This window comes from Solitalea longa (genome assembly GCF_002920915.1).
In the GTDB taxonomy this organism is placed as follows: domain Bacteria; phylum Bacteroidota; class Bacteroidia; order Sphingobacteriales; family Sphingobacteriaceae; genus Solitalea; species Solitalea longa.
On record NZ_PQVF01000009.1, the window covers coordinates 115,343 to 205,192 of the forward strand.

Here is an 89,850-nt window from a genome sequence, read left to right on the forward strand (position 1 = left end):
TCATGCGGTTAAAACAACGCAAGAATGTGGACTTACCACAACCGGATGGGCCAATAAATGCAGTAACAGTATTTGCTTTAATGCCCATACTTATACCCTTTAATGCATGTTTTTCGCCGTAATGAAGATTAACGTCTTTTGCTTCTAACTTATTCATTTATGTTCATGATTCATGGTTCATAGTATCGATTCCTCTAGTCCATTGCTACACACCATGAACTATTGACTATGAACTAATTAATACTTCACTCTTCTATTATGCCTGTTACGTAAAAATACTGCAATGCCATTTAATATGAAAACAAACAATAGAAGGATAATGATTGCTGCTGCGGCATTTACCACAAAACCTGATTGAGGTCTGCTCGTCCAGTTAAATATCTGAATAGGCAAAACCGTAAACTGATCTAAAGGCGATTTTGGTGCAAAAGGAACATATACCAATGCTCCAACTACAATTAGTGGAGCTGTTTCTCCCACAGCCCGTGAAACAGCCAGAATTAATCCTGTTAAGATACTTCCAAAACTGGCAGGCAAAACTATCCGGCTAATGGTTTGCCACCGGGTGGCTCCAAGTCCAATTGAAGCTTCACGTAATGAATTGGGTACGGACTTAACCGCCTCGCGTGTTGCCACTATAACAATTGGCAACACCAACAGCGATAGGGTTAAGCTTGCTGCCAAAATGCTGTTTCCCAATGACAGTAAACGTCCAAAAAGTTCAAGCCCCAGGATACCGTAAATAATGGAAGGAACGCCGGCCAGATTTGCAATATTGATCTCGATAAATTTGGCAAAACGATTTTTTGCTCCATATTCTTCCAGGTAAACCCCTGCTCCAATACCTATCGGAAAGGAAATAACTAACGTTAACGTCACCACCCATATCATTCCCAATAAGGCTGTGTAAATTCCAGCCTTGCCGGGACGACGCGATGGTAAATTAGTAATGAAATCCCAGTTAATACGGGTTAATCCCACTGAAATAATATTATATAACAGCAAGCCTAAAACAAGAAGACCTACTGAAGTGCAAACAAGTGCAAAGACTTTGAAAGCGTTGTCTTTAATTTCGTTCTTCCGCGCGTTATTCATATTTCTCCACAAATTTTCGTTTCATCCAGAACGAAATATTGTTAAGGATAAAGGTTAAACCAAACAATGTAATTCCGGCTGCAAAAATTGACCGAAATTCAATAGAGTTTTGGGGAACATCTCCCATACTCACCTGAACAATATAGGTGGTAATGGTTTCTATAGAGTTTAAGGGATTAAAAGTAAAGCGAGGCTCCTGCCCTGCTGCCACGGCCACAATCATGGTTTCACCAATGGCGCGAGAAATGGCAAGAATCACCGAAACAATTACACCTGATGAAGCTGCCGGTAACATTACTTTAAATGCTGTTTGCAGACGAGTAGAGCCCATTCCGTAAGCAGCTTCGCGTAATGAATTAGGTACAGCACTTAAGGCATCCTCACTCATGGATGAAACATATGGAATGATCATAACCCCCATTACCAAGCCTGCCGACAATGCATTAAATCCACTTAAACCAGGGATAAAGCTTTGCAGAATAGGGGTAATAAAAGTTAAGGCAAAAAAACCATAAACGACTGTCGGTATCGCTGCCAACACTTCTAACAAGGGCTTAATAACCGCTTTAAATCGCTTATCAGCATATTCATTTAAATATACCGCAATGGTTAGCCCTAGTGGCAATGCTACCAAAATAGCAATGAAGGTGGTTAATAAAGTACCTGATACCAATGGAAGTATCCCAAACTTTTTATTGGCAAACAATGGCGTCCATTCCGTACCGGTGAAAAACTCAATTATCGAAACATCCTTAAAGAACTGAAATGTTTCAATGGCTAGAATAACGATGATTCCGAGTGTGGTAAAGACAGTGATTGAACTGCATAACAACAGTATTGTTTCAATTATCTTCTCTTTAACCTTTTGCATTTAAAATATTCAATTTGAACTGTTAACTTATATAAGCCTCGAGTTTGTTTAATCAAGCTGAATTGAGGCTTATTAAAAAATAGGTGTTAAAATTTTCCGGATTATTTGCCTGATTCAATTTTAAGAAGATCAGCCATTTTCATTCCTACAGTAGATTTTCCATCAACGAAAACAGTACCGGTCACTTTCTTTGCCAAACGATCCTGAACTAACTTATATTCATCAACATTTAACGGAACATAACCAATGTCCTTCGCTAATCTGCCTGCGTTTTCGGTATAATACTTAGCAAATGCAGCCACTTCTTTTCGTTCTAAAGATTTGCTATTGATATAAATAAACATCGGGCGGGAAAGCGGCTGATAAGTTCCGTTTCCTACAGTTTCCTGGCTTGGAAAAACAGGACCATTGCCTCCATCGATAGGAATTAATTTTAGCTTGTCCTGATTTTGCTCATAATAAGCCAATCCAAAGTAAGCCAAACCGCTTTTATCTCCTGAAACACCTTTTACCAATACATTATCATCTTCGCTGGCCGTATAATCACCTCGGGAAGCACCTTTTTTACCACAAATAGCCTCTGTAAAGTAATCGTAAGTGCCAGAAGCTGTACCAGCTCCGTATAGTTTAATAGGTTCTTTAGGAAAAGACGAACGAATTTGATCCCAGGTTTTTATGGTTCCCTGAGCAGCCGGCTCCCATAATTTTTTAAGCTCCGCAACTGTTAAGTGATCGATAAAAGTATTTTGTTTACTTACAACAACCGCTAATCCATCAAAGGCAATTGGCAATTCAATAAAGTTAATTCCCGCTTTGGTACATGCATCAATTTCAGTACTGGTAATGGGACGAGAAGCATCACTAATGTCGATCTCATTTCTTGAGAATTTTTTAAAACCACCTCCTGTACCTGATTCACCAACTGTAACATTAATATCTGGCTGAGTCTCTCTAAAGTCTTCAGCTACTGCCTCTGAAACTGGATATACAGTACTCGAACCGTCAATTTTAACAACACCGGTTTCTGCATTATTTTTATTAGCTTTTTGTCCGCCTCCGCATGAAGTTAAAATTGCCGCGGTAGTAAGTAAAAGAAATATCTTTTTCATCGTTCCTTGAATGGATAGTTTTCGAATACAAAAGAGAAGGAAAAAGATTACTTAAACATTAAACCAATGTTAAGTAAATGTTAAGTAACATTTGTTTAACAATTTATTTACTTAATCACTAATAAACAAACACTTACAAAACAAAACAACTGAAATAAATTACTTCTATTTAACGCAAAATATTAAGAATAGATAATTTGAATAAGCAGATCAAGCATAACATCACAGGTTTCCTTTACCTCAATCAGCTTGTTTACTTTAGGATTCAAACCAAAATCTTTGAAATTGATTGGCTGTATTGCATGAATAGCAACTGGTGAAGATTCTTCCTTTAATTGATAAGGAATAAGATACACTTTTTTCACCCCTGCAATGGTTACTGCAATTTTGGCTTGACCATTTACGTTGGGGTTATTATTTATTATTGAAAGTGAAAGTAGTTCGATTTTACAATCAGGAAACTCCTTGCATTTCATCACTTTCCGAAAATCTTTGTCCATCAAAAAGTTTCCGGATTTAAACTTTTCAACTTCAAGCTGTAAACCGCTAATTGCCGCAATTAATTGGTCAGTATTAAAATTTGGATCCACCTTAAAATCTCGGGCCAAATCCCCTTTATATTTAAAAGTATAACTGCATAATGAAGTTTTTCCTTTTATTTTCACAGAACTTTCGGGCAAAACCTTGATTAAAACTTGCTGTGCATTTCCAGCTACAACACACAAAAGAAATATGGCTACTATACCCGAAAATGCCAATATCCGTTTGAGTTGTAACATGTTTAAGAGAGCTATTGAAAAAAAGCGGCAGGCCAAACGGCCTGCCGCAACTATAATTTGTGTTTGTGTTAGAATGAAACTGCTGCCTCAATTACAATACCATTGAATTTACCTCCACTGCGATAATCTGCGGTCGGGAAATCTTCGTATTTCTGCTCAACATATTCAGCTTTCATTAAAATATTTTTGGTAATAAACCAACCGGCTGCAGCAGCAAATCTGTTTATTTTAACATCGTCAGTAAATGTAGTTCCGGCTAGCCTTCCACTAGCTGCGTTATAACGCGCTCCAACATAAACACACTCTTTTGGACCAAACCTGTACACGCCTTCAATAGCATATTGATCGAAACTTCTATCAGTGGATTCTGAAGGGCCTCTGCCTTTTGCTGATTCATAGGTTCCAAAAAATTCAAAACCCGAATATTTAAGAAAAGCATTCAGCATAAAGGAATTTACCTGTTGGCTAAAGCCCGGATTTACACGTCCTGAGAAGGCAATTGCGGTACCCGCGGATGTTACAGGGGTTGGAGTAACTGTGGTATAATATTTCTCCATTGCATTTTGATAGTTAGAACCGGTTCTATCGCCACCGTATAAGGTTAATGTATTGTTACCTGCATTTGAGTTATTGTACCAGCTACCCGACACACGAACTCTTAACTGAGCGGTCATTTGCCTATCAAAACCTGCTTTAAAAATTATAGAAGGGGCCTTTTTTGCATCAGGGTTGGCAGTAGTTGACTTAACAGAGTCAACATTACCTTTAATAGCACCTCCGGTAAGACCTATCATTCCAAAAAAGCCATTTTTCTGAACCAAAACATCCCCTCCAATCTCTGTTGCAAAGGCATCGAGAATTAGACCTTCCATGAATGGGTTTTGAAGGGTATGTCCACCATCTGATCTGCGGAAATGCATATCGCCATAATTCACTTCATAGTGACCAGCTTTAATGGTAGTAATACTCATAAGCTTATCCCAAATTTCCCCCTTAAAAGGAAGCTTATCAATTTGCAGAAAACCTCCTTTAACCCAGGTTTCGTTATGGTGACGAGATGATAAATAAGTAGTTACATTTAACCGCATTCCATCATATAATTGCGCATCGATAAACAAGTTAGCCTGAGCGGTCATAAAGCCAGGAGATATTGGATACAAATAATTGCTTTGTCCGTACCCGTTCAATGTTGCGGTTGGATTCTCATGCTTTAAACTTTGAAATTGCTGGGTAAATCCGGCACCCAATTTAAGTTGTAAGCCATCATATGGCGTTGAATCCGCTTTACCGGTTTCAAACACGTTAATACCTGTTTGATCATAGGGACGCATGCTTTGGATTTTATTGCTAAACTGAGCCAAGGCAGCGTCAGTTGTTATTGCAAGAACTGTTAGTAGTAATAAAATTTTTTTCATAGCCGTTTAATTTAATTGCTTAATATTTATTTAAATAAAAGGTCAAAATCAACCGTTATATCGTCACCGGTTTTAATAGCCCCCATCATTGCTTTAGGAGGAGTTACTTTAAATTCTGTCATTTTAAAGGCCTTTTTTCCTGTAATTTTAATTGAACCATTAGGCTGAACTTTTGCAACACCGGTAACTGGTATATCTTTGGTTACAGTGGCAATTCGCACTGTTGCAATAGCGTTCACTTCTCCATTGGCTCCAATGGAATTCACTTTTTTCAGAACGAAAGTAATTTGAGGATTTTTTTCGGCGTCAAGAGCTTTGTAAACATTCTTATCCATTCCTGAATCGTAATATTTACCGTCTTCCTTTAAGCTCCGCATGGATTTAACATTCATGATCAAATCCATTGTTTTAATCGTTTTAATGGTTGTGCCGGCTTTTTCGGCATCTAAGTTTCCGGAAACTTGCTCTACCCGGCAGCGCCAGTCGTGTAATGTAGATGTACCGTTAACCATTACTTTACTTTCAGTGGGAGAAAGTTTTTGGTGCTGTGCATTCACTAACATTGGTAATGACAAAATGCACGAGATCAAAAGCGTTTTGATATTCATAAGTTTACCACCTTTCTATTTATTTATTTATTGTTTAAAAAAACACAAGCAAAATGAAGATAGAATATGACTTAATATGATATGAGTAAAGGCCCTTGTATATAAATATACATTAAAATATTTATAACAAACTGATTTAAAGGAACAAAACAATAACCTTGCTAATAAACAAGAGAAATAAAGAGAACCCCAGAAATGTTAATTATGGGAACTTTTAAGGAAGTATTAATTAAAGGTGGGTAATTTGAATAAGAAGATTGAGACTCACCTCACAGGTATCTTTTATTTCAACCAGCTTATTCACTTCGGCCGGATTCAATCCAAAATCTTTAAAGCTTATTGGTTGTATTGCATTTATGGTCAATTGGGAAGATGTTTCCTTCAGCTGAAATGGTATTAGGTATAGTTTCTTTATCCCGGCAATTGTAACTGCAATTTTAGCTTGTCCGGTTACATTTAAGCCACTCGATGAGGTGGCTGAAATAGATAGCAATTCTATTTTGCAATAAGGAAAATCGTCACATTTCATAACCTTCCTAAAATCTCTATCCATCAAAAAGTTCCCTGATTTAAACTTTTCAATTTCTAATTGCAAACCGGTTATTGAATTAACTAATTGCTCCTTATTAAAATTTGTAGAAACTTTAAAGCTTCGGCTCAAATCACCTTTATAAGTAAATGAATAGCCAATTAAGGAAGTTTCTCCTTTAATTTTCACCTTGCTATCGGGAAGAATTTTAATTAAAACCTGGTGATTATCAGCACGTTGCTGCGAATTCACCAGAAAAGGATCAAAGAATGTCAATACAGCCACTATTCCACACATTCGAAATATCCACATTAGCTGTATCATATATATTAACCTATTATTTAGAAAAAAGCGGCAGGGTTTAAACCCTGCCGCTAGTATATGAAGAATTTGTGTTTGTTTTAGAATGAAACTGCAGCTTCAACAACTACACCGTTGAATTTACCTCCACTGCGATAATCAGCAGTTGGGAAATCTTTGTATTGTTGATCAACATACTCAGCTTTCATCAAGATGTTTTTAGTAATAAACCATCCTGCTGCTCCAGCAAATCTGTTAACTTTAACATCTTCTGTAAAACCTGCTAATCTTGAAGTTGCTGCATTGTAACGAGCACCTACGAAAAGGTTTTCTTTTGCACCAAATCTGTAAATACCTTCTACTGCGTATTGGCTAGATTTTCTGTCTGTAAGATCTGCTGCTCCTCTACCATTGGCAGTTTCGTAAGTTCCTAAGAATTCAAAACCTGAATATTTTACAAAAGCGTTTAACATGATAGCGTCAACTTGCATGCTGTAACCTGGGTTTAAACGTCCAGAGAAAGCAATAGCAGTACTAGCATTTGCAGTGGTTCCTGATGAATAGGCTTTCTCCATAGCATTTTGATAGTTAGAACCTGATCTGTCACCACCATACAATGTTAAAGATCCGTTACCAGCATTTGAGTTGTGGTACCAGCTACCTGAGAAACGAACTCTTAAGTCTGAGGTTAATTGTTTATCAATACCACCTTTAAAGATAAGAGAAGGTGCTTTTTGAGCATCAGGGTTAGAAGCAGCTGTTTTTACCGAGTCAACATTACCTTTAATCGCACCACCAGTAACACCGATCATTCCGAAGATACCATTTTTTTGTACGAAGATATCACCACCGATCTCTGTTGCAAAGGCATCCATAATTAAGCCTTCCATGAATGGATTTTGAAGTGTATGACCAGCGTCTGATCTGCGGAAGTGCATATCACCGTAGTTCACTTCGTAGTGACCAGCTCTAATTGTGGTGTATTGCATGATGTTGTCTAAAAGCGCGCTTTTAAACGGAAGTTTGTCAATTTGCAAATACCCGCCTTTAACCCAAGTTTCATTATGGTGACGTGCCGATAAATAAGTAGTTACATTTAAACGGATACCATCATATAATTGGGCATCGATGAATAAGTTTGCCTGAGCGGTCATAAAACCTGGTGACAAAGCATATAATTTATTGGCTTGTTTGTCAGCACTATTGATCGCAGTTGGATTTTGATGCTTCAAACTTTGAAATTGTTGTGTAAAGCCGGCTCCTAGTTTCAGTTGCATTCCTTCATACGGAATCGTATCAGTTTTACCGGTTTCAAATATGTTTACGCCTCTTTGGTCATAAGGCCGCATGTTTTGAATTTTATTGCTAAACTGTGCCATTGCACCACCTGAACCCAAAACCATGGCTGTTACTAATAATAAAACTTTTTTCATATTCTTAATTTTTAATTGAAAAACTTTATTGATTTAAATTGAATTTTAATTGGTAAGCTTTTGATTATTTAAATAGAAGATCAAAATCAACAGTTATATCATCTCCGGTTTTAATCGCACCCAGCATTGCTTTTGGAGGATCCACTTTAAAATCAGTCATTTTAAAGGCTTTTTTTCCGGTAATCTTAACTGAGCCGTTTGGCAGTACTTTAGCTACTCCTACAACTGGCAGATCCTTGGCTACTCCTGCAATTTTCACAGTGGCAATTGCATTTACTTCGCCGTTGGCACCTATTGAGTTAATTTTCTTCAGGACGAAAGTGATCTGAGGATTTTTGTCTGCATCAAGCGCCTTGTAAACATTCTTATCCATTCCTGAATCGTAGTATTTACCGTCTTCTTTTAAGCTTTTCATCGATTTCACAATCATCGTCACATCCATCAACTTAATGGATTTAATGGTGGTTCCTGATTTTTCAACATCTAGGTTTCCAGAAAGTTGTTCCACCTTGCAGCGCCAGTCATGTAATGTTGAAGTTCCGTTAACCATTACTTTACTTTCGTTAGGTGAAAGCTTTTGTTGTGCATTTACTAAAATTGGTAATGATAATAAGCACATGCACAAAAGGGTTCTGAAATTCATACGTCTCATCTTTCTTTGTTATTTGTTACAACACAAAAGACAACAGAATTAAATTTTAAAAACATGATTAAAGTCATTATGTAAATTTTACACTTAGATATTGCTTAACAAGCTGATTTACAATGTCAAAAAATCAACAATTGAAGTAAAAAACCTCATTTTTCATCCAGATAAAAAAATAAAAACTTGTAATTGACGGAGGAATTATAGATTTTTGTTCCGCTTATAAAGAAAGACGGAGGGAATAGACCCGGTGAAGTCTTGGCAACCTGTGCTTACAAGGTGCCAAATTCTATCCCGAATCTTCGGGAGAAGATGAGCAGAGTGGAGTCACCACTTGATATCTGATAAGCAAAAAAATTTTCATTACAGCATTTTGAATGATCAAACAAATCTTTGATGGTTTGACTTTGAGAAAGCACAATGTACTGTAAGTCATTAGTTCAACCGATTAACTACTAATACTGCATAATGGATATTAGAGAAATATTACTACAACGTATTTTAGTTTTAGATGGAGCCATGGGTACCATGATCCAGCGCTATAAGTTGCAGGAAAACGATTTTAGAGGAGCGCGCTTCAAAGATCATCCGCATGATTTAAAGGGAAACAATGACCTTTTAAGCATCACCCGCCCCGATGTAATTAAGGCCATTCACCGTGAATACCTGGAGGCCGGAGCCGACATTATTGAAACCAACACCTTTAGCGGCACCAGTATTGCCATGGCCGACTATCATTTGGAAGCCCTGGTGTATGAGCTCAATTATGAGTCAGCTAAAATAGCTAAAGAGGTTACCGCTGAATTCAATGCCAAAAACCCCGATAAACCACGGTTTGTAGCTGGCGCCATCGGCCCTACCAATCGTACTGCTTCTTTATCGCCTGATGTTAATGATCCGGGTTTTCGTGCCATTACTTTCGACCAATTGGTTGAAGCTTATACCGAACAGGTGAAAGGTTTGGTGGATGGTGGTGCCGATATCTTATTAGTAGAAACCATTTTTGATACGCTGAATGCTAAAGCGGCATTATTTGCGATCGACCAATATTTCGAGCTTAACCATATTAAATTGCCAATAATGGTGTCGGGTACAATTACCGATGCCAGCGGACGCACCTTATCGGGGCAAACTGCAGAGGCTTTTTTAATTTCCTTATCCAATTTCGATTTATTGTCAATTGGCTTCAACTGCGCCTTGGGTGCAAAAGATATGCGCCCGTACCTTGAAGAGATTAGCGAAAAAGCACCATTTTTTGTAGGCGCCTACCCTAATGCAGGGTTGCCAAATCAATTCGGAGAATATGATGAAACTCCGTCTCAAATGCTTGACCAGATCCGTGATTTCTTAAAAAGCGGATTTATAAATATTGTAGGAGGATGTTGCGGAACAACCCCTGATCATATCAGGGCAATTGCTGAGGAAGTTGCAAAATTCGCTCCTCGTCAAAAAGCTGCACCACAGCCTTATTTACGCTTAAGCGGACTTGAACCTATTGTTATAACACCTGAAACCAATTTTGTGAATGTTGGTGAGCGTACGAATATTACCGGTTCGCCAAAATTCTCTAAACTCATATTGTCCGGTGATTACGAAGCAGCGTTAGCCATTGCCCGCCAACAGGTTGAAGGCGGTGCACAGGTAATTGATGTGAATATGGATGAAGGCATGCTCGATTCAGAAGCAGCTATGGTTAAATTTTTAAACTTAATTGCTTCCGAACCTGATATTGCCAAACTTCCTATCATGATCGACTCTTCGAAATGGTCGGTTATTGAAGCCGGATTGAAATGTTTACAAGGAAAAGGAATTGTAAACTCCATATCATTAAAAGAGGGAGAAGAAAACTTTAAAGAACACGCCCGCAAGATCAAACGCTACGGAGCTGCCACGGTGGTAATGGCTTTTGATGAAAAAGGTCAGGCTGATTCCTATGCCCGTCGTATTGAAATTTGTGAACGTTCCTATAAAATCTTGGTAAACGAAATTGGCTTCCTTCCACAGGACATTATTTTCGACCCTAATATTTTAACGGTAGCAACCGGACTGGAAGAACACAATAATTACGCAGTTGATTTTATTGAAACCACTCGCTGGATCAAACAAAATCTGCCTTTAGCAAAAGTTAGCGGTGGCGTAAGCAATATTTCGTTTTCTTTCCGTGGAAATAATACGGTTCGCGAAGCCATGCATTCGGCCTTTTTATACCATGCAATTAAAGCTGGCTTAGACATGGGCATTGTGAATGCAGGTATGTTGGAGGTTTATGAAGAAATCCCTAAAGACCTGTTGGAGTTAGTTGAAGATGTTTTACTTAACCGCAGGGATGATGCAACAGAGCGATTGGTAAACTTTGCCGAAACAGTTAAAGCTAAAGGTAAAACGATTGTTAAAGATGAAGAATGGAGAAAAGATCCTGTTGAAAAACGATTAAGCCATTCACTGGTAAAAGGGATCATTGAATACCTTGATGAGGACGTTGAAGAAGCCCGCCTAAAATACCCTCGACCATTACAGGTTATTGAAGGCCCATTAATGGACGGTATGAATGTGGTGGGAGATCTTTTTGGTTCCGGAAAAATGTTTTTGCCACAGGTGGTTAAATCTGCCCGGGTAATGAAAAAAGCTGTTGCTTATCTCCTTCCATTCATTGAAGCGGAGAAAGTTGCGTTACAAGAAAGTGGTAATCTGAAGGAACTGGAAGAAAACCAGCGAACCGGTGCCGGTAAAATCTTACTTGCCACCGTTAAAGGAGATGTGCATGATATTGGTAAAAACATTGTTGGGGTAGTTTTGGCCTGTAACAACTACCAGATCATCGATATGGGCGTAATGGTTTCATGCCAACAGATATTAGATACTGCACGTAAAGAAAACGTTGACATCATTGGTTTAAGCGGTTTAATTACACCTTCACTTGATGAAATGGTTCACGTGGCAAAAGAAATGAAACGCGAAGGCTTTAACATTCCATTGTTGATTGGTGGAGCAACCACTTCGAGGGTGCATACTGCTGTTAAAATTTCACCGAATTATGATGGACCGGTGGTTCATGTGCTCGATGCGTCTCGTTCGGTTCCTGTGGCCGGAAATTTATTAAATGACGAACAAAAGGAAACGTTCATGACTGGTATAACTAAAGAATATGATCAGTTGCGCGATTTCCATTTAAATAAAAAATCAGCGAAAACATTCATCCCAATTGGCGAAGCCCGTGAACGCAAATTGAAATTGAATTGGGAAAACCATCAGCCCTCAAAACCATTGTTTACAGGTACTAAGGTGTTTGACAATTATGACTTAGGCGAATTGGTTGATTATATCGATTGGACCCCATTTTTTCATACATGGGAATTATATGGAAGTTATCCAAAGATCTTTGATGATAAAGTGATTGGTACCGAGGCTAAAAAGTTATATGATGATGCCCGAATTTTGCTCCAACGGATTGTTGATCAAAAATTACTAACAGCAAGAAGTGTTATAGGCTTTTGGCCGGCAAACAGTGTTGGCGATGATGATATTGAATTATATACGGATGAAAGCCGAACCGAAAAATTAACTACTATTCACACGCTTCGTCAGCAGCTCGAGAAGGCTCAAAATATTCCATATTTCGCCTTGGCAGATTTTATTGCTCCAAAAGAAACCAACGTTAGTGATTACTGGGGTGGCTTTGCCGTTACCACAGGCATCGGTTTGGATAAATTGGTCGCAGAATTTGAGGCTCAGCACGATGATTATAACAGCATTATGGCCAAGGCCCTTGCTGACCGTTTGGCGGAGGCCTTTGCCGAACGCATGCATGAATGCGTTCGCAGAGAATATTGGGGCTATGCTTCCGAAGAGCGTTTCAGCAACGAGGAATTAATTGAAGAAAGATACAAGGGTATTCGTCCGGCACCAGGTTATCCTGCCTGCCCTGATCATACCGAAAAAACAACCTTATTCAATATTTTAAATGCAGAAGACTCTACCGGAATTGTTTTAACCGAAAGTTTGGCAATGTTCCCTACTGCGGCTGTTAGCGGATTTTATTTTTCTCACCCTGAGTCTAAATATTTCGGATTAGGAAAGATTCAGAAGGACCAAGTAGAAGATTATGCTGTACGCAAGCAAATGAGTGTTGAAGAAATAGAAAGGTGGATGGCGCCCAATTTGGCTTATTAAAAATTAATGGAGGATTTCTAATAGCGTGGTACGAGATCTTCTTATTCAAAAAATATCAATTAACGCTAAAACTTGAAACTCGTAACCCGAAATTCGTAACTAAAGAAATATGAAGATAACTGAGCATCTCAATAACGCTAAAAAACCTCTCTTTTCGTTCGAACTGCTACCACCTATGAAAGGTCAGAACATTGACCAGATTTTTGAGGCAATTGAACCGTTAATGGAATTTGAACCTCCGTTTATTGACGTTACTTATCACCGGGAAGACTTTATTTATAAGAAACAGGCGAACGGCTTACTGGAAAAGGTTTCTACCCGCAAGCGCCCCGGAACGGTGAGTATTTGTGCCGCTATTCAATTTAAATATAAGGTTGATGCGGTTCCGCATTTGATTTGTGGTGGATTTACGAAAGAGGATACCGAGAATGCTCTTATCGAACTTAAGTTTTTGGGGATAGACAACGTATTGGTTCTACGGGGTGATGCTCGTAAAGAAGATGGCGGTTTTATACCGGAGGAAAAAGGACATGCCTATGCGTCGGATCTTTTACAACAGGTGGTAAATATGAATAAAGGCCGTTACTTACATGATGAATATACAGGAGCTAACGGAACAAATTTTTGTATAGGAATAGCCGGTTATCCCGAAAAGCATTTTGAGGCACCAAACCTGAAAACCGATCTTCGTTATTTAAAAATGAAGGTAGATATGGGCGCAGAATACATTGTTACGCAAATGTTTTATGATAACGAAAAATACGCTTCATTTATAAAGCTGTGCAAAGACAACGGTATCAACGTTCCAATTATTCCTGGATTAAAACCCTTAACTACCAAAAAACAACTAACGCTTTTACCTAAGGTATTTAACATCGACATTCCGGAAGAACTTGCTGATGCGGTTGCTGATTGTAAAACCGATAAAGAAGTTAAAGAAGTTGGAATTGATTGGTGCATTCAGCAGTCTAAAGGTTTAATTGAGCTGGGAGCTCCTTGCCTGCATTATTATACAATGGGGAAATCGGATACAATAAAACGAATTGCCACTGCAGTGTTCTAATAATCAGCTAAGATTAAAATTCAATTTTTGCAACTATATTTAAATTTTATTAGTTTTTTTTCAAAATAAATTTATTAAATTATAATTATTATTAGTAATATTGAAGAAGATTGAGAAAGTTACTAAATAAGTCTCTTTCTTCATATACAACCTATATCATCCATTAACTTGGAGATGACCGGCAAGCGAAAGCTCGCCGGTTTTTTATTTAAAGCAAGGGCTATATCTCTTCTTCAATATGAAACCGTGGACGTGCTTTAGTTTCTAAATAGATCTTTCCGAGGTATTCACCAATAATTCCCAGCGCCAGTAATTGTACTCCTCCCAAAAAATACACGGGTAGCGTAATCGACGCCCAGCCGGGAACTGCACGACCCGAAGTCCATACAAATAATACCCATAAACTGATAATAAACGAACAGAAGAATATAGCAAACCCAATATAAGTGATCATTTTTAGCGGAAAATTAGAAAACGAGGTAATTCCATTGACCGCCAAATGAAGCATTTGTTTAAATGAGTACTTGGTTTGATCCGCTATCCGTGCCTTACGTTTGTAATACACTTTTGAAGACTTAAACCCCATCTGCGGAAACAAGCCTCTTAAAAACAGATTCACCTCTTTATATTTTTGCAATTCAACCAACACCCGGTTCGAAAGCAGTCGGAAATCAGCGTGATTATAAATTAGGTCCACCCCCATTCGTTTCATTAATTTATAAAACAACTGGGCTGTTCCACGTTTCATGGCCTTATCCGTTTCACGACTGCCACGCACACCATAAACTATTTGCGAACCAGAAGTGTAATTGGCGATCATTTCCTCTGTAACCGAAATATCGTCCTGCAAATCGGCATCAAGTGAAATACAACAATCCACCTGGTTGGTTACATAGGTTAGGCCTGCAATAAGAGCATGCTGATGACCAACATTATGGCTTAACTTAATCGCCTTTATAAAATGATTGGAAGATGATTGGAGAATCTGCCAGGTCTCATCCTTACTTCCATCATCAACCAACAAAGCAAAACTGTTGGCGGCTATTACTTCCCGTTCAACATAATCATTTAAGAGCCTGAGCAACTGTTCAATAGTAATCTTTAACATTGCTCCTTCATTGTAGCAAGGAATAACCAATGCAAGCTTAGGCAACTTAGAATTCTTATTCATGCACCAATTTTTGTTTAAATCACTAAAGATAAACTCAATTTATATAATTAATAGGCTCTGAAATTATTCCAAAGTGTATTTTATACTTTTGCTGCCAAACTTTAAAAATGGATCAGCAAATCACTAATCGTACCTATATATTTCTTTTCAGTATATGCAGCATCGTTTACCTTTTGGGTTTATTTATCCCATTAATGGATTCTGGCGCAAGCGAATATGCTGATATTGCTATGCGAATATATCAGCACAACAGTTTTCTTGAAATTGGCAGCGATTTAAATAAGTCTCCTTTAGCATTTTGGCTGGCAGGAATTTCTTTTAAAATATTTGGATTGCATGATTGGGCTTACCGAATTCCTGCTGTTTTATTTACCGCTCTGGCAACTTATTCAACGTTAGGTTTGGGTCGTACGCTTTACAATAAAGAAGTTGGAAAAATGGCGGCATTAATTTTTGTTAGCAGCCAGGCCATTATCTCTACTAATCATGATGTTAAAAACGAAGTAGTTCTAACCGGGCTTATAATTTTCGGTTTATGGCAGCTTGTAAAGTTTATAAAAACTAACCAACTTATCAATGTTGTACTAGGGTCATTTGCTATAGCTTTAGGACTGGCAAGTGGCGGAGTGATTGCCGTTATTGTAGTTGTAAGCGCCATTTTTTGTCATTTAATTTATTCACGAAACTGGAAAGTGCTTTACAATTGGAAATGGTTGGCAGGCGTAGCAACATTTCTGATTGCGTTGTCTCCATTGGTATTCTATCAATTCATTGAATTGAAGTTATCCCCAAACAACGTTGAAAACACTCAACCTGGAGAAACGAAGGTACCCTCATTCTTTTATTACACCTTACTTTGGACATTCCTTCCCTGGAGCTTACTGGTTTATGCTTCCGTATTTTCGAGGATTAAAACCATTTGGGAAAGTAAATTTAAACCAAAAGCCGGAACTGAGTTTTTAACCTTGGGAGGCATTTTGATAGGAATTCTTATTCTGATGGCCTGTAAGCAAGCGCATTTCTTAACTGCTTTATTTCCTTTATTTTCTATACTACTCGCATCTTACCTTCTTAATTTAGTACAAACTAAAAACGGGAAAACCCTGTCTATTCTTGAGAAAACCCAACTTCTTATCATAGGAATTCTGTTCTTACTGAGCGTTTTTATAAATATCTGGCTCTTCCCTATCGAAAACAGCACAATAAATGCAGTCGCGATTGTTTCTTTATCGGTTTTATTCTTTATTATTTTCAGAGGAAGCAAGCAGGGTTATTTATATCGAATACTGGTGCCATCTGTTTTTGCCATTTTGGCTTTCAATTTTTTATTGAATTCAAATTTCTACCCCCACCTGTTAAAATACCAGGCTGGAAATGAGATGGCCCGTATAGCTAAAGAAAATAACATACCTGCTAACCAAACCTATATTTACGGCCAGCCTTCCTATTCGTTTAACTTTTATTCAAAAACTACCATTCCAGTAGTAGATCTTGAGCAGATTAAAGCGAAAAACAGTAAAAATGAAAAGTTCTACCTTTACATTTCTGACCAAAATATGGAAGAAATTAAACCGCTTAAGCTAAGCATCAAACGTAAGTTGGAAACCCCACAATATTCTGTTTCGACATTGGAATTGAATTTTCTGAATCCTTCAACCCGAGCTAAAGCACTTAAAAAAGAATATCTGCTCGAAATCAACTAAATTTGCTGACTTGAAAGGAAAAGTAATTAAATCAACCGGTAGCTGGTACAATGTATTAGGCGAGGATGGCAACAGCTACGATTGCCGTATTAAGGGTAAATTCAGGATTCAAGGTATCAAAAGCACCAACCCCGTCGCTGTTGGCGATGTTGTTGATTTTGAAATGGAAGCGGGAGAGCCAACTGCTGTTATTACTTACCTTCACGACCGCGAAAATTATATCATCCGGAAATCGGTAAATCTTTCCAAACAAACGCAAGTAATAGCAGCTAACATGGATCAGGCCATTTTAGTTGTAACACTGGCCTCACCGCGTACATCGCTTGGCTTTATTGACCGCTTTTTGGTAACTGCTGAAGCTTACCATATTCCTACTATTCTGGTTTTTAATAAATATGATATTTATGATGAGGCGGATAAGGAGTTTTTGGAACAAGTGGAAGCGATTTATAAGAATATAGGTTATCCTTGCTATGAGATCTCGGCTTTAAATGGATATCATATTGAGCAGATAAAAGATCTGATCAAAGACAAAACCACACTTTTCTCGGGGCACTCGGGCGTTGGAAAATCATCTTTGATCAATGCTATTTTCCCCAATAAACAATTGAAAACGGCAGCTATCTCAGAAGCGCACCAAAAGGGCATGCATACCACCACTTTTGCCGAAATGTTCCAGCTTCCCTTTGGCGGTTTTGTGATCGACACACCCGGAATACGTGAGTTAGGTGTGGTTGATATTGAACCGGAAGAACTTTCTGGATATTTCCCGGAAATGCGCGAATTTATCCAACAATGTAAGTTCAACAATTGCACTCATGTTCACGAACCAGGCTGTGCGGTTTTAAAAGCAGTTGATGAGGATATCATCGCCCCTTCCCGCTACGACAGCTATGTAAGTATCTTCCACAATTTCGATTCAAGAGCGTAATCAGTCTCCAGTACTCAGGCAGTCACCACTTACCAGTAGGCAGTCAGCAGTATTGCTATGGACTATGGAATATCGTCTATGGACTGTGGACTGAAACTAAAAAACTGTAGACTAAAATATTTTTTATATATTCGCATAAAGTAAATAGTCTATAATCTCTATGGGAAAAGTAGAATTTGAATCAGAAGTAATAATAATACCGGGTTTGAACAACTCCGGAGATAATCATTGGCAAACGCATTGGGCAAATAAACACGGATTTAAGCGCATAGAACAGCACGATTGGGATAATCCTGAAAGTGAGGAATGGATAAGTTCGCTTGATGAGCAATTAAATCAACTGAATGGTAAACCCATTATTTTAGTGGCGCATAGCCTGGGATGTATTGCGACGGCTTTATGGGCTCAAAATCCTTCTCGAAAAATAAAGGCAGCATTGCTGGTAGCTCCAGCCGATACAGAGGCAAAGGGGATACCTAAAGAAATTAAAAGCTTTAAACCAATTCCACAAAAGCCCCTGCCTTTTAAATCAATTGTGGTGGCTAGTACCAACGATAAATACATTTCATTGGAAAGGGCGAACAACCTTGCCCAAAATTGGGGAAGTGAGTTTATTAATGTAGGAGCTGTGGGTCACATCAATTCCGACTCAAATTTGGGCGAATGGGAACTTGGCCTCGAGTTGTTAAAAGAACTCGACAGATATTAAAACGGAAGTCTTGCGGAATATACAACTAAATAGTCCATCACAATTGTGATGGGCTATTTTAAATAGCTGAGAAAAACCTATCTTCTGCTAACAAAATCTTTTAAATAGCTGCACTCACTAACTGCCTTGGCATAAAAAGGCGTTGTTGAATAATTCTTCTTCAAATCAGCGAAATACTTATTGGTAATCAGCAATTCATAATACCGTTCTGCTGCACGATTATTTCTTTCCATCCAGTTATCGGCATTATCGGGCACGGTTGGATACATAATTCTTGAACTAAAGCATTTTGCTGCCATAAATGAACACTTGGCTTTAAAGTTTTGATCAACGCTAAGCTTTTGCGCCTTCATATAGTATTTTTCGGCCGTATAGTTATAAAAGTAATCTTTTAAATAAGGCAGATCTGCTGTTAGATAATCCCTATCAGTAACCGACCATGAGTAATTTACCAACAACCACGAATTGCCATTATAGCTCATATTATAAAATCCATTGGCCATTTGGTAATAGCAGAAAGCGGCATTCTTGGGATCATCCTTTGCTTTTTTCTCAAAGGCAAGCATCGTTTGGGCAAATGTTAATTTGGTAAATTTCTTCGTGTCCCGTTCAGTTGGAGCATGCGTATCATTAATTAAATCGACAAAGGAATTGGCTGCCAAATAGGTTTTATAAGGGTCTTTTTCGAAATAATTAGCAGGAAGCTTTTTAAAGGCAGTAATTGCTTTTGCAAACTGATGCTCACGCAAATAAGCCGTTCCCTGCAATTCATTCATGAAATTACTACCCAAAACAGAAAACGTAGTGGTCATTAATTGTTCAAATCCGGTTTTATTGGCTTTGGCATTTAGCTGCATAAGTTTTTCAATATCTGCAGCGTTCATGGCGTTACGGAGGTAATCAATAGCTACCGGCAGTTGCCAGGCATAGGCATTCTCCTCTTCTGCTTTTTTAATACCAGGCTCGGAGATCATCTCACTCTGCAAATAACAAAGCGTCGCTTTAACTCTATCGTTTTGCTTTTCGTATTTGGGTGCCAAAATGGTAAGCATTAGGTATCTGTTGATCTTTGCAAATGGAACATCAGAAAACAAATCATTTGTCTTCTGATCAAGCTCAGCCTTACGTTTTTTATCCAGCCACTGAAGCGACGGAAATATCTTTTCTTCAAAGGTTGCATCAATTTTATCCTGCTCATTAATAGTGATCAAAAGGCGAAGCACTTCAAATTGATCCTTTACTTTGGGTGACATTTTCATACTTTCAGCCTGCGTTAAAATCGCTTTTGCTGATTTCAGATCGCGTTGCATGAATTTGAGGTAAGCCCCTGAGATTTTCCAAAGGGCAGGTTCGTTAACCTTTCTCTCCGAAGAAACCAATTCACAAAACCTAAACAGGCTGTCGGCATATTTCCCTTCAACCTCTAAATAATTAGGTTCAGCAGCACTTGTAGCCTTTAATAGCAATGAATCTTTCTTATTCGACTGCATTAATTTAGGTGATAAGTAGGAAGCTTCGAGCTTTGAGATCTCACGAACCAGCAATACATCCTGGCACTTGGCCTTGGCATCGTACTCATAAATTTCTTTCATCTCCGGTAAGGCATGACCGCTATTTCCCAGTGTTTCAACCGCAAGCAAATCAGCCTTTTCTGTACTATTCTTACATAGTGGTAATGCCTGCTTGTAATTGTATTTATTGTATACCGACAAATAGCCCACATTTTGATAAGCGATGATGCGGTTGTTATTGCATTCGCTAAACACCCTCGAAAATAAATAAGCGCTTTCGGGATATTTGCCTATTACACGCAATGCACCGGCTTTTAAGGCCAGTGTCCAATAGTACACAGAACTTTGCGATTGATTAGGAGTTACGTAAGTATCGAAATACTGAATACATCCTTCAGAATCACCACTATAATGTGCCAAACGACAGATCTGGTAACCATAGCGAAGCTTCAGGAATTTATCTTTCTTGATTTTAGCAACCTGCTGAATACCTTCTTTAATCAGCGCATACATTGAATTAGCATCAGGCTTCACCGGCTCCCATTCGCTATATTGGGTATTCACATAGGGCTCGCAGGCTTTAGCAAAGCTCAAATAAGTGAGCGCATCCGCATTTTTCTTTTTTGCCAATTCAACAACAAAAACATTCTTACGCAAGCTATCAGGCCATTCAGTTTCCTTTTTATTCTTTATGAGCTCAAAGGATTCGGAATTGTTGGTATAAATTGCCCGATAAACTGCTGAATCAGGCATCGACTCAACTCCTAAATACTTTTTCCATTCAGCGATATTCTGGTTATAGGGGTCATGTGGCTCGCTGTAATCATACAGGGTTTCATAGGCGATGTAATAAAAAGGCTTATAATCCGGATCTCCGGCAATATGATTATTGTAGAATGTAATGTGGTCATCGTAGGGATCAACCCATCCTCCGCAGGCAATACCATAAATTACAGTTCCGGTAAGTAAAACAAAAACGCTACCTAAAACTATGGTATATTTTTTCAAGTTCATTTGTATGATAGTTTTTTAAAATAGATGAATCGAGATGAAATAAAATAACACGGACACTATCTGAATTAAGCCTCCTTGAACAAAACTGAGCGGCATCTATTACATCATTTGCCGCATAGTTTTCGTCACGTACAACCTCGCCTTTTTTAAGTGAATATCCATTCAAATTTACATCATAAAGCACTTTATACAGCCTTTCGCCATGCTTTTCGAAATATTTTTTATTCCGAAAATCAGCATTTTTAAAGCCACGCATCAATCCTGCAAAAAGCTCATTTCTAAATAAAACCGACCATGAAAACAAAGGAAGCGCAACATCAAGTTTTAAAGGATAATGATTCAATCTGGCCAAAAAGTCTTCGATAGCCTGCAGGTCAAGTATGGAGTTATGGTCGCCATATTTCTTCAAATCGCCCATATTATAGCACATTAACAAGCCTTTATCAACCGGAGGTATTCCGGTTATTTCCTGGTATTTCACCTGGTGCATCCGAATAGTAGCTGAAAGCTTTTTGGCTCTTAAAAAAGGATGCTGTTTGATCTTCCGCAGCAATTGAAAATACCGAAACATTGTTTGTTTGGTCCAATCACAATCAATCTGAATTTCAGCCGGCTGAATAGTCTGTAATTCACATTGCTTTTGAACAAAGTGCATGATATTAAAAGCCAGTTCTTCAACACCAGCGCTATCAACTTTTAACAATGTTTTATTGGTGATGAAGACAACCGGAATAACTGCAACTGCAGCAGGAATGGATTGATTAAATGTTGTTGGAGAAACCGGAACCGGCTTTTTGCGCGCTTCATCCCAGTCAACATCAAAAAACCGTATATATAAATGTTTGGCGTTTAAAGATTGAAGAGCCTGTGTTTCACTTTGGTTTAGTTTGAAAGATGTTTTCCAGTAGTAAAACGCTGGTTCTACAAAATGATGTTTATCGCTTTTGCAAGCAGAAATAAAAAAGATAAAGACAAATAGATGTAAGGTAAAACGCAATGAATTCATTTCTGTAAAATTAGAAAGACTTCGGCAGGTGACAAATAAAAACAGGAAGCAATTGACAACTGCTTCCTATCCTACACTAAATCACTATTAATTTTTACTTGAACTGACGAATTTAAATGTAAAGCCTGCTCCGAAGATCTCTTTAAACTGTAATTGCGGACGATAAGCTGTTTGGCCGGAGTTATTAGTATATGGAAAAGTCGTATCATCATCATAGATCATCTGGATACCGAAATTGGCTGACACGAAATTATTCACCTTCAGAAAAATGTTCATGGTATAATTGATGTCCACATTTTGAGGGTTCTCCAAATAATTGGAATACAAAAGCAGCATATGTTCCAGGTTAATATTTTTCATGATCTCATCTTTGCGGTAAGCCTGCAAATTAAAACCGAACTCATACCGGCTTTTCTTCCCTACATCAACCCCATATGCTCCGATCGAAGAGAGATAATCATTATTAACAAATGTTATACGCGAAGCCAGCGGTGAAAAATTCACTTTCCAGTTATCTGATTTTTTATAACTAATTCCCGGACCCAAGCCCAGGTAAGCAGGTGCAAATGGTCCAGAAATTAAGGTTCGGGTTCCGTCGGCATTATAATTATAGCCATTGGCAAACTGACTCTGCAGGCTGGTAAAAAAAGAGGCATACCAGTATTGCTTTAGCCTATAACCAAGCAAACTGTTTAGAAAATAGCGATCATCGGTTTTGCGAACACCAATATCATTTTGCTTACTTAAGCCATAGCCAATTAAAACATGATTATCCCAGTTCCAACGGTCTTTTTTATAATTAAAATTATAGTCGAGTAATAAAGAACCCGCCAGCGAATTAACACCACCTGCCGCCCAATTGCTAAATGAACTTTGGTTGAACAGTAATGAATTTTGCCCGCTGATGGTCCATGTTTTCAAGGAATCAGGCCGATTTGGATCTTCAGGCACCTTTTGATTAGTAACCTGGGCCGATAAAAAATGGGGAGAAAATAAAATAGCGAAGAGCAGAGTAGCGTACCTATTCATAAGGGTAAGGTTTTACCTGTTAAGTTAATTATTTCAATAGAAATTTAATCGGCCTGATTGTTCACAAAAAAAGCCCTGTCTTTTTGAGACAGAGCTTGCGCTTTATTATGAATTTAAAATTAATAACTCATCAGTTTTTTAATCGATTCGTCCAGCCTTGCTTTGGCCAGGAAATTATCTTCCAAGGCTTTATTCATCGGAATTGCCGTATCCAAACTAGCGCAACGCATTACAGGGCTATCTAAATAGTTAAATAAATGCTCGCCAATGTAAGCCGCAATTTCGGCTCCAATACCACAGCAAAGCGTATCTTCATGCAGTATTAGCACCTTTCCATTTTTCTTTACGGTTTCAGTAACTGCTTCTACATCCCATGGCAAAAGCGTGCGAAGATCAAGTACATCGGCCGAAACTTCCGGATTTTCTTTCAGGTAATCCAGCGCCCAATGAACGCCCAAGCCATAAGTGATGATCGATATTTCATTACCCTCATTTACCAGTTTAGCTTTACCAATTGGTGTTGTATAATAATCTGTTAGGATCTCTTCAGAAATTGCACGATATAGATATTTGTGTTCAAAGAAGATAATCGGGTTAGGATCTTCAATAGCCGAAGCCAGCAAGCCTTTTGCATCCGAAGGGAAAGCAGGGTAAACTACCTTTAATCCCGGCGTTTTTACAAACCAGGCCTCATTGCTTTGCGAATGGAAAGGACCTGCACCAGTTCCGGCACCTGTAGGCATACGAACCACCACATCGGCATTTTGCCCCCAGCGATAATGACTTTTAGCCAGGTTATTGATGATTTGATTAAATCCGCAGGTAACAAAATCGGCAAACTGCATTTCCATGATCGCCTTATACCCATTTATTGACAAACCCAAAGCCGCCCCCACTATAGCCGATTCACAAAGTGGCGTATTGCGCACCCGCCCTTTACCAAACTCCTCAACAAAACCCTGCGTAATTTTAAATGCTCCACCGTATTCGGCAACATCCTGACCCATAATTACCAGGTTGGAATGACGTTGCATAGCAAGGCGCATCGCATCAGAAATGGCATCGAGGTAACGCTTCTCCGCTTTCATGTCCGAAAGAGGCTCTATCTGTTCCTCTTTTGTTGGTGCATACATATCGGCAACCTCAACTGCCGTATCGGCAACAATATCGAATTCCGAGAATGCCATGTCTATCGCATTATCAATATCTATCTTATTCCTGATCTTCAGCTCACCCACATAATCCAGGCTGATAACCCCCTGTTGTAAAAGATAATTTTCGAAGTTGAAAACAGGATCTTTTGTCCGCCATTCATCCATCAGTTCTTTAGGAACATATTTGGTTCCTGAGGCTTCTTCGTGACCACGCATTCTGAACGTCATACACTCAATAAGCACCGGGCGTGGAGTATACCTGATTTCTTCAGCCACCTTGCGAACGGTATCATAAACTTCGAGCACATTGTTGCCATCAATCTTGTAACCCTGCATTCCATAACCGGCGGCACGGTCAACTAAACTTTCGCATTTATATTGTTCAGCCGTTGGTGTTGAAAGGCCATAGCCGTTGTTCTCAATAATAAATATAACTGGCAGGTTCCAAACCGAAGCAACATTCAAGGCTTCGTGGAAATCGCCTTCACTGGTAGCTCCTTCGCCTGTAAAAACCAGGGTAGCTCTAAAGCGATTCTCCAGCCTGTCGGCAAGGGCAATTCCATCGGCTATTGCCATTTGCGGACCCAGATGCGAGATCATCCCCACAATTTTATGCTCTTGTGTTCCAAAATGAAACGAACGATCACGTCCTTTAGTGAAACCACTCATTTTACCTTGCCATTGCGCCACCAGTTTTTCCAAAGGAATACCCCTGCTGGTGAAAACACCCAGGTTTCGGTGCATTGGCAAAATATATTCATCGTATTTCATGGCCATGGTGGCCCCTACAGAAATAGCCTCCTGTCCGATACCCGAAAACCATTTCCCCACTTTTCCCTGTCGCAAAAGTATCAGCATTTTTTCCTCAATCATCCGTGGACGCAAAAGGTTCTTATACAGTTCAATGAGCGTTTCATGTGAGTACTGTTTATGATCAAATTGCATATAAACAGTGTTTTCTAAGGTTTCTATAGATGGTTCCATGGTTGACTAATATGAAAATTAATTTTTGAATTTTTATCGAAAGTTCTTTTAAATAATTTTCGAATCAGCAGCAATTTCGTCAAACCGCTTCTTGAATTACGATACTAAAAGAGGCTATTGATCATCAGGAATCATTCGTTTTTTAATTGCAAAACAGGAGAATATTTAAAACAGAACATCTAAGCCCTATCTTTGTTCATGCCTGTTTATGAACTTTCCGACGAACTTATTTTCCCTCATCCCTTATTAGCCGAAGAGGACGGTTTGCTTGCTTTTGGTGGCGACCTTAGCCCTGAGCGACTGTTGCTCGCCTACCGCAACGGCATTTTTCCCTGGTATACCGATGAAGATCCCATACTGTGGCATGCTCCAAATCCTCGTTTTGTACTTTTCCCAAAAAACCTCCGGGTTTCAAAAAGCATGCAACAGGTTATTCGGTCCAATAAGTTTACCATTACTGTTGATACCGCTTTTGAACAAGTAATTGCCAGCTGCAAATACATTGTAAGAGAACATCAACCCGACACCTGGATAACCAAGGAAATGCAGCAAGCCTATATTCAGCTGCATAAGTTAGGTTTTGCCCATTCAATTGAGGTCTGGCAAAATGACGAGCTCGTTGGTGGATTATATGGAATAAATTTAGGAACGGTATTTTTTGGCGAATCGATGTTTCATGAGGTGAGCAATGCCTCAAAAGTGGCTTTTATTTACCTAATTCAACAAATTCCCTTTTCCATCATCGATTGCCAAATGGAAACCGAGCATCTAAAAAGCCTTGGTGGTCAAAACATTCCGCTCGAAGATTTTCTATTAATCTTAGAAGTGGAGGCTGAAAAAGATTGTCTGTTGTAATTGTTAAACTGAAGAATTGTAATAAATGGCTAAATTGTTAACTAGCTAAATTGTAAGACAAGGGATGAGAGGAATAATTGCTTAACCTTATATTCTTGGAAGTGAGCGCTACACGAACACTTCCAAGAACCGAGAGATTAATATGATCATTCTTCGAGGAACCAAAATATATAAGTGCAGTCTGAACATACGTAACAAACTGCTGATTTATTTGCCCAATCGAGATTAAAAAATGAAGCAGTAGCAGTATTAAGCTGGGCTTCTCTGGAATAAAATAAGTGGTTTTGGCAAATAGGGCAAGTTAATTTCTTCCCCTTTATTTGAACAGGCTCAGGCGTTGTCTTCGAAAAAATACTCATAATAAAAAATATCAGTTAATAATTCAGCTAACCGCAAATTAAGTAGATTTAGGTTGCAAAGCGAAGCCTAATTGCTGATGCATTGTTAAAAAATCATAGTGATTCCAAGCTTCCGCAATTTGGCCATCTGCTATCCTTACCATACAAAGACCCGCAAATTCTACTTTTTTGCCACTGGCCACATCAATAGCAGTTACTTTGCAAAGTGCACTTTCCATATCATCTTGTGAAATTACATCTTCAACCGTTACATGGACCTCATTAAATTTCTCTTTAAAATCATTAAAGAATTGTTTAAAAGCTTCAACGCCTCGCATTTGCCCTTCAGGACCTATACCATTAGCTATTCCATCAGTTGCAAACAATTTGTCAATAGAATCTCTACGGCCTTGATTCCATACTTCATTGAACCATTGGTAGAGTAGCGAAGTTTGGTGATTACGCATATGTTTAAAATTTAGAGTATCTAAACAGGTTGATAAGCATGGAGATAATATTGATGAAACTGGCGTACTAACGGTATGGTTGTTGACCTGAGGGACTTTTGATGCGCTGTTCTAACCCGGTTTCAGGCCTGACGTTGCTTAAATAAATATAATAAAAAAGCGTGGGGCATCATTCACCGCGCTTAAATTTCCTGATTCAAGCCAACGTCTACAATCCCACTTTCCTGCTCCCTAAAATCCAACTTTTCCACATACCCTTTTTCTTTTATCAAACTCAAACCCTTTTACCCATGAAGTACTTGCATTTATCAATTTAATTATATAGCATTGTGATATCAAAATGATATTAACTATTTACCACAATGAACGAAAAAATTAAAACACCTATATCAGGCTTTGCCATGTTAGGTTTCGCGGTATTATGTTTGGCTGGAACAGCCTTTTCATTTACCCAGGGCATTATTCCACTAGGAATTCTGCTCTTTTTTGTAGCCATCATTTCATTTATGGGCATTATTATTATCAATCCCAACGAATCGCGTGTACTTACTTTTTTTGGAACTTACGTTGGCACCGTAAAGGAAAACGGTTTATTCTTTGTAAATCCTTTGTTTAAAAAACAATCAGTTTCTTTGAGAGCCAGGAACCTGAATGGTCAATCGCTAAAGGTTAATGACAAAATGGGTAACCCTATTGAAATTGCTGCGGTAATTGTTTGGCAGGTGAACGATACTGCTAAAGCAACTTTTTCGGTGGATAATTACACCCAATACGTAAACATCCAAAGTGAAGCCGCTGTGAGGCATTTAGCCGGCAGCTGTCCGTATGATAATCTTGAAGATGAAAATGCCACTTTAACCCTGCGTGATGGGGCCGATAAAGTGAACGAAATGCTGGAGAACGAACTTAACGAACGTTTGGCTCCTGCCGGCATCACCGTTTTAGAAGCAAGGATCAGCCACTTGGCCTATGCTCCTGAAATTGCCGGTGCCATGTTGCAGCGCCAACAAGCTACTGCTGTGGTTGCCGCTCGCAAACAAATTGTTGAAGGTGCCGTGGGAATGGTGCAAATGGCGCTTGAAAAGTTATCGGAGCGAGAAATAGTTCATTTAGATGAGGAACGCAAAGCGGCCATGGTGAGCAATTTATTAGTGGTTCTTTGCGCCGAAAAAGCGGTCAGTCCGGTATTAAACGCAGGAACTCTTTACAATTAAGAATCAGTAGTTAATAATTAAAAATGGCGGCAAAAAAAGCCTTTGTTTTACGGTTAAATCCTGAAATGCTAAAAGAGCTGGAAAGATGGGCTGCAGCAGAATTCCGCAGTGTGAATGGCCAGATCGAATACCTATTGCATGAAGCGATCAAAAAGAACAATAAGAATTTTAAGCTAAAAGACGAGAACGAGAAAGAAGCTTGATACAGTCTCAAGTCCTCAGTCGGTGGTCTGCAAACTTGCACCTTCTGACTGAGGACTTGAGACTGCTTATTTACCGTTATTTTTATGCAGCTCTCGCCATTGCTCATTAAATGACTTTTGAGCCATCGGAGGCAATTCGCGTCGTTTACCCCAGGTTTTATTGGCAAATTTCTTCAGAAAGAAGGCCTTCCATTTTCCGCCCAGCATGTTCATGAAACTACGCTTCATCATCCCCTTTTTCCAAAAATACCAAGTCCACATTTCGGATTTTGTCGCTAAATTTTCATTCACCGAATCTCTTCTGTTCAGTAATAGCATTTTATGAATATCAATATGAACCGGACAAACTTCGGTGCATTTACCACACAAACTCGAGGCATAGCTTAAATGCTTGAACTCTTCCATTCCGCTCATATGCGGGGTAATGATGGAGCCGATAGGACCGCTGTAAGTGGTTTCATAAGAATGGCCACCAATGTTTTTATAAACCGGACAACCATTTAAACAAGCACCGCAACGTATGCAATACAAGCCTTGTCGCTGTTCTTTTTGCGCCAATAAATTAGTACGTCCATTATCTAACAACACCACATACATTTCATCGGGTCCATCCATTTCCTCAGGCTGCCTTGGCCCACTGATAATGGAATTGTAAACCGTCATATTTTGCCCAGTGCCGTGTGTAGCTAGTAAAGGCCAGAACAGGTCAAGGTCGTAAATGCTTGGAATAATTTTTTCGATCCCAACAATAGCAATATGCACTTTAGGAAATGTGGTAGAAAGACGCGCGTTTCCTTCGTTTTCGGTTAAACAAACACTTCCGGTATCGGCAATTAAAAAGTTACCCCCTGTAATGCCAATATCAGCAGTTACATATTTATTACGCAGCAGTTCGCGGGCTTTTTGGGTAAGCTGCTCCGGTGTTGAATCGATGGGTGTCCCAAATCGTTCGTGAAACAGTTTGGCAATATCTTCTTTAGAAAGGTGCATTGCCGGAGTAACGATGTGATATGGTTTTTGTCCCAGTAATTGAACTATATATTCGCCTAAATCGGTTTCAAGCGCCTCAATGCCATGGTGTTCAAGAAATTCGTTCAGTTCAATTTCTTCAGTGGTCATAGATTTCGACTTGACCATTGTTTTGGCGTTGTGCTTTTCGAAAATGGCAAGGATCTCCTTATTAGCTTCAGCGGCATTATTGGCCCAAATGACCTTTCCTCCCTTACGGGTAAAGTTAGCTTCAAATTCGATCAGGTATTTTTCGAGATTTTCGATCGTTCGCCATTTGGCGATATTGGCCTTTTTACGGGAGTTTTCGAGATCAAAAAACCTTGAAATACCATTAGCTACAGCAGTATCGTATTTGGTGATGTTGTAATTGATCTTACGACGATGTTCAAGATCAAAAGCCTTAATTTCGGCATCGGTGAGAAATTGCGTTGAATGCTGACTCATGCAATCAAAAATAAATAAAATGAAAAATAATTAACATGTATAAAACCCTCTTTTTATGCACAATACGTGGTAATTATTCAAGCTTATAAATTTTGATATTGGACACGCAAGAACTACCTTTGAATAGCTGTAAATCAGCAGTTTACAAAAATGTCTGCCGCTCCTAAACAACTCAGCCCACAAAAATGGGTAATTATTTCGGCCATTGGGTTCGTTCTCTTTCTAATGGCAGCCATCCTTTTTTCTGTTTTAGCTTCGCAATTCAACAACATCTCTTTAAGCGCTTATTTCTTTTTGCTTGTAATCATTGCCCTGTTAGCGGCCTCATTTTTAGGAGGCGCCTTACGGTCGCGGGCAAAATATAAAGGCAAGGCATACGGCGGCACCCTTGAAATAACCGGACCGGCAGTTATTTTTTTCCTGCTCCTTTACCTGGGTTATAAATATCAGCCAACCCCTTCTTCCTTCAGCTTAATCTTAACTATTTACGAGGTTGGCAATAAAAACAAACCAATAACAACAGGAGAGGTCACGCTCATTTTTAATGATTTTAGAGATACCAAAAGTTTGAACAAAGAAGGACAGGTTCTTTTTGCTCAACTGCCGGCTGCACAAAAAGGCCAGGACGTAATTGTGCTCGTAAACGCAGACGACCATGAATCAAAGGAGCTTAAAATTACCATTCCGCTGGATGATCATCCGGTAATTAACATGGGTTTGGCCAAAAAGCAAGCCTTCGTTTCTGTTCACGGAACCGTATTTTCTCACAACGGCGAACTTGTAAAAAACGCTTTGTTAAACGTCAACGATGGATTAGCCGAAGGAATCTCTGACCAATTAGGGAACTTCAACTTCAGGGTTCCATTAAAAGCCGGAACCGAAGTTAAACTTCGGATTTACAAAGACAATAAAATAAAGTTGGACGAAAACATCATTCTTTCGGATGAAGTTTCGATGACTTTTAGGATTGATCAATAATCATGAAACTGCTCGTTATTTTTTTCCTGATAATGATATCCCAGGTAAACATCAACCATGTGAAAGGACAAACCACGCAAAAATTCAAAGGGCATATCATCCATAACAACAATAAAGTATTAACACCTTTAGAAGTGCGGGTTGAATCCTATTTAACTACCACAAACAGTTCGGGATATTTTGATGTGGCATTACCTGCTGAGCTGACACAGATTCGTATTGAAATAGCGGATAAGCGCTATATGATCCTTTATCCAATCAATGGCAGGGTATTGATTCCCAAAGATCCTAAACTAGTAACTGATATTATTATTGCCGATTTGAGTGAGGATAAAACACTCTCTGCTTATATCAACTATTCGAGAAGGATCGAGAAAAGTGTTGGAGGCAATTCTGAAGAAGTACGGGCCTTAAAAAAACAACTGGATTCAGTGACCACACTGTTAACCAAACAATACAATTTAAAAGAGGCCGATCTACGCTCGGCACTTGAACTTCAAAAGGGAAGAGAAAAAACCTATGCTGAACTGTCGGAGTTGCTAAATGTATATGTAAACGAGGCCAAAGACCTGGAAAATGCCTTTAAATATGTTGCTGATTATGCCTTCCAAAACCAGGATGCACTTAAGCAGCTGATTGATGCTATTAATTCCTACAATGCGGCTTATGAGAAGCTTAATACTGTTCATCAGCAATATTATACCTCTATAAAAAGCAATTGGCAAAGTGATGAATTGGCGGAGAACTATAACAACCTCACTGATTTTGCGTTGAACGACCTGCACAAAAGCAAAATACTGCCTCTTAATACTTTATGTCGATCGATAAATGATTATGTGAACCGGGGAAAGAAGGATGACAACTTTAAAATACAGATACTCAATCAAATACAAATGTCGGTAAGTAGTTTAAATCAAAGCATCCAAGTGCTAAACGATAAGACCAATGTATTGCTTACCAAACTTCAGGCTAAAATAAACCCCTTGCCAACCGAGTAGAGCCTCGACTGTCAAGCAATTATAAAATTTAAAATTGACAGAAAATGAAACTCCTGAAAAAACTCCCGATCATAACCATGATAGTGGTTATGGCGCAACAATTAAGCAGCTGCGGAGCAGAAGCAGTGGCAGCACTGTTTATTCCGCTAATTTCGGCCAAAACATGGACGGATCAAGCTGATGATCAACATACCTTTTTCTTTAATGTTGATACCGAAGGAAAATCCAAAAGCAATTTTATCGGAAATGAAAATATTGAAGGTAATCAAGATAGGTTCAGCGGTTACTATGATGAACATTATATCGAATTTACCTATACTGAAATTAACTCATCAGATGCCACAAAATTGGGTGCTAAATACACCGGTAAAATAGAAGATCAAAAGTTAATACGATTGAAGACCAATAAGGGTAAAGAATTAGTGCTGACAAGTAACTGACTTTACGAATATTTCATTTAATCAGCTTTATTAATAAAACTTTTTTACAGATGCACTTGCTATTATTCTTTATTTACATTATGTTGGTAATAATTTAATTTAGTTACTATTATCTAAATCACCTGCTTTCTCTATTAATTTTCCAAACTGAGAATATAAATATTGCCATAAATTTTCTTTAAGAAAGGTATTACTTAAAGCGCTCCGTTTAACATTATGCAGAATGTGTCGATACTTTTCGAACAAAAATTGGTTGTATTGGCTAAAAGGTTTTAATCATGGAAAACAGTTTAGCAGACCTCAAAGTGCTTTTAGTGGAAGATCAGCCGATAAACCAGTTTCTGGCGGTTTCCATTTTACACAGCTGGAAAATAATGGTTGAAGTAGCCGCGAATGGACAACTCGCTATTGAGAAATTAAACAGCGTTAATTACGATTTAATTCTGATGGATATTCAGATGCCTGTACTTGACGGGCTTTCGGCAACCAAAATCATCCGGCAGGAATTAAAGCTCAGCACCCCCATCATTGCTTTAACTGCCGATTCATCTAAAATTGGGGAAGAATATTGCCAGTCGATAGGAATGAATGGCTATTTGACTAAGCCTTTTCAACCTGATATTTTATATGAGAAAATGTATAGTCTGATTTATCAGTACAGTTAAGAATTCGTTGAAACTTTCCTGAATTATCATAAAAAGGGGGCCTTTGCCCCCTTTTTATTATCTGTTTGACGGAAAATCATTTTTTACATCCACTACGGGACGTTTATCTGCATTTGCCAGGTTCCAGGCGGTTGTAAAAATCAGCTTAACACGTTTAGCCATAAGGTTAAAATGGATCTTTTCCACTTTATCGCCAGGCTGGTGATAATCCTCATGAACACCATTAAAATAAAAAATCACCGGAATACCATGTCTTGCGAAATTATAATGATCGGAACGGTAATAAAAACGATTCGGATCTTTAGGATCGTTGTATTTATAATCGAGTTTAATGTTTACACTTTCGGTATTTGCTACTTCGCTAAGCTTATGTAAATCGGTGCTCAACTTATCCGAACCAATCAAATAAACGTAATTGGTATCTACTAAATGGGCATTGTCGATACGGCCAACCATGTCGGTATTTAAATCGGCAATAGTTTTATCCAAAGGAATTACGGGATTATCGGAATACCATTGAGAGCCCAATAAACCTTTTTCTTCACCGGTAAAGGTTAAGAAAAGAATACTCCTGCGACTGCCCTTTCCTGCTTTTTTTGCTTCAGAAAAGGCCTGCGCCATGGCCAGCACGGAAGTTGTCCCTGAGCCATCATCATCGGCACCATTGTTAATCTTTCCATTTATAATTCCAATGTGGTCGTAATGCGAAGAAAGCACCAAAACTTCGTCCTTCAGATCTGTTCCCGGTAAAAAACCCATAACGTTCATGGCTTTCACCGGTATTTCATTCATTTTAAAAGTAAGTTCGAATTTTTGATTTACAACCGCCGACTGTGGTTTACCGCTGGCTATCAGTTGAGCCATCAATTCCTCTACAGTTTTGCCTTTAGACTTCAATAATTCGGCGGCTAATTCTTCCGAGATATAAACTACCGGGGTCCGCGAAGGCATATTTTGCTTGGTGGCAAAGTCGATACTTTTAGCCTTAATTTGTGAAGCATAATTCGCCATTGATGCTCTTAAATTCGGATAAACAGCAATGATCAGCCTAGGGTGCATAGCCTGCAGATCGCGCAACTTTTTACGAGGATCTAATGTATAATCAGAAAAACCTTGCTTACCGGTAATTAGACTTTTACCTGTCTTATCCATCGGTTCGCCATTTAATATCAGGACCACTTTGTCGGTTACATCAACTTTGGCAAAATCATTCCACAACTGATCGTTAATACCGTAGCCAGCAAAAAGAAAGTTCGATTCCTTAAAATTTAATGATGGAGGCATACTGCTACCTGTCACCAAAAAATCTTCAGCAAACTTAAAAACCGTTCCATTTACAGTTATAGCTGCATCGCCAATTGATTTTTCAACTAATGGAACCGATTGAAAATAGGATCCATTAACCGGCGCTTCCAATCCAAAAGACTTAAACTGGGCCGCGATATAATCGGCAGCAAGTAATGAACCTTTTTGGCCTGTTTCACGGCCTTCAAATTCATCAGAAGCAATAATTGATAAATGTTTTCGAAGTAATGGAGCATCAATGTTCTCAGCAAACTTACCTGCTACCGACTGCGCCGAAGCAATGCCGCAAGCTGCCATAAACAATAAGGCAAACAAACTTATTTCTCTCTTCATTAGTTTATAAATTGAAGGCTAAATGTAATGCAAAAAAGGAGGATCGCCCAAATTCAGGGAGTCCTCCTTTTGTAACTTTTATAATGGTTGTATTAAACGCAGTCGATTTTATTAACGCGGTTTGCGTGACGACCACCTTCAAATGGAGAAGCAATAAACTTCTTCGCAATTTCTTTCGCCTCATCTAATGAAACAAAACGGGCAGGAATACAAACCACGTTAGCATCATTATGACCTCTGGCCAACTCAGCCAGTTCCGGTTTCCAGCAAATGGCCGCTCTAATACCGGCATGTTTATTAGCGGTAATAGCAACCCCATTAGCGCTGCCGCAAATTAAAATACCCAAATCAGCCTCTTTTGCCAATACCGATTTTGCAAGCGGATGCACATAATCAGGATAATCAACTGAATCGGTTGAGAATGGGCCAAAATCTTTTGTTTCAACGCCTTCAGCTGCCAATGCTTCAATTAAGGCTTTCTTGTACTCATAACCGGCGTGATCGCCTCCTAATGCAATTTTCATTTTTATTGTTTATTTAAGGTCTACCCTAATCCCAAGGAAAAGAGATAGATCGGTTGTTACTTTTATGAACCATGGACCATTAACCATGGACTTTCAATTATTAGCTATTATAAAACTCCGCTTCTTTCTTTGCCCTGTTTCTCGCTACTCCTGCAGATACTAAAATACTGATTTCGAACAAGATAAACAGCGGAATAGAAACAATGGTCTGGGTCATCATATCAGGACTTGGAGTAATAAAAGCCGAAACAAGCAGGATCAGCACCACTGCGAAACGACGGTTACTGCGCAAAAACTTAGGCGTAACCAACCCTATTTTAGAAAGAAAATAGATAACAATGGGCAGTTCAAAGGTTAAGCCGCAACCAAGTGACAAGGTTCCTACCGTCGACAGGTATGAATCCAAGGAGATTTGGTTAATAATTTCGGCACTTACCGTATACGAGCCCAAAAAGTTGATGGTAAGCGGAACGATAATGAAATACCCAAACAGCACTCCCAAACCAAACAACAATGAAGTGAAGAAGATCAAACCATTAGCATACTTGCGTTCTTTATCAGCTAAAGCCGGTTTAATAAATCGCCATAACTCCCAAATGAAATAAGGGAAAGCAAGTGCTAAACCTACCAAAATAGATGACGTAAGGTGAATCATAAACTGACCGGCAAGCTCGGTGTTCATGATCACAAAATTGATCTTATTAACACAAAAATCAGGAATATTATACTTACTGGCAACCTCGCACATTTTACGGTAGGTCCAAAAATCAGTATTCTTTGGCCCGAGTATCACCTTATCAAAAATGACCTCTTTATAGCTGAATGCTATTCCGGTAAAAACTGAGATGGCAATGACAGAACGGATAAGGTGCCACCTTAATTCTTCAAGATGGTCGAAAAACGACATTTCCGACTCAATGGTATGCTTATCCTTTAAAACGTATTTAGTAATGAGGTTTTCTCGCCTGCTATTATCAGCCATGTAAAATTATTGAGCTGCAAAAATACTTAAATCAATGAATTTTGAATGAAGTTATTTAGATCAGCTTTTTCTAACAAGCAGGCTGGATTTACATGCTCAATGTTTTGTTGTTTAGGTACAGTTTGGTGTTAAGCGTTTTAGATTGAAACTCGGTTACAGGGTATTTACTTTCGATAAGTTGGATGAGCAAGTCGGTGGCAAGCCTGCCCATTTCAAAAGCAGGTTGACGAACACAGGTTAACGATGGGTCGAACAGTTCAACCACATCGGAATTAGAAAAACCTGCAATTAAAATGTCTTTGGAAAGCGGATTAAACTTTTTAATAGCTGAAAGACAACCCACACTCAGACGGTCGCTCGATACAAAAATTGCTTCGGGTTTATCGCGTCCGGTAACCAACTGCTTAACCGCTTCTTCCACCTCATCGTATTTGCGGCCCCCATGATGGCAGTACTGCACATACTCTTCATTAAATGCAATTCCATGTTTTTCCAAAGCCGCTTTATATCCACTCATGCGCTCTTTGGTGATCGACAAGTGTGGCGCATTGCCCAAATGAGCAATCTTTTTAACGCCGTTTTTTATCAGTAACTCGGTAACATCAAAAGATCCCTGGAAATTGTTGGCCGTTACCTTATGCGTGTTGATTTCATCAATTACACGATCGAAGAAAACAATTGGCAAGCCCTTGTTATGCATTTCGAGGATGTGCGCATAATCGGTAGTTTCGGCAGCCATTGAGATCAGCAAACCATCAACCGAACGGTTGGCAAGGTGCTTAACGTTGATCACCTCACGCTCAAAGGAATCGTGGCTTTGCGAAATGATAACGTGATAACCCTTATCGTAAGCAATAGACTCCACTCCATTGATCGCCTGCGAAAAGAAATTATTGGCCACTTCGCACACTATCACACCAATGGAATAAGTTCTTCTTTCTTTCAAACTTAATGCAATAGGATTAGGCTTGTAATTGATCTTTTGAGCATAATCCATCACAATTTTCTTTGTTTCCTCACTGATCTCGTAGCCGTCTCTTAAAGCTCTGGAAACAGTTGAAATTGAAAATCCCAATTCCTTGGCAATGTCCTTTATGGTTGTTGGTTTAAACATGTTGGTTTTCTGAAATCATTTAAGCATTGCAGAACACAACAATAGGATTATTATTGTGATTTTTGAATAATAATAGTGATATTTTTTTTACCCGAAGGAAATTTATCTTCTTTGAAAAACATAAAGCCGCCCCAGATTAAGCTGAGACGGCTTTGTTGTTATGACTACTTTATCGATTAATTATAACCTAAATTTTGTTTGAACTCGTCTTTATTTGAAACGGCATCCAATTGTTTTTGAGGAATTGGTCTCAACATATGATAATCCATAATTTTAGCTCCGGCGTCAGGGTTGTAAGCTTTAACACGCTGAATCAGTTTATTGGTTCTCTTTAAATCGAACCATCTCATTTGCTCGCCTGCAAACTCACGCGCTCTTTCATCCAAGATAAAGTCGATGTTAATTTGATCAGGCAATACCTGCATTTGGGCAGTATGACCCGGAACAGCCGCACGCGTTCTTAATATGTTCACTTGATCGGCAGCTTCAGCAAGGTTTCCAAGGTTCATTTCGGCCTCAGCTGCAATCAGGTACATTTCAGCTAAACGAATAACAAATACGTCGCGTGCACTTTGCGCCTCAGCAATGGTTGGACGGGTTGGATCATCAAATTTTTGCAAGGTAACGTAATGCAAACGATCATTTGGTGTCCCATCAGCCTTATATACTTTACTTAAATCGTAAGTTCGGTATTTTTTAGTTGCTTCAACCACATTCGGAATTTCGTATTTGGTACAATACACAGCCGTATCACCAATTGCTAAACCTTTTGCAGCATCTACTTTATTTGCGTACCACACTGTTTTAAACGATGCATTGTAACGCGCATCATCTTTTTCATTAAAGAGATTTAACAAAAACAAAGTAGGCATATAACGATCGAACGGACGTCCATTGGCAATATCGCGGAACATACCCGGCTGATCGTCATATTTCATCATAAATAACAAGTGCCCGTTATTGCTTCCACGGTTATGACCATCAGGATAAAGAACCGGATCGGTTAAATCGTTTAAGCTTAGGTTGGTTGAATAGTTAACCGCCCAAATAACTTCTTTATTTACGAGGTTAGCCATATTCCATAAATCGGCATACTTTGGTAACAATTGAAGACCATAGCTACTGATTACTTTTTTAGCTAGATCTGCTGCTTCTCTGTTTTTACCACGAGTAAGATACATGCGTGCCAAAAATGCTTCAGCAGCCTGTTTGGTTACACGTCCATAATTGGTGGTGGTAGTTGGCAGGTTTTGGTTTGCAGTAGCAAAAGCCAGATCATCAAAGATCAATTCGTAGAATTTTTCAACCGCGGTTTTATTGGCAATTGTTGTAAAGGAAGTAGTTTCCTGAGTTGACAAATGCACTCCGCCCCAGGTTTCAACAATATGCCAGTAATAAAATGCACGTAAGAAACGAAGTTCCGCTTCGCGTGTTTTTTGCAGTTCAGCCGAAAGGCCCGATTTACTTACATTATTGATACCTGAATTACAAAGGTTCACCGCTGCGTACAAACGGGTCCATTCAATTTCCAGGGCCTCCTGGTTAGATTGTAAGTTGTTATAGTTCGATAGATCAAGGTAAACATCTCCGGCCCCACTCGTCCAGATATCGGTTCCCATTTCCGAAATGTTATAACCATACTCTTTTCCGTACCACCAACGGGTGTACGAATAAGCAGCATTTACCAAACTCTCAAAACCTGCCGGGGTGGTGTACACGGTTTTATCCGTCAATCCACTCGGATTGTATTCATTCAGCTCTTTTTCACAAGAGATATTTACTGTACCCAATAAGGTAAGCACAGCGGCTATTTTTAATATTTTATGTTTCATAACTCTGGATGTTAACACTTAAAATTCAAGATTAATACCTGCAACAAATAAGCGGGTGAGTGGGTTAGTCAAAGAACCTGCACTTTCAGGATCGTAGCCATCCAAATCACTAATACAGAATAAGTTTTTACCCGTTACATAGATTTTTGCCCTTTGTACTGACAGTTTACTAATCAGCGATTTAGGCAAATTATAACCTAATGAAACACTTCTGAGTTTAATAAATGAACCATCCATATAACCTAATGTACTAGCATATGGCAATGAGGTAAACGAAACAGCTGTGGTTGGTCTTGGCCAGTCGTTGGTTGGATTTTCTGGTGTCCAGTACGATACAGTTGCACTGTTCTCAATACCCTGAGGGTCGAAACGCGACATATAAGCCGAGTTAATGGTTTGACCCATACGCGCATAGATGTAGAAACTGAATTCGAAATTTTTGAAGGTAAGATCACTATTAAAACCTCCGCTCCAGCTTGGCACTGCCGATCCGATAACTTTACGATCATGTATGTTATCAATTACACCATCGTCGTCTTGGTCTTTAATTTTAATATCACCCGGTTTTTTACCGTATTTGGTTGCCTGGTCAAGCTCAGAATTTTGCCAGATACCTACTTTCTCAAAATCATAGAATGAGTTTACCGGCGAACCTACCACCAAGAATTTTGGCGTGCTGGTGGTTCCCGTGTTAAGTACAGTAGCCCCATCAGTTAGTGCTACGATCTCTTCATTATTTTTGAAGAAGCTGAAGGTAGTTGCCCAGTTAAATGATGGTTTAACAATGTTTTGAGTGGTTAATGATAGCTCAATACCTTTATTGCGGGTTTTACCAATGTTTTGGGTGATTATCGATACGCCCGAAGTAAGCGGCATCACACGGTCATATAATAAATCAGAAGTTCTGGTATCATAAACATCCACAGTACCGCTAACTCTGTTATTAAACAAACCGAAGTCAACACCAATATCAGTGGTAGCTGATTTCTCCCATTTCAAATCAGGGTTACCAATTTGTTTAGCGTAGGCAAAACCTGCAGCCGGAGAATCGCCATAAGCAAATGGTATACGCACTAATGAACTTTGCGAAGAGTATGCACTAACCGATGAGTTTCCGGAGATACCATAACTTGCTCTAACTTTCAAATCACTCATCACTTTCGAGTCTTTTAAAAAGTCTTCGGCAATTGGTCTCCAAGCACCAGCTACTGATGGGAAGAAATCCCATTTATTACCTTCACCTAATACCGAGGCACCGTCAAAACGACCGGTTAAGGTTAACAAGTACTTGCTTTTATATCCATAGTTCACACGACCGGCGTATGAAACCAAGGTGTTTTTATTATAGTTACTGTAGATGGATACATCCTGAGTAGAGTTGGCCAAAGCGTAGTACAACTGCGAAGTAAGCAACAGATTACGGCCCAAAGCACTCGCTGTTTCGTTTTCGAATTTCAAATATGAACTAATACCTGTAACCGTCAACGAATGTCCTTTTAACTCTTTCTGATAGGTAATAATGTTCTCCCAGCTCAGGTTACGTGAGTTAGTATTTGCATAGCTTGCTTCAGATGCCTGGCCAAAACGGGCAATAGTATTCGCCGACTTGAAAACACCCTGACGTGTGCTGCTGCTGTTAAATGAGAATACAGTACGGGCATTTAATCCTTTAAAAGGCTTAAGTTCAGCATAAAGTGTTGGGAACAATCGGGTGGTGCTTGCATTATCTTCAAAGGCACCATTTTGCTCATCGGCCAATGGGTTAATGTCTTTACCTTGGTTTGGAACCATGTTTAGGCTTCCATCCTCGTTAAATGCAAAGGTTAAAGGACTGATCTTGTTAGCCAGGTTCAATGGATCCTGACGGGTGCTTTGATTATTAAAAGTCACCTGGGTTTGCGTTCCTAAAGTAAGGTAGCGGTTCAGGTCATAATCCAAGTTCAACCTTCCGGTGTAACGCTGAAGGTTATCTAACATCAATACGCCTTTTTCGTTATAATAATCTAATGAAATATATGAACGAAGCTTCTCACTGCCGGCTGTTAAACCTACCTGGTAATCTTGCTGCATCCCGTTATGAAGTAACAGGTCAGAGAAGTTGGTTTGAATATTATTATTGATCGCGTCTAATTGTGTAGTGTTGAATATTTTCGAGTCATCGGCTGGGCTGGCCCATTTTCCGGTAGTTCTGTTTGCCTCTCTGGCTAAAGCTACATAACCCGTAGCATCGTTAACCGATGGATAACCGGCAACTTTTGACATACCTGCATAGGTATTAAAACTAACTTTTGCTTTACCCGAAGTTCCTTTTTTAGTAGTAATGATAATTACGCCGTTTGCACCTCTTGATCCGTAAATGGCAGTAGAAGAAGCATCTTTCAACACCTCCATACTTTGTATATCATTTGAATTGATATCCTGTACGTTAGAGTACTGAACACCATCAATAACATACAGCGGACCGTTACCGGCATTAATTGAACGTGTACCGCGTACGGTTACGTTCACACCTGCGTTACTCGACCCACTGGTTCTGGTAATATCCAATCCTGGAACTTTACCCTGGATGGCTTCAACCACGTTTCCTGTAGGTATTTTCTTCAATTCCTCTGCTTTCAATGAGGTTACAGAACCAGTTAAGTCGCTCTTTTTCACAGCTCCATAACCAATTACCACTACCTCATCAAGGCCTTTGGCAACAGCGGTCATCTGCACATTTATGCCTGTTTGGCCTTCGCTAACTTTTATTTCTCTTGTTCCGTAGCCGATATAGTTAAATACAAGGGTTACTTCTCCCGATGGGATGGAAATGCTGAACATACCTTCGGCATCACTCGCTCCACCCATTGAACTCCCCTTTACAGATATGGTTACTGCAGGCAGAGGCTCATTGGTTTGAGCATCTGTAATCTTGCCTTTTAATTGGCGGTGTTGGGCCCACGCTACATAGTTAAACAGTAACAGGACTCCCATTAAGAGTACCATTTTTTTCATATTCATTATTTCTAAATTGGTTGATAAGTTGGTTGCTTATACATTCATAATAGCGCCCGAAATGAAGGGTTTCATAGCTGACTTACCGACAAGTTTACATTTATTGAGTTCAAAAAAATCCGATTTAGGCTAAAAAAGTTATGCAAACGTTACCGGTAACGTTTCTGTAGTACCACTTTTACACCTCTAATATTGAACTTCCTGCTTATTTTCCTACTTATCTCCCCTTACCCAACTGAAGTATGCTCTTATTTACCCCCTTTCCATTTTCTTTCCGAAATCGATTGCATAAATTTTCCCTTTTCATCTAAACCTTTTATTGGCTTAAATACTTACAATTGCCCAATCATTCATACTTATATTGAATTACAACCAATTACCATGATCAAATCATTCTATATTAAACCCGTACTCATGTCAGTTTTTTTGCTGATGTCCTTTCGCTTTACAGAGGAAAAAAGAATTACGGTTTACCTGATTGGCGATTCCACGATGTCGATCAAGGAACCTACCGCTTACCCGGAAACGGGCTGGGGTATGCCTTTCGCTGTTTTCTTCGACTCAACCGTTGTGGTTGATAACCGGGCGAAAAATGGGCGCAGCACCCGAACCTTTATCTCCGAAAACCGTTGGCAATCGGTTGCTGATCAGTTAAAGGAAGGCGATTATGTTTTTATTCAATTTGGACATAATGACGAATCGAAAGAGAAGGTTGATCGATACACCTCCCCTCAGGATTTTAAAGCTAACCTGAGCAGGTTCGTTAACGAAACACGCGCCCATAAGGCCAACCCCATACTTATTACCCCTGTGGCACGCCGCCGTTTTGATAATGCGGGAAAGGTTTTGGATTCGCATGGTGAATATGGTCCATTGGTAAGATCGCTTGCCGCTGAGCTGAATGTTCCATTGATCGATCTCCAAAAAGAGAGTGAAGCTTTATTACAAGAGTTCGGCAAGGATCAATCGGCCTTGCTATTTCTGCAGCTGCAACCCGGCGAACACCCCAACTATCCACTGGGGAAAATTGACAATACACATTTCAATGAATTGGGGGCCCGCAAAATTGCGCAGCTGGTTTTAGCCAATATCAAGGCGCAGCATATTCCTTTAGAAAATCATATTGTAAAAAAATAATCTTCTATATAGATGAAAAAACTGATCACAGCCCTGGTGCTACTCCTTAGCTGCGCACAGGTATATAGCAAAACCGTAAAAAGCATTGTGGTGGCTCAGGATGGAAGCGGTAATTTTAAAACGGTGCAAGAAGCGCTCAATACCGTTCCAAAGCATAATACCGAACGTATTGAGATTTTCATTAAAAAGGGTGTTTACAAAGAAAAGCTAAAGCTCGACACTACCCAGCATATGGTGAGCCTCATCGGCGAAAGCCTCAATGAGACCATACTCACCTACGATGATTTTTCGGGCAAAAAGGCTGCCGATGGAAGTACCCATACCACCAAAACCACCGCTTCGTTTTTCATTTTTGCTGATGATTTCCTGGCAACAAATATCACTTTCGAAAATACAGCCGGCGAAGTGGGACAAGCTGTGGCTGTAATGGTTTATGGTAACAGGGCCGTTTTTGTCAACTGCCGGTTTTTAGGTAACCAGGATACGCTTTATACCCAGGGTCAGCAAAGTAATCAGTACTATAAAAACTGTTATATAGAAGGCACTACCGACTTCATCTTCGGTTTTTCGGTGGCCGTGTTCGACAATTGCCATATTCACAGTAAAAAGAACTCTTACATAACTGCTGCTTCAACTCCAGAGGGTAATTCATACGGATATGTTTTCATCAACTGTAAACTTACCGCTGCCGAAGGCATCAATGAAGTATACCTGGGCCGTCCGTGGCGGCCTTTTGCCAAAACAGTGTTTATTAATACTGAAATGGGTTCACACATTTTACCTGAAGGTTGGCACAACTGGAACAAGCCGGATGCTGAAAAGACGAGTTTGTATGCCGAGTATAATTCAAAAGGAATGGGCGGCAATACTGAAAAGCGCGTTTTATGGTCACACCAACTGAGTAAAAAGGACAAAAGAAACTATAAGATCAAAACTGTTTTGGCTGATACCATCGGCTGGACCGCTAGAAAATAATATTCCCGGCTCATAAATCTTTCTAATGCATTTAATTATAAAACGAACATTCGTAGCACTGTCATTTTGCGTATGTGCCTGCCTTCAGGTTCTGGCACAATCAGATGCCGGTATTTCAAAAACATGGGTAGCTGACCTGGGCAATGGGAATTACAAAAACCCCATCATTCATGCCGATTATTCCGATCCGGATGTTTGCCGGGTGGGTGATGATTATTACATGACCGCATCGAGTTTCAATGCCATTCCCGGATTACCCATTCTACATTCCAACGATCTGGTCAACTGGAAGCTAATCTCTTACGCACTAGACCGGCAACCTCCTTTTGAGCATTTTGAAAAGGTACAGAATGGAAACGGCGTTTGGGCTCCTGCCATTCGTTACCACAACAACGAATTTTACATTTATTATCCCGACCCTGATTTTGGCATTTACCTGATAAAAGCCAAACAAGCCACAGGACCATGGTCAAAACCACTATTAATAAAAAGCGGTAAAGGATTCATTGATCCTTGTCCGCTATGGGACAGCAACGGCAAAACCTACCTGGTACATGGCTGGGCCGGAAGCCGGGCTGGCATAAAAAGCATTATTACCATCAATGAAATGAATCCGCAAGGCGATCAAATTTTGGATGAAGGCGTTTTGGTCTACGACGGGCATGAGATCGATCCAACTATTGAAGGCCCGAAGATTTATAAACGAAACGGTTACTACTACATTTTTGCTCCTGCCGGAGGTGTTTCAACCGGTTGGCAATTGGTCTTAAGGTCGAAAAATATTTATGGCCCTTATGAACGCAAGGTCGTTATGGACCAGGGAAAGTCGATTATTAACGGCCCTCACCAGGGAGCCTGGGTAGATACCAAAACAGGAGAAGACTGGTTCATTCATTTTCAGGATAAGGAAGCCTACGGACGTGTAGCACATCTGCAACCTATGAAATGGGTTAATGATTGGCCGGTTATCGGTATAGATACTGATAAAGATGGAAAAGGCGAACCTGTTTTAACTTATCGCAAGCCGAATGTTGGGAAGACTTATCCTATTACAACTCCGCCCGAATCGGATGAGTTCAACAATCCTAAATTAGGCCTGCAATGGCAATGGGCAGCCAATCCCAAGGTAACTTGGAAAGCTCATTCCACAACCGGTGTCTTGCGTTTGTTCTCGGCAAAAATTCTCGATAGCGCCAAAAACTTTTGGCAAGTGCCAAATATCTTATCGCAAAAGTTCCCAGCCGATCAGTTTATGGTGACAACCAAATTACTTTTTAAACCGGCAGCACTAAAATTGCAGGAAAAAACTGGCTTGATAATCATGGGAGAAAACTATGCATACCTGGCTATAAAGAACACATCCGAAGGTTTGCAACTGGTTTACACCACTTGCACCAACGCCAGCAAAGGCACTGCTGAAACTGAAAAAAACATTGCAAAACTACCTTCAGGATCGGTTTACCTACGCGTTGCAGTTAAGGCAAACGCTATTTGTCAGTTTGCCTATAGCACCGATGGCGATAATTTCACAAGCATTAACGAAAACTTCAGTGCTACTCCCGGTCGATGGATAGGTGCCAAAGCAGGGATCTTTTGTACACGAACCGACCAAACCAACGATTCGGGTTATGCCGATTTCGATTGGTTCAGGTTAGCGCCTGTTAAAGAATAAGTTGCAAATAATTCAACTTTAAGAATACCTTGCTTTAGCAGCAGGGTATTTTTTTATCCGTTCAACAATCTACAGGAGTTTAATTACTGGATTTTAAAATGATAACGTTACCGGTAACGTTTGCACAAATATATATGGGCAAATTGTTTTTTAGCTCTCAAAAACTCAGTAGACTTGCTTCGTTCAGTAGTTAACATAATACTGAATAGATAAGAAAACCGCTCATTTCTTATTGAATAAAACAACCAAAAAAAGTAAAAATGAATTCAAGCCATTTGTTTGATTTAACCGGTAAAACGGCATTGGTAACAGGATGCAATAAAGGCATCGGCAAAGCAATGGCAGTTGCACTGGCACGCGCCGGCGCATCAATAATTGGGGTCTCGGCCTCACTGGAGCTTAGCAATAGTAAGGTGGAGCAGGAAGTAAAGGCCCAGGGCGCTCAGTTTTATGCCTACCAATGCGATTTCAGCAATAGAGATTCATTACAAAACTTTATTAACAAGGTAACTAACGATCATCCGGTTATAGACATTTTGGTAAACAATGCCGGAATGATCTTAAGAAAACCGGCCGCAGAACACGATGATGAGCTTTGGGATAGCGTGTTATCTGTAAATCTTGATGCCCCTTTCATTTTAAGCAGAGAGATCGGACGCCGAATGCTGGAACGTGGCTCAGGTAAGATCATTTTCACAGCTTCCTTATTAACATTCCAGGGTGGAATAAATGTACCTGGCTATGCCGCCAGTAAAGGCGCAGTAGGTAGTTTAGTAAAAGCTTTATCTAATGAATGGGCCTCAAGAGGAGTAAATGTGAATGCGATTGCTCCGGGTTACATTGCTACCGACAATACCGAGGCTATACGCAAGGATGCCGATCGCAGCAAGTCTATTTTAGATCGTATTCCGGCCGGCCGCTGGGGAACCCCGGAAGATTTTGATGGCATTACGGTTTTCCTTGCCTCAAAAGCATCAGATTATGTGAACGGTGCTATTATACCAGTTGACGGTGGGTGGATGGGCAGATAGTTAGACATCCGAAGAAAATAATATAAAAGATAGAAGAACGAATAATACTTGCATGGAACAGCGATATCATAACAGCCCTAACGAAACAAAAAACATGAATACAGAACAGTTAAGAAACAATTTCTTAATTGATAACCTCATGCAAGCCGATAAGCTTACCCTTGTTTACAGCCACTACGACCGAATGATCATTGGGGGGGCAGTTCCTGCAACTACCCCGTTAACGCTGAATAACGAAGCTGAATTGCGCGCCGATTTTTTCCTGGAGCGACGCGAGTTGGGAATTATTAATGTGGGCGGTAATGGTAAAGTTGAGGTAGATGGTAAAGTTTACGAGTTGGGCGTTAAAGATTGTTTATACGTTGGCCGTGGTCAAAAGAGAGTTGTTTTCTCTTCTGACAATTCCCAAAACCCTGCAGTTTATTACCTGCTTTCGGCACCTGCACACAAGGAATATGCAACACAATTGATGAAGAAAGAAGATGCAACTCCAACAACAGTGGGCAGTTTAGAAACTTCAAATCATCGCACTATTTATAAATACATCCACAAGCAAGGTATTGAAAGTTGCCAGCTGGTGATGGGCTTAACCACCTTAAACACCGGTAGCGTTTGGAACACAATGCCTTCGCATACCCACGACCGCCGCATGGAAGCCTATTTCTATTTTGATGTGCAGCCGGGACAAGCGGTGGTGCATTTTATGGGGCAGCCTACCGAAACGCGCCATATTATGGTACACAACCATCAGGCTCTTATTTCTCCTCCATGGTCGATCCATTCGGGTTGCGGAACCGCCAATTACTCATTTATTTGGGGTATGGCCGGCGAGAACCAGGATTATGCAGATATGGATGCTGTGAAAATCGATGAACTCCGATAATTAGCCGAATTAAACGATCAACTGATTTAAGCATGAAGACCACAGCAATAGCCCTTTGTCTCTCGTTAATATGCGGAAGTACTTTTGCCCAAAATGCAGCTTCTCAGCAACAGAAAACTGACACCACTCTTCTGTTTGGAAGCACCAGGGTGACTTTACCGAAAGTAGCTGAACCTGTTTTCAGAAAAGACACCTTATCTATTATTGATTTTGGAGCAGTAAGTGACGGCAATACATTGAACACTAAAAGTATCAATGACGCCATTTTGCAGGCCAATAAAAGAGGTGGCGGTGTGGTGCTTATTCCAAGAGGTATTTGGTTAACCGGTCCTGTGGAATTAAAAAGCAATGTTAACCTGCATATTGCAAGCGGAGCCTTGTTGTTGTTTACTAAAGATTTTGATCAGTATAAAATGGTTGAAACTAACTGGGAAGGATTGACAGCGGTACGCAACCAATCACCTATCAGTGGTGTTGACCTGGAAAATATTGCTATCACCGGCAAAGGTGTGGTTGATGGTAATGGTGATGCCTGGAGAATGGTGAAAAAAGACAAACTTTCTGAAGGCCAATGGCAGAAACTTATTGCATCAGGAGGTATAGTGAATGAAGAAAAGCGCACCTGGTACCCAAGTGAAAGCTCACTAAAAGGCGCTTCCCTTAAAAATGGGGGTGTGATTGCCGCAGGTAAAACTTTAAATGATTACCAGGAGATCAAAGACTTTCTTCGTCCCAACCTGATGGTATTAACACGTTGTAAAAAGGTGTTAATTGATGGGCCTACTTTCCAAAATTCAGCAGCATGGAACTTGCATCCACTGATGTGCGAAGATGTTACCGTGCGCAATGTTATTGCCCGCAACCCTTGGTACGCGCAAAACGGCGACGGCATTGATGTTGAATCATGCAAAAATGTATTGATAGAAAACAGTGTTTTTGATGTAGGAGATGATGGTATCTGCATAAAATCGGGGCGCGATGAACAGGGACGCAAACGCGGCATGCCAACCGAAAACCTGATTGTGAACAACTGTACCGTTTATGCGGCTCATGGCGGTTTTGTGATCGGCAGCGAGATGTCGGGAGGGGCACGTAATATCTGCGTTTCCAACTGCACATTTATGGGCACCGATATCGGCCTTCGTTTTAAAACCACACGCGGAAGAGGTGGCTTGGTTGAAAACATCTACGTTAAAAATATAACCATGAAGGATATTGTTGGAGAGGCTATCCTTTTCGACATGTATTATGCGGCTGTTGACCCAATAAAACTACCCGGCGAAAAACGCACAGCTCCTAAAACAGAGTTGCTGCCGGTAACAGAAGCTACTCCTCAGTTCCGCAACTTTTACATTGAAAACGTGGTTTGCAACGGTGCCGAGAAAGCCATTTTCGTACGTGGATTGCCCGAAATGAATATCAAAAACATTTCACTGAACAATATTACCATTAAAGCCAAAACAGGTATCGAACTTATTGAAGCGCAGGAAATCAGCTTAAACAACCTGAATATTTCTACTAATTCGGCTAATACCTTAACAACAATTACTAATAGCAGCAACATCATGTTCAACAAGCTATCATGTAATAAACTTATAACGCTGCTCTTCGCTGTTGAGGGCGAGCGTAGTTCAAATATTTGTGTTACCAATACCGATACCTCGGTAGCAAAATCAGTATCGAGCTTTAGCAATGGAGCCGATAAAAAATCACTGAAACTGAAATAAGCTGTACTTATCTCATGAAAAAACGAAGTCTCATAATTGTATTTATATTGATTGGAAGTTATACAGGAAGCGGCTATGCTCAAAATCTGTCGGAGAAAATGGCCGCTACTGTTATGACGATCTGGAAAGATTCACTGGCCAACCCTGTTGGTAAACCTGTGAAATGGGCTTATGACGAGGGCGTGGTGCTGGAAGGAATGGTGAACATCTGGAAACGTACCGGAAATGCCGATTACTTCAACTTTACGCAAAAAAGCATGGACTTTTTTGTGCAGCCGGATGGAAGCATTAACCGCTACCGACAAGATGAATACAATATAGACAATGTTAAAAATGGCCGTTCGCTTTTATTGCTCTACAAAGTAACCGGCGACGAAAAATATTATAAAGCCTGCAAGCTCTTGCGTGAGCAGCTTAAAAATCACCCCAGAACTAACGAAGGTGGCTTTTGGCACAAAAAAATATACCCTTACCAAATGTGGCTTGACGGTTTGTACATGGGTGCGCCATTTTACACCGAATATGCCGCAACGTTCAATGAACCGGAAGCTTTCGATGATATTGCCAACCAGTTGATCTTTATGGAAAACCATGCGCGCGACCCTAAAACAGGATTGCTGTATCATGGCTGGGATGAATCGAAACAGCAGGCATGGGCTAATAAAACCACCGGCAACTCCCCTAATTTCTGGGGCCGGGCAATGGGTTGGTACGGCATGGCACTGGTTGATGTGCTGGAGAATTTCCCGGCCAACCATCCTAAAAGAGCAACTATCCTTAGCATTTTAAACCGTTTTGCCACCGCAATAACTAAGGTACAGGATTCAAAAAGCGGCTTATGGTACAATGTGCTAGACAAACCTAAAGGCAAAGGAAACTATAAAGAAGCTTCAGCTTCATGTATGTTGGTGTACACTTTAGCCAAAGCGGTGCGCCTGGGGTATTTACCGGCTAAGTACAAAGCGGTTGCTGATAAAGGATACAAAGGCATTACGAATACATTTATTGAAACTGATGCTAACGGGCAAGTTAACCTGAATGGTACCATTAGTGTGGCGGGTTTAGGGGGCAAGCCTTACCGCGATGGCAGTTATGAATACTATATGAGTGAAAAGGTAGTTACCAACGATCCTAAAGGAGTAGGTGCTTTTTTACTTGCTGCCAATGAAATGGAACTTACAGAAATTAAGCAAACCGGAAAAGGTAAAACCGTAATGGTTGACCGCTATTTTAATAATGAGTTTCAAACAGATGCCAGCGGAACTAAACAAACTCATCATTACAACTGGACGGAACTTAACCATGGTGGATTTTCATTATGGGGTGAACACATCCGTTATACCGGAGCTAAAACTACTGAGCTTAACACGGTTCCTTCCGCCAAAAGCTTGAAATCGGCCAATGTGTATATCATTGTTGATCCCGACAATGAGAAAGACACTAAACAACCAAACTACATTGAACAACCTCAAATTAATGCTATTACAAATTGGGTTAAAGCGGGCGGTGTGTTGGTTTTAATGGCGAACGATATTAACAACTGTGACCTGGATCATTTGAATAACCTGGCAGCCAATTTTGGTATCGGCTTTAAAAAAGAAACACAAAACAAGGTAACCAACAATCAATTTGAAATGGGAAAAGTGCTTACCTCTGCCAATAGCGGATTGTTTACTCAACCATGGCAATTATACCTGAAAGAAATTAGCTCGCTAAACGTTACTGCTCCTGCCAAGACCGCCGTTGAAAGTAACAACATGGCCATTATCGCTATTGCAAAGGTGGGCAAAGGAACTGTTTTAGCCGTTGGCGACCCTTGGTTATATAATGAATATACCGACGGACGTAAACTTCCATCATCCTTTAAAAACCTGCAGGCTGCTGATGACCTAACCAACTGGTTATTTAATCAGGTGCCGGCAACTAAATAAATGAGCAGCATAAAGCTGTCTTAATGAAATAAATGCGCATCAGTTATTAACTAATAATATGATAACGAGCTTAATAAGTAAAAAATATTCGTTGTTATTGCTTTCAGCACTGGCATTGCAGGGATGCTCTTCGAAATCGGTTTATAAGATCACCTTGGAAAACGCTACTGATGTTCCGCGTACAGATGAATTGGTGGTATTGAACCGTGATTTTCTGGAGAAAAAACTGGGAAAGATAAGCGATTCTCAAACCTATGAGATCACTTTTAATACCAACACTATTATATGTCAACTTGATGACCTGAATGGAGATGGCAACTGGGATGAAGCCGTTTTTCCGCTGACAATCGGAGCGCATAAACGCATTGAAGCTGACATTCATCCGGTTTCAAAACAGGCATTAAAAGGAATTACTTCGAAAGCACATTCGCGTTTAAAAAAGAAACAAGCCAATGGCACTTATGGCGAAGTGTTAAAGTCAGAAACAATGCCTGAAAATTTAACCGCCAATAATTTCACTACCAACCCAATTCCATTGTACCAAACTGAAGGGCCAGCCTGGGAAAATGATAAAGTAGCCTTTCGCTCCTATTTTGATGTTCGCAATGCCAAAGACATTTTTGGCAAAACTACGGCAGCAATGGTAATGGACACAGTTGGTTATTCGGGTGATAAATATTACCATCACATTGCTCCCTGGGGCATGGATATCCTGAAAGTGGGACAATCACTGGGTGCAGGAGCGCTGGCCATCAGTCTGAAAAACGCTGAGGGAGTTGATACGCTTATCAGAGTAGCGGGCAACAATGTGAAGAAATCAAATTATCAACTTATTACTAATGGACCTTATCGGTCGATCATCAGGTTAACTTATCAACAGGTAAACATTGCAAACCAGGTTTATAACATTTCCGAAGAAATAAGCATTTGGGGCGGCCAGTATTTTTATCAGAATAAGATCTTCCTGGAAAAAACATATGGAAACGAGCACGTAGTAACCGGCATTGTAAATATGCATAGCAACCAGTCGGTTTGTTTTGATGTGGAAAACACCAATTGCATGTACACGCTTGATAAGCAAAGTGAAAACAAGGATATGTTAGGAATGGCTGTAATGACCAAAAAAGATGAACTGGATTATTTTCATCATACTCCCAAAGAGGGCGAAGGCATTATTAACACATATACAGCATTTTTAAAACCTAACAAAAACAATGCGTGTACCTATCGCTTCTATGCAGCCTGGGAACAAAGTGATCGTCAGTTTGCCGACAAAGCTTATGTCGATTCCTTTTTGAAAGAAGAGGGGTTTAAATGGAGCCATCCTTTAACTGTAAAGTAAATACGAATGAATTTAAGCCAACAAAATTTAACCCATATTTCTCCTGAATCCAGCTTAAGCATCCCTGAGCAAACTACTTTCCAGTTGCCCGAAAAAGTGCTGCAATTTGGAACCGGTGTTCTTTTGCGTGGCTTGCCTGATTATTTTATTGACAAAGCCAACCGCATGGGTTTGTTCAACGGTCGTATTGTGGTGGTAAAATCAACAAGCACCGGCGATACTGCCGCTTTTGAAGCACAAGATAATTTGTATACACTATGCGTTCGAGGCATTGAAAACAATGTACTGATCGAAGAAAATATTATTAATACGGCTATCAGCCGAGTGATTGCAGCTAACAGTCAATGGAACGAGGTTTTGGCCTTTGCTGAAAGCCCTGATCTTGGCTTTGTGTTTTCAAACACCACCGAAATCGGCATTCAGTTGCAGGAAGATAATATTCATGCTAACCCTCCTTCTTCATTTCCGGGCAAGTTGTTAGCGGTTTTGCTAAGACGTTATCAGTTTTATAAAGGAGACAGATCGAAAGGATTGATCATTCTTCCTGCAGAATTAATTTCAGATAACGGCAGCAAGCTTAAGGAAATAGTGGTAACGCTGGCACAAAAACATGATTTAGGCGAGGCCTTTATCAGCTGGCTAACTGGGGCAAATACTTTTTGTAATACGCTTGTCGATAGGATCATACCTGGTAAACCCGATGCAAAAACCAATGCGGCACTTAATGCAGAACTTGGATATAAGGACGATCTGCTTTCAATTGCCGAATCGTACAGATTATGGGCCATTGAAGGTGATGAGCGATTGGCTGCTAAACTTACGTTTGCTGCAGCCGACGAAGGTGTGATCATCACCCCGGATATAAATCTTCACAGTGAACTTAAACTCCGTTTGCTAAATGGCACACATACCCTAAGTTGCGCAGTAGCTTATTTGGCAGGGTTTGATACGGTAAAACAGGCAATGAACAATCCTGATATCGAGCATTTCATTTCAAGCTTGATGAAAGATGAGATCGGCCCGGCAATTCCGTACCCTGTATCCCCTATCCAGGTAAATGACTTTGCAAACAGGGTGCTCGATCGTTTCAGAAATCCTCATATTAAACATAACTGGTTAAGCATTTCGATGAACTATACGTTGAAACTGCGTGCCCGTGTTTTGCCATTACTGTTGCAGCATTATGATTTTTCGAACGCAGTACCTGAGGCTATGGCATTGAGTTTTGCCGCTTACCTTAAGTTTATGAATACTGATGAATGTGTGGACGGAAAATATTACGCCACCTGCAACCATAAAAAATACGCAGTTAACGACCCATGGGCGCAGTATTTCTATCAGCAATGGAAATCGGATGCATTCGTGACAACAGTTTTAAACAACGAAAGCTTATGGGGAACCGATCTAACGAAATTAAAAGGATTTGCCGATCGTGTTCAGGAGTATTATGAACAGATCAATAATAACGGAATAATGAGTGCTATTCAAACAGTAAAACCAGCCAATTTACCAGCATGAAGCAAGCTATTTTAAAAGTTCATCCTGATGATAATGTACTCGTTGCCCTTACCGATTTAAAAAAGGGTGAGGAGATCAAACAAAACGGACACAGTATAACCTTACTTGATGATGTAAAGGTTAAACATAAGTTTGCTGCCAAGCCTATTGCCAAAGGCGAAAAGGTAATGATGTACGGTGTGTTGGTAGGTATTGCCCAAATCGATTTCGAGGCAGGTAATGTACTCAGCACTGCAAACATTAAGCATGCAGCCAATGGTTTCTCTACCGGTGAACGCAAAACCGAATGGGTTAAACCTGATGTTAACAAATGGAAAACAACCACCTTCAACGGCTTTCATAGAAGTAATGGTGAAGTAGGAACTGCCAATTACTGGTTGGTGATTCCAATGGTTTTCTGTGAAAACCGAAACTTAAAAGTTTTAGAAGAAGCCTTAATTGCTCCCCTTGGCTACGGACAAAAAAAGGCCTACCAAGAGCAAACCTTGCAACTGGTCGATCTTTACAAAAAAGGCCATTCGGTTAATGATCTGTTACAGGCACCATTATATACCGAGACGGTTGAGAAGAAACAAAACCGCTTATTCCCTAATGTTGATGGCATTAAATTTTTGGTTCATGATGGGGGTTGTGGTGGCATTCGCCAGGATGCGGAAACGCTTTGCGGGTTGCTGGCCGGTTATATCACCCATCCGAATGTGGCGGGTGCTACCATTTTAAGCCTGGGTTGCCAAAACGCACAGGTTTCCATATTGCAGTCGGAAATAGCCAAACGTGATCCATCATTTGACAAGCCTGTTTACATACTCGAACAACAAGCTGTTGGCACCGAGGCTGATCTGCTTTCATTAGCGATTAAAAATACATTTGCCGGTTTGGTTCAGGCCAACTCAACCATTCGTCGCCCTGCCCCACTGAGTAAAATCACCATTGGTTTAGAATGCGGAGGCTCTGATGGTTTCTCAGGAATTTCAGCTAATCCGGCCATTGGTTATACTTCGGATTTGCTGGTAGCACTGGGAGGCTCAGTGATTCTGGCAGAATTCCCGGAATTATGTGGTGTTGAGCAAAACCTGAGCGATCGTTGTCTTCATACGTCAGATGCGGAGCGCTTTTCAGCATTGATGCATACGTACGAACAACGTGCTACGGAAGCAGGATCAGGCTTCGACATGAATCCTTCTCCAGGCAATATTAAAGACGGCTTAATTACTGACGCAATGAAATCGGCCGGAGCCGCTAAAAAAGGGGGTACTTCTCCGGTGGTTGATGTGTTGGATTATCCAGAGAAAGTGACCAGAGCGGGATTAAACCTACTTTGCACACCGGGAAATGATGTAGAATCAACAACCGCTGAGGTAGGTTCTGGAGCTAATATCGTTTTATTTACCACCGGCTTAGGAACACCTACCGGTAACCCTATTGCACCGGTAGTAAAGATCGCGAGCAATACGACTCTATTTAACCGCATGAACGACATCATTGACCTGAATACAGGAACCATTATCGCTGGGGACGAAACAATTGAACAGGCGGGATCCAGGATATTAGATTATGTGATCGAAGTAGCTAGCGGTAATATTGAAGTATGCGCCGTTAAACATCAACAAGATGATTTTATCCCGTGGAAAAGAGGAGTTTCATTATAAAAAAATAGATTCTCCGTGTTTCGAGAAACAAATGAATGCAGGAGTTTTCGACAGGCCCAAGCACACATTAGTGATTCGATAAACGGGGAATCTATTACAAGGCTAAAAATAGAAGAAAAGGACGACAAAAGATTTTATATGAAGAGTTTTTTAGATGAAAATTTCTTACTGCAAACTAAAACGGCACAACAACTTTATCATGAGTTTGCCAAAGAAATGCCCATTATAGATTACCATTGCCACTTACCGCCCGATCAGATTGCAAATGATACTCAATTTGAAAACCTGACTCAGGTTTGGCTTTACGGCGAACATTATAAATGGCGCGCCATGCGTACCAATGGTGTTCACGAAGATTATTGTACCGGATCAAAATCAGATATTGAAAAATTTGAACAATGGGCGGCAACGGTTCCGTATACGCTGCGCAATCCCTTGTACCACTGGACTCATTTAGAGCTTCAGCGTTATTTTGGCATTTCAGAAGTGCTTTCTTCTAAAAATGCCCGTTCAATTTATGAACAGTGTACAGCCAAGCTTCAAACTCCAGAATATTCGGTTCGCAATTTATTGCGCAAAATGAAGGTAGAAACAGTGTGCACCACCGACGACCCTGTTGATTCTTTGGAGGATCATCAGCAACTTAAAAAAGACGGATTTGAAATCAAGGTATTACCCGCATTTCGCCCCGACAAGGCCATGAATTCGGATGATATCCAGTCCTTAAACACTTATATCGATCGCCTCGAAACCGTTAGTAATAGCAGTATCCAATCGTTTGAAGCCTACTTATGGGCATTAAAAAGTCGCCATGATTATTTTGCGGCAAATGGTTGTTCCGTTTCAGACCATGGCCTTGAAGAAATCTATGCGGAAGAATACACAGACGAGGAGGTTAAACTAATCTTCAATAAGATCAGATCAAATCAATCGATATCAACGCTGGAAAGCCGCAAGTTTAAATCGGCCATGCTGTTTTATTTTGCCATTTGGGATCATGAAAAAGGCTGGGTGCAACAGTTCCACCTGGGAGCCTTACGCAATAACAATTTGCGTATGCTGAAAAAACTGGGCCCTGATACCGGCTGGGATTCGATCGGCGATTTTAGCCAGGGCAAAGCCTTAGCCCATTTCCTCGGAAAACTCGATCAGGAAGACCGTTTGGCAAAAACCATTATCTACAATCTTAACCCTGCCGACAATGAATTAATGGCCACAATGATCGGAAACTTTAACGATGGTTCGGTGGCCGGAAAGGTTCAGTTCGGGTCGGCCTGGTGGTTCCTTGATCAAAAAGACGGTATGATCAAACAGCTGAATGCCTTATCCAATATGGGCTTATTGAGCAAGTTCGTAGGAATGCTTACCGATTCAAGAAGTTTTCTTTCGTATCCAAGGCATGAGTACTTCCGCCGTATTGTTTGTAATCTTTTTGGCGATGATGTAGAAAACGGGGAATTACCAAATGATACTGCCTGGCTTGGAAAAGTAGTGCAAGACATCTGTTATCATAATGCTAAAAACTATTTCAACTTTTAAATTATGACCGGAAAAGTACTTTCGTTTGGAGAGCTTTTATTGCGTATTTGCCCGGATATGAAGGGCTCATGGTTGGAGCAGAATCAACTGCCTTTTTATGTTGGCGGTGCCGAAGCAAACGTGGCCACTGCTCTTGCCCTTTGGGGAGTTCCATCTGCTTACTTCACAGCACTGCCAGATAATTTAATGGCCCATCAGCTGGTATCTTATCTTAAAAGCAAGCAAATAAACACCGATAGAATTACCTTTCAGGGTGATCGTATAGGCTTATACTATTTACCTAAAGGCAGCGATTTAAAAAATGCCGGGGTTATTTATGACCGGAGCAACTCTTCGTTTTCAAACTTAAAACCGGGAACCATTAATTGGGACGAAGTTTTTGAAGGCGTTTCGTGGTTGCACTTCAGCGCCATTTGCCCAGCATTAAATCAGCAAGTGGCCAATGTATGTTTGGAAGCTGTAAAAGCGGCTAAAGCCAAAAATATTACCATTTCACTCGATTTAAACTACCGCGCCAAACTTTGGCAATACGGTAAAAAGCCAACCGAAATTGTACCCGAACTGGCGCAATACTGCACCTTGATCATGGGTAACCTTTGGGCTGCGAATACCATGCTAGGCATCACCTTACAAGAAAATATCTTTGCCAACGACAACAAAGAAGCCTATTTGGAACACGCCGAATTAACCTCAAAGGCGATAATGAATGTATTTCCTAACTGTAAAGCGGTAGCCAACACCTTTAGGTTTGATAAATACAAAGGCATTAAATACTACACCACACTTTATACAAATAACCGACTGCTGGTTTCTCAAGAGCATAGCACCGATTTAATTATTGATAAGGTGGGAAGTGGTGATTGCTTTATGGCTGGTTTAATTTATGGGTTCTATAATGAGCTGCCGCCTGCCGAAACCCTCGAATTTGCCACAGCCGCAGCCTATAAAAAACTATTTATTCTATCTGATGCCACTTCATCAACCGTAGAAGAGGTGAATCAACTAATTGTACAGTATGCAAAATAAAGAAACTGCACTTAAGGCAATTGTCGACCAGGGCTTACTACCCTTGTTCTTCTATAATCAGCCCGAAGTTTGCCTTAATATCATTCAAACGCTTTACCAGTCGGGCATACGAACATTAGAATATACCAACCGGGGGCCTGAAGCATTAGAAAACTTCGGATACTTAAAATCAGAGCTGAAAAAAACTTGTCCTGATTTGCATCTAGGGATCGGCACCATAAAAACGACTAAAGAGGCTGAAGCGTTTATCAATGCGGGAGCTGATTACATTGTATGTCCTATAGTGGATGTTCACGTTGGTCATCTAACCCATGAAGCGGGCTTGTTATGGATCCCGGGGTGCTTCACTCCTACTGAAATTCACCAGGCTCAACTAGCCAATGCAGTTCTGATCAAGCTGTTTCCTGCAAATATTCTGGGGCCAGCTTTCCTTTCATCCATTAAAGAATTATTTCCTGGTCAACTTTTTATGCCAACCGGGGGCGTAGAAATTGACGAGCAAAACATCAAAACCTGGTTTAAAGCCGGAGTTTGTGCCGTTGGCATGGGAAGCAAACTAATCAGCAAAACCCTGCTCGACGAGCGCAATTACACGCAGCTATCCACCGAAACTCAAAAAGCATTAGCCTTAATTAAAATATGTAGGTAAGATATTCATACAACCACGCAACCAATTTATTATGAATGAACTTAAAGAGCTTGAGGTATCAACCACTACCGTTACAAGCATAAATGAAAAAATAGGTAGTTATCGCTGGACGATCTGTTCGCTGATTTTCTTTGCTACTACCATCAATTACCTCGATAGGGCGGTAATGAGTTATGTAAAGCCCTATCTGGCAACTGCCTTTGGATGGAATCCTATTGAAGAGGTGACAAACTACTCAAACATTGAAGTTGCTTTTAAACTAGCCTATGCTATTGGGATGCTGTTTGCCGGTCGGATTATCGACAAGCTGGGCACTCGTATTGGTTATGCGCTGGCAACCTGTTTATGGAGTATTTCGGCAGTTTTACATGGTTTTGCTACAGGCACAATGGGATTTGGTATTGCCCGGCTATTTTTAGGTGTTACCGAAGCGGGTAATTTTCCGGCAGCCATAAAAGCTACTGCAGAATGGTTCCCTAAAAAAGAACGAGCGCTGGCAACAGGTATTTTTAACTCGGGTTCTAATATCGGGGCCATTATAGCGCCACTATCGGTTCCCTGGATCGCGCATACCTACGGTTGGCAATGGGCCTTTATCATTACCGGTGCATTAGGCTTTGTTTGGCTTATTTTATGGTTTATTTATTACGAAATACCTGCTAAGCAACAAAGACTGTCGGACGCAGAATACGATTACATCCATAGTGATAAACAAACTGAATCAGTTGAAAAAACGGAAAGTGTGTCATGGATCAAGCTTTTAGGATTTAAGCAAACTTGGGCCTTTGCGCTGGGTAAGCTTATAACCGACCCCATTTGGTGGTTCTACCTGTTTTGGCTGCCTGATTTTTTAAGCAAGCAATATCACCTGAGCGGCGATGAACTTATTTTACCTAGTGCAGTAGTGTACATTATTAGCAGTTTTGGAAGCATAGGTGGCGGATGGTTGCCCATGAGGCTCATTAATAATGGCTGGATGGTTTTTAAAGCCCGTAAAACGAGTATGCTTATTTATGCGATCTTGGTTATACCAATTGTATTTGCACAGTTGCTTGGCGACATTAATATGTGGTTAGCGGTGATGGTCATTGGACTGGCAACTGCTGCTCACCAAGCCTGGAGTGCAAATATCTTCTCTACTGTGTCCGATATGTTCCCTAAAAATGCCACCGGATCAGTTACAGGCATTGGTGGTATGTTTGGTGGATTAGGAGGTATTTTATTAACCTTGCTTGTTCAGAAACGATTATTCGTCTACTACGAAAGCATCAACCAAATTCAAACGGGCTATTATATTATGTTCATTATTTGTGGAGCCGCCTACTTAACTGGATGGCTAATTATGCATTTGCTTGTTCCAAAAATGAAACCCGTAACCCTTTAGCAATTTTCAAGTTTGTGAGTACAATACGTTACAGCAAAAGGCGTAAAGGACAGTTTGTTAGTCTATAACCTTTACGCTGCTGTAGCGGCAATTCATCAGGTTTTCCTATAACTCCATTAAATGGGTTTTATATAGACTAGAATCAAAATATACCTTTTAGCCTTAACCTGTTTTTAAATAAAAAAGGCGGATGAATATTCTTCATCCGCCTATATTTTTTTGAAATAGCTTAACTATTCCATTTCGAAAGTTTCCATGAACTTAGTGGTAAAGTTACCGGCTCTGAAGTTAGGATCCTGCATTAATTTTAAATGGAATGGAATCGTAGTTTTGATACCTTCGATAACAAACTCACTTAAAGCACGCTCCATAGTAGAGATAGCCTCTTCGCGGGTTTGAGCTACGGTGATCAACTTAGCGATCATCGAATCGTAGTTTGGCGGGATCACATATCCTGAGTAAACGTGTGTATCCACGCGCACTCCATGACCTCCAGGTGAGTGGAAGTTAGTGATCTTACCTGGTGAAGGACGGAAATTATTTAATGGATCTTCAGCATTGATACGACACTCGATCGCATGCATGCTTGGAAGATATGAACGTCCAGAAATTGGAATTCCGGCAGCTACTTTAATTTGCTCTTTGATCAAATCATAGTTGATTACCTCTTCGGTTACCGGGTGCTCTACCTGGATACGAGTGTTCATTTCCATAAAGTAGAAGTTGCGGTGTTTATCAACCAGGAACTCGATGGTACCTGCTCCTTCGTAACTTACGGCTGCAGCACCAGCAATTGCCGCCTCACCCATTTTCTGGCGAAGCTCGTCTGTCATAAACGGAGACGGTGATTCCTCCACCAATTTTTGGTGACGACGCTGAATTGAACAGTCACGCTCCGAAAGGTGACATACTTTACCGTATGAATCGCCCACTACCTGAATTTCGATGTGACGAGGGTCTTCAACGAATTTTTCCAGGTAAATACCGTCGTTGCCAAAAGCAGCTCCGGCTTCCTGACGAGCTGAATCCCAGGCATTTTCGAAGTCTTCATCTTTCCAAACAATACGCATCCCGCGACCACCACCACCGGCAGTAGCTTTAAGAATGATTGGATAACCAATTTGGTTGGCAACAGTAATACCTTCTTTAACATCGCTTAATAAACCATCAGAACCCGGAATAGTTGGTACGCCGGCATTCTTCATAGTATCTTTGGCAGATGCCTTATCTCCCATAGCATTGATCATCTCAGGGCTGGCACCAATAAACTTGATACCATTCTCGCGGCAAATTGCAGAAAACTTAGCGTTCTCTGACAAGAAACCATAGCCCGGGTGAATAGCATCTGCATTGGTAATTTCCGCAGCTGCAATGATATTAGGAATATTTAAATAGGAATCTTTGCTTGGTGCAGGACCAATACAAACTGCTTCGTCAGCAAAGCGAACATGTAAGCTGTCGCGATCAGCAGTTGAATAGACTGCAACTGTTTTTATGCCCATCTCTTTACACGTACGTATAATACGTAACGCGATTTCTCCACGATTGGCAATTAGTATTTTTTTAAACATGAATAAGCAATTTGAAAATTTGCGAATTTGAAAATTTGAAAATATGGTTGATCTAATTGAAAAGAAAACTCGTTTTCACATCAACTGATCTTCATATTTTCAAATTAGGACTACATTGGCTCAACCAAAAACAATGGTTGATCGTATTCAACCGGACTTGCATTGTCAACCAAAACTTTAACAACACGGCCTGAAATTTCAGACTCGATCTCGTTAAATAATTTCATTGCTTCGATAATGCAAAGAACTTGTCCCGGACGAATTTCATCTCCAACATTCACAAATGAAGGTTTTTCTGGGCTGGCTTGACGATAAAACGTACCGATCATTGGAGATTTGATGGTAATCAAGTTTGATTCGTCGGCAGCTGGAGCTACTGCAGGAGCAGCCGGTGCAGCAGCAGGAGCTGTTGCAACAGGAGCTGGAGCAGCTGAAATTGCGGCTACAGGTGCAGCAACAGGAACAGTTGCCTGAATTACTGTTTGCGCCTGTGAGGCTGTTTTTATAGTAATTTTAAAATCTTTTCGTTCAATCGAAACTTCATTAACGCCTGACTTAGAGACGAACTTAATCAGTTCCTGAATTTCCTTGATTTCCATTAGTTTGTTTGTTTGTTTAAGTTGTATTATTCAAAGTTACCTATTACGTTTTAAGTTAATGATTTAGTTGTCAACAACCTATATCAACTTTTCTTAATAAGCAACCTCAGTTAGTTTCATAAAGTTTAATAAGCCCAGGTCAGATAAACTGCACCCCAGGTAAAGCCTCCACCAAAGGCGGCTAATATAAGCTTGTCCCCCTTTTTAAGCTTATCTTCCCATTCCCATAAGCATAAAGGAATAGTACCATTGGTAGTATTACCGTAATGCTCAATATTCACCATTACTTTTTCGGCAGGCATTCCGCAACGATCAGCAGTTGCATCAATAATGCGTTTGTTTGCCTGGTGAGGTACTAACCATGCTACATCATCAGCGGTAAGGTTATTTCGTTCCATAACCTCGGCAGCTGTTTCAGCCATGTTGGTTACGGCAAATTTAAATACGGTTTTCCCTTCCTGATACACAAAGTGCTCACGGTTCTCAACCGTTTCGCGTGAAGCTGGTTTAGCAGAACCTCCGGCTTTCATTACTAAAAACTGGCGACCGGCACCGTCACTTCTTAAAATAGCATCCTGAAAACCTAATCCTTCCTGATTTGGTTCCAAAAGAACAGCTCCTCCTCCATCACCAAAGATGATACAGGTTGCGCGATCCTGATAATCGATAATTGAGGACATTTTGTCGATACCGATTACCACTACCTTTTTGTACATACCGGTTTGGATAAACTGAGCTCCGGTAGTTAAACCATAAATAAAACCTGAACAGGCAGCGCTAAGATCGTAACCCCAAGCATTTTTGGCGCCGATTTTATCACATATAACATTTGCTGTAGCAGGGAAAACATAATCGGGAGTAGCGGTGGTACAGATCACAAGGTCAATTTCATTAGGACTGATACCGCGTTTAGCGAGTAATCCTTCCATAATTTTAACCCCCATGTCTGAAGTAGCGCCCTCTTTTTGAATTCTTCTTTCTTTGATACCTGTACGAGATAAGATCCACTCGTCATTAGTATCAACCATTTTTTCCAGGTCCTGGTTCGTCAGCTTATCTTCAGGAGCATAACCAAAAACCGCAGTTATTGCAGCACTAATTTTTGACATACGTTTCGAAAAATAATAATCGCAATTATTTTAAAGAGCGCGGCAATAATAGGAAATTATTATGAAAAACTATGTTTTTCACTAAACAAGAAACCCAACAACCTGATTAATTGCGAGTATCAGACTGCTGGGTTTCAGCTAAGTAATTTCTTATTGAAATGCTTGTTTAATCTTATCGATCAACCCTGAAGTTATCAGGTCGCGCGAAAGCAATAGCATATTCTTAATGGCCTCCGGACTTGAAATTCCATGACCAATTACAACCGGGGCATTAACGCCTAAAATTGGGCTGCCACCATACTGTTCGTAGTTAAAGCGATCGAAGAACTCATCTTTCAACCCTTTCTTACGGGTTAAAACATAAAATGATTCGGCCAGCTTTAAAATGATGTTACCGGTGAAACCATCACATACAATTACATCTGCTTTATCGTTGAACAAATCGCGTCCTTCGATATTACCGATGAAGTTGAACATTTCGGTATCTTTCATTAAAGGATAAGTAGCCAGACTCAGCAGGTTTCCTTTTTCCTCTTCTTCACCAATATTCATCAAGCCTACCTTCGGATTATTCACTTCATAGATATTTTCGGCCAATAATTTGCCCAAAATTCCAAACTGAAGTAAAACATCCGGTTTACAGTCGGCATTAGCACCTACATCAAGTATAATTCCCACACCTCCATGAAGCTTAGGAACAATTGTTGGCATACACGGACGAATGACTCCCGGAATCGCTTTCACGGAGAACATAGAACCGACAAGCATAGCTCCGGTATTTCCAGCACTCGAAAAAGCATCGATCTTTCCTTCTTTCAGTAATCCGAAGCCAACAGCAATACTTGAATTTGGTTTTTTTACAATGGCTTTGGTAGGGTGTTCGCCCATACCAATTACCTCGTCGGTGTGCACCAATTCAAAATTGTTCACATCAAAACCAACCTCAGTGCAAATTGTTTTCACCTGGTTGCTGTCGCCGATTAGCACCAATTTCTGGTCGGCTGGCAATGTTGTATAGGTTTCGATAGCGCCTAAAACCGCAGCCTTAGGAGCATAATCGCCACCCATCACATCTAAACCAATACGCATGGTAAGATCGTATAAGAGTTATTAAGCTTGTGCAGTATTCTCAACAATCAGTTTACCACGGTAGTATAAGTTACCGTCAACTGTATAAGCGCGGTGAGGCAAGTGTACAGCACCGGTAGTTTTACATACGAACAACGGAGTAGCCGATGCTTTGTAGTGAGTTCTACGCTTATCTCTTCTCGACTTCGAAAATTTACGCTTAGGATTTGGCATTTTATTAAAGTTTTATAATCCAAAAAAAATATTTCTTAATTCTCTCCAAAGTTTTTCAAAGCATCCCAACGTGGGTCGATTGGCTTTTCATCACTTTCTGTTTCCTCAGTACGGAGTTCATTCAATTTACTGATCATTTCCTGATCGCAAAAGCTTTGTTGCCCATCGCAAGCAGTAATGATTGGAACCTGTAAATTGATGTATTCATAAATCAGAGGAGCAACATCATACTCATAAGCAGCACGGCTTATTACAATGATCTCTCCCTCTTCGTTTATGTCCGAATCTGAAAGTTTAACGATCTGTCGTTCGTTTACCTCAATATCATGTGGATATGGAGCTAAACAACGATCACAAGCAACTTCAATTGTACCCTTGATAAAAAAATCAAGAATGAACATAGTTTCTTGCTTATTGAACGTTAAGTGTACTTTAACATCCCCATTCTTTACCAGTGAATATTCGAATTCGTCGAAGAATTTCTTATCAATCGAATACTCAAATTCATTGTTGCCAAGCTTTAAGCCGACAAAAGGGATAATATACGCTTTATTCGGTTTCAATGTACGTACCTATAAATTAGCCCGCAAAAGTAGGTATTAATATTTAATTATGAAAGAAGAATTTAGAAATGAAATTTGAATATCAAATTGTTGTGGCGATAAACTGTTTAATTGGGGCTTAAGGATTACTAAAGCCAATCCTTTAACGATAGAAATAATTTCTATGCAGTTTTACACTAGAACAGTTTGACAATTTTATTTATAAATCTCGATTACAATCTTCCCGTCCTTCTTAACATATCCGCGATACATTCCTTCGGTGCAAAACGACATAGCAATATCACCTTTACGATTGATAGCAATTAAACCACCATCCCCTCCGGTTGCCGGTACTTTCTTCATGATCACCTCGTCAGCTGCATCTTTCAAACTTAAACCTTTATATTCTACTAAGGCAGCTACATCATGAGCAACCACGTTACGGATAAAAAATTCGCCCCAACCAGTACATGACACGGCGCAACTGTTATTATTTGCATAAGTTCCGGCACCAATAATTGGGGAATCTCCCACACGACCAAAACGTTTATTAGTCATCCCTCCTGTTGATGTTGCCGCCGCTATATTTCCATTAATATCCAATGCACAGGCACCCACCGTACCGTATTTATAATCACGATTGCCTGGTTGTTTTAAAAGTTGAGTAATTTTCTTTGATGAATCTGAATGATCCATTTGGATTTTATCTTCTTCAATAGCTTTTTGCAATTGATCCCAGCGTTCTTTAGTATAAAAATAAGAAGGGTCAACAATGGTTAAGCCTTGCTCTTTGGCAAATTGCTCAGCTCCTGAACCGATCATCATTACATGTGGCGATTTAAGCATTACTGCTTTTGCTGCCGAAATAGGATTTCTAATAGTATGAACAGATGCTACAGCTCCGGCCATCAATGTTTTACCATCCATAATGGATGCGTCCATTTCATTCTTCCCATCGTGCGTAAAAACCGCACCTTTACCGGCATTGAAAAGAGGATTATCTTCCAAAATATTTACCGCGGCTTCAACGGCATCAACGCTTTTCCCTCCTTTTTGCAGCACATTATAACCTGCTTTCAGGGCCTGTGTTAAAGCAGCGCGATAGGCTGCCTCTTTTTCGGGTGTCATGTTCTTTTTTAAAATAGTTCCAGCTCCACCATGAATAACCAAAGCAATGTTTCCTGTGTCTATTGTGTTATCTGATGTCTTCATTTCGGTTTTCGATGACTTTGTGGCGCAAGAAAATATGATTATAACGATTAACGCAAAAAGACAAACTGAGAGTAAAAAGCTACGCATAATTAATGATTGTGTTGGGAAACCCCAAGGTAGAAGATTTTTCGGCAAAATCATTGTATGTTTGAATTACGAATAACACAATTTTATGTCAACGGACCTTCACTGGCAAAAGCTATCATCTGAATATTTAGTAAAAGATCAATGGGCAACGCTTAGGGCCGATTCGTGCCGAATGCCGAATGGAAAAATCATTGAACCTTATTATGTGCTTGAATATGCCGATTGGGTAAATGCGGTTGCGCTAACGGAAAACAATGAGGTGATAATGATTCGTCAATACCGTCACGGTGCAGAGCAAACCATGCTCGAGATTGTTGGAGGGGTAATTGATGACACTGATTCATCACCTGAAGAAACAGTTAGACGCGAGTTACTGGAAGAAACCGGTTATGAATTTACTTCAATTGAAGCTACAGTAACACTTTATCCAAACCCATCCACTTCGTCAAACAAGGTATACAGTTTTTTAGCCAAGGGTGGTAAAAAAGTGCAGGGCCAGGTTTTAGATCATTCCGAAGAAATTTTGGTGGAGCTGATCAGCCTGGAGGAGTTGAAAAGGCTGGTTCTCGAAAATAAGATCCCGCAAGCCATGCATTCCTCAGCCATATTTTATGCGCTTATTAAATTAGGGCAACTTTAAAATCTTGCCGATGAAATGGATCACCCGTGAACGCCCTAAAATTGATCGCATTGCCTGCCCATGGCTTATCCGACGATTTATTGATAAAGAAGCGAAGTTTATTTATGTTCCTTTCGATGAGGTAAAGAAGCAAGCAGAACTACTTGGAGCCATTCCTTTTGATATTCCGGAGGTAGAGTTTACGCATTATGAGGATTACTGCACTTTCGACTATTTTGTTAAGAAGTATAAGATAGATGATCCGGCAATTGAGACCCTGACAATAATTGTTCGCGGCGCAGATACGGACCGGCATAACCTTGCGCAGCAATCAGCCGGCCTTTGGGCCATCTCAGCAGGACTGGCTCATAACATTACCAATGACCACGAGCTGCTTGAGCAGGGAATGATTATTTATGATGCCTTATACAGCTGGGCCTGTCACCTGCAAAATGAATCTCACACTCAAAATCCCTTTGAAAAACTGTTGATGCAGACATTGGGTGATTACCTGAAAACCTCACAGAAGCGAACTCCAAAATGGGCCAAAGAATTAAAGAATATCATTCAGGATCAAATTGACACTCAACTCAGCTTAAGCTTAAAAGATATTTCAAAAGACCTGAATGTAAACCCATCCTACCTTTCCCGCGAATTTTCAAAATACTTTGACGATCTTTCTTTTGGGGATTATATCCGAAAGTTACGTATCGAAAAAGCGATCCAACTCTTACAATCTCCGGTTTATTCACTAACGGAAGTAGCTTATTTAACCGGCTTTTCGGATCAAAGCCACTTTACGCGAATATTCAAGAAACATACCGGCCAAAACCCCTCCGAATTCAGAAAAAATCTTTCTAAAAAGTAAATTCAATACAAAACCGTCAAATTCATTCTATTTTAAGCAGAAAAACCCTACTAAACTTGTAGTCTATTGCCTCATGTGATGAAATGGATAACAAGAGAACGGCCGAAGATTGACAGAATAGCTTGTCCCTGGTTAATTAAAAACTTTGTAGATAAAGAAGCAACATTTATTTATGTACCCAAAGAACAGGTTTTTGAAAAAGCCAAAGAGTTGCAGGCCATTCCATATGATATTCCGGGAGCCGAATATTCACATGTAGGTGATCTATGCACCTTCGATTATATATTGAATAAACACAAATTGCAAGACCCCACATTACTTCAACTGGCAACAATTATCAGGGGAGCCGACACTAACTGTATGGATCTGGCTCCCCAATGTGCCGGGTTATGGGCCATTTCAGCAGGTCTCTCTTACCTGTACCACGATGACCAGGAGCAATTAATTGCAGGCATGAAAATTTATGACGCCCTCTATGCTTGGGCAAAACACGTTCAAAACGAGAAACACACATGGAACCCACACTTGTAAAAGCAACACCTAACTATTCATTATTTGCACTGGTAAAGTATTTCTTAAAACTTGGCTCGATAGGATTTGGCGGCCCTATAGCATTGGTAGGATATATGCATCGTGATTTAGTGGAACATCGTCAATGGATCAGTGAAGAAGAATACAAAGAAGGCCTGGCTTTGGCACAATTAGCTCCCGGCCCCCTGGCGGCACAACTGGGTATTTATTTAGGCTTTGTCCATTACGGTGTTTGGGGCGCCACTTTGGTTGGATTAGCTTTCGTAATCCCCTCATTCATTATGGTATTACTCATTGGCATTGCTTATAAAATGTATGGAGGCCTTGCCTGGATGCAAGCCGTGTTTTATGGAGTTGGCGCCGCAGTAATAGGCATAATTGTAATAAGCACCTATAAATTAACAACAAAATCAGTAGGCAAACCTGAGTTTTCGTCAATAAAGAAAAACTGGTTATTATGGCTTTTTTACTTTCTGATTGCCATTATCACCGTATTAACAGAAAGAGAAGAGGTGTTGTTATTTGTTGCAGCCGGATTGATTTTCATGCTGGTAAAGGCCCCTCCCCTTTGGTTGCGCAAACCGAAAGTGATCTCTTCATTACTGCTACTCAACCTGGGGTTTACAGCTGCCGATTCTGATACCTTAACCAAAATCGCACTGTTTTTTACCAAAGCAGGTGCTTTTGTTTTTGGCAGCGGACTGGCAATTGTTCCCTTTTTACATAGCGGAGTGGTTGATCAGTATGGCTGGTTAAACGAACAGCAATTCATTGATGCAGTTGCTGTGGCCATGATTACACCAGGCCCAGTAGTTATTACAGTAGGATTTATCGGATATTTGGTTGCGGGATTTCCGGGTGCCTGCGTGGCCGCATTAGCCACCTTCTTACCCTGCTATTTATTCACTATAATTCCGGCTCCTTATTTTAAGAAAATAGCAGGTAATAAGAGTATAAAAGCTTTTGTTGATGGAATTACCGCTGCTGTTGTAGGAGCATTAGCAGGGGCTGTAGTTGTTATTGCTCTTAGAACGATTGTAGATGTACCTACTTTTTTAATTGCCTTAACAACTGCTGCACTACTGGTATATACCAAAAAGCTACCAGAGCCCTTACTCATTGGAGCCGCAGCATTGATAGGCATCACACTTAAATTTTTAGCGTAGCATGATTTAAAATCAGGAAATTGAATGAGTATGGAAAGAGTATCAGCTATTCTTTAAAAATGCGACCAGTTTTTCAACTGCTCGTCCCCGGTGGCTAATGGCGTTTTTCTCATCCATGCTCATCTCGGCAAAGGTTATACTGTAACCATCGGGCTGAAAAATGGGATCGTAGCCAAAGCCGTCGGTTCCCGAACGTTCGGCACGTATCGAACCTTCTACCGTTCCTTCAAACAACTGTTCAACACCATCAATAACTAAAGAAATAACAGCTTTAAAACGAGCTTTACGGTTTTCCTCACCCTCCAGTTTCTGCAATAAAAGATCGATGTTTTTATCATGGTCGCGGGTACCGCTGTACCGGGCCGAATAAACTCCGGGTTCACCATTTAATGCGTCAACTTCCAAACCGCTGTCGTCACCAAAGCAGTTCAATCCGAAGTTACTATAAACGTACCATGATTTTTGTCCGGCATTTTCAATAAAGGTATCGCCTGTTTCAGGAATATCTTCATTGCAACCGATCTGATTCAAGGTTAACAATTCAAAAGCACCATTTAGCATAGCGCTTACTTCTTCTAATTTATGGAGATTATTAGTGGCAAAAACTAATTTATTTGACATTGAACAACAATTTTAAAGCATTCCACAAAACCATTTTCTTATTCTTATCGGCCTCAATTGCTGATAATGTATCAGGTGAACGCATGATCGACATTCCACTAAAGTTAGTTGTGGCATAATCATGCATATTTAAGCCTTTGAAAACCAATGCATCAGAAGGTAAGTCAAAGCCGATGACCTTGCTGCAACTGAAGAAGTTTTTAAGCGCGGTTAAATCAGCATTTTTACAGTGAGCATAATTTAAAACGGCCACATCGTCCAAGCTCATTTTCAAAGCGGCTATAACTTTTAAGAAAAATTCTTTGTCTTTATCAGTAATGTATTTTGAGTTCGGATAATTTACCAGCACCAACACATAACGGTTATTTTCACCCAAATACTCAAAGCCTGCATTAGTTTCCGGTGCGGCAACAGTCGCCTGTTGTTCAGCAACTTGAGTAACCGTTTCTTCGGCCACCGGCGTATTTTGGATGGTTTGAGCACGGTCATTTTGATTCCATTCATCCACCTTATACAGTGTTTCAGAAAGCAACGTACTAAGCATAATCGCATCGGTATTCACCTTCAAATTTTCCATGGAACAAAAATACATTTAATCTCAAGCTAAAAAGGAGACAAAACAATTTATTCACAAGTAAAATAAAAATGTATTTTTGGCAGTTATCATAACTAGTTTAAAAAGAGTACGGCAAGCAAAAAGCCGAAAAATTACAAATGAAGAAACTTTTAACCCTAGCTTTAATATTACTTAGCACGTGTGGAGCTTTTGCTCAACAAAAATCCATTGATAAGGTAGTAGGCGTTGTTGGCGATAAAATCATCTTGCAATCGGATGTAGAATCTCAGTATTTAGAGTATCTGCGTCAGCAAAATCCGCCAAATGAAAAAATGAAATGCGTGATCTTAAATGATTTGTTGCTGCAAAAACTTTTACTTAACCAGGCTCAACTCGACAGTTTGGTGGTAGAGGAAGCGCAAGTGGAACAAACAATCGACCAGCGTATTCAATACTTTACACAGCAAACAGGTGGCTCAGTTGAGAAACTTGAAAAAGAATTGCTGGGAAAATCCGTACTACAATTTAAGGAAGATATTCGTCCTTTGATCAGGGAGCAATTATTAGCTCGTCAGATGCAGGGCAAAATCACTGAAGGAACCACCATTTCTCCGGCAGAAGTAAAAGCCTTTTACGACAAGATCCCTGTAGACAGTTTACCGCTTTACAGTACCGAGGTGGAAATTGGCGAACTTGTAAAATACCCATCATTCAGTAAAGAACAGAAAGACCTGGCAAAAGCCAAACTGGAAGCTTTGCGTGCAAGGGTAAGGGCCGGTGAAGATTTTGGAACCCTTGCGACTCTTTATTCGCAGGACCCGGGATCGGCCAGTCATAACGGAGAGCTGGGCTTTTTTAGTCGCGGTATGATGGTTACCCCATTTGAGGCTGTAGCCTTTAAATTAAAACCAGGCGAAGTATCTCCTATTGTTGAAACGAAATTCGGCTATCATATACTTCAGTCAATTGACCGTAAAGGCGACCAGGTAAACGTTCGACATATATTGATCAAGCCTGAATTTGGACAGAAAGAGTTATTGAAAGCCCAAAGCGACCTTGATAGTGCCGTTTTGAATATTAAAAGCAAGAAATTAAATTTTGCAGAAGCGGCAGTAGTTTATTCGGATGATGTGGATACCCGCTCAAACGGCGGTATGATCCGCAATCCGGAGAACCCTCGTTCAATAACTATTCCGTTGAATATTTTGGGTCAGATGGATGCTGAATTACCTTCATTGCTTGACACTATGAAAGCTGGTGGTTTTAGCAAAGTTTTACCCTATATGAACCCACGTGAAGGCAAGCAGGGTTTCCGTTTAATTTATTTCAAATCGCAGACCGAGCCACATCGCGCCAATCTGGAGTTGGATTATGCAAGAATTCAGGATTTTGCCTTGCAGGAGAAGCAACACAAGATCTTTGAAAAATGGGTTCAGAAAAAACGTACTGAAAAGTACATCAGGGTTGCACCTGAGTACAATACCTGCGAAGAAATTCAGGCATGGGTAAAAAAGGATGCGACAAAAGCCTCTAACTAAAGATATCATTACTTCAAAAGACCGATTGATTTTCAATCGGTCTTTTTTGTTTATACCGGGCATGCAAAAAGTTTATTACGGCATGGCTTTAATTTTGTTGTAAACGTTGGTATTTGTACATTCAAGGCATTATAAATTTACCGGTTCAGGTATCGGTATTTAAACATTGGATACAAATAGCAGCAGAAGCTCATCATAAATCAGAATCTAATATATGTCGTTGTACAGTTCGGAAGTAGAAGCAGTAGAAGCCTTAACCGCATCTTATAAAGAAATCCAATCGGAAGTTTCAAAAGTTATCATTGGTCAGGAAGACGTAATAAAATCGGTTTTAATAGCCATTTTCAGTAACGGCCACTGTTTGCTGGTTGGTGTTCCCGGTTTGGCTAAAACCTTATTGGTACAAACGGTTTCAAAGGTGCTTGATTTAAGCAACAACCGCATCCAGTTTACACCCGACCTGATGCCTTCAGATATTACAGGTTCAGAAATTTTGGGAGAGGATCGAAACTTTAAATTTATTAAAGGGCCTTTATTCGCCAATATTATCTTGGCGGATGAGATCAACCGAACTCCACCAAAAACACAGGCGGCCTTGCTGGAAGCCATGCAGGAGCGCTCGGTAACCACCGGCGGCGTTAATCATAAATTACCGAAACCGTTTTTCGTTTTAGCCACCCAAAATCCTATTGAACAGGAAGGAACGTATCCATTGCCTGAGGCACAGCTCGACCGCTTCATGTTCAATATTAAACTCGATTATCCTTCTTTTGAAGAAGAGTTACAAGTAGTTCGCAATACTACTTCGAACCAAAAACCAGAACTCACCAAAATAATTTCAGCCGAACAAATCGACTATTTTCAGCATTTGGTACGAAATATACCAGTTACCGACAATGTATTGAGTTATGCAGTAAAATTGGCCAGCAAAACTCGTCCGGGAACTGTTCATGCAACCGACAAGGTGAACCAGTACTTAACCTGGGGTGCAGGACCAAGAGCGTCACAGTTTTTAGTGCTTGGAGCAAAATGTCACGCAGCCATAATGGGTAAGTATTCTCCTGACATAGAGGATATTCAAGCTATAGCCACTGAAGTACTTCGTCACCGTATTGTAAGAAATTACAAGGCCGAAGCAGAGGGTATAAGCGTTGAAACCATCATTAAAAGCTTGTTTTAGGCACAATTCAATGCTAACTGTCAGATTTCTTTTGTTAAATAAGTGCAAATAATTGATTGACTTTGTTGGTATTATGAAAAATTAAAGTCACCTTTGCAACGCTTGATTTGAATAAGCTGTTAAGTTAAATTTTAATTTTCGCGCTCTTATCCAAATCTTTACTTATAAAAGGCTCAATTTTTTTTGTAATTTGGGCCCCAATAAATAGAATTTTAAATTAATATCAAATAAAATGCAAACAGGAGTAGTAAAATTCTTTAATTCAACCAAAGGTTTTGGTTTCATTAAACATGATGATTCTAACAACGAAACTTTCGTTCACGTTAGTGGTCTTATTGATGAGATTAAAGAAAATGACCGAGTTCAATTCGAACTTGAAAGAGGTAAAAAAGGCATGAATGCAGTTAACGTAAAAGTTATCTAGTCATACACAATATTTATTTCGGAAAAGCCTGTAATGAGAATTACAGGCTTTTTTAGTAATATGAATAAGCATAAACCTTGTTCGAAAAAGCTAGCCAGCAGAAGCTGATATAGTTATAACAATAAGGAATTGCTAGTACCAGCTTGGGGTTGTTTCAAATTTCTCTTTAACAACTAGTTCTTTTTCATAATAGCAGGTTTCTTTTTAGGGCTTGTAACCGGAGTTTTTGGAGGATTATTGGCACCTTCGGGTTGATGAATAACTTTCCTTTTCGGCTTCCCTGCTTCTGAAGCTTCTGAATCGGTTGCTTCTTTAATGGCCACTAAGCGGTAAATATCTTCTTTTGAAACCGGTCGTTCTTCCACTCTCCAGATAAATCCTTTTAAACGGTCCTCACCACTGGCAATTTTATCCAAGGGATACAAGGAACCTTCAACATCCTTATCCATTCGAACTGTAGCCAGTTTATTATCCTTAAATGTTAACACCATGTTACTACAAATGGCGCGGTTCATTCCTGTATATCGCACCGAATCTTCCTTCGGATAATAAATGCTTTCGCCATTGGAAATTACATTTAGCCGTACCAACTTATTATCCCTAAAAAAGCCCACCATATTTTTACCACTAATCTGATTGAATAAAGTCGAATCGCCTTCGGTACCTACCAAAAATGCGGCACCGTTGAGTTTCATACGGTCAACTTTTTTATTCTTTATTTCGAGGTCTACCTGGTTAGCGGTCATTTGTGAACCTTGTGTCCAAACGGCAGGCGATTTATAACAGCGCATCGTTGAATCGGCATACGTATAAACCAACGAATCTGACACTGCCTGTAAATCGGATTTATATAAGCGCACATGGTGGTAGGCAAATAAAATACGGTGTCTGGTGGTATCAATTTTGGTATTCGCCAGGCTATCCTTAGGTTTCCTTAATAAACTATCTGCTATTGTGGTGGAGCCTAAAGCCAGCTTGGCAGAATCAGATTCTTTCTTTGCCACATTCATTGGTTCGGTAATTCCAGGACCAATTGGTGGCAGGTTTGATTTTACAGCAATATTTTTGTTCGGATTTACTTTTGGACTCAACTTAACCGAATCTGATTTAGTTACCGGTTGTGGCTTAATAGCAGTTACCGGTTTCGACAATGTTGTTTTTAGGGTATCGGCTGTTAAATAAATGGTGTCTTTTTCTTGCACCATTGTTAGAAGTGCCTTTTGAGTCACAAAAGCTATTTCGGTGGGTTTATTGTATTGGCCATAACCCCCGGTTAAAACCGTATTATCTGCTGTATCAATGAAATGAACATTTTTAACTGCTTTCCCAAAGCCGGCTTTGCGATCATAATAAAGTGTATCTCCCCTCAAGGTCTTTGAGCCCGATTGATAATACGATCTTTCATTAAACTTAGCCTGATCATTAGCAGTATTGTACCAGCCATTTTCGGTATACAGAAAATCATCTTTCCCTTTTATACGAGTGGGTCCGAAAAAATTAGCTACACGCGTATTGGTATTGTATTTTATGGTATCACTGGTAATTTCGGTTTGCGGTGTTTTAATCTTTACGTTATACCTGAAAAAAGCGTCCTTGGTTCCTACAAAATAATAGCCGGTATTGCTGGTTAAAATATTTTGCTGGTTGGTAATTTTTCCCGAATTCGGATAGGTTCCCACACGGGTAATCATGTCGTACAACAAATATTCGGTGGTTAAAACCGCCTTACCATCCGTTAGGGTTACCTTTTCAAACAATTCGGCTTTTCGTGTATTACCGTCGTATTTTAAGCGCTTGGAGGTAACGGTGATCGTATCAGCCTGAATGATCTTTACATTACCAAAAGCATCCAGTTTATTTTCTTTTTCGAAATAAGTAGCGCTATCGCAAAACATCAGCGCATTTTCATGCCTGAACCGGCAATTGCCAACAAAATGAGTAATACCCTCATTTACCAGGATATTGGCATTATCGGAGTTCTCGATTTGTACACGCGTCGTTTTGGTTTGAGCCATTACGCCCGGTGTGCAAATGCAAAATATGAGCAGGAAAAACAGGTATCGGAATTTCATTGAGGCAAAAATAACTTTTTTCATGTATTTGAGTAGCTAACATTTATGGATAGCGTATTCTTCCAACCAAAAAAATGGTTGAACATTTATTTTAAGTATTGCTAATTTTCCAATAATGACGTAGGTTTAGCACCCATGCACACACTGTCAGACTTTTTACTTCCTTTTAAAAACTTTATTACCACCCAGGGTTTATTTAATGCAAACGATAAGATTTTGCTCGCTGTTAGCGGCGGAGTTGATTCAGTTGTAATGGCCCGTTTATTTGCGGCAGCTCAGTTTAACTTTGGAATTGCCCACTGCAATTTTCAATTACGTGAAGGAGATGCTGACATGGATGCTGAATTTGTTTCTGCGTTGGCTGAAGAATTAGGAGTTGTGTATCACCAGGTAAAGTTCAATACCACTGGCTTTGCTGAAGACAAAAAAATCTCTATCCAAATGGCAGCCCGCGAACTACGCTATAACTGGCTGCGCGAAATTAAAGAGGAGTTTGGATACAGCTATATTGCCATAGCCCACCATAAGAGTGATACTGTTGAAACCGTTTTGATTAACATGCTTCGAGGAACCGGCCTTGCAGGGCTGCATGGCATTTTTGCTAAAAGAGATGACATCGTCAGGCCCTTGTTATTTTTAACTCGTGATGAAGTTGAAAGTATTGCCAACATGTGCAGTGTAAACTTTAGGGAAGATGTGAGCAATCGTTCTTCAAAATATGTGCGCAATAAGCTCCGCAACGAGGTTATTCCTATTTTAAAAGAAATAAATCCCGACCTCGAAAAAGCCTTTTCACAAACCATTGAATATGTAAAAGAAAGCGAAGAATTAGTAAATCTTTACCTGGATGAAAAAAGGGAGCAGCTCTTTAAATTTCAGAAGGACGAAATACTGATCGATATTGAAAAATTAAAGGTTGAAAAGCAATTGCAGGGACTACTCTTTGGCCTGTTAAAACCATATGGCTTTTTATCGAGCACGGTTACTGAAATTATTGGTGCTTTAGATGCTCAACCCGGTAAACAATTTTACTCCCCTTCACATAAAATCTTAAAGGATCGTACAGAATTGATGCTCACCCGCATCAGCACTGAAACTGAGCACCTTTCTATTGAGGGTTTATTTAACTCCCGTGTGGAAACCAATAAATCGTTTGGCATACCATTTAGCAACCAGATTGGTTGTTTTGATTATGATAAGCTTACTTTTCCGCTGAATGTACGCAATTGGCAGCCTGGCGACACCTTTGTGCCACTGGGCATGAAAAGCAAGAAAAAAATCAGCGACTTCCTGATCGACTTAAAAATACCTTTAAATGAAAAGGAAAAAGTGAAAGTAGTGCTTTCGGGAAAAGATATTATTTGGGTGGCGGGTTACCGTATCAGCGATCGCTTTAAAATCACTTCTCATACGCAGAAGGTGTATCTTTTAAGTATGAAAGGGTAGGTTAAGTATTCGTCAACGTAATGCGGCTAAGATAAATTTGTCCAAGGCCATTTGTCCATCATTGGTAATGTTACTTTTATTATAATTTCCTGCTGTTAGTACTACAACTAAATTATTCGCCTTGTTAATAAATATTCTTTGTCCACCATTGCCTTTAGCTGCTATTAACGAATAGTCCTTATTATTTACAGAATCGATCTGCGTCCAGAACAGAAAGCTATAACCTTTAGTGGGTTCATTTGGGTCTCGTATAATTTGAGGTCTAAAGGTCTCATTTACCCAGTTTTCTGTTAATAATTGCTTCCCGTTCCATTTACCATTATTTAAATAGAGCAAACCGAATTTTAATAGATCTCTCGAACTTAAACGAAGCCCTGATGCTGCAGCAGGAAATTTCCGATGGCTCTTTGTCCACTCATATTTCCTTATTCCTAATGGCTCAAAAAGGTATTTCTCAGCGAATTTGTCAACATTGTCGCCGCTTACAGATCTTATTATTTCGGCTAACACCTGAACCCCGCCACTGTTATATTTCCAGATTTGACCTGGCTTTGTTGCCATTGGCGAGCTTAAAACATATTTAACAGGATCGCCGCTTCTTTCCATATTGGTTTCATCATTTGCAGAAGTTCCGTGCGGGACATCTTCATCCCACTTTATACCTGAACTCATCGTCAGCAAATGTCTGATGGTAATTCCCTGATTTTCATTTGTTTTAAGTTGAATATAGTTTGGCAGGTAATTGAAGATCGGATCATCAATACTTTTTATTTTCTTTTGCTGAATAGCGATATCAATACAGGCTGCAACTACACTTTTAGAAATACTTCTAATGTCGTGTAACGTGTTTGTACCATGTTCGGCGTAGCCCAAACTATGGCCCCAATTTTCGTCCTTTCCTGAAAAATAGTTCTCGTAAACAAGTTTATCGTCTTTACAAATCAGCAGACTATGTATGTTAGGAAAAGTGTCTTTAAGGATCAGCGTGGTAAGTTCAATAATTTTAGCACTGTCAATATTTACTTTATGGATCTCACCAACAGCAATACCATCATTTTGGCTTTTAGGAGGACTGTAAAAATAACTCGTGCTTCTTACATGCGCGTGGCTACAACTGGCCAACCAAATTGCAGCTACAAAAAGTAGCAGGCTGATATTCCTTAAACTTTTTTGAGCCGTCATAATTACTTGATTGAACCTCAGGTTTATTTGTCTGCGAAAATTCTGAACATCATTTCCGATCTCTTACATAATGACTTTTTACAAGTCCATTAGAAAATACTTCGGTTCGTATATGTTTAAAATGAAGATCATTTGGAAGATAACCGAATAATGGAATGCCACTTCCTATAAGCTCCGGCACCCTAGTAATGATCATCTCATCAATGCAATCTTCCCTTAGAAAGCCTTGTATTACTTTTCCTCCGTCCACATAGATGTTCGAATAACCTTCGTTGGCAAGATAATTCAGCAGCTCTATTGGAGGCATTGAAAGTATTGTTACTTTCTCCTTTAGGTGATCTGGCACTTGCTTAATAGTGGAACTTAACAAGTAGACTTTTTGTTCATAGAACCAGGAAGGAAACGTAATGACTTTTTCATAGGTACCTCTTCCAATTACAATAGCGTCAATTTTGCTAATGAACTCTTGATAACTATCGTCCACCTCCTGATTTTGGTAGTTGACCAGCCATTCGATATCACCATCATTCCTGGCAATAAAGCCATCAAGACTTGTTCCGATGTAGATTGTCGTTTTCATTTATTGAGGTTCAAATTGGTGGCTTATAGTTTAATGCCTGGCAAAATAAACTGGATTTGTTGTTTCCATAAACACCCCCGATTTTACTATCAAGTTACAGTATTTCAAGCAAAAGAGGTAGTGAGCAATTGCGCCTGGGAATGCTTGTTAAATTTGATAAAAAGAACCTAAACGAGCTTAATTAAAAACTTTTATGATGACGGCTAGACCTTGGTTTTCTTATTTCAATTAATGCTAATGCTGTTTTTCTGTTCAAGGAACCGCAGGGCTGTTGAGGTGAATGGAACCTTGGAATCATAAATTGGAACGTGGTCACCGTTAGGTATGATCCATAAGGTGGCATTTAGTATATTACTGCAGATGTTTTCAGCAATATCTACTGGAAAAAAGTTATCCCGATCACCGTGCACAACGAGTGTACGAGCGGTTATGGTTGTTAAACTTTGTGCAGTGAAATTCATGTCGTCATAGTTTTGGTGAAAAGCGTTGAACTGTGTAATGAGCTGACGGATTTGCTCGTCACCGCGTTTTGCACATTCACGATACATTTCCCGCACTTCCTGGGGCATAGTGTTAAACGTAGATCTGCGCATAATGGCTCTTGCCTGATCAGGAAAATGCGTAGTTGCACTGATCAACACCATTGAATCGATGCGTTGGGGCTGGCTCGTAGCCATATGAAGTAGCGTCATTCCGCCGGTACTCATTCCCATCGCTGAAAAATGATCAATTCCCAACTTTTCAAGCAATAGGAAAACGTCATTGGCCGCTTCCCGATGTGTGAACTTATTCTCGGGATTGGTGGAATGCCCATGTCCACGCAGATCAACAACGATCAGCCGATAGTGCTTTGAGAGTTCAGCAGTAAAAGGATGCCAGTTTTGAGAGCAACCACCAAAGCCATGCAAAAGCAACAGCGGCGTCCCTACTCCGTATTCCTCGTAGTACATCTCTATGTTATTAATTTGAACGGAATGCCCTCGAGTGTTTGTCAGTTTAGGAGCGTAGGTATTTGCCATGGGGAATGTTAATTTTCATTGATCCTGTTGTCATACCTTGTATAAGATTAATACTAATTGATTCCATTACTATCACCCAGCGGTTGCCGTTACCCGGTTTATACATGTCCTATAAGTGTATCTGAATTCCAAATCTATTATATTAACGGACAAAGGCTATGGTTACATTTGCAATTTGAAAGTTCTTTCTATCAGGAGTTTTCTAAAATGTCGGTCGCGGTCTTATTGCCGAGTTGTTCGGCCAACCCGATAAGCAGCCCTTCCGTGCCACGAATGTAGCAAAGCCGATACATATCTTCGTACTGAACTACTTCGCCAACGAGTTCAGCACCATGTTTGGAGAGCCTGGCCACCAATTCATCAATGTTGTCAACGGTGAACATAAGACGCAGATAACCAAGTGAGTTCACCGGGGCTGTCCTATGATCTGCTACTGTAGCCGGTGAAAGAAATCGTGAAAGTTCGAGCCGACTGTGTCCATCCGGCGTAACCATCATAGCGATCTCTACCGACTGATTGCCAAGTCCCGTTACTCGTCCTGCCCATTCACCTTCAACCATAGCTCTTCCTTCGAGTTTGAGCCCTATTTCTGAGAAAAAGTCAATGGTCTTGTCGAGTGACTCTACCACTATACCGACATTGTGCATTTGTAGTAATTTGCTCTTTTCCATTGTGATATCTTTTTTAGGGTTTCTTTCTGTTGCTGCTAAGTTGAGCATAACGGTTTCGATTTGCAGCAGAACCAGGACTTCCGAGCACAAAGTTTATAACCTTTTTTCATTGTCAGTTTGTTGTTCATAATATGCCGCCTAACTAGTTTATACCTTCACTCCTGTTGTATGTAAATCCTATCCTATATTAACGGTCAGAGACCTCGGTTTCATTTCCAATCAGAAGTCACGCATATAAGCCTTTTTTATTTAGCGTTTCGAGATCCTAGTTCCTTTTCTATTTCTTTTTCTAAAATCTTATTATTGTTCGAATTTCTAACTATTATATAAGTCACTATTAAGGGAAAGAACGTAAAAAATCCAAACCCATTTTTCACTGCGCTATAAGCTACTATTCCAATAGTAATTCCAATAATTGTAGCATCTATTATTTTATTAGCCTGTAGTTTTTTTACTTTCTGTAAAAGTTCTTGGTTACTTAATTCTGTCAAGTTTTTCATGTATCTGATTTCTTATGAAATTTATTAATTAGGTTGAATGTTCAATTTACACGTTCACGGCGCTTTTTAGCACAAATGGTCGGGTGTTTTTAAAAAATTGATAACATATATCGCAATCATTGTTTTGCTATTTAATTTCTTTTCCAAAACAGATAGCTTTTTCATTACCTACGTACTTTCCGTAGTTTGATATTTTCTTGTAGTTGTTTTTTAAATAGAACGAACACGCCTCCTGATTAAGCTTTCTGGTTTCGAGCCAAATCTTTTGATAACCAAGGTCTCTCGCTTTGTTTTCAAGATAACTCAACACATTTTTCCCGATCCCTTTTCTGTTGTATTTAGCATACATTCTCTTTAACTCGGCCACGTCATTCGAGATAGGCCTAATTGCTCCACAACCAACAACTTCACCCAATAAAATTGCTTTTATAAAAACAGCCTTATTGCTTTCGTTGTCCCAATCCTGAAAAGATTTTTCCCCATTATCGCCGAACCGTTTTTCCAGTTCTGCTGATAATGCTTCAATTAAAGGCGCTACCTCAATATCTGCAGGAGTTGTTTCAATAATTTGCAATACCATAATTACTAGTTGAGCCTTTTCTTAGAATCAGATACAGGTTTAGTCAGCCTTTTGCGAAACCACTGTTTGCTGCAGTTATTTTTGTTTTAAGTAGATGTGTCTAATATTATTCAATCCAGAATCTCTTTCATCAATTTCAAACTTATTGATATCTCTTATTAGCGGCAGTAATTTTTGAAATCCATAATTTCTTGGGTCGAAATCAGGTTTCTTTTTAAGAATGTAGTGTCCTAAACTTCCCAGAAATGCCCAACCTGTTTCGTCTGCCAAATCATTGACACTTTCTGTTATAATCCTAATCGTTTCGGTATCAACTTTACTGATTGGCTCTTCCTTTTTGGTTTTTTCAGTCACTTTAGCGATACTGGTCGTTTCCGTTTTAGGTGTCTTTAAGATTTCCAGGTAGATAAATTTGTCACAAGCGGCAATGAAAGGCTTGGGTGTCTTCCGTTCTCCAAAACCAATTACGGTCATTCCTGCTTCTCTAAGCCTTGTAGCTAACCTGGTAAAATCACTATCGCTTGAAACGATACAAAAACCATTTACTTTCTCTGAATAAAGAATGTCCATGGCATCAATTATCAATGCACTGTCGGTAGAGTTTTTTCCTGTAGTATAGCTGTATTGTTGAATAGGCGTGATCGCATTTTCCAGAAGTACGCTTTTCCAGCCGGAAACAGTCGGCTTGGTCCAATCAGCATAAATTCGTTTGATTGTCGGGGTTCCATTTTTAGCGATTTCTTCAAGCATTTCTTTCACATTTGAATATGGAACGTTGTCTGCATCAATTAATACTGCTAATTTATCCTCTGTCATTTTGATGATTCTTTTTTACGGTTGTCGGTTGCTGTTTTTGTCAATCAGTTTACACTATTGTATTCTTCATCTGTTACAGGTAGAAGCCAAGTTACCTGAACATCATCTTTGAAGTTGGTAATAGCAATGTGAACCATTTTGCTGGTTGCAGTTGCCCCGTGCCAATGCTCGATACCTTCAGGAATGTTTATTACATCACCCATTTTTATACGTTGTGCTAATTTTCCTTTTTCCTGGTAAAACCCTTCGCCTTCTATAACAATCAGTACCTGCCCTTTGGGATGCGTATGCCAATTAGTTCTTGCCTGGGGTTCGAATGTTACGCTTCCTACAGAAAATTCATTGTTCTTATCCTTTGCAAGCAATGGTGTTAAAAACGCATTTCCGCTAAACCAGTCGTTTGGCAATGGCTGTCCTTTCGGGAAAATTTCTGTCGACCCCATACTTATTTATTAATTCTTGTACTGTTCATGAATTAGTTCTATTGATTCGAATCCTGCAAAAGGCCACGAAGCTTCAATAAAAGTACAAAGAATTCCTAACGGAAGAGTAAAAGAACACAGGGTAGCCCGAAATGACAGCAGCGCTCTTTTTCTCGTGATTATTTACCCACTCTTGCCTGCAATGCAGCAGGATAACGCTCTCCGGAAATTTTAATCTTTTCTAATGCTGCGTTAATATGGCTCCACTCATCTGAAGAAAGCGAAATTTTAACTGCTCCAATATTTTCTTCCAAACGGTGGATCTTAGTGGTGCCGGGAATAGGTGCGATGAATGGTTTTTGAGCCAACAACCAAGCCAAGGCTATTTGTGCCGGCGTGGCATTATTACTTGCTGCAATTGATCTCAGCAATTCTACCAACACCTGATTGGCTTTTCTGTTCTCCTCGGTAAAACGGGGTACCAGATTTCTGAAATCATCTATATCAAATTTGGTATTTTCATCAATGGCTCCGGTTAAGAAACCTCTTCCTAACGGACTAAAAGGAACAAATCCAATACCCAATTCTTCCAACAAAGGGAGTATTTCATTTTCCGGCCCTCTCCAAAACATTGAATACTCGCTTTGCAGCGCCGTAACAGGTACTACCGCATGAGCTTTTCGAATACTTTGCACTCCTGCCTCGCTCATACCAAAATGTTTTACTTTTCCTTCCTGAATCAACTCTTTCACCGCTCCTGCCACTTCTTCCGTCGGTACATCTGGGTCAACTCTATGCTGATATAACAAATCAATAACATCGGTACTCAGATGTTTTAAAGATGCTTCGACAACTGCTTTAATTCGTTCGGGGCGACTATCCACACCTTTAGCAGCATCGCCATCTTTAAAGCCAAATTTTGTAGCGATAACTATTTTATCTCTGAATGGTTGTACGGCCTTTCCCAAAAGCTGCTCATTCAAACCCTTACTATAAACTTCAGCGGTGTCAAAAAAAGTAATACCTAGTTCGTAAGCTTTTCGTATTAAATGAATAGCGTCCGTTTCGCTGGCAGCTGGACCGTAGCCAAAGGTCAAGCCCATACAGCCCAAACCTACTTCCGAAACTTCTAATCCCTGTCCTAATATTCTAGTTTTCATAATGATCTTATTTATAACGTGGTTCCTTAAACAGGCACTATCCAAGTTTTTTGAGCTTTTAATCAAACGAGTGCTGGCAGTATGAGAGTTGCTTTATTATAATCACTCCAACTTTTCACTAAAGTTACTAAAGCCAAATTGCCAGAAAGATTTTCAAATGAACTTAACATACCACTGAAACCCTTATGGTAAATGCACCTGTGTTGGGGGCTGGGTATTGTTTCTTGTTTTTACCAACCCAATTATTATAAAGCTCAATCCTACAATTATAAATGGAATGCTTAGTAATTGTCCCATATCAAACTGCATCTTATCCTCGAATGAAACTTGTCTTTCTTTCACAAACTCTATTAAGAATCGAGCTATAAAGATCAAGGTAATTACCAATCCAAAAAAGAATCCATTTTGAAGCGTTTCCCGTTTGGTTTTATATAGATAGAACATCAACCCTAAAATTAATAAATATGAAATCGCTTCATATAACTGGGCCGGATGCCTGGGCAAATTATCCACCCGTTCAAAAACAAATGCCCAGGGAACGGTTGTTGGATATCCGATAATTTCCGAATTCATAAAATTAGCAAGCCTAATAAAACATGCCCCTAATGGCGCCACAACCGCAATTAAATCCACTGTTTTAATAATTGATTCCTTTGTCTTTTTTGCATAAATAACTAATGCGATTATTAATCCAAGTGTACCACCATGACTTGCTAATCCTTGAAAGCCTGAGAATTTATATCCACCATCGGCAGTGGGTTGAATTGGTAAAATAATTTCTAATGGATGGCTGAAATAATAGGAAGGTTCATAAAAAAAGCAATGCCCTAATCTCATTCCAACAAATATCCCTATAATTCCATAGGTCGATAATTTCTCGAGATGAGTAAGTGGAATATTTTCATTGCTAAATATCCCCTTAAGAATGAAAAAACAAAGTATCAGGCCACCTGTAAAGAGTAATCCATAGTATCTAATCGAAACCCCAAAGATGTTTATGATCTCAGGATCAATATTCCAATGTATGTAGTTTGTTATCATAGTAAATTGTGATGCTTTTATTGCGTTGTGTCCAACGTTAAAGTTTACTCAAAGCGATGCAAAAAACTCCCTCATATCCCGCCATTGTGTAAAGTTATTAATTAGGTATTCAGTTCAAAGTTTCATGCCTTTTGCCCGCGTTGCAAACGCGCGCGAGCTGGATTTTGTTAATTATATTTTGTTGTTGTTTGTCTAAGCTCTGTTAAAACCTTGTTGGCTTCTTCAAACAGTTTTGCCCACTCCGAAGAATTATCTTCAAAGTTTTGCATAATGTCTTGTCCAACATAAACTCCATTGTTGGTTAGCAGATAGAATTTTACCTGGTCAGCTGTTGGCAAAGTGGTCGTTTGAGTTTTTGTCGCTTTATTAAGGTAGGTCTGTGATAGATCTATGAATTGCTTTGCAGCCTTACTAACGTTTTCGTGGTGGCAACTGGTTAAGTAAAAAATTAGTCCGCCGGCCAAAATAGCTCCGATAATAAGGTATGTCATTTTCATAGTTTGTATAGGTGTAGTTCTTCCAAATGGTAGTTTGTAACGTTTTGCAGATACAGAATCGTACTGCCGAGGTACTGTTTATTTTGATATTGGCAGACTCATTTGAAGCCTTCCTTTACTCTGTTTTAATAGCCTCATATTCCTTACCCGACTGTGTTGTAACGATTCTAACGATTTTACCGCTAGCATCAGTAAAGAAATCTATCGTTCCCGAAGGTCTAATGTCCTTGATATCAAATTTAGTCTTTGACAATGCTATTAACTGAGCTTTCCATTCGCCGGGAATACCGGCAAAGAGCTGTCCGTTTTCTTTTGAGATTATAATTGGCCTTTTTGTGTTTCCGGAAATAATATATTTCCCGACATAGCTGTTCATGATTGAATCCTCAATATCAACAGCTTTTTTCCCGTGCGGCACCTTGCCAATAGCTAAAAAAGCAATTTGTTCAGACAACTCTTCCATTGGTGCACATTCGCAATTAAAAAGTGTGGAGACAAAAACATCTTCTTTGGGAAAGTAAATTTCATTACTCCTAAAACCATTTATGTTTCCACCATGTTGAACTGATTGATTCCCATCCATGTCGATGATAAACCAGCCAAAACCGTAATTTGTTGGAGATCCATCCATCAATGTAAATGGCGTAAAAGCCTTCTCAAGAGTTTCCTTTCTAACTACAGTATAATTATAAAGGGCCTGATTCCATTTAAATAAGTCAGCATTATTAGAAATTAATGCTCCTGCAGAAAATGGAATTGTTGAACTTTGATAGTCAGCATTTTCAAATGTGGAATTGTCCTTCTTATAGCCTTTCACACGGTTAGGGATAATTCTGTTTATGTCATCATAATGAGTACTTGTTAATCCCAATGGGGTAATAATACTTTCCTGTATGTAATCTTTGTAGCTCTTGTTTGTGATCCCTTCAATAATATAACCCAATAAAAAATAACCTGAATTACTGTACTTGAATTTTGTTCCAGGCAGAAACTCCAAGGGTTTATCTTTGAACAGGTCAATAATTTCTTTAGGTGTGAAATCTTTGCGCCTTATAAATGGGTCTGGGATATCCAATTGAGTGTACTCTACAATTCCAGAAGTGTGCGTTAGCAGGTTTTCAATTGTTATTGTATTGCCTTTGAAGGGGAAGTCCTTAATGAATTTTTGAATGCTGTCTTTCAATGATATTTTGTTTTGTTCCACAAGTTGCAGAATGGCAATTGCCGTAAATTGCTTTGTCATTGAGCCAATCCTGAAAATCATATCTGGCTTAATAGATACATTAAGTTCTAAGTCAGCACTCCCAACACCTTTTTGATAAACAATCTGTCCTCCTTTTGCGATCAATACAGCGCATCCTGGGTCAGATGATTTGAATTGTTCCGATAGCAGGTCATCCAAAACTTTTGTTAATTGCTTGTCTTGTTTTGTTTGTCCGTAAGACCAAGTCTGTGTTATACAGAAAATAACAAAACCGATTAATAATTTATTCATATTATCAAATGGTTCAAGTCTTCCTAAGGCATGAAGAACGACGATTTATACACAAATCCAGATAAATGTAAATTTCATTTTCATAATATGGCCGCCTTTAGGTACTCCGTTTACTAAAAATAACCATTCTGTCAGTTTATCCAACTATTCAAACGTCCTTTTAATAATGGCTCTTGTCTGATCAGGGAAATGCGTAGTTGCTCTAATCAATACTTTCGTTATTTTAAGTGCCCGCCAAACGGCCATTTAAAGAGCAAGTGGAATTGAATTTTATAGGCATCGATGAAACCCACAAATAATTTGCAGAAGAAAATGAAAAGCTATTTATATTGGCTTAAACATATTGACAAATGAAAACTATAAATAAGGTATCCTTTAACTTCAACTATTTACCTGTAATAGCCCCAATTTTATTACTCTTCTTGATTTTAATTAATCCCTATGCCCCGGCTAATGCATTGCCAAACAATTTGCATGTGTCAGATTCAACTCTTGATCATGAAAAGATCAGAGAGGTATTAACAAGTCAACAACTATTTGTGGTAGAGGCGAAACCAAATGGTAAGAATGTAAAGTTTAAAGCGGAACTACGAGATGCTTATAAAATCATCAAATACGATAAGGACAGTTCATCCATAGAGCTAAATTGGACTATGTGTACGAAAAACTGTTGCCCCCAGCCTGGCTTTTATAGTTACGGGACAACAGAATATAAAAAGTTGGATACCCTGATAAAAGCCGCAATTATAGGTATGCCTATGCGGAAATAATAAACACTTGCCTATGTTAATACTATTATATTAACGATCCTAAATATTGATCTCAATACAATCTGATTGCCGTTTTACTATGACTTCAGATGACCCGCAGCGGCTTTATCCATATAAATGCTAAAACTCGGATGATTTCGAAGCAGGCTTGCAGGGACTTCTGTTGTAATCTCTCCTTCAATTACTTTTTTCACGATGGAGGCTTTTTTTTCTCCGCTAACCATTAATATCACATGCTTGGCCTCCATAATAGAGGCAATACCTAAAGTTAATCCGGTTAACAGTTTTTTCTGAGATGAGAAATATTTTTGACCCACCTGTTGAGTTACCGGATCCAGTGCAGAAACATGCGAATGCAAATCAGGAGAAGTGCCCGGTTCATTCATGCCTATGTGTCCATTCATGCCCAAACCAAGTACAACTACATCAATGCCTTTATGAATGTCGATAAATTCATCAATACGTTCACATTCTGTAAGGGGATCTTCCACTTTGCCATCAAAAAAGCAAACGTTTTCTTCAGGGGTTTGAAGTGGGAAGAAGAGTTGTTTATTTAAATAAAACCGACAGCTACCTTCATCCTCGCCATTCATTCCTCCCCATTCGTCTAAGCCCACAAATCGCCAGTTCGCCGTGTTAATAATGCCTTGTTGCTGTTGTTTTACTAATTCAGCGTATACACCCGACGGTGTATCTCCCGAAGCAGGGCAGAATAAAGGCGTACCTGCCTTGCTTAAACATTGAACTACGTCGTTTACCACCTGCTGTGACAAGGCTTCGTAAGTATCGGCTAGACTAATTTTCATGGATAGTTTGAATAGTAGTTGTCAGAAACTCCCTTTTCCCCAGTCGTTATTTTAATTATTTGTAAAGGGACACTTAAAAATACGAATAATATGGGGGCCCCAACCAGTCGAAGGCAACCACTATTAGCAGATGGAAAATTTCATTATGAGAAAGCTTCGTTTTTCGAATAATCAAGTCCGCAAGAATAAAGGGAGGCTTTATTATTTTGATTTCTATTTGGTGTTACAAACGCGCGCGAGCTGGGGTCGAATTCATGTAGACGTATACTAGACGTATACTAGACGTATACTAGACGTATACTAGACGTATACTAGACGTATACTCGACGTATACTCGACGTATATACGATGTAAATAAGAAGATGACCCGTCCTGAAATAACTATATGACCCGTCCTGAAATAACTATACAGATTAGTGAATAAATCCTGGATTAACTATACACTGGATGTTGTTAATCCTAATTAACCTATACAGGC

General features: G+C 39.8%; 81 protein-coding genes and 1 riboswitch (1 of these 82 running past the window's edge). Of the genes, 35 read left to right on the plus strand and 46 right to left on the minus strand.

Features of this window, described 5'->3' with window-relative positions; genetic code table 11:
- The 10 genes from pstB to C3K47_RS13765 all read right to left on the minus strand — a co-directional run.
- Nucleotides 1-157, minus strand: the 5' portion of a protein-coding gene (gene pstB, locus C3K47_RS13720; protein WP_103789717.1) for a phosphate ABC transporter ATP-binding protein PstB. It extends 596 nt beyond the left edge of the window; only the first 157 of its 753 coding nucleotides appear in the window; its start codon is at nucleotides 155-157; its stop codon lies off the left edge, out of view.
- 80 nt (nucleotides 158-237) lie between these two features.
- Nucleotides 238-1,095: a phosphate ABC transporter permease PstA gene (gene pstA, locus C3K47_RS13725; RefSeq protein ID WP_103789718.1), complete on the minus strand. Its 858-nt coding sequence runs from the start codon at nucleotides 1,093-1,095 to the stop codon at nucleotides 238-240.
- On the minus strand, nucleotides 1,088-1,966 hold the full coding sequence (gene pstC, locus C3K47_RS13730) for a phosphate ABC transporter permease subunit PstC (protein ID WP_103789719.1): 879 nt from the start codon (nucleotides 1,964-1,966) through the stop codon (nucleotides 1,088-1,090). The genes pstA and pstC overlap by 8 nt, the downstream gene beginning before the upstream one ends.
- 101 nt (nucleotides 1,967-2,067) lie before the next feature.
- Nucleotides 2,068-3,075: a PstS family phosphate ABC transporter substrate-binding protein gene (locus C3K47_RS13735; protein ID WP_103789720.1), complete on the minus strand. Its 1,008-nt coding sequence runs from the start codon at nucleotides 3,073-3,075 to the stop codon at nucleotides 2,068-2,070.
- A gap of 182 nt (nucleotides 3,076-3,257) precedes the next feature.
- Nucleotides 3,258-3,854: a hypothetical protein gene (locus C3K47_RS13740; protein ID WP_103789721.1), complete on the minus strand. Its 597-nt coding sequence runs from the start codon at nucleotides 3,852-3,854 to the stop codon at nucleotides 3,258-3,260.
- 68 nt (nucleotides 3,855-3,922) lie between these two features.
- On the minus strand, nucleotides 3,923-5,269 hold the full coding sequence (locus C3K47_RS13745; RefSeq protein ID WP_103789722.1) for a hypothetical protein: 1,347 nt from the start codon (nucleotides 5,267-5,269) through the stop codon (nucleotides 3,923-3,925).
- A gap of 26 nt (nucleotides 5,270-5,295) precedes the next feature.
- Complete coding sequence (locus tag C3K47_RS13750; RefSeq protein WP_103789723.1) at nucleotides 5,296-5,877, minus strand: YceI family protein; 582 nt, start codon at nucleotides 5,875-5,877, stop codon at nucleotides 5,296-5,298.
- Between the two features lie 229 nt (nucleotides 5,878-6,106).
- Entirely contained in the window at nucleotides 6,107-6,730 is a 624-nt protein-coding gene (locus C3K47_RS13755) for a YceI family protein (protein WP_133159390.1), read from the minus strand.
- Nucleotides 6,731-6,807: 77 nt separating this feature from the next.
- A complete protein-coding gene (locus C3K47_RS13760) occupies nucleotides 6,808-8,139 on the minus strand; it encodes a hypothetical protein (RefSeq protein WP_103789725.1) in 1,332 nt (443 codons plus the stop codon).
- 64 nt (nucleotides 8,140-8,203) lie between these two features.
- Nucleotides 8,204-8,791 (minus strand): YceI family protein, encoded by a 588-nt coding sequence (locus C3K47_RS13765; protein WP_103789726.1) that lies wholly within the window; start codon nucleotides 8,789-8,791, stop codon nucleotides 8,204-8,206.
- A 211-nt stretch (nucleotides 8,792-9,002) separates the two neighbouring features.
- A riboswitch (SAM riboswitch) is annotated at nucleotides 9,003-9,104 on the plus strand.
- 149 nt (nucleotides 9,105-9,253) lie between these two features.
- Here C3K47_RS13765 and metH point away from each other — a divergent pair.
- Both metH and metF read left to right on the plus strand, forming a co-directional pair.
- Nucleotides 9,254-12,955, plus strand: coding sequence for a methionine synthase (gene metH / locus C3K47_RS13770; protein WP_103789727.1), 3,702 nt, complete (start codon nucleotides 9,254-9,256; stop codon nucleotides 12,953-12,955).
- Nucleotides 12,956-13,064: 109 nt separating this feature from the next.
- A complete protein-coding gene (metF, locus tag C3K47_RS13775; protein WP_103789728.1) occupies nucleotides 13,065-14,018 on the plus strand; it encodes a methylenetetrahydrofolate reductase [NAD(P)H] in 954 nt (317 codons plus the stop codon).
- 220 nt (nucleotides 14,019-14,238) lie between these two features.
- Here metF and C3K47_RS13780 read toward each other — a convergent pair whose 3' ends face one another.
- Nucleotides 14,239-15,189 (minus strand): glycosyltransferase family 2 protein, encoded by a 951-nt coding sequence (locus C3K47_RS13780; protein WP_103789729.1) that lies wholly within the window; start codon nucleotides 15,187-15,189, stop codon nucleotides 14,239-14,241.
- A 107-nt stretch (nucleotides 15,190-15,296) separates the two neighbouring features.
- Between C3K47_RS13780 and C3K47_RS13785 the strand changes: the two genes are divergently transcribed.
- From C3K47_RS13785 to C3K47_RS13795, 3 genes are all read left to right on the plus strand, one after another.
- Nucleotides 15,297-16,892 carry an ArnT family glycosyltransferase gene (locus C3K47_RS13785; RefSeq protein ID WP_103789730.1) on the plus strand — a complete coding sequence of 532 codons (1,596 nt, stop codon included), beginning with the start codon at nucleotides 15,297-15,299 and terminating at the stop codon, nucleotides 16,890-16,892.
- A 10-nt stretch (nucleotides 16,893-16,902) separates the two neighbouring features.
- A complete protein-coding gene (rsgA, locus tag C3K47_RS13790) occupies nucleotides 16,903-17,823 on the plus strand; it encodes a ribosome small subunit-dependent GTPase A (protein ID WP_103789731.1) in 921 nt (306 codons plus the stop codon).
- A gap of 160 nt (nucleotides 17,824-17,983) precedes the next feature.
- Nucleotides 17,984-18,532, plus strand: a complete 549-nt coding sequence (locus tag C3K47_RS13795; protein ID WP_103789732.1) for an RBBP9/YdeN family alpha/beta hydrolase — start codon at nucleotides 17,984-17,986, stop codon at nucleotides 18,530-18,532.
- A 77-nt stretch (nucleotides 18,533-18,609) separates the two neighbouring features.
- Here the strand turns inward: C3K47_RS13795 and C3K47_RS13800 are convergent, their stop codons facing one another.
- The 4 genes from C3K47_RS13800 to C3K47_RS13815 form a co-directional block, all read right to left on the minus strand.
- On the minus strand, nucleotides 18,610-21,057 hold the full coding sequence (locus C3K47_RS13800; RefSeq protein WP_103789733.1) for a hypothetical protein: 2,448 nt from the start codon (nucleotides 21,055-21,057) through the stop codon (nucleotides 18,610-18,612).
- Nucleotides 21,023-22,063: a hypothetical protein gene (locus C3K47_RS13805; RefSeq protein WP_103789734.1), complete on the minus strand. Its 1,041-nt coding sequence runs from the start codon at nucleotides 22,061-22,063 to the stop codon at nucleotides 21,023-21,025. The genes C3K47_RS13800 and C3K47_RS13805 overlap by 35 nt, the downstream gene beginning before the upstream one ends.
- Before the next feature lie 87 nt (nucleotides 22,064-22,150).
- Nucleotides 22,151-23,092: a DUF3078 domain-containing protein gene (locus C3K47_RS13810; RefSeq protein WP_103789735.1), complete on the minus strand. Its 942-nt coding sequence runs from the start codon at nucleotides 23,090-23,092 to the stop codon at nucleotides 22,151-22,153.
- A 119-nt stretch (nucleotides 23,093-23,211) separates the two neighbouring features.
- Complete coding sequence (locus tag C3K47_RS13815; protein WP_243392556.1) at nucleotides 23,212-25,230, minus strand: alpha-ketoacid dehydrogenase subunit alpha/beta; 2,019 nt, start codon at nucleotides 25,228-25,230, stop codon at nucleotides 23,212-23,214.
- A gap of 198 nt (nucleotides 25,231-25,428) precedes the next feature.
- Between C3K47_RS13815 and aat the strand changes: the two genes are divergently transcribed.
- Complete coding sequence (aat, locus tag C3K47_RS13820) at nucleotides 25,429-26,085, plus strand: leucyl/phenylalanyl-tRNA--protein transferase (protein WP_103789736.1); 657 nt, start codon at nucleotides 25,429-25,431, stop codon at nucleotides 26,083-26,085.
- A gap of 397 nt (nucleotides 26,086-26,482) precedes the next feature.
- Here the strand turns inward: aat and C3K47_RS13830 are convergent, their stop codons facing one another.
- Nucleotides 26,483-26,890 carry an ester cyclase gene (locus C3K47_RS13830; RefSeq protein ID WP_103789738.1) on the minus strand — a complete coding sequence of 136 codons (408 nt, stop codon included), beginning with the start codon at nucleotides 26,888-26,890 and terminating at the stop codon, nucleotides 26,483-26,485.
- Between the two features lie 362 nt (nucleotides 26,891-27,252).
- Here C3K47_RS13830 and C3K47_RS13835 point away from each other — a divergent pair, with 362 nt between their 5' ends.
- Both C3K47_RS13835 and C3K47_RS13840 read left to right on the plus strand, forming a co-directional pair.
- The gene (locus tag C3K47_RS13835) at nucleotides 27,253-28,104 is read left to right on the plus strand and encodes an SPFH domain-containing protein (protein WP_103789739.1); all 852 of its coding nucleotides are present in this window, start codon (nucleotides 27,253-27,255) and stop codon (nucleotides 28,102-28,104) included.
- 23 nt (nucleotides 28,105-28,127) lie between these two features.
- Complete coding sequence (locus C3K47_RS13840; RefSeq protein ID WP_103789740.1) at nucleotides 28,128-28,307, plus strand: ribbon-helix-helix domain-containing protein; 180 nt, start codon at nucleotides 28,128-28,130, stop codon at nucleotides 28,305-28,307.
- Nucleotides 28,308-28,373: 66 nt separating this feature from the next.
- Here C3K47_RS13840 and C3K47_RS13845 read toward each other — a convergent pair whose 3' ends face one another.
- A complete protein-coding gene (locus tag C3K47_RS13845; protein ID WP_103789741.1) occupies nucleotides 28,374-29,762 on the minus strand; it encodes a LutB/LldF family L-lactate oxidation iron-sulfur protein in 1,389 nt (462 codons plus the stop codon).
- Between the two features lie 150 nt (nucleotides 29,763-29,912).
- Here C3K47_RS13845 and C3K47_RS13850 point away from each other — a divergent pair, with 150 nt between their 5' ends.
- From C3K47_RS13850 to C3K47_RS13865, 4 genes are all read left to right on the plus strand, one after another.
- Nucleotides 29,913-30,740 (plus strand): hypothetical protein, encoded by an 828-nt coding sequence (locus C3K47_RS13850; RefSeq protein WP_103789742.1) that lies wholly within the window; start codon nucleotides 29,913-29,915, stop codon nucleotides 30,738-30,740.
- Nucleotides 30,741-30,742: 2 nt separating this feature from the next.
- On the plus strand, nucleotides 30,743-31,738 hold the full coding sequence (locus C3K47_RS13855) for a hypothetical protein (RefSeq protein WP_103789743.1): 996 nt from the start codon (nucleotides 30,743-30,745) through the stop codon (nucleotides 31,736-31,738).
- 44 nt (nucleotides 31,739-31,782) lie between these two features.
- Nucleotides 31,783-32,178, plus strand: a complete 396-nt coding sequence (locus tag C3K47_RS13860; protein WP_103789744.1) for a hypothetical protein — start codon at nucleotides 31,783-31,785, stop codon at nucleotides 32,176-32,178.
- Nucleotides 32,179-32,456: 278 nt separating this feature from the next.
- Nucleotides 32,457-32,843 carry a response regulator gene (locus C3K47_RS13865; RefSeq protein WP_103789745.1) on the plus strand — a complete coding sequence of 129 codons (387 nt, stop codon included), beginning with the start codon at nucleotides 32,457-32,459 and terminating at the stop codon, nucleotides 32,841-32,843.
- A gap of 57 nt (nucleotides 32,844-32,900) precedes the next feature.
- Here C3K47_RS13865 and C3K47_RS13870 read toward each other — a convergent pair whose 3' ends face one another.
- The 6 genes from C3K47_RS13870 to C3K47_RS13895 form a co-directional block, all read right to left on the minus strand.
- Nucleotides 32,901-34,481 (minus strand): M28 family peptidase, encoded by a 1,581-nt coding sequence (locus tag C3K47_RS13870; protein WP_103789746.1) that lies wholly within the window; start codon nucleotides 34,479-34,481, stop codon nucleotides 32,901-32,903.
- A gap of 92 nt (nucleotides 34,482-34,573) precedes the next feature.
- On the minus strand, nucleotides 34,574-35,005 hold the full coding sequence (gene rpiB / locus C3K47_RS13875) for a ribose 5-phosphate isomerase B (protein ID WP_103789747.1): 432 nt from the start codon (nucleotides 35,003-35,005) through the stop codon (nucleotides 34,574-34,576).
- A gap of 100 nt (nucleotides 35,006-35,105) precedes the next feature.
- Entirely contained in the window at nucleotides 35,106-35,987 is an 882-nt protein-coding gene (gene tatC / locus C3K47_RS13880; RefSeq protein WP_103789748.1) for a twin-arginine translocase subunit TatC, read from the minus strand.
- Nucleotides 35,988-36,075: 88 nt separating this feature from the next.
- The gene (locus C3K47_RS13885; RefSeq protein ID WP_103789749.1) at nucleotides 36,076-37,101 is read right to left on the minus strand and encodes a LacI family DNA-binding transcriptional regulator; all 1,026 of its coding nucleotides are present in this window, start codon (nucleotides 37,099-37,101) and stop codon (nucleotides 36,076-36,078) included.
- 176 nt (nucleotides 37,102-37,277) lie between these two features.
- Nucleotides 37,278-38,933 (minus strand): RagB/SusD family nutrient uptake outer membrane protein, encoded by a 1,656-nt coding sequence (locus C3K47_RS13890; protein WP_103789750.1) that lies wholly within the window; start codon nucleotides 38,931-38,933, stop codon nucleotides 37,278-37,280.
- A gap of 18 nt (nucleotides 38,934-38,951) precedes the next feature.
- Complete coding sequence (locus C3K47_RS13895) at nucleotides 38,952-41,933, minus strand: SusC/RagA family TonB-linked outer membrane protein (RefSeq protein ID WP_207765302.1); 2,982 nt, start codon at nucleotides 41,931-41,933, stop codon at nucleotides 38,952-38,954.
- Between the two features lie 408 nt (nucleotides 41,934-42,341).
- On the opposite strand from C3K47_RS13895, the gene C3K47_RS13900 reads away from it, so the two are divergent.
- From C3K47_RS13900 to C3K47_RS13965, 14 genes are all read left to right on the plus strand, one after another.
- Nucleotides 42,342-43,064, plus strand: a complete 723-nt coding sequence (locus C3K47_RS13900; protein ID WP_103789751.1) for a rhamnogalacturonan acetylesterase — start codon at nucleotides 42,342-42,344, stop codon at nucleotides 43,062-43,064.
- Nucleotides 43,065-43,076: 12 nt separating this feature from the next.
- On the plus strand, nucleotides 43,077-44,039 hold the full coding sequence (locus C3K47_RS13905; protein ID WP_103789752.1) for a pectinesterase family protein: 963 nt from the start codon (nucleotides 43,077-43,079) through the stop codon (nucleotides 44,037-44,039).
- A 25-nt stretch (nucleotides 44,040-44,064) separates the two neighbouring features.
- The gene (locus tag C3K47_RS13910; protein WP_103789753.1) at nucleotides 44,065-45,711 is read left to right on the plus strand and encodes a glycoside hydrolase family 43 protein; all 1,647 of its coding nucleotides are present in this window, start codon (nucleotides 44,065-44,067) and stop codon (nucleotides 45,709-45,711) included.
- Nucleotides 45,712-45,971: 260 nt separating this feature from the next.
- The gene (locus C3K47_RS13915) at nucleotides 45,972-46,742 is read left to right on the plus strand and encodes an SDR family oxidoreductase (RefSeq protein ID WP_103789754.1); all 771 of its coding nucleotides are present in this window, start codon (nucleotides 45,972-45,974) and stop codon (nucleotides 46,740-46,742) included.
- A 52-nt stretch (nucleotides 46,743-46,794) separates the two neighbouring features.
- Nucleotides 46,795-47,625 (plus strand): 5-dehydro-4-deoxy-D-glucuronate isomerase, encoded by an 831-nt coding sequence (gene kduI, locus C3K47_RS13920; RefSeq protein ID WP_103789755.1) that lies wholly within the window; start codon nucleotides 46,795-46,797, stop codon nucleotides 47,623-47,625.
- Nucleotides 47,626-47,657: 32 nt separating this feature from the next.
- The gene (locus tag C3K47_RS13925; RefSeq protein ID WP_103789756.1) at nucleotides 47,658-49,352 is read left to right on the plus strand and encodes a glycoside hydrolase family 28 protein; all 1,695 of its coding nucleotides are present in this window, start codon (nucleotides 47,658-47,660) and stop codon (nucleotides 49,350-49,352) included.
- A gap of 14 nt (nucleotides 49,353-49,366) precedes the next feature.
- On the plus strand, nucleotides 49,367-51,283 hold the full coding sequence (locus C3K47_RS13930) for a glycoside hydrolase family 88 protein (RefSeq protein ID WP_103789757.1): 1,917 nt from the start codon (nucleotides 49,367-49,369) through the stop codon (nucleotides 51,281-51,283).
- A gap of 58 nt (nucleotides 51,284-51,341) precedes the next feature.
- Nucleotides 51,342-52,625 (plus strand): DUF4861 domain-containing protein, encoded by a 1,284-nt coding sequence (locus tag C3K47_RS13935; protein ID WP_103789758.1) that lies wholly within the window; start codon nucleotides 51,342-51,344, stop codon nucleotides 52,623-52,625.
- A gap of 6 nt (nucleotides 52,626-52,631) precedes the next feature.
- Nucleotides 52,632-54,143 carry a tagaturonate reductase gene (locus C3K47_RS13940; protein WP_103789759.1) on the plus strand — a complete coding sequence of 504 codons (1,512 nt, stop codon included), beginning with the start codon at nucleotides 52,632-52,634 and terminating at the stop codon, nucleotides 54,141-54,143.
- A complete protein-coding gene (locus C3K47_RS13945; protein WP_103789760.1) occupies nucleotides 54,140-55,792 on the plus strand; it encodes a UxaA family hydrolase in 1,653 nt (550 codons plus the stop codon). Before C3K47_RS13940 ends, C3K47_RS13945 begins: the two co-directional genes overlap by 4 nt.
- Before the next feature lie 138 nt (nucleotides 55,793-55,930).
- Entirely contained in the window at nucleotides 55,931-57,331 is a 1,401-nt protein-coding gene (gene uxaC / locus C3K47_RS13950; protein ID WP_103789761.1) for a glucuronate isomerase, read from the plus strand.
- Nucleotides 57,332-57,334: 3 nt separating this feature from the next.
- A complete protein-coding gene (locus tag C3K47_RS13955; protein WP_103789762.1) occupies nucleotides 57,335-58,357 on the plus strand; it encodes a sugar kinase in 1,023 nt (340 codons plus the stop codon).
- The gene (locus C3K47_RS13960; protein WP_103789763.1) at nucleotides 58,347-59,006 is read left to right on the plus strand and encodes a bifunctional 4-hydroxy-2-oxoglutarate aldolase/2-dehydro-3-deoxy-phosphogluconate aldolase; all 660 of its coding nucleotides are present in this window, start codon (nucleotides 58,347-58,349) and stop codon (nucleotides 59,004-59,006) included. The genes C3K47_RS13955 and C3K47_RS13960 overlap by 11 nt, the downstream gene beginning before the upstream one ends.
- Nucleotides 59,007-59,037: 31 nt before the next feature.
- Nucleotides 59,038-60,390, plus strand: a complete 1,353-nt coding sequence (locus C3K47_RS13965; protein WP_207765304.1) for an MFS transporter — start codon at nucleotides 59,038-59,040, stop codon at nucleotides 60,388-60,390.
- A gap of 233 nt (nucleotides 60,391-60,623) precedes the next feature.
- On the opposite strand, the gene accC is transcribed toward C3K47_RS13965, so the two are convergent.
- The 7 genes from accC to C3K47_RS14000 all read right to left on the minus strand — a co-directional run bounded on the left by accC (nucleotide 60,624) and on the right by C3K47_RS14000 (nucleotide 66,725).
- Nucleotides 60,624-61,961 (minus strand): acetyl-CoA carboxylase biotin carboxylase subunit, encoded by a 1,338-nt coding sequence (gene accC / locus C3K47_RS13970; RefSeq protein ID WP_103789764.1) that lies wholly within the window; start codon nucleotides 61,959-61,961, stop codon nucleotides 60,624-60,626.
- A 110-nt stretch (nucleotides 61,962-62,071) separates the two neighbouring features.
- Nucleotides 62,072-62,560, minus strand: a complete 489-nt coding sequence (accB, locus tag C3K47_RS13975) for an acetyl-CoA carboxylase biotin carboxyl carrier protein (protein ID WP_103789765.1) — start codon at nucleotides 62,558-62,560, stop codon at nucleotides 62,072-62,074.
- A 125-nt stretch (nucleotides 62,561-62,685) separates the two neighbouring features.
- Entirely contained in the window at nucleotides 62,686-63,669 is a 984-nt protein-coding gene (locus tag C3K47_RS13980) for a beta-ketoacyl-ACP synthase III (protein WP_103789766.1), read from the minus strand.
- A gap of 150 nt (nucleotides 63,670-63,819) precedes the next feature.
- Nucleotides 63,820-64,758, minus strand: a complete 939-nt coding sequence (plsX, locus tag C3K47_RS13985) for a phosphate acyltransferase PlsX (RefSeq protein ID WP_103789767.1) — start codon at nucleotides 64,756-64,758, stop codon at nucleotides 63,820-63,822.
- Between the two features lie 21 nt (nucleotides 64,759-64,779).
- A complete protein-coding gene (gene rpmF, locus C3K47_RS13990) occupies nucleotides 64,780-64,971 on the minus strand; it encodes a 50S ribosomal protein L32 (RefSeq protein ID WP_103789768.1) in 192 nt (63 codons plus the stop codon).
- Nucleotides 64,972-65,006: 35 nt separating this feature from the next.
- Nucleotides 65,007-65,534 carry a YceD family protein gene (locus tag C3K47_RS13995; RefSeq protein ID WP_103789769.1) on the minus strand — a complete coding sequence of 176 codons (528 nt, stop codon included), beginning with the start codon at nucleotides 65,532-65,534 and terminating at the stop codon, nucleotides 65,007-65,009.
- Nucleotides 65,535-65,729: 195 nt separating this feature from the next.
- Nucleotides 65,730-66,725 carry an isoaspartyl peptidase/L-asparaginase family protein gene (locus C3K47_RS14000; RefSeq protein ID WP_207765305.1) on the minus strand — a complete coding sequence of 332 codons (996 nt, stop codon included), beginning with the start codon at nucleotides 66,723-66,725 and terminating at the stop codon, nucleotides 65,730-65,732.
- Between the two features lie 172 nt (nucleotides 66,726-66,897).
- On the opposite strand from C3K47_RS14000, the gene C3K47_RS14005 reads away from it, so the two are divergent.
- The 4 genes from C3K47_RS14005 (at nucleotide 66,898) to C3K47_RS14020 (ending at nucleotide 69,996) form a co-directional block, all read left to right on the plus strand.
- The gene (locus C3K47_RS14005) at nucleotides 66,898-67,452 is read left to right on the plus strand and encodes an NUDIX hydrolase (protein ID WP_103789770.1); all 555 of its coding nucleotides are present in this window, start codon (nucleotides 66,898-66,900) and stop codon (nucleotides 67,450-67,452) included.
- Nucleotides 67,453-67,462: 10 nt separating this feature from the next.
- Nucleotides 67,463-68,299, plus strand: a complete 837-nt coding sequence (locus C3K47_RS14010) for a chromate resistance protein ChrB domain-containing protein (protein WP_103789771.1) — start codon at nucleotides 67,463-67,465, stop codon at nucleotides 68,297-68,299.
- Nucleotides 68,300-68,377: 78 nt separating this feature from the next.
- Nucleotides 68,378-68,830, plus strand: a complete 453-nt coding sequence (locus C3K47_RS14015) for a chromate resistance protein ChrB domain-containing protein (protein WP_103789772.1) — start codon at nucleotides 68,378-68,380, stop codon at nucleotides 68,828-68,830.
- Nucleotides 68,812-69,996: a chromate transporter gene (locus tag C3K47_RS14020; RefSeq protein WP_103789773.1), complete on the plus strand. Its 1,185-nt coding sequence runs from the start codon at nucleotides 68,812-68,814 to the stop codon at nucleotides 69,994-69,996. The genes C3K47_RS14015 and C3K47_RS14020 overlap by 19 nt, the downstream gene beginning before the upstream one ends.
- 42 nt (nucleotides 69,997-70,038) lie before the next feature.
- Here the strand turns inward: C3K47_RS14020 and C3K47_RS14025 are convergent, their stop codons facing one another.
- The gene (locus tag C3K47_RS14025) at nucleotides 70,039-70,617 is read right to left on the minus strand and encodes a non-canonical purine NTP diphosphatase (protein ID WP_103789774.1); all 579 of its coding nucleotides are present in this window, start codon (nucleotides 70,615-70,617) and stop codon (nucleotides 70,039-70,041) included.
- The gene (locus C3K47_RS14030) at nucleotides 70,607-71,194 is read right to left on the minus strand and encodes a hypothetical protein (RefSeq protein WP_103789775.1); all 588 of its coding nucleotides are present in this window, start codon (nucleotides 71,192-71,194) and stop codon (nucleotides 70,607-70,609) included. The genes C3K47_RS14025 and C3K47_RS14030 overlap by 11 nt, the downstream gene beginning before the upstream one ends.
- Nucleotides 71,195-71,331: 137 nt before the next feature.
- Between C3K47_RS14030 and C3K47_RS14035 the strand changes: the two genes are divergently transcribed.
- The 3 genes from C3K47_RS14035 to C3K47_RS14045 all read left to right on the plus strand — a co-directional run bounded on the left by C3K47_RS14035 (nucleotide 71,332) and on the right by C3K47_RS14045 (nucleotide 74,315).
- Nucleotides 71,332-72,711, plus strand: a complete 1,380-nt coding sequence (locus tag C3K47_RS14035; RefSeq protein ID WP_103789776.1) for a peptidylprolyl isomerase — start codon at nucleotides 71,332-71,334, stop codon at nucleotides 72,709-72,711.
- 214 nt (nucleotides 72,712-72,925) lie between these two features.
- The gene (locus C3K47_RS14040; RefSeq protein ID WP_103789777.1) at nucleotides 72,926-73,891 is read left to right on the plus strand and encodes an AAA family ATPase; all 966 of its coding nucleotides are present in this window, start codon (nucleotides 72,926-72,928) and stop codon (nucleotides 73,889-73,891) included.
- Nucleotides 73,892-74,123: 232 nt separating this feature from the next.
- Nucleotides 74,124-74,315, plus strand: a complete 192-nt coding sequence (locus C3K47_RS14045; protein ID WP_103789778.1) for a cold-shock protein — start codon at nucleotides 74,124-74,126, stop codon at nucleotides 74,313-74,315.
- Between the two features lie 173 nt (nucleotides 74,316-74,488).
- On the opposite strand, the gene C3K47_RS14050 is transcribed toward C3K47_RS14045, so the two are convergent.
- On the minus strand, nucleotides 74,489-76,411 hold the full coding sequence (locus C3K47_RS14050) for an OstA-like protein (protein WP_103789779.1): 1,923 nt from the start codon (nucleotides 76,409-76,411) through the stop codon (nucleotides 74,489-74,491).
- 111 nt (nucleotides 76,412-76,522) lie between these two features.
- On the opposite strand from C3K47_RS14050, the gene tilS reads away from it, so the two are divergent.
- The gene (gene tilS / locus C3K47_RS14055) at nucleotides 76,523-77,833 is read left to right on the plus strand and encodes a tRNA lysidine(34) synthetase TilS (protein WP_103789780.1); all 1,311 of its coding nucleotides are present in this window, start codon (nucleotides 76,523-76,525) and stop codon (nucleotides 77,831-77,833) included.
- 12 nt (nucleotides 77,834-77,845) lie between these two features.
- Here tilS and C3K47_RS14060 read toward each other — a convergent pair whose 3' ends face one another.
- From C3K47_RS14060 to C3K47_RS14115, 12 genes are all read right to left on the minus strand, one after another.
- A complete protein-coding gene (locus tag C3K47_RS14060; protein ID WP_103789781.1) occupies nucleotides 77,846-79,015 on the minus strand; it encodes a serine hydrolase domain-containing protein in 1,170 nt (389 codons plus the stop codon).
- 49 nt (nucleotides 79,016-79,064) lie between these two features.
- Nucleotides 79,065-79,595 carry a dihydrofolate reductase family protein gene (locus C3K47_RS14065; RefSeq protein ID WP_103789782.1) on the minus strand — a complete coding sequence of 177 codons (531 nt, stop codon included), beginning with the start codon at nucleotides 79,593-79,595 and terminating at the stop codon, nucleotides 79,065-79,067.
- A 224-nt stretch (nucleotides 79,596-79,819) separates the two neighbouring features.
- On the minus strand, nucleotides 79,820-80,614 hold the full coding sequence (locus C3K47_RS14070; protein WP_103789783.1) for an alpha/beta fold hydrolase: 795 nt from the start codon (nucleotides 80,612-80,614) through the stop codon (nucleotides 79,820-79,822).
- 191 nt (nucleotides 80,615-80,805) lie between these two features.
- Nucleotides 80,806-81,333: a VOC family protein gene (locus C3K47_RS14075; RefSeq protein ID WP_243392557.1), complete on the minus strand. Its 528-nt coding sequence runs from the start codon at nucleotides 81,331-81,333 to the stop codon at nucleotides 80,806-80,808.
- A gap of 197 nt (nucleotides 81,334-81,530) precedes the next feature.
- Nucleotides 81,531-81,785 carry an FUSC family protein gene (locus tag C3K47_RS14080; protein WP_103789784.1) on the minus strand — a complete coding sequence of 85 codons (255 nt, stop codon included), beginning with the start codon at nucleotides 81,783-81,785 and terminating at the stop codon, nucleotides 81,531-81,533.
- Nucleotides 81,786-81,912: 127 nt separating this feature from the next.
- Entirely contained in the window at nucleotides 81,913-82,365 is a 453-nt protein-coding gene (locus tag C3K47_RS14085) for a GNAT family N-acetyltransferase (RefSeq protein ID WP_103789785.1), read from the minus strand.
- A gap of 75 nt (nucleotides 82,366-82,440) precedes the next feature.
- On the minus strand, nucleotides 82,441-83,181 hold the full coding sequence (locus tag C3K47_RS14090) for an NYN domain-containing protein (protein WP_103789786.1): 741 nt from the start codon (nucleotides 83,179-83,181) through the stop codon (nucleotides 82,441-82,443).
- Between the two features lie 44 nt (nucleotides 83,182-83,225).
- Complete coding sequence (locus tag C3K47_RS14095) at nucleotides 83,226-83,624, minus strand: (R)-mandelonitrile lyase (protein ID WP_103789787.1); 399 nt, start codon at nucleotides 83,622-83,624, stop codon at nucleotides 83,226-83,228.
- Nucleotides 83,625-83,782: 158 nt separating this feature from the next.
- The gene (locus C3K47_RS14100) at nucleotides 83,783-84,763 is read right to left on the minus strand and encodes an aldo/keto reductase (protein WP_103789788.1); all 981 of its coding nucleotides are present in this window, start codon (nucleotides 84,761-84,763) and stop codon (nucleotides 83,783-83,785) included.
- Nucleotides 84,764-84,946: 183 nt separating this feature from the next.
- Complete coding sequence (lgt, locus tag C3K47_RS14105) at nucleotides 84,947-85,804, minus strand: prolipoprotein diacylglyceryl transferase (protein ID WP_103789789.1); 858 nt, start codon at nucleotides 85,802-85,804, stop codon at nucleotides 84,947-84,949.
- Between the two features lie 167 nt (nucleotides 85,805-85,971).
- Nucleotides 85,972-86,301, minus strand: coding sequence for a hypothetical protein (locus C3K47_RS14110; protein ID WP_103789790.1), 330 nt, complete (start codon nucleotides 86,299-86,301; stop codon nucleotides 85,972-85,974).
- Between the two features lie 115 nt (nucleotides 86,302-86,416).
- Nucleotides 86,417-87,796, minus strand: a complete 1,380-nt coding sequence (locus C3K47_RS14115) for a serine hydrolase domain-containing protein (protein ID WP_103789791.1) — start codon at nucleotides 87,794-87,796, stop codon at nucleotides 86,417-86,419.
- A 350-nt stretch (nucleotides 87,797-88,146) separates the two neighbouring features.
- On the opposite strand from C3K47_RS14115, the gene C3K47_RS14120 reads away from it, so the two are divergent.
- Entirely contained in the window at nucleotides 88,147-88,566 is a 420-nt protein-coding gene (locus C3K47_RS14120) for a hypothetical protein (protein WP_103789792.1), read from the plus strand.
- A gap of 77 nt (nucleotides 88,567-88,643) precedes the next feature.
- On the opposite strand, the gene C3K47_RS14125 is transcribed toward C3K47_RS14120, so the two are convergent.
- Nucleotides 88,644-89,372: a glucosamine-6-phosphate deaminase gene (locus C3K47_RS14125; RefSeq protein ID WP_103789793.1), complete on the minus strand. Its 729-nt coding sequence runs from the start codon at nucleotides 89,370-89,372 to the stop codon at nucleotides 88,644-88,646.
- Nucleotides 89,373-89,850 lie beyond the last annotated feature (478 nt).

Excerpts from the sequence above, each read along its gene's own strand:
- pstA (WP_103789718.1), bottom strand. The coding sequence starts at position 1,095 with ATGAATAACGCGCGGAAGAACGAAATTAAAGACAACGCTTTCAAAGTC.
- pstC (WP_103789719.1), bottom strand. The coding sequence starts at position 1,966 with ATGCAAAAGGTTAAAGAGAAGATAATTGAAACAATACTGTTGTTATGC.
- C3K47_RS13735 (WP_103789720.1), bottom strand. The coding sequence starts at position 3,075 with ATGAAAAAGATATTTCTTTTACTTACTACCGCGGCAATTTTAACTTCA.
- C3K47_RS13740 (WP_103789721.1), bottom strand. The coding sequence starts at position 3,854 with ATGTTACAACTCAAACGGATATTGGCATTTTCGGGTATAGTAGCCATA.
- C3K47_RS13745 (WP_103789722.1), bottom strand. The coding sequence starts at position 5,269 with ATGAAAAAAATTTTATTACTACTAACAGTTCTTGCAATAACAACTGAC.
- C3K47_RS13750 (WP_103789723.1), bottom strand. The coding sequence starts at position 5,877 with ATGAATATCAAAACGCTTTTGATCTCGTGCATTTTGTCATTACCAATG.
- C3K47_RS13755 (WP_133159390.1), bottom strand. The coding sequence starts at position 6,730 with ATGATACAGCTAATGTGGATATTTCGAATGTGTGGAATAGTGGCTGTA.
- C3K47_RS13760 (WP_103789725.1), bottom strand. The coding sequence starts at position 8,139 with ATGAAAAAAGTTTTATTATTAGTAACAGCCATGGTTTTGGGTTCAGGT.
- C3K47_RS13765 (WP_103789726.1), bottom strand. The coding sequence starts at position 8,791 with ATGAGACGTATGAATTTCAGAACCCTTTTGTGCATGTGCTTATTATCA.
- metH (WP_103789727.1), top strand. The coding sequence starts at position 9,254 with ATGGATATTAGAGAAATATTACTACAACGTATTTTAGTTTTAGATGGA.
- metF (WP_103789728.1), top strand. The coding sequence starts at position 13,065 with ATGAAGATAACTGAGCATCTCAATAACGCTAAAAAACCTCTCTTTTCG.
- C3K47_RS13780 (WP_103789729.1), bottom strand. The coding sequence starts at position 15,189 with ATGAATAAGAATTCTAAGTTGCCTAAGCTTGCATTGGTTATTCCTTGC.
- C3K47_RS13785 (WP_103789730.1), top strand. The coding sequence starts at position 15,297 with ATGGATCAGCAAATCACTAATCGTACCTATATATTTCTTTTCAGTATA.
- C3K47_RS13795 (WP_103789732.1), top strand. The coding sequence starts at position 17,984 with ATGGGAAAAGTAGAATTTGAATCAGAAGTAATAATAATACCGGGTTTG.
- C3K47_RS13800 (WP_103789733.1), bottom strand. The coding sequence starts at position 21,057 with ATGAACTTGAAAAAATATACCATAGTTTTAGGTAGCGTTTTTGTTTTA.
- C3K47_RS13805 (WP_103789734.1), bottom strand. The coding sequence starts at position 22,063 with ATGAATTCATTGCGTTTTACCTTACATCTATTTGTCTTTATCTTTTTT.
- C3K47_RS13810 (WP_103789735.1), bottom strand. The coding sequence starts at position 23,092 with ATGAATAGGTACGCTACTCTGCTCTTCGCTATTTTATTTTCTCCCCAT.
- C3K47_RS13815 (WP_243392556.1), bottom strand. The coding sequence starts at position 25,230 with ATGGAACCATCTATAGAAACCTTAGAAAACACTGTTTATATGCAATTT.
- aat (WP_103789736.1), top strand. The coding sequence starts at position 25,429 with ATGCCTGTTTATGAACTTTCCGACGAACTTATTTTCCCTCATCCCTTA.
- C3K47_RS13830 (WP_103789738.1), bottom strand. The coding sequence starts at position 26,890 with ATGCGTAATCACCAAACTTCGCTACTCTACCAATGGTTCAATGAAGTA.
- C3K47_RS13835 (WP_103789739.1), top strand. The coding sequence starts at position 27,253 with ATGAACGAAAAAATTAAAACACCTATATCAGGCTTTGCCATGTTAGGT.
- C3K47_RS13840 (WP_103789740.1), top strand. The coding sequence starts at position 28,128 with ATGGCGGCAAAAAAAGCCTTTGTTTTACGGTTAAATCCTGAAATGCTA.
- C3K47_RS13845 (WP_103789741.1), bottom strand. The coding sequence starts at position 29,762 with ATGAGTCAGCATTCAACGCAATTTCTCACCGATGCCGAAATTAAGGCT.
- C3K47_RS13850 (WP_103789742.1), top strand. The coding sequence starts at position 29,913 with ATGTCTGCCGCTCCTAAACAACTCAGCCCACAAAAATGGGTAATTATT.
- C3K47_RS13855 (WP_103789743.1), top strand. The coding sequence starts at position 30,743 with ATGAAACTGCTCGTTATTTTTTTCCTGATAATGATATCCCAGGTAAAC.
- C3K47_RS13860 (WP_103789744.1), top strand. The coding sequence starts at position 31,783 with ATGAAACTCCTGAAAAAACTCCCGATCATAACCATGATAGTGGTTATG.
- C3K47_RS13865 (WP_103789745.1), top strand. The coding sequence starts at position 32,457 with ATGGAAAACAGTTTAGCAGACCTCAAAGTGCTTTTAGTGGAAGATCAG.
- C3K47_RS13870 (WP_103789746.1), bottom strand. The coding sequence starts at position 34,481 with ATGAAGAGAGAAATAAGTTTGTTTGCCTTATTGTTTATGGCAGCTTGC.
- rpiB (WP_103789747.1), bottom strand. The coding sequence starts at position 35,005 with ATGAAAATTGCATTAGGAGGCGATCACGCCGGTTATGAGTACAAGAAA.
- tatC (WP_103789748.1), bottom strand. The coding sequence starts at position 35,987 with ATGGCTGATAATAGCAGGCGAGAAAACCTCATTACTAAATACGTTTTA.
- C3K47_RS13885 (WP_103789749.1), bottom strand. The coding sequence starts at position 37,101 with ATGTTTAAACCAACAACCATAAAGGACATTGCCAAGGAATTGGGATTT.
- C3K47_RS13890 (WP_103789750.1), bottom strand. The coding sequence starts at position 38,933 with ATGAAACATAAAATATTAAAAATAGCCGCTGTGCTTACCTTATTGGGT.
- C3K47_RS13895 (WP_207765302.1), bottom strand. The coding sequence starts at position 41,933 with ATGAATATGAAAAAAATGGTACTCTTAATGGGAGTCCTGTTACTGTTT.
- C3K47_RS13900 (WP_103789751.1), top strand. The coding sequence starts at position 42,342 with ATGTCAGTTTTTTTGCTGATGTCCTTTCGCTTTACAGAGGAAAAAAGA.
- C3K47_RS13905 (WP_103789752.1), top strand. The coding sequence starts at position 43,077 with ATGAAAAAACTGATCACAGCCCTGGTGCTACTCCTTAGCTGCGCACAG.
- C3K47_RS13910 (WP_103789753.1), top strand. The coding sequence starts at position 44,065 with ATGCATTTAATTATAAAACGAACATTCGTAGCACTGTCATTTTGCGTA.
- C3K47_RS13915 (WP_103789754.1), top strand. The coding sequence starts at position 45,972 with ATGAATTCAAGCCATTTGTTTGATTTAACCGGTAAAACGGCATTGGTA.
- kduI (WP_103789755.1), top strand. The coding sequence starts at position 46,795 with ATGGAACAGCGATATCATAACAGCCCTAACGAAACAAAAAACATGAAT.
- C3K47_RS13925 (WP_103789756.1), top strand. The coding sequence starts at position 47,658 with ATGAAGACCACAGCAATAGCCCTTTGTCTCTCGTTAATATGCGGAAGT.
- C3K47_RS13930 (WP_103789757.1), top strand. The coding sequence starts at position 49,367 with ATGAAAAAACGAAGTCTCATAATTGTATTTATATTGATTGGAAGTTAT.
- C3K47_RS13935 (WP_103789758.1), top strand. The coding sequence starts at position 51,342 with ATGATAACGAGCTTAATAAGTAAAAAATATTCGTTGTTATTGCTTTCA.
- C3K47_RS13940 (WP_103789759.1), top strand. The coding sequence starts at position 52,632 with ATGAATTTAAGCCAACAAAATTTAACCCATATTTCTCCTGAATCCAGC.
- C3K47_RS13945 (WP_103789760.1), top strand. The coding sequence starts at position 54,140 with ATGAAGCAAGCTATTTTAAAAGTTCATCCTGATGATAATGTACTCGTT.
- uxaC (WP_103789761.1), top strand. The coding sequence starts at position 55,931 with ATGAAGAGTTTTTTAGATGAAAATTTCTTACTGCAAACTAAAACGGCA.
- C3K47_RS13955 (WP_103789762.1), top strand. The coding sequence starts at position 57,335 with ATGACCGGAAAAGTACTTTCGTTTGGAGAGCTTTTATTGCGTATTTGC.
- C3K47_RS13960 (WP_103789763.1), top strand. The coding sequence starts at position 58,347 with ATGCAAAATAAAGAAACTGCACTTAAGGCAATTGTCGACCAGGGCTTA.
- C3K47_RS13965 (WP_207765304.1), top strand. The coding sequence starts at position 59,038 with ATGAATGAACTTAAAGAGCTTGAGGTATCAACCACTACCGTTACAAGC.
- accC (WP_103789764.1), bottom strand. The coding sequence starts at position 61,961 with ATGTTTAAAAAAATACTAATTGCCAATCGTGGAGAAATCGCGTTACGT.
- accB (WP_103789765.1), bottom strand. The coding sequence starts at position 62,560 with ATGGAAATCAAGGAAATTCAGGAACTGATTAAGTTCGTCTCTAAGTCA.
- C3K47_RS13980 (WP_103789766.1), bottom strand. The coding sequence starts at position 63,669 with ATGTCAAAAATTAGTGCTGCAATAACTGCGGTTTTTGGTTATGCTCCT.
- plsX (WP_103789767.1), bottom strand. The coding sequence starts at position 64,758 with ATGCGTATTGGTTTAGATGTGATGGGTGGCGATTATGCTCCTAAGGCT.
- rpmF (WP_103789768.1), bottom strand. The coding sequence starts at position 64,971 with ATGCCAAATCCTAAGCGTAAATTTTCGAAGTCGAGAAGAGATAAGCGT.
- C3K47_RS14000 (WP_207765305.1), bottom strand. The coding sequence starts at position 66,725 with ATGAAGACATCAGATAACACAATAGACACAGGAAACATTGCTTTGGTT.
- C3K47_RS14005 (WP_103789770.1), top strand. The coding sequence starts at position 66,898 with ATGTCAACGGACCTTCACTGGCAAAAGCTATCATCTGAATATTTAGTA.
- C3K47_RS14010 (WP_103789771.1), top strand. The coding sequence starts at position 67,463 with ATGAAATGGATCACCCGTGAACGCCCTAAAATTGATCGCATTGCCTGC.
- C3K47_RS14015 (WP_103789772.1), top strand. The coding sequence starts at position 68,378 with ATGAAATGGATAACAAGAGAACGGCCGAAGATTGACAGAATAGCTTGT.
- C3K47_RS14020 (WP_103789773.1), top strand. The coding sequence starts at position 68,812 with ATGGAACCCACACTTGTAAAAGCAACACCTAACTATTCATTATTTGCA.
- C3K47_RS14025 (WP_103789774.1), bottom strand. The coding sequence starts at position 70,617 with ATGTCAAATAAATTAGTTTTTGCCACTAATAATCTCCATAAATTAGAA.
- C3K47_RS14030 (WP_103789775.1), bottom strand. The coding sequence starts at position 71,194 with ATGGAAAATTTGAAGGTGAATACCGATGCGATTATGCTTAGTACGTTG.
- C3K47_RS14035 (WP_103789776.1), top strand. The coding sequence starts at position 71,332 with ATGAAGAAACTTTTAACCCTAGCTTTAATATTACTTAGCACGTGTGGA.
- C3K47_RS14040 (WP_103789777.1), top strand. The coding sequence starts at position 72,926 with ATGTCGTTGTACAGTTCGGAAGTAGAAGCAGTAGAAGCCTTAACCGCA.
- C3K47_RS14045 (WP_103789778.1), top strand. The coding sequence starts at position 74,124 with ATGCAAACAGGAGTAGTAAAATTCTTTAATTCAACCAAAGGTTTTGGT.
- C3K47_RS14050 (WP_103789779.1), bottom strand. The coding sequence starts at position 76,411 with ATGAAAAAAGTTATTTTTGCCTCAATGAAATTCCGATACCTGTTTTTC.
- tilS (WP_103789780.1), top strand. The coding sequence starts at position 76,523 with ATGCACACACTGTCAGACTTTTTACTTCCTTTTAAAAACTTTATTACC.
- C3K47_RS14060 (WP_103789781.1), bottom strand. The coding sequence starts at position 79,015 with ATGACGGCTCAAAAAAGTTTAAGGAATATCAGCCTGCTACTTTTTGTA.
- C3K47_RS14065 (WP_103789782.1), bottom strand. The coding sequence starts at position 79,595 with ATGAAAACGACAATCTACATCGGAACAAGTCTTGATGGCTTTATTGCC.
- C3K47_RS14070 (WP_103789783.1), bottom strand. The coding sequence starts at position 80,614 with ATGGCAAATACCTACGCTCCTAAACTGACAAACACTCGAGGGCATTCC.
- C3K47_RS14075 (WP_243392557.1), bottom strand. The coding sequence starts at position 81,333 with ATGCTCAACTTAGCAGCAACAGAAAGAAACCCTAAAAAAGATATCACA.
- C3K47_RS14080 (WP_103789784.1), bottom strand. The coding sequence starts at position 81,785 with ATGAAAAACTTGACAGAATTAAGTAACCAAGAACTTTTACAGAAAGTA.
- C3K47_RS14085 (WP_103789785.1), bottom strand. The coding sequence starts at position 82,365 with ATGGTATTGCAAATTATTGAAACAACTCCTGCAGATATTGAGGTAGCG.
- C3K47_RS14090 (WP_103789786.1), bottom strand. The coding sequence starts at position 83,181 with ATGACAGAGGATAAATTAGCAGTATTAATTGATGCAGACAACGTTCCA.
- C3K47_RS14095 (WP_103789787.1), bottom strand. The coding sequence starts at position 83,624 with ATGGGGTCGACAGAAATTTTCCCGAAAGGACAGCCATTGCCAAACGAC.
- C3K47_RS14100 (WP_103789788.1), bottom strand. The coding sequence starts at position 84,763 with ATGAAAACTAGAATATTAGGACAGGGATTAGAAGTTTCGGAAGTAGGT.
- lgt (WP_103789789.1), bottom strand. The coding sequence starts at position 85,804 with ATGATAACAAACTACATACATTGGAATATTGATCCTGAGATCATAAAC.
- C3K47_RS14110 (WP_103789790.1), bottom strand. The coding sequence starts at position 86,301 with ATGAAAATGACATACCTTATTATCGGAGCTATTTTGGCCGGCGGACTA.
- C3K47_RS14115 (WP_103789791.1), bottom strand. The coding sequence starts at position 87,796 with ATGAATAAATTATTAATCGGTTTTGTTATTTTCTGTATAACACAGACT.
- C3K47_RS14120 (WP_103789792.1), top strand. The coding sequence starts at position 88,147 with ATGAAAACTATAAATAAGGTATCCTTTAACTTCAACTATTTACCTGTA.
- C3K47_RS14125 (WP_103789793.1), bottom strand. The coding sequence starts at position 89,372 with ATGAAAATTAGTCTAGCCGATACTTACGAAGCCTTGTCACAGCAGGTG.